Here is a 115,343-nt window from a genome sequence, read left to right as displayed (position 1 = left end):
TGCAAGACCATCTCGATTTTCACAGGTGTCTTGTCTGTTTGGTTTTATTAGCACAGTGGCATTCAGCCGCTCTTTTTTCAAGGTAAGCAGACCCACAAATGACAGTGCAAGTGCCAGTGCACAACCCCCTCCAGCTCCCCCTTGAAGTTAAGGGGGAGAGCTAGGGCAAGACCATCTAGATTTTCACAGGTGTCTCGTGTGGTTGGCTCATATATTCCGCGGCATCTGGGCGCTCTTTTTTCAAGGTAAGCAGACCCACAAATGACAGGTCAAGTTCTAGGTCAAGTTCAAGTGGTTGTTTCTAGGCGGTTTAGTGCATGCCTAGAAACAATGGAATGAGGATGGGGACGAGTAGGCTCATGATGAAGCCGCTGGCGATGCAGACGGGGACGATGGCTGGGCCATGAAATTTGCTGAGCATGGGGAGGGTGAAGTCCATGGCGGTGGCGCCTGAGTACCCAACGGACATATGGCTGCTGCGTTTGGCTAAGAAAGGAATCAACATTAAGGCGACGATTTCTCGGCCTAAGTCTAATAAAAAGGCGGTGGTGCCAAGTACGGGGTCGCCAAGGCCTGTAATCAATATGCCAGAAAGGCTGTACCAGCCAAATCCTGAAACGACGGCTAAGCCTTGGTGCCAGCTTAAGCCTAAGATGAAAGAGCTCAACCAGCCTGCGAGTAGTGTGCTAGCGATGGTGGTGCTGGCGATGATGACGGCTTGTTTATTTAGCAGTAATTTCTTGAGGCGATGATTGCCTTGTCTCAATTGGCAGCCGACTAGCAGTAAGAGTACATATAAGAGCCCAGTAACGGCTTGGTTCACGCCCATGGCCCAGTCTTTACCGATAAACCCCACAATGACCCCACCAATAACCCAAGCCAGTGTTTGCGCGGCGTCTTTTAGTGCCTGCATTTTGCTTGCTTGAGGCACATTACCTTGGTTTTCTGAGTGCGCGCCGCCAAATCGAAGGCCGCTGCAGTAAAGTGCGACCAAGCTAATGATAGTAACCAATGAAAATAATACGAAGGCCTGAAACCCTGCGACGATGAGCTTTTGAGCGAGGTTGTCCAAGGCGCCGATACTAAAGCCAATTAAGCCCAGTATTAAATAAACCAGTTTTTCTAGACCGACGGCGACTCGTTGTGGTGATAAGAATTTGATGTTCACCCAGTATCCGAATAGTAGGGCAATAAGCAGTGGGCCTAAGGTGGTAATAACGGTCATGTTGTTTCTAATCTTAAGGTTGAAAATGAGTAAGCGTGGGCATTTTGTCGGCATTTTAATGCTTGTGCAAGGTAGGGGAGAAACAAAAGACTTAATTTGAAATAAAAGCGTCTCTTTTGTGCACTGAAATGGGTCCGTCTCAGTGCAATGTAAAGGCCTAAATGCTAAATTACGTCGCTTAATATTGGACTTGTTTTTGTTCTTTTATTTTTCGTTTTTATTTTTTAGTCGTTCTTTATATTTTACATCGTTCTTGGATTGACATAATTAAGTGGTGGCAGTGTGGCAAAAGCGTTTTCTTCTCCGTCTGTGTTAAAAGAGGTTTTACACCTGCTTTTACCTATGGTGCTGACCATGACGTTGGAATTGTCGATTAGCCTAGTCGATACCGTCATGCTTGGGCATTACAGTGCGACGCATTTGGCTGCCGTCGGTTTGGCCTCTAGTTTATGGCTGCCGGTAGGCTGCTTCTTGATCGGGGTGACGTTTGGTATTACGCCTTTGGTTACGCGGCATTTGCATGGTCGCCAGTCAAAATTGGTGAATATTTATATGTCTCAAGCGGTTGGTGTCTCTATTATTTTAGGGCTAGCGGCTAGCATTATTACTGTGACTATCTTGCCGCATTTTGCGCAGATGATGGCTTCTCAAGAAGAAACACGACGTGTTGCAGTGGATTACCTTTATATTTTTGCGCCCGCTCTACCTATGTTGGCCTTAATGACCGCGTATAAAAATTTATTTGAAGCGGCGGGGCGCCCTGGTTTTCCGCTGTTTGTTGCGACCACTGGGTTGCTGTTGAATGTCTGTTTTAACTATGTGCTGATATTCGGTAAATTGGGCTTTCCTGATTTGGGGGCACGCGGGGCGGCTATTGCATCTACCTTGTCTCTGTATTTGTCGGTGACCTTCTTTTTTGTTTACGATCGATTTTTTAATAAGCGACCTTTGTTCTCGAAATTAATCTGGCGTTATGTGCAAAAATTCTCTTTGCTACTGCACATTGGTGCCCCTGCAGGGTTAGCTTTCACCTTTGAAGTGGCGTTGTTTTCGTCGATGACCTGGTTAATCTCGTCTTTTGGCGATCTTGCTTTAGGCGCTGGGCAGGTTGTGATGTCGTACACGTCTGTGTTGTTTACTCCTATGATGGCGATGAGTGCCGTGACCGCGATTGTGGTGGCTAAGGCGATGTCAAAAGAAGGCGTTGCAGGGGTAAGAAAGCGAATGCGGGTTATTGTTTGGTTGGGGCTGGGCTACGTTGGTATTTGCTTTACGATCACGCAGCTGTTCCACAACGTGATTCCTTTTATCTACAGCAGCGACACAAAAATAGTCGCCCTAGCCGCGAGTATTCTGTTGGTGTCGTCCTGTTATCAGTTGCCTGATATGTTACAAACTGTCTTTACCGGCGCGCTACGAGGCTTTAGAGACACTAGATCCTCGATGCTTGCGTTTGCGGTTTCTTTGTTTGGTTTAAGTATCCCATTTGGGTACTGGTTATCACATTATAGCCCTTGGGCAGATGCACTCGGCTTACGAGGATTTTATATTGGGTTAGGCGCTGGATTGAGCCTATTAGCCGTGATCCTGATCTTGCGTTTCCGATTTGTGGTTAAACGCTATGAAGGTAAACGGATATTCTCCGAGAGAGAAGTGGCTTAGGTAATAAATATTGCCATGCAAAAAGCGCTTTTACTCGTTGAAATTTAGGTATAATTCTTTCAAGTGAAGCCGCTGACCTAATCACTATAACAAGTGCTTCTCAAATATTAGGCTGGTTTTAAGGGAACTGAAATTCATGAAAATTGCCATTGTTGTAAATAGTTTAAAAATGGGTGGCATGGAACGCGTTGCTTGCAACTTATCTGATGCCTTTGCGAAACAAGGTCATAATACGCACCTGATTTATTTAAAGAGCCGAAAAGTAGAAGTTTCTCCAGATGATGCTAGGGTTCAGGTGCACTTGTTTTCATTGCAAAAAATGGTGATATCAAGTGGTGTTGGATTAATCTGGTTGATTCTTTGTAAATTACTGAATGTCTTTTTTCGTAAGTCTTTTCTCCTGTTTTTTGCCTATGCAGAAGCGGTCGCCTTTTCTTATAAACTCAAGCAATTAGAAAAAAAATCAGGGCGATTCGATCTTATTATTTTCAGAGGGCAAGGTACTTTCTCTCATATTTGGCCACTGAAAGACCCTCGCTTTGTTTTTGTTTGTGAGAGCATGCAGAACAAAGCGCATTTTGGTAACAGATCTAAAAAAATGTTTTCTTGGCTATTTTCTAATAGGAAAATGGTTTGCGTATCTGAAGAAGTGAAAAAGTCCCTAATCGACCTCGTTGAATGCCATGCCATCTCTTGTGAAAGTATTGAGGTTATCAGTAACCCGAATAATTATGACAAAATACTAGAAAATGCTTCGGTTCAAGATGATAAGGCGGATTACCATACTAAGCCTTATATTTTAGGTTTAGGGCGTTTAGTATCAGGAAAAAACTTCCCTCTCCTGATCGATGCCTATCAGTACGCTCGAGAACATTTTGACATAAAACAAGACTTGGCCATTGTGGGAGAGGGCCGAGAAAGAGCCAGTCTTGAAAAGAAAATCAAACAAATGGGATTAGAACACTGCGTCTTCCTAAAGGGCCAACAAAACAACCCTTTCCCTTGGTATAAAAAAGCCGACCTTTTTGTTTTAAGCTCAAAAAGCGAAGGACTCGGTATGGTTATCATCGAATCACTTGCTTGCGGTACGCCTGTAGTTGCGACCAATTGCCCAGGTGGCGTCCGCGATATCATGCAGGGTAAGTTGAGCCGTTATTTAGCAGAGCAAAACCCTAAATCCCTCGCGGAAAAGATTGCATTGGCCCTAGAAGAAAAAGATTCTATTATTTCTCTGCAAGATGTTGCTAGCTCACTCAAAAAATTTGATGAAACATACATAATCGAACAATACTATGACAAATACTTGCCTCATTCGTAAACACTAATCAGTTGCATATACTTGTTAGCTCGAGATAGATAAGACGGAATATATGAAACAAAATGACTACCAGTATGCCTTAAAGCCAGATTGGCAAAGTAAGGCTCAACTTAACAGGTTGAATACTCCAGGCTCAAACGATATCTATACATTAACGCTGGCAGATGCGTCAGAGTTTGCCATATTAAAGCATAGTGAATACACCTGGTTACTGTCGTTTTCTTATCACTCTACCAACAAAACGAAACAAGGCTGTGTTTCTGTTTTCATAGATGAGAAAGAGCAGGGTGCAATTGGCAACAGCCAGTTCTTTGAGGCGAAACAAGAAGGTATCCGTTACCTTAATTTAAGCTCATTGCTTTCTAATGATCTTTTGGATGAGCAGATTAAGCTACACTTCAAATATTGCTCAACAAAACCTGAAGTAACTCTCTTAGGGTTTAAAAAGCCAGCTATTAGCAGTGGCGGCGCTATACTCATCATTGCGCCACACGCAGACGATGCAGAATTAGCGGCCTACGGCCTATACAGTGAATATTCCGATCGTACTTGGATCACGACCATTAATGCAGGGCAAACTCTTCAATCGCTGGATCGTCAGTATATTGCTGGATTGGATAATAATCTGGCGGATGCAGTTCACCGAAAAGCGCAGATTAGAGCCTGGAACAGCATGACAACACCGCTCCTAGCAGGGGTGAAACTTGAGCGTTTAACCTCTCTTGGTTACTTTAATTTAACTATAGATTCACTCTATAAAGTGCCTCAAGAGCAGCAAATCGATAAAGTATTGCCAGGACTCACCCCGAACATAAGTCGAGGGCTAAATCACATAACATTACCGAATGATGAGCGAGATACTTGTACTGGAGAATCCCTAGTTGAGGATCTAGCAAGCTTATTGGAACAAATAAAACCCACCAGTGTTTTTATCACCGACCCTGAGATAGACCCTCACTCAGAGCATATTATGTCAGCTCATGCGCTTGCTTTGGCTATTCGAAAAAGCGCTCATAAGCCTGACAACGTCTTTATGTATGTTAATCACTTACGAAAAATAAAGAAATTCCCTTATGGCCCTGAGCATACATTAACCGCGTTACCGCCATGGTTCGATGCCAGCTCTATTTTCAAAGAACTTTCTTGTTACAGTCATCAGCTCAGCTTAACAACACAAAAAGAAAAGGTCGTCTCATTCGACACTATGCACGATCTACGCAGTAAACCTAGGCTCAAGAAAAGCTTAAAAAAATGGTGGCATCAAAATATTTTAAAAAGTGACTATCAATTTTACGGTTATCATACCTATTTTCAAACTCACATTAGAGCCAATGAAGTATTTACATTCGTTGATGGTCAAGTCTTTAGTGATGCTCTAATCCAAAGCCAAACGCAGAAATAACCACATAGATAACTACCTAGATAATAGTAAGAGTCACTGGAATGAGCGAATGGACGTCGCGCAATGTTTATGGAAATGAGTGAAGGTTAATATATAGATATCTGGTGGAACCGCGAAACAAGTTTAGACATGGACTTTTGACGTTTAAATTGCTGTGGTGCATCTTTCTTATAGAGTGCCTGACTTCATAGTAAGGCACTCTACACTGTTTAATTTGAGTCTTCTGATTATGATAAGAGCACGTACCAGTTGTTAACTCTCTTTTTCCGTCTTGTTATTGATTTCTGCATTCCAGATAAAAGCAAGTAATCCGCCAAATATTACCTGTATACAGAAGACCCCTGTCCAAAAGAATAAATACGATTCAAATAAATTAACAACACTCCAAAAAGTGAAAGCTGTGATTGCGAAATGGCCGATATCTCTATCTAGCTGTTTTCTAGAAACGGCTTTAAGTATTTTTATCATGACCCAACCGAACCAGATAAAGTAAAAAGCTAAGCCAATAAAACCGTAATTATTCAGAATGGATAGATAGATATTATGTAGGTGGCCAAAGTTCTGTTTAATATTTTCTGGCATCCAGTCATTTTGATCGATAGATATCCGTTGTCCTTTATTTCCCCACCCTAAAAGAGGTCTTTCCTTTATTTTGTCTAATCCTGCTTCCCATAAATGAATGCGGATGCCAACACTAGTGTAAGGGATGTCTTTTAAGTTGCCTGACATGACTTTTTCAATGACAGATGATTCGCTTGTTGACCTATGTTCTAGCGTATTCCCCATTGTTTTATATATTGTGAAGGTTACAGCAAGTGTAATAATGATAAATATGGAAAGATTTTTAATGTTTATTTTTTGTCTAAACTTCTTATTAAATAAAATAACGAAACAGGAAATAACAGCGCTAGCGATGAGAGCTAACCATGCCGCTCTTGTCTGCGCGGCAACCATGGTAAAAATACAAAATAGAGTGATGGGTAACCAAAATATTAACGCGATTCTTTTCCAACGGTACAGTCTAGGAAGAAAGCATAAAAGGCCAATTAATATCAAGCCAAAAAATAGGCTAGTATGTCCTGCATTTCGAAGGGCATAGTCAATTCGCCCACCATGCCACCCTCTAATAATCTCTTGCCATCCTCCACCGCCAATCCATGGCGCGAGGATAATAGTAAGTGCAGCAGCCGCCCAAAATAGAAATACTTTTTTAGGACTATCTTTTAGCCACCAAGCGATGGGAATAAAGACAAAAATTCGTGAAAGCTTATCTAAGCGAGGGGATTTATTTACCCAATCAGGATAAGCAAGATGAGCAAAATACCAGCTTACTAGCGGGATCAGAATAGAGGCTAGCAGCAGCAGCACTGGTGTTTTAACTTGAATATCTTTGCCGTACCTGTAAATAGAGTAAAAGCCCAGCAATACCATGGGTAAGCCAATAATGTTAGAAAGTATTTCTGGCGCTTGGATTTTTGTTAGGGCATACAAACATGTTAAAACAAAGCCAATCAGTATGAAGTAGCTGTTTTGTTTTGTGTGGTCAAGACGAATCATAAAAAAAGACTATCCATGTAAGCTAAGTGTAAGTTTTAGAAGAGAAAGCATAGCTTTTTTTCACCTTTTAATACTAGTCTTTTTTATTCTTCCTTCAACAGAAGGTCTTCTGTTAATTGAAAATGCCATGTCACAGGTGTCGAGAGAGTTGTGTCGGTTTTGGTTGGTTGGTCTTTAGGCCAAATGCTACGGAATTTGGACATTAGAAGGACGAGACACCGGTGATTAACATGACTCTTTTTTACCACCATTTTGACTTTAACCCATATTGGAGACGTCACATTTCCAGTTACTGGCCTAAAGGCCAGCCTACAAATGAACAGACCAACCACCAAACCATCACCTTTCGTTTCGACTTTAACCGATGGTTGGGTTAAAACAATCTCCAGTTATTAGCCTAAAGGCTAACCCACAAATGAACAGACCAACCACCAAACCATCACCTTTCATTTCGACTTTAACCGATGGTTGGGTTCAAATAATCTCCAGTTATTAGCCTAAAGGCTAACCTACAAGACCCGATGTCTAGAATTGACGTGACTCAACCTGCTTGCCCTGGATCTTGACCTATCATTTGTGGGCTGGGCTTTAGCCCAGATGCCACTGTGCTAATAAAGACAAACAGACGAGACACCAGTGAGAATCTCGACGACCTGTCATTTGTAGGTCTGCCTTTAGGCTGATGACCACTGTGCTAATAAAGACAAACAGACGAGACACCAGTGAGAATCTCGACGACCTGTCATTTGTAGGTCTGCCTTTAGGCTGATGACCACTGTGCTAATAAAGACAATCAGACGAGACACCAGTGAGAATCTCGACGACCTGTCATTTGTAGGTCTGCCTTTAGGCTGATGACCACTGTGCTAATAAAGACAATCAGACGAGACACCTGTGATTAACATGACTCTTTTTTCACCTGCCATTTTGACTTTAACTCATATTTGAGACATCAAATCTCCAGTTACTGGCCTAAAGGCCAGCCCACAAATGAACAGCCCAACCACCAAACCATCACCTGCCATTTTGACTTTAACCGATGGTTGAATTCAAACAATCTCCAGTTATTAGCCTAAAGGCTAACCTACAAGACCCAAGACCCAAGATCCAAGATCCAAGATCCAAGATCCAAGATCCAAGATCTAAGACCCAAGATCCAAGATCTAAGACCCAAGATCCAAGGCATTACCCATGAGGCTAACCTATAAATGAATTGGTTGGTTCACGTGGCGGGGGTTAATAGTTTCGGCATTGTTGTATGAGTTTGTCGATGTTTATGTGTTGTTCTGTGCTGTTGGCGAGGCGGTTTATTTCTTGGTCTTTGAGTTGGTTGTAATCGAAGGTTTTCGCTGCTTTTACGCCGGCCCATGTGAGTAGTGTGGTTAGGGCGTCTGGGTGGTCGAATAGGCCGTGTAGGTAGGTGCCTATGATGGCGTTATCTGGTGAGATGAAGCCTTCTTGTTGGCCGTTTTCTAGTGTGGCTAAGGGTTGAACCTTGGCGTGAAAACGTGAAACACCGCTGTGAATTTCGTAGCCGGTTAATTGGGCTTGGGAGTTAGCTAATAGCAGCGAGCCGTGGCGTTGTTTCAGTTGTTTGTCTTTTTCTAACACGGTTTCCATTGGGATAAAGCCGAAGCCTTGAGATTCGGTGTTTTTGTCTTTGTTTTCTAATCCATGGGGATCTAATAAACGTTCGCCGAGCATTTGGTAACCACCACAAATCCCGATGACTTTGCCACCGTATCTTAGGTGTTTCTGTAAATACTCTTGCCAGCCTTCTTGGCGTAAAAAGGCTAAATCCGCTTGCACGCTTTTACTGCCCGGTAAGATAACCAAATCTGCGGGTGGAATGGGTTCGTTTGCGCCCACTAAGGTAACTTGCACATCAGGGTGTAAGCGTAGCGCATCCCAGTCGGTGTGGTTGCTGGTGCGTGGCATCACAGGAATCACGACTTGCAGTGTAGTCTGAGTGTTTTCTTTTTGTGGACTGTTGGCGACGGCGTCTTCGGATTCTAAATGAAAGCCTTTTAGATAAGGTAATACGCCCAAAACCGGTTTGCCGGTGCGTTCTTCTAGCCAATCTAACCCTGATTGCAACAAGCTGATGTCGCCACGAAAACGATTAATTACGAAGCCAATAACGCGATCTTGTTCACTCTTGCTGAGTAGGTCTAAGGTGCCTACTAAGTGAGCAAATACGCCGCCTTTGTCGATGTCGGCAATGATAATTACTGGGCAATCGACGGCTTCTGCAAAGCCCATGTTAGCGATGTCGCGGGCGCGTAAATTGATTTCAGCTGGGCTGCCGGCGCCTTCAATGATAACGGCGTCGTATTGGTTGGCGAGTCGATGATAAGACTCTAGTGCCGCTATTTTAGCGATGCTTTTGTATTCGTGATAACCCACGGCATTCATGTTGCCAATGGCTTTGCCTTGGATGATAACTTGCGCTCCTGTGTCCGTGTTTGGCTTGAGGAGGATCGGGTTCATGTCCACATGCGGTTCTAACCCAGCCGCATAGGCTTGCACGGCTTGCGCGCGGCCTATCTCGTTGCCATCGGCGGTGACTGCGCTGTTGAGTGCCATGTTTTGTGGCTTAAAAGGCGCAACGCGAATGCCGCGGCGTTGGAGTAATCGGCATAGGGCGGTGACTAGGGTGCTTTTTCCTGCATCCGACGTCGTTCCTTGAATCATTAAGTTAAAAGCTGGCATGCAAGTCATCACGTAGTTAGTCAATTTGGTGGTAGAATTCTCCCCGACAATTCTACTCGACATTGATGCCTTTTTACGTAAAAAAAGACGCTTAACCATGATTACCTCTATTTTTAATGACTCTCTTGGATTTTTCTCCTCAACAGCCACAATATTGGTGGCGGCATTGCTGTTGGATCGTCTTATCGGCGAGCCGAAAAGTTGGCACCCATTAATTTGGTTCGGCCGCTGGGTGGATTACTGCCAGCATGTTTTCCAGCAACCTTTGAGCGCGGATTCGTTTAATCAGCGAGTGTCGGGCGTGTTGGCTTGGTGTGCTGCGGTATTGCCGTGTTTGCTGGTTTTATTGTTTTTGTATTGGCTACTACCAGATGGGGTAGATGTGTTGTTGTCGGTAATTGTTTTATATTTTTCAATCGGTTGGCAAAGTTTGCGAGAGCATGCCTTGGCGATTGCGACGCCATTAAGTCTAGGGCGACTTGAAGATGCTCGCTTCGCGGTGAGTCGCATTGTCAGTCGTGACACCGATAATTTGACTGAGTCTGATGTTGCCAAAGCGGGCATCGAGTCTGTCTTAGAAAACGGCAGTGATGCTATTTTTGCCCCGATTTTTTGGTTTATTATCTTGGGTGCGCCTGGTGCTTTGGTGTATCGCTTAGCGAACACCCTGGATGCCATGTGGGGTTATAAAACTCGTAAGTTATTGTATTTTGGCTGGTTTGCCGCACGCTTTGATGACGTGTTGAATTATTTGCCTGCGCGTTTGGTGGTTTACACTTATGCCTTATGTGGGGATTGGTCGCGGGCGTTGCGTTCAGCCCGAAAAGAAGAGGTTCGTTGGAAAAGCCCAAATGCCGGGCCTGTTATGGCCGCGGGAGCGGGCGCGCTTGGGGTTAAGCTGGGCGGAGAAGCGCCGTATTTTGGTAAAATCGAAACGCGACCGGATTTAGGTGAAGGTGATGCGCCAACGCCACAACATTTAGAAAAAGCCATTTGGCTAGTGGATAAAAGCGTGTATTTGTGGGGATTGTTAATATGCATTTTGATTTAGTGCCACCGAAACACGGTGGTGATTTGGCGTATTGGCAACGCAAAGTGGGTGCACAGGCCCTAAACTGGTTAGACCTATCTTCTGCGTGTAATCGCGAGCCTTGGCCGGTTCCTGCTATGGATCCCGCCCTATGGAATGAGCTGCCAGATCAAGCGATGTTAATGGCGCAAGCGGAACGTTATTACGGAGTTCGTCCGAGTGCCATTGGCGCTGGGTCTCAGCATATTATTGAGTCTTTGCCGGCGTTGTTAGCAGAAAAACTCCCACACAAAAAAGTCATGGTGCCGCATATTGGTTATCAAGAACATGCTTTTGCGTGGCAGAAGTGGGGTTATGAGATTGGTTATTACCACACAATAGACGAATTGTTGGAACAAACGTGGCAAGTAGCGGTGGTTATTCAGCCTAATAACCCTACTGGGCATTTGTATCGCTTGGATGACTTGCAGGCGGTATTGGCTAAAGCGGAGTCTATGAATGCTTATCTGGTGGTAGATGAAGCCTTTATCGATCCGATTTCTGAACAAAGCTTTCTGCAGGGTAACGATTTTTCCGTTTGGCCAGATTCACTGTTTGTGATGCGTTCTGTGGGTAAGTTTTTTGGTTTAGCGGGCGCGCGCGTGGGTTTTGCATTTTGTTCAGTGCATTGGCAAGTGGCGCTTAAGAATCTCATGGGCCCTTGGCCTGTGGCGACGCCCAGTTTGTATTTAGTGGGCGCTGCATTCGACGATGTGGCGTGGCAGGCGCAAGCTCGACAGCATCTGGCTCAGCGCCGAGAGGTTTTTGTGAACCGCGTGATGCCGAAATTCAATACTATTTTTGACTCCCAAGACAGCCTTGTTAGTCCTTTGTTTATTACTTGGCAATTAGAAAGCAGCGCTTATGCACAGCATGTTTTCGAGATGTTACACACAGTAGGCATACATACTCGTCTAGGCGATGGTTGGATTCGGGTCGCGTTGCCCGCGATGGCTGAAATGGCAATATTAGATCGTGCCTTAGTCGAATTATTAAAATCAGCGGGAGGCCGAGAATTAGCATGAAACACTTAGTATTGGGTGGCGTGCGCAGTGGAAAAAGTGCGTTTGCAGAAGAGCGTATCTTAGCAACTGATAGTCCTGTGTATTACGTGGCGACGTCGCAGGTTTGGGACGATGAGATGGCGGATCGTGTCCGTAAACATCAGCGTAGGCGTCCTGCGTCCTGGTCTCTTATTGAAGAGCCAATTAAGCTAGCGCAAACCTTGCAGCAGCTTAATAACACGGGCAATGCGGTGATTGTTGAATGTTTATCTTTATGGATCAGCAACTTGTTGTGTGCAGAAGATGAAGACCTATTCGAGCAAGAAACGGAGGCATTTCTTGCGGTAGTGAAGCGCTTTGAAGGCGAGTTAATTATCGTATCCAGCGAAGTCGGGCTGGGTATTATGCCAATGAATGCCATGGCGAGACGCTTTGGAGACGAGATTGGCATGATGAACCAAAAGTTAGCAAGATTGACCGAACGGGTAACTTTTGTTGCAGCAGGACTACCAATGCCGCTAAAATCGCCTACTTAAATAAATTTTTGTGTTTTCCTCGTTTTTTTACCTAAAATCCGAGGATATCTTGGCACAACCCCTTTCTTAGAGACTTATTCGAAGCCAATATCGGCGCTTATAAAGGCGGCGACTTCGTGTATCTAAGATAAACATTGCGACTGAACTATTAAGCATAGGAGCTTATGATGACCCCTTATTCGAAAAACTTTCCGGTATCGTGGGAAGAGTTACACCGAGATGCACGCGCGTTGTCTTGGCGTTTATTAGAACAGGGACCATGGAAAGGCATTATCGCCATTACTCGCGGTGGACTCGTGCCAGCAGCCATTTTATGTCGCGAAATGGACATTCGACTAATCGACACTATTTGTATTGTTAGTTACAAATCAAACGACGGTGAAGCTGCCATGCAACAAGGTGAGCTGAGTGTTCTAAAAGGTGTGGAAGGCGACGGTGAAGGTTTTATCTTGATTGATGACCTTGTGGACACGGGTCGTACGGCACAAAAAGTTCGAGATATGTTGCCAAAAGCGCACTTCGCGACCATTTACGCCAAACCTGCCGGAAAGCCATTAGTCGATACTTTTGTCACAGAAGTTAGCCAAGATACATGGATTCGTTTTCCTTGGGATATGGAATATACCTTCTCTACGCCTCTTGCTGACCGCCACGGAAAGTAAATTTTTTAAAATTCTTTGTTCCTATCTATTAGCTTTAGTAAACTGACGCTTCTCTAGAGGCGAGACGGCTTGTAAATTATTACAAAAGTCTCGCTTCCTTTCTCTTATAAATTTGCTACGTTTAAGATATCAATCTTATTTTGCATGGTGATCTTCTATGCCGATGCACTTTTCTTACCCTGTATAGGATCTCATTATGCGTCACACTTTGTTTCGACTCATTTTAGCGGGCTTGATGTCATTTGCCATCGTATTGCCAGCCTGGGCGGAAGGGACCGTTGCCCGCGCCGTTTTCGCGAGTGATGTCATTGATCGTGAACCGATTGACGATATTGGCAAGATAATCCATGTTGAGTACGGTGAAATTCAGCGTGTTTATTTTTTCACTGATTTGCGTGACATGTCAGGCAGCCAAGTGAGCCATCGTTGGTTGTTAGATGGCGATGTTATGGCTGAAATCCCCTTTGATATTGGTGGCGATCGTTGGAGGGTGTGGTCAAGTAAGCGTTTAATGCCTGGTTTCGATGGCACTTGGACGGCTCAAGTGGTTCAAGATGGCAAAGTCATTGCCTCTCGTTCATTTAAGTATGTTGATGACGATACGGATTCAAGTACTGATAACTCCCCCATGCAGACAGAAAAAACAGAGTAGGTTTATTGCCATGCCACATTTACGAGTACGAGGTCTTCCCTTTGAAGATCTCGAATCTATCGCGGACAAGCTGATAGAAACCCTAGCCAAAATCACCGACACACCGAATTCCCATTTTACTTTAGAGTATCAAGCGACCACCTATTTAGTCGTTGGCGGTGCGTCTCCATCATATCCATTCTTCGATATTCTCTGGTTCGACCGTGGTGACGAAGTGAAAGCGCAAGTAGCCGGTACGATTGAAGAATTAGTACGACCATTAGTCGCAAGCGGCCAAGATATTACCGTATTGTTTCATGACTTACAGGGCAAGGATTACTACGAAAACGGCGAGCATTTTTAAATAAATGCTTACCGTTTTTTGTAGTTTTAAAGGCCTTCTAGACCGAAGGTCTTTTTCATAAATATCGTTTTTTTATAAACCGTGTAGTCACGGCATCAGGCTTACTCCAAATCCCTCTTCATTGAATCTGCTAGTTTTAATACTCCTTTTTCCCTCTCTTTCTAGACTATCTCCCGAACTCAAGTGTAACTTCTCGATGCCATTTAGCACCATTCATGGCAGAGGAAGGAAAGATTAAGGTAGTACGCAACCTGTGTTAATTTTTTGTGAAGTTTATGTGAAAATTATGTGAAATATATATTTGTTTTCATCTGGTGACTTATGAACTTAGAATTGACCCCTAATTTGTTTATTGCAACAGGCAATAATAGAGACGTTTACTTATATCCTTCTGATGACCAACGCTGTATCAAAATTCAGAAAATACAGGGCGATAAGCATAATCGTTTGGAAGCTAAGTTTTTGGAAACACATAAAAGCAGTATATTTCCAAAATATTATGGCCTCGTTCCTACGAATTTAGGTGATGGCCTTGTTGTTAATTTGGTAAAAGATTTTGATGGCGAGACCTCTAAATCATTAGTGTCTTATATCGAAAGTAAAACACTCAGCAAGGAAGAAGCTCTAGAGTATATTCATTGCGTAGGAAATGAATGCCTTAAAAATAACTTTATTATGAGTGATGATGGCCTACAGAATATCTTGCTAAAAAAAGCATCAGATGGAACTTTTGAACCCGTTTTTATTGATGGTTTTGGGCCTAGAAATGATTCCTTACGGTACCAGTTACGCTCTTTAATTCCACCATTGACTCGTTATAAAACACGTAAACAGATTCGTGGCATGTTGCGAAAATTGAATATCTTGATGGAAAGAGTCAACGCAGAATCATCGAGCAACGATCAAGCATAGTTTCGAAAACCTATGATTGGATTCAATCAACTTACACTTGTAGATGCTCTGCTTACCTTGAAAAAGAGCGACTGATGACCGCGGAATACACGAAACAAACAGACGAGATACCTGTGATTAGAGTGATTTTTTAACAAGTTAGCATCATCTGTTGTTTTGACTTTAGCCCACATTTGAGACGCCACATCTCCAGTTATTAGCCTAAAGGCTAACCTACAAAAACCAAGACAAAGACCAAAACATCGCCTGCACTGGTATTTGACCTGTCATTTGCAGGTCTGCTTACCTTGAAAAGAAAGAGGGGCCAATGACCACTGTGCTAATACAGCCAAACAGACGAGACACCTGTGAGAATCTCGACGCCCTTGACCTAGCTCTCCCCCTTAACTTCAAGGGGGAGTTGGAGGGGGTTATGCACTGGATCTAGAACTTGACCTTGAACTTGACCTGTCATTTGCAGGTCTGCTTACCTTGAAAAAAAGAGGGGCCAATGACCACTGTGCATACAGCCAAATAGACGAGACACCTGTGATCAAAGTGAACCTTCAACAACCAAATGATCTTGTTCTTGTGGGCTGGGCTTTAGGCCAATGACCACTGTGCTAATAAAGCCAAACAGACGAGACACCTGTGATTAAAGTGATTTTTTCAACTGCAAAACATCGCCAATGATTTCGACTTTAACCCATGTTTGAGGCGCCAAATCTCCAGTTATTAGCCTAAAGGCTAACCTACAAGACCCGATGTCTAGAATTGACGTGACTCAACCTGCTTGCCCTGGATCTTGACCTGTCATTTGTGGGCTGGGCTTTAGCCCAGATGCCACTGTGCTAATAAAGACAACCAGACGAGACACCAGTGAGAATCTCGACGACCTGTCATTTGTAGGTTGGTCTTTAGGCCAATGACCACTGTGCTAATAAAGCCAAACAGACGAGACACCTGTGATTAAAGTGATTTTTTCAACCGCATAACATCACCAATGATTTCGACTTTAACCCACATTTGAAACGCCAAATCTCCAGTTATTAGCCTAAAGGCTAACCTACAAGAGCCAAGACCAAGACCAAGACCACCATTTCGACTTTAACCGATGATTGAATTCAAACAATCTCCAGTTACTGGCCTAAAGGCCAGCCCACAAATGAACAGACCAACCAACAAACCATCATTTCGACTTTAACCGATGATTGAATTCAAATAATCTCCAGTTATTAGCCTAAAGGCTAACCTACAAGAGCCAAGAGCCAAGACCAAGACCAAGACCAAAACCACCATTTTGACTTTAACCGGTGGTTGCTTTCATCAATTCATGAGTTACTGGCCTAAAGGCTAACCTACAAAAACCAAAACAAAGACCAAAACATCACCAATGATTTTGACTTTAACCCATATTTGCGACGTCACATCTCCAGTTATTAGCCTAAAGGCTAACCTACAAGACCCGATGTCTAGAATTGACGTGACTCAACCTGCTTGCCCTGGATCTTGACCTGTCATTTGTGGGCTGGGCTTTAGCCCAGATGCCACTGTGCTAATAAAGACAACCAGACGAGACACCAGTGAGAATCTCGACGATCTGTCATTTGTAGGTCTGCCTTTAGGCTGATGACCACTGTGCTAATAAAGACAATCAGACGAGACACCTGTGATTAACATGACTTCTTTTTCACCTGCCATTTTGACTTTAACCCATATTTGAGACATCAAATCTCCAGTTACTGGTCTAAAGGCCAGCCCACAAATGAACAGACCAACTACCAAACCATCACCACCATTTCGACTTTAACCGATGATTGAATTCAAACAATCTCCAGTTACTGGTCTAAAGGCCAGCCCACAAATGAACAGACCAACCAACAAACCATCATTTCGACTTTAACCGATGATTGAATTCAAATAATCTCCAGTTATTAGCCTAAAGGCTAACCTACAAGAGCCAAGAGCCAAGAGCCAAGACCAAGACCAAGACCAAGACCAAAACCACCATTTTGACTTTAACCGGTGGTTGCTTTCATCAATTCATGAGTTACTGGCCTAAAGGCTAACCTACAAAAACCAAAACAAAGACCAAAACATCACCAATGATTTTGACTTTAACCCATATTTGCGACGTCACATCTCCAGTTATTAGCCTAAAGGCTAACCTACAAGACCCGATGTCTAGAATTGACGTGACTCAACCTGCTTGCCCTGGATCTTGACCTGTCATTTGTGGGCTGGGCTTTAGCCCAGATGCCACTGTGCTAATAAAGACAACCAGACGAGACACTAGTGAGAATCTCGACGACCTGTCATTTGTAGGTCTGCCTTTAGGCTGATGACCACTGTGCTAATAAAGACAATCAGACGAGACACTAGTGAGAATCTCGACGACCTGTCATTTGTAGGTCTGCCTTTAGGCTGATGACCACTGTGCTAATAAAGACAATCAGACGAGACACCTGTGATTAACATGACTTCTTTTTCACCTGCCATTTTGACTTTAACCCATATTTGAGACATCAAATCTCCAGTTACTGGCCTAAAGGCCAGCCCACAAATGAACAGACCAACCACCAAACCATCACCAATGATTTTGACTTTAACCCACATTTGAGACACCAAATCTCCAGTTACTGGCCTAAAGGCCAGCCCACAAGTTCAAGTTCACCCCCCCCCCCTATCCTAGCCCCATGAGGGGTAGGTTGAGGTTAGTAAATTTGGTTCGGTTTTATTTACTTTTGGAATTCGTAGACGGAGCCAAGGTTGAGGATGTTGGTGAGTTCGTCGAGTGCGGTGCGGCTTTCGATGAGCAGTTGTGGGTCGGCGAGGTCGGTTTCGCTGAGGGTGTCGCGGTAGTGTGCGTCTACCCAGGTGTTCAACCGGCCGAACAGTGTGTCGTTCATCAAGGTGGCTGGGTTGAGTGCGGCTTTTTCAGCTTGTGTCAGCGCGACGCGAAGACGCAAGCAAGCGGGTCCACCACCGTTGCTCATGCTTTGTTTCAGGTCGAATACTTTGACTTCTGTGATCGGCGAATTACCTGCCACTAGACTATTCAAATACGCCCACACGGCTGGGTTGTTCTCACATTCCCCTGGTACGACCAGTACCATGTCGTTGTCGCCACGGCTTAATAGTTGGCTGTTAAATAAGTAGGATTGAATACAATCTTGCACAGAGACAGCGTCAGTTGGCACTTCAATCAGGTGAAACTGTGACGCACGATCGCCCCACGCAGCCAACAAGTCTTGTTTCATTTTGGCGGTGTCGAGAAAGGCTTCTTGGTGATAGAAATGCGCATTGTGGTTCCCCACGGCGATGACGTCGTTGTGGAAGACGCCAGCGTCTATCACGTCAGGGTTTTGTTGCGCATAAACCACTTGTGATGGGGTTAAACCATGGCTGCGCGCCACCGCTTGAGACGCTTCTAAGGTATGACGCGCTGGAAATTTCGCAGGGCGTGGCGATGACATATCAAACGCCGACATGCCATAGACAAAAAATTCGATGCCTTGTTCGTTGTATTGGTCACAGAAGCGAGTGTGATTGGCGGCGCCTTCGTCACCAAAGTGATCGACACTTGGCAACGCTGAATGATGGGCAAAGTGTTTTTCGTCTTTGAAAGTCGCTTTTAAAATCGCGCCTGTGGTTTCGTGTTCGATCGAGCGATGAAACTTATTCACCAAATTAGCGGGGGTAAAATGCACACGGCCATCTTGGGTGTCGCCACTTGGGGATACAGTGGCGGCGTTGGCCGTCCACATGCAAGACGCCGAGCTAACGGCGGCAAGTATCTTGGGTGCTTGTTTGGCGGCTTGTGCCAAAATGTCAGCATCTGAGCCAGAAAATCCAAGGCGACGTAAACTTGGGATATGTGGTCGCTCATGGGGCGCTAGTACCCCTTGAACGAAGCCCAGATCCGCCAAGGCTTTCATTTTTACCAAGCCTTGTTTGGCCGCGGCTTTCGGATTGGAAGGGCGCGCTGAGTTGTTTAAAGACGCGACATTACCAAAAGAAAGGCCGCTGTAGTTATGGGTCGGTCCCACTAAGCCATCAAAATTGGCTTCAGTCGCATTGTTCATTATTACCTCTATGTTCTGAATTCTGTATGGTTATCTTGTTGCTAAGCGCTACTGTCGCGCTCTTTGTTAATAGAGCGCGACTTAAAAGGCCGCTGGTTTATTGATCGTTTATAGGGTTAAGCCTGGGCCTAACTTTTCTGGCATACATAGACTGTCCGCTTCGATGCTTGCTACTGGATAAGCACAGTAGTCTGCGGCGTAGTAAGCGCTCGCTCTGTGGTTGCCGCTGGCGCCAGTACCACCAAAAGGAGCGGCACTAGAGGCGCCGGTTGTTTGGCGATTCCAGTTAATGATGCCGGCACGACTGTGTTGTAAGAACCACTCATACTCGCTTTTCTCATCAGACAAGATGCCAGCCGATAAACCGAAGCTGGTATTGTTGGCCACTTGCATCGCTTGATCTAGGGAATCGTAACGAACGACGGTAAGTAATGGACCAAAGTATTCTTGATCCGGCAGCGAGTCCAACATATCGGTTGCATCAATAATGCCCGGTGTCACGAAGCCAGTGTTAGCGTCACCACGAGTCATTTCTAGCAGCGGTTTGGCGCCGAGTCCAACAAGTTTGTTGTAAGCTTGCAGCAAGCCATCGGCCGCTTGAGCAGAGACAATTGGACCCATAAATGGAGCCTCTTCTGCGTCAAAACGATCAATGCGTAGGGCTTTGGTCGCAACGATAAGCTTTTCTAGAATCGCATCGCCGACGGGGCCTTTTGGCAATAGCAAACGGCGTGCACAAGTACAGCGTTGTCCTGCGGAAATGAAAGCAGATTGGATGATTTCATGTACCGCCGCGCGCTGATCTGCGATTTTATCGGAGACCAATAATGGGTTGTTTCCGCCCATTTCTAACGCAAGGATTTTACCCGGATGGCCGGCAAAGTCTTTGTGTAAAATATGCCCTACTTGTGGGCTACCAGTGAAGAATAGACCATCGATACCTTGATGATTGGCCAGTGCCACGCCCGTGGTGCGTTCACCTTGAACCATATTGATCACACCAGCGGGAAGGCCTGCTTGTTCCCATAATTGAATGATCAAATCAGACGTAGCAGGGGCTTGTTCGCTCGGCTTAAAGACCACGGTATTGCCTGCAATAAGCGCGGGTACGATATGACCGTTTGGCAAATGGCCTGGGAAGTTATAAGGCCCAAATACCGCGACAACACCATGTGGACGATGGCGTAAGCGTGCCGTAGCGCCAGGCATTGGTGAGCTTTTTTCGCCGGTACGTTCGTCGTAGGCTTTTTGAGAAATCGCCACTTTGCCGACCATAGCGGCGGCTTCAGTGCGGGTTTCCCAAATAGGTTTTCCTGTTTCGCGGCTGATCACGGTGGCAATGGCTTCGCTGTTTTCTTTTACCAGCGCCGCAAAGGTTTCAATAATAGTAATGCGTTCTGCTAACGGGCGATTGGCCCAGCTAGGAAAGGCATTGCGTGCCGCTTTGATGGCTTGATCTACTTGGCTTTCGCTGGCGCTATTGGCTTCCCAAACGAGACTGGCATCAGCAGGGTCGATAGAACGAGACAGTTTGCCTTCGCCTTGAATCCATTGGCCGTTGATGTAATGAGCTTGTTTCATGGTGGCTCCTAGTAAGTAAATGATGAGTTGTCGTTACGTACTTAAATTAACTAAAGAGTGCGCGCTAAAGACGAATGAGCCTTTAGTAAGGCCAGTTTATCGGCTTGAATGGGGCGATAGCTCAACCACGCAGACGGGCTCTTTATTTGTGATGGCTAGGTGCGTCGCTTCTTCTTGGGTTAGTGTCATTGTGCTGCCCGGTGGCGTTGAGCGTTGAATCAAGATGCAGCGATAGTCTTTTACCTTGGTGTTAGAAACAAGGTAATGCACGCCTTCACCAGCGCCTTTAGGCTCACCTATGGTGGCTAAACATAAGCGGCTATTGCGCACGGCACGAATGTCTTGCACGCGCGCTTCTATGGTTGGGCCGCCATCAAAAATATCGACGTAATTTTCGTACCGAAAGCCTTCTTGTTCGAGTAATCGGCGCGCAGGTACGGTATTTTTATGCACGTGCCCCAGTACCTCTCTGGCTTCTTTGGGCAGCAAATTCACATAAACCGGGTTGTTCGGCATCAGCTCTGCGATAAATTGTTTACTGCCTAGGCTGGTCAGTTCATCCGCTCGATCAAAGTCGATAGAGAAAAAGTGACGACCTAGACCTTCCCATAATGGAGAGATGCCATTTTCGTCACTAACTCCTCGCATTTCGGCAAAAATTTTGTCGGTAAAACGTTCTGGAAATTGCGCCAAGAACATAAAGCGTGATTTTGAGAGGAGTTGACCGTTTTTAGAATGGCGGTACCCTTCTTCTAAAAATAGAGAACACACTTCACTGCAACCTGTGTAGTCATTGTTTAACACCAAGGTCGGCATCATGTTATGTACACCAAGCTCTCGAGAAGAGTGGGTGATAGTACCAAGGTGGTAGCTGTAGAATGGCTCTTCTAGACCCACGGCCGCAAGCAGCCCCGTGGTGCCAACGATGTCGCCGGTTTCTGTGTCTTCTAGCACCATAAGATAGTCTTCATCTCCTGGCTTTTCGACGCTTTCTTTTGCGAAAGAGCGTGTTGCCGCGTCTATTTTACGTTGCAAAATTGTTTCGTCGGCGACCAAAGAGGTAAAGCCCACCCCAGTTTTTTCCGCAAGTCGATACAGAGAGGCAAGATCCTCTTGGCGAATAGGGCGAATGACCATCATGATAAAAATCCTCTTTTAAATATATTCATACCATTTAAGGCACTGCTAAAGTAAAACCCATTGAATGCGGCTGCCAGATGAAATCTGAAGACGTTCTTGAGTGTTTGTTTCTATTGCTAATCCCGCTACTTGCGGTTCAGCTTTGGCGGCGGTCACTCTAAAGTCTTCTAAGTGGCCGGCCGAGATAAGGTGCATTTTGCCCTGTAACGCGTCTGGTTGAATCAGTGCTTTACCAATGCGTTGTTGGCTAATGGTGGTTAAATTTTCGGCGCGTGCTTCCAGTGTTGGACCAGCATCAAAAATATCCACATAACCACGGAATTCAAAGCCTTCATCGAGCAATATGTCTGTGCTCTTTTCTGAATCTTCATGCAAAACGCCAATGACGTCTTGTGCGGCTTCAGGCAAGGTTGGAACATAAATCGGATAGCGAGGCATCAAGTCAGCAATAAAGTGCTTGTTACTAACACCTGAAAGATAGTCTGCTTTTTTGAAATCCATGGTGAAAAAGTGTTTGCCTAATGCATCCCAAAAAGGTGAGTAGCCATGGCGATCGCTTTCGCCACGAAGCTCGACGAACAAGCGTTTGGTAAAGCGTTCTGGGTGTCGGGCAATAAACAGCAAGCGCGCTCGTGACAGTAAGGCCAACGCGGTCGGATTCTGGTGTGCTTTATCCACCACAAGAGACATCAGGCGACTGGTGCCGCTGTAATCGTGACACAAAAACAGGGCCGAAATACGATTGTGGATTTGCAGTTGAGGCGATGCGTGAACCACCTCATCAATGCGATAGCTGTAAAAAGGAGTATCTGTTCCTACCATGGCTTCTAAACCACAGGTTCCAACAATATGGTTAGTGCTGGCATCTATCAGTACAAATAAGTAGGATTCATCGCCTGGCTGCACAACATCAGTTTGCAATGAACGGCGTGATGACGCTATTTTGTCATTGAGTCGTTCACGGTTGGCGGGAAAATTTGTCATGCCAATGCCGGCTTCTTGAGCTAATCGCTCTAAAGCTGGAAGGTCACCAAAATCCACTGGTCGCACGAGATACATAAAAGAACCTTGCCCTATCGATACGTAAAGTACGATCGTTCACTTAGATTACAGAATAGAGGGTATTATTCCTCAAGTCTGCACGCTTAAGTAGATGCAAACTTTTCAAATAGCGACCTAATGTTCTGATTAATGGATAAAATAGGTCGATTTTTAATAAAAGGATAAAGAATGAAGTCTGGAATCTATCGACATTATAAAGGCGCAGAGTATTGGGTTGAGCGTGTGGTTAAGCACAGTGAAACAGAAGAGAAGCTAGTTGTTTATCAGGCGTTATACGGTGAATTTGGCTGGTGGGCGCGACCATTAGAGATGTTCAAAGAAAGCGTTGTTATTGGTGGCGAAAGCATTCCGCGTTTCGAATGGGTAAGAGCAGAGAAATAATCGCTCACCAATATTGCTCAAGGTGTGCATGGCTTTATTCAGGCGTATGCATCCAAGGAGATTCTCGCATAAAGTGAATGATTCTTTCTCGTAACCAGCGATGAGCAAGGTCGTTATTAGAGCGTTCATGCCAAAAAATATGAATGGGATGACGACCCTTGTATTCATCAGCCTCAATCACTTCTTTAGGGATGGGCAGCACTTTTATCGGGTAGAAGTTTTTCTTCTCGCACATTACATCGGTGAATAACTCGCCTATTGATCGTGAGGCAACCAGTGCCATGCCGCGCTTTATCGCTTGCATTGTCACCATGAGGCTGTCTGTTTCTAATGAAGGTTCTATGTCGTAGCCTTGTTGTTTTAATTTGTTGGCGGTGTTTTGGAAGGTCGAGTCTTGATGGTTGCGTAAGTGATGCGTGACGGTTTTGTGAGCCAGTAATTCTTCAAGAGAAATTTCATCTTGATGAAACAATGGGTGCGCTTCGCTTAAGACAATACAGGCTTCCATATAACCAATTAATTTACTGCGAATATTTCCCGGTGTTCCCTTAATGCGCATAATGCCGATATCGGCGTGACCTGACATTAAATCGTCGAACTGAGAACCTTCTCCCCAGCCACTGGTCGATAAACGTATTCCCGGTGCATCATAGTGTAACGCGGCTAACAACGGCTCAATAAAGTTTTCTAAATCACCTTCGTCAACGCGTAACCGAAAGCGGCGCGTTAGACTTTTTAGATCCAACACACTTGGTGTCATCAGTTCAGATAAAGAACTTAAAATAGGCAGTATCAGGTCATTTAACTCTGTGGCCTTGGCGGTAGGGCTTAAACCGTAGGCTTGGCGAGTAAAAAGAGCGTCTTTAAACAAGTCTCGAAGCTTTTGTAAACTTTTGCTCAGTGCTGGTTGTGTGACGCCAAGGCGATCAGCGGCACGCGAAACACTGCCTTCTTCCATGATAGTGACAAAGGCGACCAGAATTTTAATGTCGAGTTTTAAAACGTCATTTAACTGCATAATGCTCTCAATCTGAGGTAAAACGAAGTGTGGATAAGGTGAATTACCATTATCCACACTTTAAAACTACGCTCTATTGTTCGGCGTTTGAGACGTCATTGCTTGAAGATTCAAACTCTGAGCGTGGACGATATTTTACACGGAATAAAATAGCGTAGAACACAGGAACCGCGATTAAAGTGAGGATTGTCGCGAAGCCCAAGCCAAATGAAATCACGACAGCCATGCCTTCAAAGAAAGCATCATAAAGTAGCGGGATCATCCCTAATATGGTGGTAATCGCCGCCATACAAACGGGCCTTACACGGCTCACAGAAGAGATGAAAATAGCTTCGTACATCTCTGTGCCCTGGTCTCTTTCGAAGTTGATTTGGTCGGCCAACACAATGCCATTTTTGACCACCATACCAGACAAACTTAAGAACCCAAGGAGTGCCATAAAGCCAAAAGCTGCGTTCATCGCTAATAAGCCTGTCGACACCCCGATGAGTGCAAGTGGGACACAGAACCAAATGGTTAACGGTACACGAATCGAGTTAAACAGCAGCACAGTGATGATAAACATAAACAAGTAGCCCATTGGCAATGCCTTGAATATATTCGCCTGTGCATCGGTACTACTTTCGTATTCACCGCCCCAATCTAGCGCATAGCCAGGAGGCAGTTTGATCGCCTCAATTGGACCACGCACGCGGCTAAATACGGCCATGGCCGTTTCATTGCCAAGAATATTCGGATCTGCCATAACAGTAATAGTACGCTTACGATCGCGACGTTTGATAATGGGATTTTCCCATACGGTTTCAAAGCCAGAGACCAAGGTCGAGAGCGTCACATAGGAGCCAGATGCTGGGCTGTAGATTTGTAAGTCACGGATTTGATCAATCGATACCCGTTCGCTTGGTGGCGCTCGCTGTATGATAGGTAACAAGTCTGTGCCTTCGCGGTACAAGCCGATTTTAGAACCACTAAAGTTGGTTAATAATACATCGTCTAGATCTGTTTTACTGATGCCTAAGCGTCGAGCTTGAGCGTCGTTAAACAGCGGACGAAGTACTTTAACTGGTTGGCGCCAATCGTCTTTGATGCTTTCTAGGCCACCGTCTTTGCGGTAAATTTCTTGGATTTGAACACTGTATTGACGTAACAGCTTCGGATCTGGACCACTGATACGTGCCTCAATTTTAGCCCCTGTTGCTGGCCCTAATTGTAAGCGTTCCAGCTTTACTTCCAGCCCCGGATGCTCTTTCTTCATCTTGTAGTAGAGATCTTTTAGCAGCACAGGTATGTCTTCTTTGTTCTTAGTACGAACAATGAACTGTGCGTAACTTGAGTTGGTCTGTTCTCCGTTATAGGTCAGCATGAAACGCAATACGCCTTGACCTGTTGTCGAGGTGACGTACTCAATACGCTTGTCTTTTAACAGTTCTGACTCGATATTTCGGACGGTTTTATAGGTGTCTTCAATATGTGTACCTTCTGGCATCTGTACACTCATGTAAAACATGGGCGTTGATGATGGCGGGAAGAACGATTGTTTTACAAATTGGAATGCCCAGCCAGCGGTAAATAAGCACACTATTAACAAGGCGACAGTAACCCAGCGGAAGCGAATCGCTTTATCTAGTAGCCATTTATAGCCAGAGAATAAAAAGCCTTTGTATGGGTCTTCTCCAGCGCTATCTGTACCAGCGGCAATGCTTTCTTTAAAGAATAAATCACAAAAGAACGGCGTTAGGGTGATCGCGGTGATCCAGCTCAGTAGCAAGGAAATCATCAATACATAGAACAGCGAACCAACAAATTCACCCACAGAATCTGGTGATAAACCTATCGGTGCAAAGGCGGTTACCGCAATAACGGTGGCGCCAAGTAATGGCCATTTTGTTTGCTTTACTACCGCGCTGGCGGCGTCGATTTTGGTCATGCCTCGCTTGAGGCCAATCAAAATCCCTTCGGTGACTACGATGGCGTTATCCACCAGCATGCCGAGGGCGATGATTAATCCCCCCAGTGAGATACGCTGCAAGTTAATACTGAAGTAATCCATGACAATAAAGGTGCCAAGAATCGTCAGTAGTAAGATAAGGCCTATGAGAATCCCTGAACGAATGCCCATGAAAACCAGCAGTACCAGAATAACAATGCCGACGGCTTCAACGAGGTTTAGCAAAAAGTTCGAGACCGAACGTTCAACTTCTCTCGATTGAAAATAAATCGGGTCCATGCTGATGCCAACAGGTTGTTGGTATTTCAATTCATCAATGCGTTTTTCTAGCGTTCCACCTACTTTTACTACGTTAACATTGGCAGAAAAGGAAATGCCAAGCAGTAGAGATTTAGCGCCATTAAAATCGACGATGTGTTTTTGAGGGTCAACATATTGGCGTTTAATGGTCGCAATATCTTTTAAGCGAATAAGCTTGCCATTGATAGGTGTGCCGACAATCAAGTTCTCTAGTTCGGAGATGTCTTTAAATTCGCCGGTTGGATTAATGCGAATATACTCGCTACCTACTTTCACTTTGCCCGCGTTTGAAACCCCGTTTTGGTTTGCTAACAAGGCTTTAAGTTGGCTTGGCGCTATGCCCATATTGGCCATTTTTGAGCGTGAGATTTCGATGGTGACTTGTTCGTCTTGCTCGGCTGCCACAGTGACTTTGGCAATACCATCGACTAAGACAAGTTCTCGTTTCACGTAATCAATGTAGTTTTTTAGGTCTTTGTATGGGTAACCTTGACCATGAACGGCTAGCATCACACCATAAACATCACCGTAATCATCAAGTACCGCAGGCGCGCCAACCCCAGTTGGAAAGGTGCCAGACATGTCGCGCACTTTCTTACGAACTTCATCCCAAATCTGTTTCAGTTCTTTTGCACGATACTGATCTTTAATGGTTAGGGTGATCTGTGAATAACCTGCTTTAGAGGTGGACTTTATTTTGTCCACATAAGAAAGGTTCTGTAATTCCTGCTCGATAGGGTAGGTAACTTCTTCCTCAACCTGTTCTGGTGAAGCACCAGGGTATTGAGTGATGATCAAAGCATCTTTGATGGTAAATTCAGGGTCTTCTAATTGCCCGAGGTTGGTAAACGCGATGGCGCCACCAATCAAAAGAATAAAAGTGATCATCCAGCTGGTCACTTTTTTCTGAATAAAATACGCTGCAATATTCACTTATAAGCCTCGCTCACGCGTCCAAGGACGAACTTTCATTGAGCTGGTTAAGCTGTCTACACCCGCAGCAACCACTTGGTCTCCTGCGTTTAAGCCAGAGGTTATTTCGATCATGGTGCCTTGCAATGAACCAAGCGTGACTTTTCTTGATGCCACGGTTCCTGTTTCTTTATTGAAAACCCAAACCGTGCTGTCTGCTTCACCAGTTTGTGTGTTTTCTTTTTGAACAACGGCTTCAACAGGGACAACTATGTGTTTAGTAATACCTAATAATTTGCTGAGATCCATGTCGACGTTAGCCGTCATTCCAGGCAGCAAGGTGCGTTGTTTTTGATTGTCACGAATTAAGTGAAGTGTGACATCGTAGGCCATGGTGGAATCATCTGGCATGGTGTTGTGTTCTTTATAAGTGCCATGGAACACTTCATTAGGCGCAACATCGACAATAATATTCGGCTTATAATCAATTTGCGTCGATTTGATGCTGACTACTAAGCTTTCAGGTACTTGGAACTCTACATCTAAATTATCGATGTCTTGGATGTGCATCAGGGGCTGAGTGGCACTCACATACTGATAATTTTCTGTCTTAGTGGACGCAATAACGCCACTAAATGGTGCGTATACTTTCGTGTATTTAAGCTGATTTTTAGCACTTTCAAGAGCGTTATTGGCTTGTGCTAACGTAGCTTGAGACTCGTCAAATTGAGATTTACTGGTCGCGTTGCGTTTGAGCATGGTTTGAATTCGATCAAACTGCGCTTGAGCCAAATCTTGTTTCGCTTGAGCTAGTTCAACCTGAAGTTGGTAATCTGTAGGGTCTAGAGCCGCGAGTAGTTCGCCTTTTTTGACCCGTTGTCCTGCAACAACATTAAGTTTCATAAGCTGCCCGCCGACGCGAAAAGCAAGATCTGCTTCTTTGCTGGCTTTTAACTCAGCAGGAAAGCGACGAATATTAATCGCATCCGTAGAGCCGATGGTCAGCAGTTTCACAGGTCGGATAATTTCCTTCACTTCGCTTGTCTCATCTTTATCAGAAGAACAGGCGGTGAGAAAAAGAGCCATAGTCAAGGTGACGGCAAGGCCACATTTTTGACGTTTAAAGCGGTTCATTCATTGCTCCGTAAATATAAAGTAAAAACATCAGATAACTTTATTTTATATCTCTACGGGACAACTATACATTTTCAATTACATATTAAAGATATATCTAAGGGTGATATCTAGGGTTTTATTTGTTACGAATAGTTATGATAAAAATTAAATTCTTTTTTTATCAGTAGGTTAATAAAAATACAATAGGGCGTTCGTGCAGAATTTTGACGTATTTTAAGTGCTAAAACCTCTTAATAACCTTGGTTTATGTTTTTATTTTGTTTTATCAAGTTGCTCTAAAAACGTCTCAAGTACGAGGTTTGCCCGTGCACCTTTGCGTGTAATGGCGGAAAATTGCGTAATGTAATGGCATTCGTTTGGCAAGATGGCTCGCATACGACCTTCTTTAACCCAAAGATTGGCAACATGGTCGGGTAAAAAACCAATATAGCGCCCCGTTAAAATTAGGAAGGAAATACCTTCGCGATCGGTGGCTGTCGCCGTAGGGGTTAACGGGCTGTGCTGGGCTTTTGTATCAGGTGTTTGGGCATAAGCGGGTAAAACAGCGTCAAAATCTTTTAGTTTGGCTCTAGTGATATTTTTTTCCGGCTCATTAAAGAGCGGGTGAGTGTCGCTGCAATAAAGTAATGAGTGTTCTTCATATAGAGTGCGATAGTCTAAGCCACTGAGGATCTTAAGATCTGGGACTATGCCAACATGCAAGCGTCCATCAAGTACGCCGCGCTCCACATCGTTGGGCGGAATCATACGAATATTGATCGTTACTTGTGGTCCTTTGTCTTTTAGTGCCGCTAGGGCTTGGGTAATGCGAGTGTGCGGGAGCGTGACGAGATTATCAGTAATGCCAATGTTTAATTCCCCTTTTAAGTGTTGATGAAGGGCGTTGATATGAGTGCGAAAGTCTTCAAGAGAGGACAGTAATTGGAGTGTATGCTCATACACTTGGCTGCCCTCGTTAGTCAGAGAAAAACCAGACCGACCGCGCTGGCAAAGGCGAAACCCTAAGCGAACTTCTAGATCTGACATGGCAATACTGATGGCTGCTCGGCTAATATTTAGGTCAACTTCAGCGGCAGAGAATCCTCCACATTCGACGACTGTTTTAAAAATCCTCAGTATTCGTAAGTCGGCATCGCTTACTTGGCCTTGTATTTTTCTCATAGCTGTTTTCTCTCTATAGAGCTTTTTTTAGTTAATAAAGTGAATTAGTAAGTTAACTAAATAATTAACTAAAAGTTAATAAAATTATCTTTTATTAATCTATTCTCCTTGGCATAGTGATGTCAATCAAGTGTGTCGCAAAGAGAGTAGAGGCACTTAAATACGACTTTAAATTAATTTCATGGAGCGCATATGAAAACGATCGGACATTTAATTGGTGGTCAGTCATCTATCGAAGCGTCACGTACTCAAGACGTATTTAACCCTGCGACAGGCGAGGTCTCAAAAAAAGTGGCTATTGCGTCTAAGTCTACGGTTGAAGAAGCAATTGCTGCAGCACAAGCTGCGTATCCAGTGTGGCGTGATACTCCGCCATTGAAACGCGCGCGGGTTATGTTTAAGTACAAAGAATTATTAGAAAAAAATGCGGATAAAATTGCCGCTATGATCGGTGATGAGCATGGCAAGATCTGCCATGATGCCGCTGGTGAGTTGCAGCGTGGTATCGAAAATGTGGAATACGCTTGTGGCGCACCAGAATTGTTAAAAGGTGAGTTTTCAAAGAATGCAGGCCCGAATATTGATTCATGGAGTGAATTTCAGCCATTAGGTGTGGTAGCGGGCATTACGCCGTTTAACTTTCCAGCCATGGTACCTTTGTGGATGTTCCCAATGGCGATTGTCTGTGGTAATACCTTCGTTCTTAAACCATCAGAGCGTGATCCAAGTACGGCTCTTTATCTGGCTGAATTATTGGAAGAAGCGGGCCTTCCTACTGGTGTCATGAACGTTGTTAATGGCGACAAAGTGGCGGTTGATACATTGCTAGCGTCCAAAGACGTTAAAGCTGTTAGCTTTGTTGGCTCCACTCCAATTGCAGAATATATTTATGCGACAGCCAGCGCGAATGGCAAGCGTTGTCAGGCATTAGGTGGGGCAAAAAATCACGCCATAGTGATGCCTGATGCTGATATGGATAATACGGTTAATCAATTGTTAGGCGCCGCTTTTGGTTCTTCTGGCGAACGTTGTATGGCGCTTTCTGTTGCGGTTGCAGTGGGACAAGATGCAGGCGATACGCTTATTGCCAAGATGAAAGAAGCCATGGTGTCACTTAAAGTGGGCGAATGTTCCGATAAGAGCAATGATTTTGGCCCGGTGATTACCAAAGAGCATAAAGAAAAGGTGGTTGGTTTTATTGACAGTGCTGAAGTTCAAGGCGCCACAGTGGTAGTCGATGGTCGCAATCCTGTTATTAAAGGCTATGAAAACGGTTTCTTTGTTGGCGCTACCTTAATCGACAATGTGAGCAAAGAAATGGACTCTTACCAACAAGAAATTTTTGGACCTGTGCTGCAAGTGGTACGAGTTGATAGCATGGAAGAAGCGATGCAGTTGATCAATGATCATGAGTACGGAAATGGTACCTGTATCTTTACTCGTGATGGTGAAGCGGCGCGTTATTTTTCAGACAAAATTGAAGTCGGTATGGTGGGTATTAATGTGCCGCTGCCAGTTCCCGTTGCTTATCACAGTTTTGGAGGTTGGAAACGCTCATTGTTTGGCGATCTACATGCTTATGGCCCTGATGCGGTACGTTTTTACACGAAACGTAAAACCATCACTCAGCGTTGGCCGTCAGCGGGTGTACGTGAAGGTAAGAGCTTTGCTTTTCCTTCGTAAGTTAACCAATTAGGATTGAATTATTCACTCTTGAATTTAGGTTCTTGGATTTAAGTAATAAGTCCCAGCCCCTGCTTTTTTTAATCGCTAGAAACATTTTTTGAATGGTCGCTTACCACTTGGTAGCGGCCATTATTTTTAGCTTGGTAAAGCAGGCGATCTGCTCTCTTAAAGGCGTCTTCGAGTGCTTCTTCGCGTTTAGCCTGAATAAGACCAAAGCTGCAACTGATAGGAAGCTTCCAGTTAGGAATGTGTATTTGTTTAGGCATTTCCGCACACATTGTCTCAAGACGTTTTTCTATCATCTCAATGTCTACATTTGGCATAATAAAAAGGAACTCTTCTCCCCCCCAGCGACTGCAAATATCGGTATCTCGTAAGGTGCTTGATAGGTAGTTAGATATTTTAATTAAGACTTCGTCACCCACACTGTGGCCTAGTGTGTCGTTTATTTGTTTAAAATTATCCACGTCGACCAGGGCGATACAAAATGTCTTATCGTGATTGGCTAGTCGATTAAAATAATATTGCAGCATGCGTAGGCCAAAACGACGATTAAATAACTGGGTGAGGTCATCTCTTTCTGCGAGCTTTGCCATTTTTAAATATTGATTTTCATACATATAGCGTGACACGACGGCCACGCTAATAAAAGGAATGCTGGCCATTGCTAAATTGGTGATATAAAGAAAAAGATAGTGAGACTCTAATTGCGGCAGCTTTGCTTCAAAGCATATAGAGAGCCAGCCAAATACAATAATATTGATTGAGGCAATGGTAGCAGATAGTGTGATGGGTAGGGTTGGCACAGCGACCACTAACAAGGTCATAGGCCAAAGATAATACTGGAAGCCGGAAGCGGCACTTAAGGTTGTGGTGGCTAAAATGGTATGAGTGAGAATTGCAATAAATATTATTACTGAAGAGGCGTTATAGCGTGAGTGTTTGTTGAACCAAAGCGTAATAATCCATGTGGCCACACTGAAGACATTAAACCAAGCTAAAGTGGGTTGTTCTAAGTGGAGAAATAAGAAGATAAAAGCAAAATGGGTAAACGCACCAATTATTGAGATGGTATTGAAAATACGCAAATTTTGTTTTTTATAATTGAAAGCGCTTTGTGCGATGGAAATAAATTCCATCTCATCATTTTTGACCACGATTTTACCTTGTTTTATTATTCATAATATCAACTGCTAAGTTTACGTTAGCTTTGTGCAAAATGCCTAATAAACAGTACGACTAAAATACGGTGGGCTGTCACTAACATAGTTTATTTAGTAAACCATTTAGGAGACAGAGGCCTAAAATAAACATATTTTCCTCTTACTATTTGGTACTAAGTATCATTGGGTTTGTTCCTTCGCATATTTTGGACGCTTTATGAATCACAATAAAGACAGTGTTGTATGGCTTTTAAAAGTGTTATCTATTTTGTTTTCGTTTTCTTTAGTCGCTTGTTCAGGGCAGGCTATAAAGCCAACAACCGTTCCAGTTAATAGTGATCATCGTCTGAGTATTTATGTAGAAAATAACAAGGCTTATTTGTCTGGCGTGTTAGAGCCGGATTTACCCGATAAGTTAAAAGACATGATTCGTCAGCACCCAAATGTCACGGATATTATACTAGTGGATGTACCAGGAACCGATGATCAACAAGCAACGATGGAAGGCGCTAGGCTGATTCGGCGCTTTGGCTTAAACACCCACATTGCTGCGACTGGTTACGTACTTTCTGGTGGTGTTGATCTATTCTTAGGAGGGGTGAAAAGAACCATAGGAGCGGGAGCTGGGGTTGGCGTGCATGCTTGGTCAAATGCGATTGGTACAGTCGCAAGTAAGCTGAATAGATCGAATCCGATTCACGCTGCTTATGTTAATTTTTATCTTGAAATGGGCATTCCTGAACGTTTTTATTGGTTTTCTATTCAGGCCGCGCCAGCCAATCGCGTGTATTTTTTATCACCAGAAGAAATGTACGATTATAGATTAGTGACCGAATAGGCTTTATTTAACGAAACCGGACGAGGAGGCACTATGGAACAAATAGAGTTATTTGCCATTGAAAGTCCCTGTCGTGGCGTTTGTGAAAGTACGGCCAAAGGTTTTTGCAAAGGGTGTTTACGCAGCCGTGATGAGCGATTTAAGTGGTTTTCTTTGTCTAATGAAGATCGCCATCAGGTGTTGGATTTGTGTAGGCAACGTCGACAACGCTTATTAAAAGCCCGGCAAAAACGCCTTGAATTAGCGTCTTCTAAATCCTTGCCTTATGGCATGGAAGAAGAGGGTGTTGAATCTGAGCAAGAGGCAGCACAAGACGTATTTGTGTTAACAAGAGAGCCCTTTTATTAAGGGCTCTCCTTCTTACTTGCGACAAGGGCGCACTTGCTTACATAAGATAAGGGCAAATGCCGTGCTAACGATCAAAGATAGCGTCTAATGCTTCAGACAGACGCTCCACACCAATCACTTGCATGTCTGGTATCGGCTTTTTCGGACAATTGGCTTTGGGCACCACGGCTTTAGTAAAGCCGTGTTTAGCCGCTTCACTGATACGGTCTTGCCCAGAAGGAACAGGACGAATTTCTCCGGATAACCCTACTTCGCCCATGACCACCAAATCGTGAGGCAATGCTTGATCTCGAAAACTTGAAACAACCGCTGCAATAGCGGCTAAATCAGCGCTGGTTTCCAGTACTTTTACGCCACCAACGACGTTCAAATACACATCTTGGTCAGAGGTTAATAAGCCGCCATGCTTGTGTAATACTGCGAGTAACATGGCCAGACGATTGTGGTCAAAACCAACGGTGACGCGCCTAGGGTTGCCAAGGGCAGAATCATCAACAAGGGCCTGTAATTCCACTAATAATGGCCGAGTTCCTTCCCAGACAACCACAACCAAACTGCCTGCCGCCGGATGACTGCTGCGATTTAAGAAAATAGAGCTAGGATTTTTAACTTCTTTTAAACCATTTTCTAACATGGCAAAAACGCCGAGCTCATTAATTGCCCCGAAGCGGTTTTTCATGCCTCGTAGCGTACGAAAACGAGAGTCTTCTGAGCCTTCGAGTAAGACGGAGCAATCCACCATGTGTTCGAGGACTTTTGGTCCAGCAAGCGATCCATCTTTGGTGACGTGGCCAACAAGCAGTACGGCCGTTTGCGTCTGTTTAGCAAAACGCGTGAGCACGGCAGCGCTTTCTCTCACTTGTGAAACACTGCCGGGCGCAGATTCGACGCCATCTAAGTGCATCACTTGAATGGAGTCAATCACCATGACGCGAGGCTTTACTTGTTGAGCAATGGTTAAAATGCTTTCTACATTGGTTTCACTAAGCATTTTCAAGTTCTTCGTCGGCAAGCCAAGACGTTGCGCACGCATCGCGACTTGCTGTAAAGACTCTTCCCCCGTGACATAGAGTGCGTCTTGCTGTTGAGCAAGCCAGCACATGGTTTGCAGCAACAAGGTACTTTTACCAGCCCCTGGGTGGCCGCCAATTAATACCACACCGCCAGGTACTAACCCGCCGCCTAACACACGGTCAAACTCGCTGGCTCCTGAACTAAAGCGTGGAACATCGCCAAGATCGACCTCTGATAAATCCTGAACTCCCGTAATAGCGCCTGCATACCCTTGATAACGAGGGTCTTGATTAGCTGATACGCGCGCCGAAGTCTTGCTTGAGGTTAAACGGATTTCTGACAGTGAGTTCCAAGCGCTACAGGCTTGGCATTGGCCTTGCCATTTGGCGTAATCGGCACCACATTCATTGCATACAAACGCTGTTTTTGCTTTAGCCATAGGAGAGTCTTATTCATTGTCAAAGCCCGCATAGTTTCGCGGGCTTTTTTTAGTCGTTTAAGTGATGGCACTAAATATCATAAAAATTATTTAGTGATGATGTCACTCGTCCAATTGATAGAGTATAGATCGGTGCGGCGATCTTTTAAGTTATTTACTGAGCCTTCACTGCGTGTGCGTTTTAATTTGTCCAAATCCAAATCAGAAAACATGATCATCTCTGTGTTTGGTGTGGTTTCGGCCATGATTGCATCGTGCGGATAAGAGAAATCCGAAGGTGAAAATACCGCGCTTTGTGAGTATTGAATATCTAGGTTTTCTACCTGAGGTAAGTTGCCACAGCTGCCACAAATAACGGAGTAGCATTCATTTTCGATGGCACGCGCTTGGGCGCAATTACGCACACGTAGATAGCCGTTTTTGGTGTCTGTCCAGAATGGCACAAACAAAATGTCCATGTCTTGCGTTGCCAACAGGCGCCCCAATTCTGGAAATTCCACATCGTAACAAATCAAAATACCAACGCGACCAGCATCAGTATCAAAGACTCGCAGATCATTACCACCTTGAATAACCCAGTCACGGCGTTCGTGCGGTGTGATATGGATTTTTTTCTGTTCTTCAACGGTGCCATCACGACGACATAAATAACTTATGTTGTAAGTGGTTCCATCTTCCATTAATGGCATGGATCCGGTAATAATGTTGATGTTGTAGCTGACGGCCATTTGTGACATTTCTGTCTTAAAGCGTTCTGTGAAACTAGCAAGAAAGCGAATCGCTTCCGTTTGGTTTCTTTGATCTGGGCTTAAGCCAATTAATGGCGCGTTGAAAAACTCAGGAAAAACCGCAAAGTCACTCTTATAATCAGAGACGGCATCCACAAAGTATTCGACTTGTTTTAACATCTCATCGACACTTTCTACTTCCCGCATTTGCCACTGTATTGCGCCGATACGAACTTGTGTCTTACGGGATTCAATGACTGTTGTTTCCGGTTCGTAAAAAATGTTCTTCCATTCAAGTAGCGTGGCATAGCCTTCAGATTTTTCGTCTTCAGGCAGGTAGCTTTTTAAGAGTCGCGTCACTTGGAAGTCATTGGACAGCTGGAAGGACAAAATAGGGTCATAAATTTTACGTTCACGAACCGCTTCTAAGTAGAGCGCTGGCGACATTTCGTCTGAATGTTTGTGGTAACTAGGTATGCGGCCGCCGGCTAAAATAGCGCGTAGGTTATGTTGACGACAAAGCTCTTTGCGAGCCTCATATAAGCGTCGACCAAGACGAAATCCGCGATATTCTGGATGAATTAACACATCTAAGCCGTACATTGCATCGCCCGCACGGTCATTCAAAATGGTTTCTTTGCGACCAATTAAATCGTCATACGTGTGCGGGTTGCTGAAACGTTGATAACTCACTTGCACAGACAGCGCAATACCGACAATTTTTTCGTGATCTTCAAGACAAATTTGTCCTTCTGGGAAGTCGCCAATGAGCTTGTTTATAGTGTGCTCTGGCCAAGCGCCACCGATGTCGTCGTAAATTCCGTCCATGAGTACTTTGACTTGATCATAATCGTCGTTAGTCAGATTACGAATCTTTAAATGCATATCTTCAGACATGGTGACCTCTTATCTTGTGTGCCGCAGCATAGCGTATTGAGTTGCGTCGGTTGGGTTTCATAGTTAATGCGGGCGATTGACTGTATATAAAGTAGCTTACCAGAAAAAAAGAAAACCCCGCCGAAGCGAGGTTTTTTATTTAAACTATTTTCTAGCGTGATTCTAGAAGAGCAAGGTTACTTAACTTTTATTGAATTCAGGGTACGCTTCCATACCGCATTCAGAAAGGTCAACACCTTCGTATTCTTCTTCTTCAGTAACTCGTATGCCCATTACCGCTTTGATGATTAACCAAACGATCAAGCTTGTTACGAATACCCAAACAAAGATAGTTAATGCGCCGGCGATTTGACCAAAGAAAGTCGTACCGCTGTTAGTTAGAGGAACCGCTAATAGACCCCAAAGACCAACCACACCATGAACAGAGATAGCCCCCACTGGATCATCAATTTTTAGTTTATCTAGAGTAAGGATCGCAATAACAACAATCAGTCCACCGACAACACCAATTAAAGTGGCGCTTAATGCAGATGGTGTAGAAGGTTCTGCAGTGATAGCCACAAGGCCAGCCAATGCACCGTTTAATAGCATAGTCAGATCGGCTTTACCGAACAAGATACGGCCTAGTAGAAGGGCGGCAACAGCGCCACCAGCAGCCGCAGCGTTAGTGTTCAAGAACACCATAGCAACTGAGTTTGCACTGGCAATATCGCCAAGCTTAAGAACAGAACCACCGTTGAAACCGAACCAACCCATCCAAAGGATGAAAGTACCCAGTGTCGCTAATGGTAGGTTAGCACCAGGGATAGCGCGGACTTCGCCGTTAGGGCCATATTTTCCTTTACGAGCACCCAGTACCAATACACCAGCAAGTGCTGCAGAAGCGCCTGCTAAATGAACAATACCGGAACCTGCGAAATCAGAGAAACCAATGTCGCCAAGGCTGAACATACCGAATACAGATTTACCACCCCATGTCCAAGATCCTTCCATTGGGTAAATAAAGCCTGTCATAACAACCGCAAACACTAGGAATGACCAAAGCTTCATACGTTCCGCTACAGCACCAGAGACGATCGACATAGCCGTCGCAACGAATACTACTTGGAAGAAGAAGTCAGAAGCCGTAGCGTAAATAGATCCGCCTTCGAAACCGCCTTCACGACCGGCAAAATCAGCCAGTGTTTTATTAACGTCTACATCTTGGATGCCCGTTAGGAACCAAGTGCCGCCGTACATTACTGCGTAGCCGCAAATAAAGTACATGATGCAAGCGATTGCATACAGTGCCACGTTTTTGGTAAGAATTTCTGTGGTGTTTTTAGAGCGCACAAGGCCCGCTTCTAACATGGCAAACCCAGCTGCCATCCACATTACTAAGGCACCCATTACTAGGAAGTAAAAGGTATCCATCGCGTATTGTAATTGAAAAATTTGATCTTGCATGTTTCGCCCCCCTAAAGGCTAATTAGATACGAGCGAGCGTTAAACTGCGTCTTCGCCAGTTTCGCCGGTACGAATACGAACCGCTTGTTCAAGGTTAACGATAAAGATTTTACCGTCGCCGATTTTTCCAGTATTAGCTGCACCAGAAATGGCTTCTACCACTTGGTCAGTCATGTCGTCAGCAATCGCAAGTTCGATTTTTACTTTTGGTAGAAAATCCACAACGTATTCCGCACCGCGGTATAGTTCTGTATGACCTTTCTGACGTCCGAATCCTTTCACTTCTGTCACGGTAATACCTTGTACACCGATTTCAGAAAGTGCTTCTCGAACATCATCGAGTTTAAATGGTTTGATGATGGCAGTTATAAGCTTCATACCCACAGTCTCCTTTAAAAGTCTGTTTTGTTGTCGTATCGCAGGTAATAGTCTTTATTCAATATGCGTGCCACATTACCAAAACCCTTATGGCAAAAGGGCTGTGCTGTTAAGTCGTTGTAAATGAGGAAGCAAAAAGGTCGTGTCGCGGTCTTTTTTGGTGCGAGTGGTAGGGCTGCTTTTAGGTGGTTTTGCATCTATGTGGTGCGTGTTTTCTTGTTTACTGATCTATTAAGCATTTTTGTTATCTATTTGCTCTTAAACCGAAATGTCTGTGTGCATTCATTAATGGCGGTGCTTTTTATCTCTACATACATGCGGGTAAAGTGTGTCTGTTTTATTTTACTGCACAAAAATCACGCGTATAGACGTTATTACGAAGAGTCATTCCGCGATTTAATAGCGTTATTTAACTAATTATCCAAGACAGAGATAGTGTGGGCTTCTATACTATGAGGTAAATAGCATGAAGTAAGAGGGGCATATGATCGATCAGTTTATTAAGCAATTAGGTTCAGGACTAGAGCACACAGTCGACATTTTGGGAAAGTTACCAAAGGAAGAAATTCAGACACAATTACATCAGGTCGCAAAAAACACGCTGACTAAGATGGATTTGGTGACTCGTGAAGAGTTTGAATTGCAAGCGGCTATGCTGGGTAAATATCGTGAACGTTTGGTTATGTTGGAAGCGAGGATCGCAGAATTAGAAAAAACGGCAGACGCCTCAGAACCTAAAAAAGCCCCAGCGAAAAGAGCATCTGCTAAACAAACCGTGGCGAAAGCAGATACTGACGAAAAATAGTATTTTTATAGGCTGGCTAGCCTTGTTGTTATGACTGCCAGCCTTGTAACCAATGCTCAGAAGATTTCAGGTCATGCCAAGGAAGGGTGTATTGTTTTCGTGTTAGTACGGCTTCGAGAATGCACTCAATCACGTTTTCTTGTTCATCTTTGATGAGCTTGGTGACAATGAAATGCTTCTCTTTTTGTTCGGGTGACGTCGATGTCCATTTCGACAGCGGTAATTTGTTTGGATTAATTTGGTTCATCGTGTGCTCCAGCAATAGAATAGGTTTGTGTAAAAACAAACGTTGGTTAATGGGTTATACGTGTAAATCTTCGAGCTGGATGGCTCGATTTAATAAAAGATCAAGGAGTGATCGTGAGCTTAGCAACTATCTATGGCCGTGCCCGAGTTGGCGTGGCGTCCCCACTGGTTACGGTAGAAACTCATATATCCAATGGCCTACCTTCGCTAAATATTGTTGGCTTGCCGGAAGCGGCGGTTCGAGAGTCGAAAGACCGCGTACGCAGTGCAATCATTAACAGTTGTTTTGAGTTCCCAACCCGCCGCGTCACCATCAATTTAGCACCCGCAGATTTGCCCAAAGAGGGCGGTCGATATGATTTAGCCATTGCTATTAGTGTGCTTGCAGCCTCTGGTCAATTGGGCGACGTGAATCTACGTGTTTTTGAATTTATTGGCGAGCTTGCCTTGTCTGGTGAAATACGTGGCGTGCCTGGTCTGTTGCCGTCGGCGATTGCGTGTCATGAATCTGGTCGGCAGCTTATTTTACCCGCGGACAATCAGTATGAAGCGGCGTTAGTTGAAGGGGATTCTGTGTTTGCATCCCAATTAACGCAAGTTACTGCGCACTTACTAAAGTTATCCCAATTACCCACTTGTGTTAATGACCCCATAAAGAAAACAATCGTTAATCATAAAGATATGAAGGATGTAAAAGGCCAGTATCAAGCCAGAAGAGCGTTAGAGGTTGCGGCGGCTGGAGGTCATAACCTCTTATTTATTGGCCCTGCAGGAACAGGGAAAACCATGCTGGCATCGCGTTTGCCTAGCATTATGCCAGCGATGACCGAGAGCGAAGCCTTGGAAGTCGCCTCTGTGCAATCTGTTGCAGGACGTAAAATGGGAGTGGATTGGCACTGGTCAGAGCGCCCATTTCGTTCGCCTCATCATTCTAGCTCGGCCGCAGCATTGGTAGGAGGCGGTTCCATACCTAAACCGGGGGAAGCCTCGTTAGCCCATTGCGGTGTTTTGTTTTTGGATGAGCTGCCAGAATTTGATCGCAAGGTATTAGAAGTACTGCGCGAACCATTAGAAAGTGGAGAAGTGCATATTTCCAGAGCGCGTGGGCAAGTGACGTTTCCAGCGCGTTTTCAGCTGGTGGCCGCGATGAACGCCAGTAATGAAGCTTATACCGGTGGGCAAGATTATTACCAATCTAGTGCGAGTCAGAAATACCTTAAAAAGCTTTCAGCGCCTTTCTTAGATCGAATTGATTTACATGTGGAAGTCCCTCCTTTGCCTTCGAGTGTGTTGGTTAATGCTCAAGAAGAAGGTGAAAGTAGTGTTGCGATTCGACAAAGGGTTGAGCAGGCCGTGGCGCGTCAGCGGGCCCGCCAAGGTGTTCAGAATGCGCAATTGTCAGGTCGTCAACTGGAGTCGATTTGTGCGCTTAATGAAGAAGATAAAGCGTTTATGCAACAGGCGTTGGAAACCTTAAAGTTATCTGCCCGTGCCTACCATCGTGTATTAAAAGTGGCGTTAACCTTGGCAGATCTAAATGGCACAGAAGTAATGAGGGCGCATTTAATGGAATCGCTAAGCTATCGAAAGATGGAAAAAACCTTAGTAGGTGCTGTGACAAACTAGAGTTAGCATTAAAACCTGTATTAAATCATCGAGGACTACTATAAGCAGGATTAATTGCTTTTTTCAGTCGTGATCTTTTTGTTTACATATTGATACCATTTACCTATCCGGTACAATCCCTTCTCACTGGAGGGAGATAGGCCTATTTTCGGGCATTTTCTATTCGGTTTCTTATAATAATGACATATATGGTGCTATTGGCATTGCATGTTTTTAATGTGTGATACCAGTAATACATCTATCGGAGTAGTGGGTTATGGTTATCCAGTTGTTTCCTTTGTGGGCGGTATTGTTATCCGCGTTGGCGTATTTTCAGCCTTCTTTATTTGTTGATCTTAAGTCGCAAATTATCCCTTTATTAATGATTATTATGTTGGCCATGGGATTAACACTTAGTCCTAAGGACTTCAAAGAAGTGCTTAAAAATCGCAAAGCAGTCATGGTGGGGGTTTTATTACAATTCCTAATTATGCCTATTGCGGCTTTTGGTGTGGCTTTCTGCTTTGGGTTTAATACTCAATTAACGGTAGGTATGTTGCTTGTGGGCAGCGTAGCTGGCGGAACGTCTTCTAACGTCATGTGTTATTTGGCAAAAGGTGACACCGCCTTGTCAATTTCCATGACGGCCATTTCAACTTTACTTGGCGTGGTATTAACACCTTTCCTTGTGTCTTTGATGATTGGAACGAGTGTCGATGTACCCGCTATGTCGATGTTGTTAAGCCTGGTTAAAATAGTCTTGGTGCCGGTGGCAGCAGGTGTATTGATCAATGTTTTCTTTTCTGACTTTGTCCGCAAAGCAGAAGTGGTTTTACCTTATATTTCGATGTTTGCCATTGTATTGATTATTGCCATTGTGGTGGCTTTAAGCTCTTCGCGCCTAGCAGAAGTCGGCCTGATTGTTGCGGCGGCGGTTATTATTCATAACGCAATTGGTTTAACGTTGGGTTATTGGGTGACGTACTTATTGGGCTTCGACAAACGTGTTTGTCGAACGATTGCTTTTGAAGTTGGCCTACAAAATTCAGGGTTAGCGGCTGCATTAGCGATTAAGTTCTTTAGCCCTGTTGCTGCATTACCAGGTACTTTGTTCAGTGTTTGGCACAATATTTCAGGTTCTTTGTTGGCAAGTTACTGGAGCCGACGTCCTGTTGAAGAAACTAAGTCAGAGACGAACGATTAATATCGATTTCTACGGTAATAACTTAGCATAATAAAAAGGGAGTGATGAAAATCGCTCCCTTTTTTGTAGGCGTTTATTTGTCTCAAGAAAGCACTAAGCTTGTGCGAGGAAAGACAGAGTCAGGTACACTAGGTGCTGATTTTTATAGTGGTAAAACCAGAGTGTGTCATGAGTGAATCCTTACCTTCCATATCCCAGCGTTTACGAAATCTCAATGAGCGACAACTTGATGCGGTGAAAAAAATTGATGGACCATTATTGGTGCTCGCTGGGGCTGGGTCGGGTAAAACCAGTGTAATCACCACTAAAATCGCCTATTTAATACAAACTTGCGGCTTTAAAGCCAATAGTATTATTGCGGTAACCTTTACGAACAAAGCAGCTCGCGAAATGAAAGAGCGGGTTGTTAGTATGCTCTCCAAGCAAGAAAGTCGTGGCCTTAGTATTTCGACGTTTCACCGCCTAGGCTTAAACATCTTAAGAAAAGAGTTTCGTAAAGCGGGCCTTAAAGAGGGTTTTACTTTATTTGATTCACAAGATTCCCTGTCGCTGATTAAAGAAATTCTAAACAAAGAATTTAACGAGCAAACCGACGCCGCGGCTTTTTGCCAGACCACTATCTCTAATTGGAAAAACGATTTAACCACGCCACAAGAAGCCACTATGAACGCCGATACGGAAGAGTTTCTGTTGGCGTCGCAAGTGTATGTGCAATATCAGCGTTATTTACGCGCTTACAATGCGGTGGATTTTGATGACTTGATATTATTGCCAGTGAGCCTCTTGATGGCCGACGAGCCATTGCGTGATAAATGGCAGAAAAAAGTGCGATATTTGCTGGTGGATGAGTGTCAGGATACGAATGCCAGTCAATATGAGCTGATTCGCTTGCTGGCAGGTTACCGTCGTTGTTTCACCTTAGTAGGAGACGACGACCAATCTATTTATGCTTGGCGTGGCGCTCGTCCGGAAAATCTTGAACGCTTATCGGTTGATTACCCTAATTTAAAATTGGTGAAGTTGGAGCAAAATTACCGTTCTACTAAGACCATTCTTAAAGCGGCCAATACCTTAATTGCCAATAATCCCCACGTTTACGATAAAGCGTTGTGGAGTGACTTGGGCGAGGGCGATCCAATTCGAGTAATGGTAACGCGCAACGAAGACGCCGAAGCAGAGCGAGTAGCCGCGGAGATACAATCTCGCCATTTACGTCATGACATTCCTTATCGGGATTTTGCGATCTTGTATCGTGGTAATCACCAAGCACGGCTACTGGAAATTAAGCTCCAAGCTTACCGTATTCCTTATAAAATGAACGGTGGTACTTCGTTCTTCTCGCGAGCTGAAATCAAAGATTTAATGGGGTATTTACGTTTGCTGGTAAACCCTGCTGACGATAATGCCTTTTTGCGTATTGTTAATTTACCTCGCCGCGAAATTGGTCCTGCTACATTGGAAAAAGTGGGTAATTTGGCGACTCAACGAAACGTGAGCCTATTTGAAGCATCGGGTTATAAAGAGCTCGAAGAGTCGGTATCGGGTCGACCGTTGAAGAGTTTGCATGAGTTTGAGCATTGGATGTCAACTTTACGCAAGCGTCTGGAAGGGGCTTCTCCTGTGCCAATTATCGAACAAATGATTTTTGACATGGATTATTATAGTTGGATTCAAGAGCAGTCTAGTTCGCCTAAAATGGCAGAGCGTCGCATCGAAAACGTGCGATTCTTACTTGAATCGATTCAACGCATGATGGAAACCGCGTGGGAAGAAGATGAAAGCGCAGGCTTAGATCAAGCCATTAGTAAGCTATTGTTGATTGATATGCTAGAGCGCCAAGAAGAGGAAGAAGACGAAGATAAAGTTCAGCTTCTGACGTTACACGCATCTAAAGGCTTAGAGTATCCGCATGTATTCTTGATTGGTTGTGAAGAAGAATTGCTACCACATCGCAATAGCATCGAAAATGATGACATTGAAGAAGAGCGTCGTCTGGCGTATGTGGGCATTACACGAGCAAAACGAACTTTATGTATTACGCTTGCCGCAAAACGTCGACAGTATGGCGAAGAAATTGATTGTTTACCCAGCCGTTTCCTAGATGAATTGCCAGAAGAGGATCTTGTCTGGGAAGGGCGTAGCGATGAGTCTGAAAGCGTTAAAAAAGAGCGCGGTCAAGCCTCGCTATCTGCTCTTAAAGCCATGTTGAATTCTTAATAGAAAATAGTAAAAAAGAGACCTAAAAGTCTCTTATTTACTAACCTACAGAAATCGCCTACTGGCTTTTATCTATCATGTATTGAATCGTGTGTTTTAGCTCTTCATCGGTACAGTTTGAACAAATACCTCTTGGTGGCATAGCGCCAACACCTTTAATGGCGTCCTTCAGTAGAGTGTCCATGCCTTTAGCGATATGAGGCTGCCATTCTTTAATATTGCCGACACGAGGTGCGCCTGCTGCGCCAGTAGAGTGACAAGCGATGCAATACGTGTTGTAGATTTTCTCGCCGGCTCGGCCTGTGTACTCCTTCGCAGGTGCCACGTTAGCGACTGGCGTTGCTACGGCATCTTGTTGGCACGATTGCCTTTTAATACAGACTTTTCCGACTGGCGCGATGCGAGCTTCAATGGCGTTGGTGCTTTGCTCATTGGCGTGAGCCATATTGGCCAAGAACAGTGCGCTGCCAATCAACAGCAGACGATGAAGAGATAGTGAAGGAAATAGCGTCACAAGAAATCCTTATGTCATAAAAAGTCGAAATATAACGCTAAGTATACCGTTAAAGCGCCAGCAGACCGTAAAAAAATTACGCTAGTTTGACCCGCATCTGACCACTAGATTGATTAAATTAGAAACGGTTCATCGAAGCACAGGCAGGCACAAAACGAAGACTTAAAAAATAAATGGAGAATATTCCAGCTTTCTGGCGTTTAACACTAGAATCCTCAGTGTTTTCCTTTAGAATACGCCTATTAAATCCACTCACCGTGGATTGATTAAATGTAATGCATCCGTAGCTCAGCTGGATAGAGCGTCGCCCTCCGGAGGCGAAGGCCGGAGGTTCGAACCCTCTCGGGTGTACCATTTATTATAATGTTTACCATCGATATACCCCCTGTATTTACTGGATTTCATAGAAAATCCTTTCCCCCCTTCTTTGAGTCTATACAACACATTTTTTCTTCATGGGACAAAACTTGGGCCATATTGTGACCAAAATGATGTTTTGGCTATTTTGGGAGTTAATTATCTCTTCGCTTAGTTCTCTTCTTTCTGAATCACGTTTTTGTCATCCAACTCTTTTGTTTGTGCGTAAAGTCTATGGTGTTCTTTTTTAGTATTACGCATTTTAAACAAAGGGGGTTGTATGATCAGGGTTCATCACTTGGAGCAGTCTCGATCACAGCGAGTTATATGGTTGTTAGAAGAGTTAAAGCTGGACTACGATGTTGTCTTATATAAGCGGGACCCTGTCACTATGGCAGCGCCAGAATCGTTAACTAAGGTTCACCCACTTGGGAAGTCCCCTGTGATCACTGATGGGGCGTTAACGGTGGCTGAGTCGGGCGCTATCATTGAGTATTTAATTGATCGATATGACAAGGATGGATGTTTGAAGCCTCTCGATGGTCAGGCATTGTTGAATTATCGCTATTGGCTGCATTTTGCTGAAGGGTCTTTAATGCCTTTATTGGTGATGAAGCTGGTGCTTACCAAAATGGCGACCAGCCCCATGCCTTTTTTTGTTAAACCGATAGCCAAATCTATTAGCCAAAAAATCCAATCTGCTTTTATTGAGCCTAGGTTGACCCCGCAGTTGCAGTTTATTGAACAAACATTAACGAAACATACATGGTTTACGGGTGAGTCATTAACAGGCGCCGATATTCAAATGAGTTTTCCTTTGATGGCGGTGAGTACCCGCTTGGATATATCCCAGTACCCTAATATTTTCCGCTTTTTAAAACAGGTTGAAGCGACAACGGGATATAAAAACACGATGAAAAAGCAGGATATGTTGCTGGGTTATAAAGGGGCAGAGATAACGCTCTAGTCATACTATTAAGGTTTTGTTTGATGGCGGACAAATAAAGCGCCTTGAGAAACCGATGACCAACAGCGACAATGTTGCTCTATTCATAAACGTTTACATTTTATGCTGTCACCTTTAGAAGCCTATCAAGAAAAATCGCATCATCAGCATATTCATTTTGATGAGCATCAGCAAGTCGCATTATTGGCCTTGAATCGTGTTTATCTTGGCCTTATTTCTCCTGTGATACAAAGCGATAAAAACGCCACTGTAGAAGCCATTAAAGGCGTTTATATGTGGGGAGATGTAGGTCGCGGTAAGACCTTTTTAATGGATCTCTTCTATGAATGTTTACCGGAAGGGGTGGGCTTACGGTTGCATTTTCATCACTTTATGGCGCGCTTGCATCAAGAGCTTAATATGGCATTCGGTCAGAAAAATCCACTGCAAGGCATTGCCAAGCGTCTAGCTGCTGAGTGTAAAGTACTTTGTTTTGACGAGTTTTTTATCTCAGACATTGGCGATGCTATGTTATTGGGAGGCCTGGTTGAGTCGCTTTTTGATGAGGGTGTGGTGTTGGTGGCAACGTCTAATATTCCCGTGGAAGGTTTGTTTCAGAGCCAATTACAAAAGCAGCGTTTTGAGCCATCGATTGCATTGTTACAGAATCATTTGGAAAGTATTCATTTACATGGCGAAGAAGACCATAGGATGCGGCATAAAGGGACCGATCCAGTGTACTTTGTCCAAGATGACAATGCTTTGGAATTGGCTTTTTTAACCTTATCTAAAGGAGAGGTATCATCTTCACCGTTGGTCGTGTGTCGCCGTTATATTAAGGTGAAAAAGTCATCAACGAATATCGCGTGGTTTGATTTTTATGATCTCTGTGATGGGCCTAGATCGTCTTTAGATTACATTGAATTGGCGCAGCGTTTTTCTTGTATTCTAGTCTCAGGCATTCCACCGTTAAGCAGTGAGCCCTATGAGCATATTAAAGCGCGTGGGACGGAAGATGGTTCGATTGGATCGGGTCAAACCGGTGAGCGAGAAGTAAGCTTGGGTATTAATGACGATGCAGTAAGGCGTTTTATTAGCCTAGTGGATGAGTGTTATGACCATCAAGTGGTGCTGTATTTAAATGCCGCTGTGCCGCTTACATCCTTGTATCTGAATGGCGCGCTGTTATTTGAATTTCGACGAACTTACAGTCGTATAACGGAAATGCAATCCCTTTATTATCAATCAATGCGTGCTCATTGAGCGACTCGCGTTTGGTTATCGCTTTTCTTAAGTTTTTATGACTTGATAAAAGTGCTATCCATGACCAATATAGCTATTAAGACAATCACATAATGAGAAGGAGAGCGATCATGTTGTATGAAGATCGCGTTGATGCGCTGGTCGCACCAAAAGGTGCGTTAGAGGTGTTATCGCAAGGCGAAATATCTCGCATGTCTGATGATACGGGTTCATTGCATATATTATTTCGTCGCTGTGCGTTAGCTATTTTAAACTGTGGCAGTGACACTGATGATGCGAATGCTGTAACCGAAGAGTTTAAAGATTTTGATGTCTGTATTGTTCAACAAGAACGAGGCGTCAAGCTGGAATTGAAAAATGCCCCAGGCAGTGCATTTGTTGATGGCAAAATGATTAGCAGTGTTCGTGAAATGTTATTTAGCGTTTTACGTGACATTATTTTTACTTACCATGAATACAATTTAGCAAGCGGGTTAGACAACGCAAGTTCTGAGAAAATCACCAATGTTGTGTTTGAGCTGCTCCGCAATGCCAATGTGTTCCGTCGTATTCAAAGCCCAGATATGGTGGTGTGTTGGGGTGGACATTCGATCGCTCGATACGAGTACGATTACACCAAGCGAGTAGGGCATCAGCTGGGTTTACGTGAATTAAATATCTGTACCGGTTGCGGACCGGGGGCAATGAAAGGTCCTATGAAAGGGGCTGCAATTGCGCACGCTAAGCAGCGAGTTCATACCGGGGTTTATCTTGGTTTAACGGAGCCAGGAATTATTGCCGCAGAATCGCCAAATCCCATTGTTAATAAATTGGTCATTATGCCGGACATTGAAAAGCGCTTAGAAGCCTTTGTTCGGACTGGTCACGGTATTATTGTGTTTCCTGGTGGCGCCGGCACTGCAGAAGAAATTTTGTATATCCTAGGCATTTTATTGCACCCTAAAAATGCCGATATGCCGTTTCCGCTAATCTTCACTGGACCAAAAGAAAGCGCAGATTATTTCGAGCAAATTCATGCCTTTATCGGGGATGTATTAGGTAAGGAAGCACAGGATAGATATCAAATCATCATTGAGGATGAAGTGGCTGTTGCGCGCGCGATGAAGCAGGGTTTAGAAGAAGTTCGTCATTATCGTAAAGCGCATCAAGATGCTTTTTACTATAACTGGAAGCTTTATATTCCTGAGGAATTTCAGCGCCCATTTGAGCCTACTCATGAAAACGTGCGTGGCTTGAATTTGCACTTTGGTCAGGAAACACATTTGTTGGCGGCGGATTTACGTCGTGCTTTTTCGTCAATTGTGGCTGGTAATGTTAAAGCGCAAGGCGTGGCTTATATTAAAGAATTTGGGCCGTTTGAAATTCATGGCGACAAAGTCATGTTGGAAAAATTAGATGCCTTGTTACAGGCTTTTGTTGCCCAGCAGCGTATGAAATTACCCGGCAGTGAGTACATTCCTTGCTATAAAGTGGTCACGGACTAATAAGATAGAAAGCAAAAATAAAGGGCCATTTGATTTGGCCCTTTATTTTGTTCAGCTATTTTTGGTTGGCTAACCTAACTGCTAACCTAACTGCTAACCTAACCACAGGAAAAGACTTATTTATCAAGTTGCTGCTTTATCCATTGCGCATGCTGCGTAATGAGCTGGCCTGAAATAGTCACCTGATTAGGGATATTGGGTAAGTTGTCTATGTCCCACCATGCGGCTTCTTCTATTTCCCCCGGAGCGGGTGTCAGCTCTCCGCCATCGTAGTCAGCAAAGAAACCGACCATTAATTGATGTGGAAAAGACCAAGGTTGGCTGCTTGCATAGCGAATGTTTTTTACTTCGATGCCGACTTCTTCTCGCACTTCGCGAGCGACCGCTTGTTCTAGTGTTTCACCTGCTTCAACAAAACCTGCAATGTTACTGTGCATGTCGGTTTGCATTTGTGAGCCTCTGGCAAGTAGTAGCTTATTGCCTTTTTTGACAGAAACAATGATGCAGGGAGAAATCCGAGGATAGTGGCGTAGATTGCACGTTGGGCAGATTTTCGTGTGTTCTGTCGTGTGTTTACTGCGCATTTCAGTGCCGCAACGACCACAGAATTGATGATCTCTGTCCCAGGTGGAAAGTTGGTGTGCGCGGCTAAGTAATAGGTAATTTGCTTCGTCTTGTAAAAAAAGCAATTCACGTAGGCCAATTTCGTCAAAACCTCTGGGTTTATTTTCAAAACGACAAACAAACACATCTTGACGAGCGCCATCCGCAGAGCACCATTGTCCACAATATACCGCGCGCATGTTTGCATCGGGCTGAAAGGAAGTAAATGGAATGAGAAAGTGTTCTTCTGATTCGATTAAAACTTGGTTTTTATACAGTAAAATATAGAGCGCATCTTGATGAGGTGCGGGATGTGCGTTAATGCCAATTTCTAACATGAGAATGCTCTGTTGCGTGCTAAATGATTACGCTAACGCGAACCTGCTTTAGACGCAACAAAGTCACTCTGATTAACCCCAATTAAGGATGACTTTCCCTGATTGGCCAGATGCCATGGCATCAAATCCTTCTTGAAACTGCGAAACAGGGAAGTGGTGCGTAATAATTGGGCTAATATCGAGACCAGACTGCAGCATGGCAACCATTTTGTACCAGGTCTCGTACATTTCACGACCATAGATTCCCTTGATGATTAACCCTTTGAAAATAACTTGGTTCCAATCAATGGTGGTTTCTTTACCTGGGATGCCAAGCATGGCGATTTTACCACCATGGTTCATGCATTCGAGCATAGAAGAAAACGCAGCACCGTTACCTGACATTTCGAGGCCTACATCGAAACCTTCTGTCATCCCCAACTCTTTCATTACGTCTTTGAGTTGTTCTTTGCTGACATTAACGGTACGAGTTGCGCCCATTTTTTTCGCTAGGTCGAGTCTAAAATCATTGACGTCGGTAATAACCACGTTGCGCGCACCAACATGCTTGGCAATGGCGGCAGCCATAGCGCCAATGGGACCAGCGCCAGTGATTAAGACATCTTCACCGGTTAAATCAAATGACAATGCGGTATGAGTTGCATTACCAAAAGGGTCGAAAATAGCGGCCATGTCATCACTAATATCATCAGGGATTTTAAAGGCGTTACCCGCAGGGATGACTAGATACTCTCCGAAAGCGCCAGTACGGCTAACACCGACGCCTTGTGTTTCTCGACACAAGTGACGCCTTCCTGCACGGCAGTTACGACAATGTCCGCAAGTAATATGCCCTTCGCCTGACACACGATCGCCGATGTTAAAACCATTCACCTCAGCGCCTATTTCCGCAATTTCGCCAACAAACTCATGACCCACTGTCATAGGAACAGGGATTGTGTTTTGCGCCCAATCGTCCCAGTGGTAGATGTGCATATCGGTGCCACAAATAGCCGTTTTGTGGACCTTAATAACGACATCGTTATGGCCGCATTCTGGGTGTGGAGCGTCTGTCATCCAGATGCCTTTTTCAGCATGAAGTTTGGCAAGGGTTTTCATTATAAGACTCCTTAAATAGGGTTCAGGGCACGTTAAATAATATTCAGAGCGCGACCTGTTTTGGCAAAAGCTTCAATGGCATGGTCGAGTTGGTCTTTGGTCAGTGATGCTGACATTTGAGTGCGAATTCTCGCTTTACCCATTGGAACCACGGGATAGGAGAACCCAGTGACATATATGCCTTCTTTATAGAGAGCATTGGCCATGTCTTTCGCCAGTGTGGCATCACCGAGAATAACAGGAATAATGGGGTGATCACCTGGGACTAAGTTAAATCCTAAATTGCTCATTTTTTCTCTGAAATAAGCACTGTTCTCTTTGAGCTTTTGTCGAGACTCTCCGCCTTTTTGAATGAGCTTTAGAATTTCTAATGTGGTGGCCGTGATGACGGGAGCCAGTGAATTAGAAAATAAGTAAGGGCGAGAGCGTTGACGCAACCACTCAACTATAGGTTTTGAGGCGCTAGTGTAACCTCCAGAGGCGCCACCTAGTGCTTTTCCTAGAGTGCCGGTAATGATATCTACGCGGCCTATAACATCGCAGTATTCATGGCTGCCTAGGCCATTCTCTCCTAAGAAACCGACCGCATGGGAATCGTCGACCATAACCAGTGCGTCGTATTGATCTGCTAGGTCACAAATGGATTTCAAATCGGCAATGATGCCGTCCATGGAGAATACACCGTCAGTGACGATCAACTTTGTTTTAGCGCCTTCGGAGTCCGCTTGTTTTAGGCGCTCTTCTAGTTCCTGCATATTGTTATTGGCATAGCGGTAGCGTTTGGCTTTGCATAAGCGAATGCCGTCAATGATGCTGGCGTGATTTAGAGCGTCGCTGATGATGGCATCGTCACTGTTTAGCAGGGTTTCAAATAAGCCACCGTTAGCATCGAAGCATGATGAATAAAGAATGGTGTCTTCCATTTGCAAAAACTGACTGAGCTGCGCTTCTAGTGTGGTGTGAATGTTTTGTGTGCCACAGATGAAACGTACAGAGGCCATGCCGTAGCCGAAAGTATCTAGGGCTTCGTGAGCGGCTTTTGTCACTGCTTGATGATTAGCAAGGCCAAGGTAGTTGTTCGCGCAGAGATTAATTAATGGTGTGTTGTCTGCGGTTGTTACCTGGCTTGCTTGTGGAGAGATCAATGGTCTTTCTTCTTTATAAAGCCCTTGCTCTTTTAATTCCTGAAGCTGGTGTTCCAAGTTTTGAAGAAATGTAGATCGACTCATAATGACTTCCTCTTATTCTGTGTTATGTATCAAATAAGTGTAGAAGGCTTGCTGTGTATCTTATAGATGCAGTGGCCTATTAAAATGACCATAACAGTTTGTTAGTTGGTTTTATTTGACGGTTAGCAGTTCGGCTGGCTTTTTGACAAAGCAGTCACGTAGAATAAGCGCAAATTTTAAGCAGAGAGAAGATTGAATGTTATCTAAAATACGTAGCAGTGTGTTGATCAGTACCATGGTGGCCAGCGTTGGGGTAAATGCTCAGGATTATTTGCCCATTCTTCAATACCATCATGTGAGTACAACAACCCCGGCTTCTACCTCGCTTACACCGGCTCAGTTTACCGAGCAAATGGATTATCTTAAGGACGCCGGTTTTCAGGTGGTGGACTTGAAAGACGCATTAGAAAAGTTGAAAAAGCATGAGAGCTTGCCGAATAAAGCGGTAGCAATCACCTTTGATGATGCTTACCGAGATATTTATCTGGGTGGCTTCCCTATCCTTAAGGAAAGAAACTTCCCGTTCACTGTATTTATCAACACACAGCCTATTGGGCGGAACCACCATTTTCTGACATGGAAAGACATTAAAGAGATGGAGTTGTCTGGTGGCGTGTTTGCCAATCATACGATCAGCCACCCTTATATGCTGCGCAAAGCGGAAGATGAAACCTATGATCAATGGTTGGCTCGGATGTCACATGAAGTCGACACCGTAGAAACTGTGCTGAATAAGCAGCTAGGTCATTCTCCAAAAATGCTGGCTTATCCCTATGGCGAGTCAGACGGTACGATACGCGCGATGATGAAAGAGAAAGGCATTATGGCGTTTGGTCAACAGTCTGGAGTCGTCAGTGCGGATTCTGATTTTGAAGACCTGCCGCGTTTTCCTGCTTCTGGGCGTTTTGCTAAGTTATCTACGTTAAAGGTGAAGTTGGCGTCGAAGCCTATGCCTCTGCTTAATGAAGACAGTGGTGGGGATTTTGCGACTGATAAGCCCGTGTCTATTCGTTTAACCTTTAAACCGGGTAAGTATCGCCTGAAAGATTTAGCTTGTTATGTATCAGGGCAAGGTAAGGCATCATTGAACTGGATTAAAAAGAACGAAGTGGTTGTCACTGCACCCAAGGCATTTGGCGTAGGACGAGGGCGAATTAACTGCACTATGCCGGATTACAGCGCTAAGCATTATTACTGGTATTCCAATGTTTGGATCCGTCCAGGGGCAGATCAGGGCTATGTAATAGAAAAAGTGGGAAAAAGTTAACTTTTTTTCAAAAAGATGTTGCACTGAAATCTCAAATCAGTATTATACACCTCGCTCGCAACGGAGGGGTGGCAGAGCGGTTTAATGCACCAGTCTTGAAAACTGGCGTAGGTTAATAGCCTACCGAGAGTTCGAATCTCTCCTCCTCCGCCATCTTCCTTTTAGGAAGGTTGTTGTGTTGTAAGCAAAGATAAAATTAGTTCCTCGATAGCTCAGTTGGTAGAGCAAATGACTGTTAATCATTGGGTCACTGGTTCGAGTCCAGTTCGAGGAGCCAGATCGGAGTATAGCGCAGTCTGGTAGCGCGCCTGCTTTGGGAGCAGGATGTCGGGAGTTCGAATCTCTCTACTCCGACCATTAATTTTATCGTCACCTAGTAATGGTGGGCGTAGCTCAGTTGGTAGAGCTCCGGATTGTGATTCCGGCGGTCGTGGGTTCAAGCCCCATCGTCCACCCCATTACTCTGATAGTCGGGCCGTTAGCTCAGTTGGTAGAGCAGTTGACTTTTAATCAATTGGTCACTGGTTCGAATCCAGTACGGCCCACCAACTATCATACAGATTCTAACTCTGTAGAACCTGATTCATTCCTCGATAGCTCAGTTGGTAGAGCAAATGACTGTTAATCATTGGGTCACTGGTTCGAGTCCAGTTCGAGGAGCCAATCGGAGTATAGCGCAGTCTGGTAGCGCGCCTGCTTTGGGAGCAGGATGTCGGGAGTTCGAATCTCTCTACTCCGACCATTAGGTTTATGTGTTAAAGAAAGAAATTATGAGCGGGCCGTTAGCTCAGTTGGTAGAGCAGTTGACTTTTAATCAATTGGTCACTGGTTCGAATCCAGTACGGCCCACCATTCTTCTCATAATTCATTATCAATTTTATTCTTCCTTTTCTTATTTAATTCCTTGATCTTTCTCTAGATAACTTCAAACTCTATCGTCTATCGTCTATCGTCTATCGTCTATCGTCTATCGTCTATCGTCTATCGTCTATCGTCTATCGTCTATCGTCTATCGTCTATCGTCTATCGTCTATCGTCTATCGTCTATCGTCTTGTTCAAACAAGCTGTCTGTTTTTTTGTGGGCTGGGGTGTTTGTAAAAAAAAGGGCGGCCGGTAACTGGAGAGTATTTAACTTCAATCATCGGTTAAAGTCGAAATGACGGGTGGTGCTTTGCTATGAAGGTACTGCCTTGAGCATAATGATCTCGTTCAAGACAGGCTGTTTGTTTTTGTGTGTGTGGGTTGGAGTGCTTATAAAAAAGAGCAGCACAATTGTCATTGTGCTGATAAAGCTCATCATGCGAGACAAGTGTGATTAGAGTGATTTCTTTCGGCTACATAGCATCACTTGTTGTTTTGGTTTTAATTCGCATTTGAGGCGCCAAGTCTCAAGTTGATGCTCGCTCTTCTTTGGGTATTCCAGCCCGCAAGGTCAAGTGTTGCTGGTTTATGGCTGTATGGTGTTTATTTTGCTTTCTGTGGCGCTGTGAGGGCTTTTGGGTTGACGTTGCTTTGGTGTGGGTAACTTGTGGATTTGTTTGTTTTGAAGTGTTAATTGGCTTTAAATGGGTTTTTTGTGGATAAGCTTGTGCTTAACCGGGTAGGTTATTCAGTTTTTGCTTATTGAGTTTGGTTGTGTTTTTCTGTGGATAACGTTTTGAGGTGTTTTTCTAGAATGAAAATACTTGATAAATCTTGAAAAAGATTTTTTAATTATAGATAAAGAATTGATCTATAAGGAAAAGCGCTAATGGTGGAGGGAGGTGGATTCGAACCACCGAAACTTTCGTGGCAGATTTACAATCTGCTCCCTTTGGCCACTCGGGAACCCCTCCACAGCAGCGCGACGTATCTTATACGTCACGCTTTACCGTGTAAACACTTTTTTCTTATTTCTTAAGAAGTTTTTCTAGTTTCGCTTTCATGCGTTCTTCAGGAGACAGATTGTCATAGGCATCATCCTGGCGCTTTTGAACGGTCTGAGTGTTTTGGGATTTATTGTTTGGTTTGTTCTTTGGCTTTTGGCTTGCTCTATTGTTCGCTTGAGGTTTTGCTTTCGGGCGTTGTGGTTTTTCGCTTTTAGGGCGATTAAACGTAGCCTTTTCCTTTTTTGGGATCATAGAGTCAGGCAATGCGGGCTCGTTGCTAACAGGAGTCCCTTCAAGATCGATACGAGGTTGGCCTGTTAATAAGCATTTCTTATAGCGATCAGAGCGTGTGTAAGCGGCTAAGGCGCGTTTTTGCTTGCTGACGTTAAAGTCATCATCAAGAACCATGTCTTTGTCTATACCGACCTTCAGGGGTTTAGGCTGGTTCCAATCAAACGCTTTTGGATAACGGTCTTCTAGCATCTTGATCAGGCGACGGTTGTTTTTTTGGTTTTTCTGACGTTTTTTTTGCTCTGGCGTCAGTGTCGCTGCTTCTTGCGTGCTTTCACTTGCTGGTTGTACATCGGTGGTTACTGTTGCTGCCACTTGAGTTTCATCTAGTACGTCTGGCAAGCCGTTAAGCTCTAGTTGTTGTATTGTCATGTAATCAGTCTGTTCTGTTGTCGTGGTTGTGATGCTGGTTTCAGCAAGAGAGTGCAGCAAGTCAAAGCTTAGTTGGTCTTCTACGTCACTTTTTGATGCTGCATTTTTAATGGTTTCGGCCGGAATAAGAAGATCTAAAGAGTCTTCAATATATAACTGCAATTGATCTTCCGTTGAACGCGATTCCATGTTTTTTAAAAGGTCCATTGAGGCGCTACTGTCGAGAGTGTTTATACCCTCTTTTTTTAGCTTCGTTATTTCCTCGTTGGCAGCTTTTAGCTTTTCGATAAGCTGATCGACTTCAGCTTCGAGTTTGGCAATTATTTGTTCCATACACAAGGCTCAATTCTATAACGGCGTTAATGGAATAAGAGGTGTGTTTTTTACACCAATCATTTCTTGCCGTTGAGTATCATTCGGCTGAACTATCGAAATAGCTGGGTTACTTTTGTGCCAAACATAAGCAAGTGCAGGCAAGAAGCAAAGAGCTAAAGTCATTATTGATTTCATTCAGCTTAGAAAGTAAGGCCTGCACCAACCATTACATGTTGATCATACTTAGGGCTGCTGCTGTTTAAAAGTTTAACAAATACGTCTAATCGGCTGGTGTTAGAGGTCGCTATGCGAAAACCTGCTTCAGGATAGTAAACAGTTTTGTCGAAAAAATAGACGCCGGCACCCAGATACGACCACATTGGCACACCTGGAATCAATTGAAAAGCAGGTGTAGCACTGTAGTAGCGTGAGCCAAGAGCAATTGAGCTCTCTGGGTTATCTCCTAATGCGAAGGAAAAACCACCGTAAATAGAAAAATTAGAAGGCGTTGTGAACTCCATCATAGTGCTCACTACGGAGGTTGTGCTTCCGGTTTCGTTATCTGTTGATGGTCGTGTTGCGGTTGCTTCAAAGTTTAGCAAGCTCGCAATTTGTCCTTCGTCGGCAAATGTACTCCCGCAGAAAAAAACTAAAGTGGCAAAAATGATGGGTTTCATTATTTATTATCCAGCTGGTTAAGACGATTTAACATCTGGGATAAGGAAGACTCCCAATTCGATTGTTGTTCATTTTTTTGGTTAAGTGTGTTTTCTAACTCACTTTTCTCTTCGCTGATTTCATAGTTTTGCATTTCTAGCTCAGAGATTTTTTGACGTAAAGATGAAATTTCTTCTACGGCTTCGTTAATGCGTTGTTCTAGGTGGTGAAGTAGTTCGTTATTCATTTTTTTATCCTAAAAGTATATAAAACCGCTTTATAAATAGCGTTATAGTAAAAATTACCAAGCAATTACAACATCTTGTTGCTGAACATTTAATATCTGCGCATCTACCGCCAATTCGCCGATGGAGAAGTTTGGCTGAACTTGCTTAATAGTAACATTGATATTGGCATTGTTCAGTTGTGTTTGAGCTGTTTGGTTTTGATTGAAAATTTCGTAGCGACGGTAAACGCTAAATTTATCCCCTTGCTTTATGCCTGATAAAGAGCCAGCGGCAATGTGTATGCGGTTCCCTTCGGTGCGAAATATATTAGCAATAAATGGTTGGCAACGTAGTTTTTCACTGGTATCAATCGCGCTTTCTCGTAATATTTCACGTACGACTTTACCATAATGTATGGTCCAGAACTTAGCACTACCAAAACCTATTCTAGCATTATCTGAAATGTCCCAGTTGCCAATTTCACTATAGCGTTTTTGGAAAAGAAGTGCGCCACTGAAACTATCATAAATATAGAGATCCAATACAAAATTTCTTTCCTTTTGTATTGCTTTGTCTTTCTCTAACGGTGTTGCCTCTAAATTATCAGGTGTTCTTAGATAAAGTGGGCTAATGTCACGAATGACGCCACCAATTATATACTGTACCCCTAACTGTTGTCCGATACGGGTAACGTTTGTTAGGTTACCTTCGGAAGTCATTGAAGAAGGGGCATTTATTAAATCAGGGTAAAGGGCAACGTTGGTAGCAGTTAGGGCGCGAAGAAAACCTTGTTTGTTAATGGCATTGGCGAGATCTTTTGGTAGCTCTCTAGATATATTATTTAATCTTCCAAGGCTGGCTTGTTCCGGGTCTTGAAGTTGAAAGCCTATGATGCCAACTGACTTTTCATAATAATTAGTCGCACCATTACTACATTGAGAGTCGGGAGTGACATTGACGCGAGCGATAACGGTAAGAAAATCACCTTTACGCTCTTCGTGGATGATCTTAGCTTGCTGAACACGTCCTGAGCTGCGTATTTGAATGTCTGAATCCAGATCGCCATTTTTCAGGCGATCATTGACGCTTACTCTTGAACTTGATTGAAGGACTGCCTGTTTGATCGCTTCTTGTGTTGCTCGATAGCGGGCATCGTCAATGTCATCGTTGTAGATAATGGCTTTTCCAGTCGCCTTTACAGATTGAGCAAAAGTAGGCGCAATGGAGAGCAAAGACAGTGTGGCGAATAGAATAAATTTAAGCATTAAAGGCATTATTCAATCGTATAGAAATTGGCGGTGGGTGTTGGGCTAGAGGCATCAACTGTTCGATAGTCTTGGTGAGCTTTACATCTTGGGTCATTAGAGATGTTATTGGGTGAGCTTACGCACTGGCGAAAGTTTTCTTGAAGCGCCATTTCAACAACCGTTTCAAATGTGCCATCTTCATGTTCACGCTGTGAAACGACTTTAGCGCCAACGAGATAGGCGTCGATATAAGAACGTAACTCATCGTGTTGTAAAACCATGTTGCTTAACGAGCTTGATCCATCAAGTTTCAAGCCGTATACCCGTTCGGAAAGGTTTCGATAAGCATCTAATGTGGAGCTGCGTAATGCCATCAGCCGTGCTTGAGATTTGGAGAATCGTTTGCTTGTACTGACGGCAGCATAGCCAGTGGCATTGATAATAATAGGTTCGCGTCTTATTGCTCGCGTAACTTGATTTTGGTTTTGGTAATTAAGCGCATTGCCGTTACCCATGTCCACGGTGTTGCCATTACAAGGGCCAACAGTCGTGCAGTCTTCTCCGGTTTTTTGAAACAAATTTTGACAGCCCGCAAGAGCAATGCCCATTATGGCGATGGAAAAAAATTTAAAAACTAGTGTCATAATGGCGTCCCCAATGGAAGTCCTTATCTTGTTTTGCATAAAATATCGTTTAATTCTGCTTGGCGAAATTTCTACTTAAGCTGATGAAGAAGCAAAAAGTAGGCCACTGCCTATAATAGCGAATAATCCTGACACAAAATGTAAACTATTTTGCTTGTTAACGTCCATGTTTGCCGGTGTAAATAGGGATATTTCTGCTTTTTTCTTGGGAAATCTATACTTTATCTATATTTCCTCCTTTTGCTTTCTCGGTCAGCACTGTTTGCGGCGTGTTATTGGTGTTTGCTGTTTTAATAATTTGAACGTTATACTGTGTTTCTGTACAGTATTTTTAAGTGCTCTTATGTCTAGACAGAGAAAAATTATCCATATTGATGCGGATTGCTTTTATGCAGCTATTGAAATGCGTGATGATCCCAGTTTGCGAGAAGTGCCACTGGCTATTGGTGGCTCATCAAAGACGAGGGGGGTGTTGAGTACGGCGAATTACATTGCTCGCTCTTTTGGCGTTCATTCTGCAATGCCAACTGCAGTAGCGAAGCGCTTATGCCCTTCATTGATTGTTGTTAGTGGGGATATGGAAAAATACCGACTTGCTTCGCGGCAAATGCATGCCATATTTCGTCAATACACAGACATTATTGAGCCGCTTTCATTAGATGAAGCCTATCTTGATGTGACTGATTCAGGCGCTTATCAAGGAAGTGCCACTAGAATTGCCGAGCAGATTCGACGTCAGGTTGTTGAACAAATAGGCATCACGGTTTCGGCTGGTGTCGCAACAAACAAATTTATTGCCAAAGTCGCAAGTGATTGGCAAAAACCGAATGGCCTAACAACCATTACTCCCGCTCAGCAGTTTGAATTTGTTTCGCAGTTACCTGTTAAGTGTATTTCGGGAATTGGTAAGGTTTCTCAGGAAAAGTTAGGGGTTTTGGGGGTCTTTCTTTGTTCAGACCTGCAGAATATTGATTTTTCAATTTTACAAAAGAACTTTGGCAGTATGGCTTTTCGCTTATCTCAATATGCAATGGGGATAGACAGTCGTCCTGTGCAAGTTTCGAGAGAGAGAAAGAGCGTTTCAGTTGAACATACCTTTTCTGAAGATCTTTTATCTTTAGAGGCCTGCTTATCGCAATTGCCTGAGTTATTAGACAGTCTAGACAAACGAATGGCTGGTCGAGGTTTCGAGTCTCAAATTAATAAGTATTATCTCAAGCTAAAATTCAACGATTTTAAGCAAACAACCATAGAGCAATCTATCCAAAGCTCTTTCTCAAAAGAGGTGTTTTCCTCTCTTTTAAAACAAGCTTACCAACGTCAATCAAGGCCTGTACGCCTTATTGGGGTAGGTTATCGTTTGGCTTCTCTAGCACCCCGCCAACTCGACATGTCATTTGATTGAAGGTTAAAAATAAGCCTCTTTTTGATTATTATTATAGTGGAAGCGATTTGTGCAATATTACGAATGTCTTACTCGACACCTAATATTGACCATGCCAGAACGATCAGATGTAGCGTTTCGTCTTAATCATCAGCAAGAAGTAACTCAGGTTCGTTTTCCTGTAGAGCATTAAGGGTTATCTACAACAAATGATTGTCGATATAATAGGTTATTGCGTAACGCTATAGCCTATTTTTTCGGACCTATTTTTTGGAGTAAATAATGACAGATTTGTTGCCATATGTGCTAGTTGAAACGTCAGAAGTGCCGGATGCCGCCATTATTTGGTTACATGGTTTAGGATCAGATGGGCATGACTTTGAGTCTATTGTGCCGGCGATGTCTATTCCTTCTGATCAAAATTGGCGCTTTATCTTCCCTCATGCCCCTCGTCGTCCAGTGACTGTAAATGGGGGGATGGAGATGCGAGCTTGGTATGATATCTATGAAATGACGCTAGAGCGTAAAGTAGATATGGCAAACATTGAAGAATCCTGTTCACAAATATCTGCGCTTATAGAAGATCAAATCGCGAAAGGAATTGATGCGTCTCGGATTATTCTTGCCGGCTTTTCGCAAGGTGGCGTTATTGCTTATCAACTCGCTTTAACGTCTCAGCGAAAATTGGCAGGCGTTATGGCGTTATCTACTTACCTTGCAAATAAGGCTAGTGTGCCCTTAGCTTCAGATTGTAAAAATGGCAATACGCCTTTCTTAATTCACCATGGTTCGCAAGATCCTGTTGTTGCTCCTAGCTTAGCGTTAGATGCGAAAAAAGTTCTCACAGATCAAGGTTTTCAAGTTGAGTATCAAGTTTACAATATGCCGCATTCGGTTTGCCCTGAGCAAATTCAGGACATTTCAGCGTGGTTAATGGCTCGCCTGTCTTAAGTCTTATGAGTTGGAGGAGGGTTACATTATGGTAAATACAGATAGCCTACTTGAGTTTGCTAAGCATATTGCCAACCAAGCTGGTGTCATGATGAGTGATGCGAGAGACTCAAATCGTTTTTCAGAAGATTACAAAGCGGATCATGAGCTAGTGACTTCCACGGATTTAGCGATAGATCATTATCTCTGTCAACAAATTGCAATAGCTTACCCTGATCATCAAATATTATCGGAGGAGTCATCGCCTGATTTATCTTTATCTGATGCTCCTGTGTGGGTGATCGATCCTATTGATGGGACGGTGAATTTTGCACATGGGCATAAACATGTGGCTATCTCTATTGGTTTATATGTAGAGGGACAGAGGTTGCTGGGTGTGGTCAATGCGCCGTTTTTACAAGAGTGCTACTGGGCAGTTAAAGGTCAGGGAGCTTATCTCAATGGTAAGCGTCTTCATGTTGCTGATAAGGTCACTTTGCGTAATGCTTTAGTGGCTACTGGGTTTCCTTATCAGAAAAACGCACTAGATAAATTGATTAAAAGAGTGTCGAATGTGTTGTCCCAGTGTCAGGACATTAGGCGAAACGGATCGGCTGCGCTGGATTTATGTTGGGTCGCATCTGGTCGGCTTCAGGCTTATTATGAATCAGTAAAACCTTGGGATATGGCGGCTGGTGCTTTGATCGCTGCTGAAGCGGGTGCGCAAGTGGGCCGATATGATGTTGTAAGCTCTACTTGGCCATTAGCAATTAATGGTGATTCTTTACTGGTTTGCACACCCTCTTTATATGATCAGCTGGTTCAGGTTTTGTGTGTGGATTAGCTTTTTTTCAACCTTTTTAATGATGCTGAAAATGGGTAAGCGAATCAAATGTTTATCTCATTACTTTTTTTGGATTTTATATGACTTTTAACGAATTTTTAATACTGATTTTACTGTGCGTAGGTGTCATTGTTGTTTCTCTTTGGTATATCTATCGTCAGTTAAAATTGAATAGACAGCGCGAAGAAAGAATCCTTGAAGGTGAATCTTTTGTGGCTGAAGAGCGTCAAAAGAGAATTGATAGTATTCAAATATTATTAAAAGCGGTTGATGTAGATGAGAAGTTGGGTTGGATCGAAACGAGTATTCGCGTAAAAAACTTGTTAGATCAATTAAGTGTGAATTTATCGAGTCATGATGATATATCCGCTTTCTATATTTTGACTGAAAAAACAGAGCACATTCCGACCCACGAACAATGGAAGGATTTACCGAAAGAAGCTCGTACGAAATTCCGTAGTGAAATGGATAGATATGAAACCGAGCATTTAGAGCATTTGAAGCGTGCACGGATCGCTTTACTTGATCATTCTTTTGATTCATGATTTTTCAGCTCATTGTTTCATTTGTTCTGTGTTTTTGCTTATTGGCCGCGTTGATGGTGTTTTATATAAAGTATCAGTCAAAGGTGCCTTATTATCGCTTGAATCAAAATGACTGTGTTAACTTGTTAGAAAGAGCGGTAAATGGTGTGTTGCTTGAGCGAGATTGGAATGTCTTTATTGGCATGACTGTTCGAGATGATGAAGAATTTGAGCAGTTACGCGAAGTTTGTCTTATGATTGATGATGAGCATAAAAAAGGCACTCAAATAGTTGATGGCGGATTGTATGTTCGTTTTAGTAATGTGGGTTTAAAGCAATTGGCCTTATTGCTGGATGAATGGCAACATAAAGTGAATTATGCCGCTTAGCGGTTTATCTCTTATTAATATTAAGGATTGAAGCACATGGGTAATATGGATCAGTTCATGGAGAAAGGTATCGATATGTTACCTTGGATCTCAGATATGGCGATTAATTTACTGATTGGCATTGTGGTTTTAGTGGTTGGTCGGTTTGTTGCTCAAAAGGTAGCTCGTTGGTGTGAAAATAGAATGCTAAAAGCATCCGTGGATAAAGCCGTCGCTGGTTTTTGTTCTAGTATTCTTTATGCCTTGATGTTTGCAGGTGTGATATTAATGGCGCTCGGGCAAGTGGGCGTACAAACGACTTCTTTCATTGCAATATTGGGTGCGGCAGGTTTGGCTGTAGGTCTGGCTTTGCAGGGTTCACTTTCAAATTTTGCATCCGGCGTACTGATTATTATCTTGCGTCCGTTTAAGTCTGGCGATTTCATTGATGCGGCGGGCCAAATGGGCACAGTGGATCGTATTGAATTGTTCCATACTTACCTGAGAACACCAGATAACCGTATTATTATTGCGCCAAATTCCGCGGTAATGAATGGCTCTATTGTGAATTTTTCACGTGAAAAAACACGCCGTTTAGATCTTGTTATTGGTATTGGTTACGATGCCGATATTCGTCTTGCAAAAAGCATAATGGAAGAAATTGTTTCAGCAGATGAGCGCATCTTAAAGGATCCTGCTTGGGTTATAGCGGTTGCTGAGTTAGCAGATAGTTCAGTAAACTTTAACCTGCGCCCTTGGGTTGCTGCTGGCGATTATTGGGCGGTAAGAGCGGATCTTCTTGAGAAGATCAAATATACGTTTGATGAGCGCGGTGTCAGCATTCCGTTCCCACAAATGGATGTTCATTTACACAAACAAGAATCGTAATGCGTTAGATTCTAGTGTTTCAAAATGCCGTCAAGCAATGATTGTTGCTTGGCGGCATTTTTATTTTAATTATTGTAAAAATAGGTTGTTTTAATGAGTCGGTATCGTCCTCCATCTGCTCCAAAATCCGCGTATATTACCCAAGAGGGCGCTCAAGTACTGTTAGCAGAGCTTAAGTATTTATGGAAGGAAAAGCGTCCAGCGGTAACGGAAACGGTTCGCGAAGCCGCGGCCCAAGGGGATCGTTCAGAAAATGCTGAATACATTTATGGAAAAAAGCAGTTGCGTGAAATAGATAGTCGCGTACGTTATTTAGAAAAACGTCTTGATGTATGTACCGTGGTCGATCGTTTCCCTGCAGACCAATCAAGGGTGTTTTTTGGGGCTTGGGTGACGCTTGAGGATGACGCTGGGGTATTAAAAGAATATCGCATTGTTGGTGCGGATGAGCTGGATCATAACTCTGCTTATATCAGTATTGATTCACCTGTAGCGCGGGCGCTACTGAAAAAAGAAGAGGGGGACGAAGTGGCTATCCATCTGGCGGCAGGTGAGAAAACTTATTTGATTGATGCGATAGAGTACCGCGCACCGTCTCCATGAAAATTTATTATGGCATGGCACAATGGCAGCATCCGGCTTGGATTAATTGGTTGTATCCATCTTCCTTGCCGGCTGGCGAGCGAATTTCACGTTATTCACAAGTGTTTTCAACGGTTGAGGTTGGTAGTACTTTTTATACCAAGGTTGAGCAGGCGCAGTTGCAGCGTTGGTACGAAGCTGTCCCTGATGGTTTTCGTTTTGCATTCAAAGCGCCGCAGACTGTGACTCATCGGTTATTGGATCGATCTTGGAAAGAGGTCGTCGAAGACTGGCGTGTGTTTATGGCGTCATTAGCGCCTTTGTTACCTAAGCTTGGGCCAACCATGCTGCAGTTCCCAGCAACATGCGATGAGCGCTTATTGGAGCGTATTATGTTGCTGTGTGATTTGTGGGTGTTGCCATCGCCTTTGGCTGTAGAGACGCGGCATCTGGCGTATTTTGATAAGACGGGATATGAATCGTTATTTTTAAAAGGCCTGGCAGATAAAGGGGTGAACCGAGTGATAATGGATTCGCGGCCTGTCTTTTCCACAGAGGCTTATTGTGACAGCTTGGTGGATGCACAAATGAAAAAACCAAGAGTACCTTGTCACCCCGTAGCTACTGGAGCTCATCCTGTGGTGCGTTTTATTGGCCATCCCGATGTGTCTTTAAATGATAAATGGCTAGATCAATGGGCGGCTAAATTGAGCCAGTGGTTGTCATTAGGGTTAACTCCGAGTGTGTTTGTTCACTCTTCAGATAATATTGCCGCTCCAGCGTTGGCAGCACAGCTGGATCAGAAAGTTCAAATGTTGTGTCATGGATATCAGGCTGTATTGTCACTTCCTAGCGCTCAGGAGCAAGTGAGCCTTTGGTAGGTTACTTGGAATCATCACGATAAAATGAGGGGTTAATTTATGTATTCTTTGGTGTTTTATGTGCCTGAAACTCATTTGGAGTCGGTGAAACAGGCACTTTTTCTGGCTGGCGCAGGTTCGATTGGTGATTATAGTCAGTGTTGCTGGCAGATAAAGGGACAGGGGCAGTTCTGCCCTAATAATCAAGCGACGCCTTATATTGGAGAGCGAGGAATAGTAGAAAAAGTGGATGAGTATCGTGTTGAAATGGTATTGAAAGATGAACTTAAAGAAGGCGTTACTTCGGCGCTATTGGCAGCTCATCCTTATGAAGAAGCTGCCTATCACTTTATTCCTGTACAGAGTTGATAAGAATGGTGTCTTCGTGAAAGCCATATTGTCCAGTTTTGTGATCTTCGAGAAACAGCTCTAAAGTTTTACTCACACTGGTGAACGCAAGTTCGTCCCATGGAATATCCGATAATTCGAAGAGGGCGACTTCCGAGCTCTCTTCTGTTGCATGAAAATCATCTCTTTTTAAATCAGCCAAATAAAATAGATGTATCTGATTGATATGTGGGATGCTAATCATGCTGAAAGCTTGCCTGCAAATTGCCTCAGATCCACTTTCTTCTAGTGTTTCTCTCAATGCACCTTCGCTGGTAGTTTCTTGGTTTTCCATGAAGCCAGCGGGCAGTGTCCAATAGCCAAATCTTGGCTCTATGTTTCGTCTACAGAGTAATAATCTGCCTTGATACATAGGGATGGTGCCGGTGATAAGGCGAGGATTATCATAATCAATGTATTCACAATTAGGACAAACCGCACGTATTTTATCATCGCCGACTGGGATGGACATATTCACAGCGTGGCCGCATTGAGGACAATATCTCATGATGACTTCCTTAGTGTTTCAGCTGAAGTTTGGCGTATTTTACCACCTTGTCTTCGATCTCTTGGATCTCGATTAAGTAGTGGCCAACTGATAGGCCGATTTGATGCTCTGGAATGAATTCTAGTGTTTCGATAATCAAACCGTTCAGTGTTTTTGGGCCATCGGTTGGTAGGTGCCAATCAAGTGTTTTGTTTATATCTCGAATATGAGTGGAGCCTTCGATTCTAAATGTACCATCATCAAGTGGCTGGATTTCGTTCTCCTCTTCTTGTGTGGGAGGGGTGAACTCACCGACTATTTCTTCAAGTACATCTTCTAGTGCAGCAATACCCTGAACGTCGCCATACTCATCAACCACTATGCCCATTTGTTGATGGTCTTTTTGGAAGTTGAGTAGCACTGTATTCAACGACGTACTTTCAGGAATGAAGTAAGGTTCTAGTGTTGCTTTTAATAGTGCGGCTTTGGATGGTGATGGTTCACGTAAAAATACGGCGGCGTGGCGAGCGTGCAAAATGCCGATCACTTTATTAATTTCGCCATTATAAACGGGCATCCGTGTATGACGACTTTGGCATATTTGTTCGATGATTTCTTCAATGGAGTCTTCGATGTCGATACCGACGACTTCATTTCTAGGGATCATAATGTCTTCTACAGAGACTTTTTCCAGATCTAAAATAGAGATCAGCATTTCTTGGTGAGCGGCAGGAATAAGGCCGCTAGCTTCATTAACAACGGTTCTTAATTCTTCTGAATCAAGTGTGTCATGGCTTTTTTGAGAGGCGTGCACACCAATTAATCTTAATAATCCGTTTGAAAGGGTGTTAATAAGAAAGACAATTGGGTAAAAAATTCTTAACAGGATGGCGAGTATCCAAGAGGCGGGGAAGGCTATTTTCTCTGGATGAATCGCAGCTAATGTCTTTGGCGTAACTTCGGCAAAGATCAATACAATTACTGTAAGGGCGGCGGTTGCGATGGCAACACCAGCATCACCCCATATGCGCACAGCAATAATAGTGGCAATGGCCGACGCTAGAATATTGACAAAGTTATTGCCGATTAAAATAAGCCCCAAAAGCCGATCTGGGCGTTCGAGTAATTTACTGACACGAATGGCAGTTTTGTTTTTGTTTTTTACCAGATGCTTCAATCGGTATTTGTTGAGAGTCAACATGCCAGTTTCTGAGCTGGAAAAGAAAGCAGAAAGTATGATTAGGAAAGCCAGTACTCCGCCTAGAATACTTAAGGGAACATCGTTCAAAAAGGGTTTGCCTCAATAGTTTGGATAAACGGATTATTAGTGCTTACAAAGTCACTGTCAAACGACTTTCATGCATAATGAATTAATGTAACAAAATTTGTAAGGCTATCTGACTGCCAAAATAGGCTAGCATAAGTAAAAAGAAGCCACTAAGGGTGAGTTTAACCGCTAGTTGTCCGCGCCAGCCAGCAAAATGACGCCCCAGCAATAACCCCGCAAAAACAAGCCATGAAGCCATGGTGAAGAAGGTTTTGTGTACAAGGTGTTGAGCGAACATGTCTTCAATGAAGTAAAAACCGGTGGCAATCGTTATTGTAAGTAAAATAAAGGCGGCCCAAATAAATTCGAACATCAAGCGTTCTAACACTTGTAGCGGCGGGACTCTTAATAGTTGTTTCAGACGGTGGTTTTTGAGTTGGTATTCTTGGATCGCTAGAAGTATGCCAATGCCGCATGCTGCAGTAAAAAGACTGTAAGCAACAGACGCAATGAGTATGTGGGCGCTTGTTCCCCAAGAGTCACTGTGCAGCTGTTTTAGGTGCCATGGTTCAATGGCATTTAGCGCAATAATAATGGCAGTGAGTGGAAAGGCGATTGCAATAAGTAATGATAAATCTTTATTTCGGTTACTAAACCACAGAAGCGCATTACCAATAACAGCGATTAATAGTCCAATTGTTAAAAAATTGAACCCGTTTCGATGAAATAAAAACTCACTCAAAGATAGGGTGTGTAAAACGATTGCAGCAGCCCCTAATAGCTGTGTTGAGCGAGCTTGAGGGCGAAAGTAATAAGCCAAACTAGCGACTAAGCAGGCAATACAAGCAAGCCAAAGCAATAATTGAGTCATGAAACTAAAGGATCCATAGAGTAAAGGTATAGGGTGATAAACATTTATCCGTTATAATAGGTTTAATTTCAACTTGGTTAAACCGTGAAAGTCGGTTTTTTTCCATATAGAACAAAAAATTTGAGGGCAATATGTTCGACAATTTATCGAATCGCTTAACTTCCTCGCTTGATCGTATTCGAGGTCGCGCTAAATTAACAGAAGACAATATTAAAGATGTGCTTCGCGAAGTGCGAATGGCGCTGCTCGAAGCCGATGTTGCGCTGCCTGTTGTAAAAGACTTTATCGATGCTGTTAAAGATCGTGCGGTAGGAACTGAAGTAACAAAGAGCCTCAGCCCTGGCCAAGTCTTCTTAAAAATTGTTAAGCAAGAACTTGAAAAAGTAATGGGCGAAGCGAACGACGGTTTGAACCTTCGTGTTGCTCGTCCTGCAATTATCTTGTTGGCTGGTCTTCAAGGGGCGGGTAAAACAACCTCTGCCGCTAAGCTTGCAAAATACCTTACGGAGCGCGAGAAGAAATCTGTTTCGGTTGTTAGTGCGGATGTATATCGCCCTGCTGCGATCAAACAGTTAGAAACACTTGCTGCTGAAGTCGGTGTTGACTTTATTCCTAGTGATCTTTCGCAGAAGCCGATCGATATCGTTAATAATGCGGTCGATTACGCTAAGAAAGCCCATAAAGATGTCTTGATTGTTGATACTGCAGGTCGTTTGGCTATTGATGACGACATGATGGCTGAGATCAAGGCGCTTCATGCTGCGGTGAATCCAATCGAAACCTTGTTTGTTGTCGATGCGATGACAGGTCAGGATGCTGCTAATACCGCCAAGGCCTTTGGTGATGTATTGCCTTTGACTGGCGTGATATTGACCAAAACAGATGGTGATGCCCGTGGCGGTGCTGCACTTTCGGTTCGTCATATTACCGGTAAGCCGATCAAGTTTTTGGGTGTTGGTGAAAAAACCGACGCGTTAGAACCTTTCCACCCTGATCGTTTGGCTTCTCGTATTCTCGGTATGGGTGACATGCTTTCCTTAATAGAGGAAGCAGAGCAGAAAATTGATAAAGAAAAAGCCGAGAAGCTGGCTGGCAAACTAAAGAAAGGCAAAGGCTTTGATTTAGAAGATTTTAAAGAGCAGCTTCAGCAAATGAAAAACATGGGCGGTATGAGTTCCATGTTGGATAAGCTTCCCGGTATGGGGCAGCTAGGTAATATCCAAGATAAAGTGAACGATAAAATGTTTGTTCAGATGGAAGCCTTGATTAATTCGATGACGCCAGCGGAGCGTCGCAATCCTGATGTTATCAATGGTTCTCGTAAAAAACGTATTACTGTTGGCGCCGGCTTGCAGATTCAAGATTTAAATCGTCTTCTGAAGCAGCATAAGCAAATGCAGAAGATGATGAAGAAAATGTCCGCTAAAGGTGGAATGAAAAAGATGATGCGAGGTTTGGGTGGAATGATGCCTGGTGGTATGCCAGGCGGCGGTGGCTTCCCTAAACTTTAGTCATATCTTGTTTTTTTATTGACGGCAGTAAAAAAAACTGCCGTTTTTAATGTGTGGGCGAGTAATTCGCTCTTTTGTTTTTCTAGTTAATCGACTAGAATATGCCGCCCTCTTGTAGTATGAGTCAAAAATCGACTCGGCAAGAGGCGTTTCGTTAAGCAATAAGGAACCAATAAGATGGTAACTATTCGTCTTTCTCGTGGTGGCTCTAAAAAGCGCCCATTCTATCATTTGAACGTGGCTGATAGCCGTCGTGCACGTGATGGTCGTTATATCGAGCGTTTGGGTTTCTTTAACCCTGTTGCTCGTGGTCAAGAAGAACGTTTGCGCATCGATTTAGATCGTGTAAACCATTGGGTTAGCCTAGGCGCTCAACTATCTGACCGTGCTGCGCAGCTTGTTAAAGATGCTGGCAAAAACGCTTAATAACTGAGGTAGTGCTATGTCTGAATTAAAACAAGCGGCCGCTCCTGAGCAAGCCCTTGTGGTTGGACGCATTACATCAGTTTATGGTGTTAAAGGGTGGGTGAAGTTATATTCACACACCGACCCAATGCAAGGGATCTTTGATTACAAGCATTGGTGGTTGAAAACTCCTAGTGGGTGGAAGACCGTTGAATTAAGCCAAGGGCGTCTGCAAGGTCGTGGTTTGGTAGCGTCAGTTAAGGGTTATACCGACAGAGATCTTGTAAAAGAGATTTGTGGTATGGACGTTTATATTGATTCGGCAGAACTACCAGAATTGGAAGAAGGTGATTATTACTGGAGCCAACTGGAAGGACTGAGGGTTATTACCAAAGAGGGTGTCCTCTTGGGGAAGGTTTCTCAGCTTATGGAAACCGGTGCGAATGATGTTGTTGTTGTCCGTGCTTGTGAAGGCAGTTTTGATCGTGAAGAACGTTTGATTCCTTATGCGCCAGGATCTTATGTTTTAGATATTAATCTAGAACAGCAGGAAATGGTCGTTGATTGGGATCCGGAATTTTGATCGTAAAACTGGAGTCATAAAGTGAAGGTCGGTGTAATATCGCTTTTTCCGGAGATGTTTCAAGCCATTACCCAATACGGTGTAACGGGCAGAGCCATTAAGTCTGGTCTGGTTTCGATGGATTTTATAAATCCGCGTGACTTTACTTATGACAGACATAAGACTGTGGATGATCGACCTTATGGTGGTGGTCCAGGGATGCTCATGAAAGTGCAGCCTCTCAAAGATGCGATTGCAAGTGCCAAATTATTGGTGCCCAACGCAAAAGTTATTTATCTATCCCCTCAAGGGCGTACGCTGACGCAAGAAGGTGTGCAACAGCTTGCTAAACAAGCAGAATTTATTCTGGTAGCAGGTCGTTATGAAGGCGTTGATGAACGTTTGATTCAATCTGAGATTGATGAAGAATGGTCCATTGGTGACTTTGTTCTAAGTGGTGGTGAGTTGCCGGCGATGGTGCTCATGGATGCCGTACTTCGTATGGTTCCTGGTGTGCTAGGAAAGCAGGCTTCTGCAGATGAGGATTCATTTGCTGATGGCTTGTTGGACTGTCCGCATTTCACTCGACCGGAAGTTTTGGATGATAAGTCCGTTCCTTCTGTACTGCTTAGTGGCAACCATGAGGCGATTAGACGCTGGCGATTAAAGCAAAAGCTCGGAAGAACTTTTCTGCGCCGGCCAGACCTTCTGCAGAACCTTGAGTTGGACAGGGAACAGCAGTTGCTGTTAGAAGAGTTTATTCGCGAAACTGAAGATTCAACCTCGGCAGAGTAGGGATTGCGAGCTTGTCAGACAGAAGAACCTTCATGCTGACAAGAAACCATATCATTAGGAGTCACATCCATGAGTAATAAAACTAAACTGATTCAGCAGATTGAAGCTGAACAGATGACAAAAGAAATTCCAGTATTCGGTACTGGTGATACTGTTGTCGTTCAAGTTAAAGTTATAGAAGGTTCACGCGAGCGTCTACAGGCCTATGAAGGTGTTGTAATTGCTAAGCGTAACCGCGGTCTTAACTCAGCATTTACCGTTCGTAAAATTTCTAGCGGTATCGGTGTTGAGCGTGCATTTCAAACTTACAGCCCAATCGTTGAAAGTATTGAAGTGAAACGTCGCGGTGACGTGCGTCAGGCTAAAATCTATTACCTACGCGAACGTTCTGGTAAATCAGCACGTATTAAAGAGAAATTGGCTAAACGTTAATTTTTCTGTGTTAAAAAAAGGCGACGCAAGTCGCCTTTTTTTATGGAACTTCCCCATAAGGTTGTGGCCTAATATTGATTAATCTTATTTATTTGAGGTATTCAATGAAGTGTCTTTTTCAACCCCTTTCTCGATTCGTAATGATAAGCTCATTACTCGCTTTATTTTCCACAACCACTCTAGCTGACAAAGCAGAAGTAAGCGCTTCTATAAAGCAAGCTTTACCCCAATATCAAATAGAAAATGTTGAGCTTCATTCTGGTTCCGGCCTATACACGGTTACCTTGAAAGACGGTCCTACTTTGCATGTAACGGCTAATGGTAAGTATTTTGTCGCTGGCGATATGTATCGTGTAGAAGGTGCGGCGGTAGAGAATGAAAGCGAAAAAGCAAAACTCGCTAAAATTGAAACACTGCCAGCATCACAAATGATTGTTTTCAAAGCAGCAGACGAGAAAGCTCATATTACCGTTTTCACCGATGTAGATTGTGCTTATTGTCGGATGCTGCATAAAGAAGTACCTAAGTTAAATGAGATGGGTATCACTGTTCGCTATCTAGCGTATCCTCGTGCTGGTATTGGTTCTGGTGTCTATAAAAAGATGGTCAGTGTTTGGTGTTCTGATGACCCTAAAGCTTGGCTGACGAAAGCAATGGAAGGTAATGATGTTCCTGAAAATACGTGTGTTAATCCCATTGCTGATGATTACAATTTAGGCAATTCTATTGGTGTTCGTGGCACGCCAAGTATTGTTTTAGGAAACGGTAAACTTATTCCTGGTTATTTGCCTGCGGATTCATTAGCAAAAGAATTGGGTTTATAGGGAAAACGCGAAATATTCCACTAAACATGAGCCTTGTTCAGGGTATTCTTCGTTGGGTTTAATTCACTCTAACGCTATAATGTCAGGGCTTAGGTGTTGCTATTAAACATCGTATAAAAATTAAATTATCTCTGTGGGGTGTTGCTTTGAAACCGGTAAAAGTCGGAATTTGTGGGCTGGGAACAGTAGGTTCTGGCAGTTTTAATATTCTGCGTAATAATGCAGAAGAAATTACACGACGAGTTGGCCGCAGTATTGTAGTTGAGCAAGTTGGTATGCGTCGTGATAACGATGCATGTGATACCACCGGAGTGAACATTACCCGCGACATCTTTGATGTCGTAAATAACCCAGAGATTGATATTGTCCTTGAGCTTATTGGTGGCACATCCGTCGCTAAAGAGCTCGTGCTAACCGCCATCAAAAATGGCAAACATGTGGTAACTGCTAACAAAGCACTCATTGCAGAACACGGCAATGAAATATTCGCAAGAGCACAAGAAAAAGGCGTTATTGTTGCCTTTGAGGCTGCCGTTGCAGGCGGCATTCCTATTATCAAATCTCTTCGTGAAGGCTTATCTGCAAATCGTATTGAATGGTTGGCTGGCATCATTAATGGTACGGGCAACTTTATTCTGACTGAAATGAGTGAAAAAGGTCGGGATTTCGATGACGTGCTAAAAGAAGCTCAAGCGCTAGGTTATGCTGAAGCGGACCCTACTTTTGATGTAGAGGGCATTGATGCCGCTCATAAATTAACGATTTTGGCGTCTATTGCTTTTGGTATTCCTCTGCAATTTGAAAAAACTTATACAGAAGGCATCAGTCGAATTACCTCTGAAGATGTCGCTTTTGCACGTGATCTAGGTTATGCCATTAAGCATTTAGGCATTGCGAATCGCACTAAGCATGGCATTGAATTGCGTGTGCATCCGACTTTGATATCTAACAAGCAATTATTGGCCAATGTAAACGGTGTAATGAATGCGGTCATGGTAAAAGGTGACGCGGTCGGGCCGACGTTGACTTATGGTGCTGGTGCTGGCGCGATGCCAACCGGCTCATCAGTTGTGGCTGATGTAATTGATGTGGCGCGTACTTTGACGGCAGATCCTACCAATAGAGTACCGCATTTGGCGTTCCAAGCGGACGCTTTGTCCGATGTAAATATTCTGCCGATTGAAGAAATTGAATGTGGTTTCTTCCTCAACATGACGATCCAAGATCGTGCTGGTGTATTAGCAAATATTACTCAGATCTTATCGAAAAATGGCATCAGCATTGAATCTTTGATTCAGCGCGAGCGTGAAGGCAGTGACCTTGTACCACTTGTGGTGATGACTCATGACGTGAAAGAGCGTTCTATGAATGCGGCGATCGCTGAAATTGAGGCCTTGCCAGATGTCGCGGGTACTGTGCAACGTATTCGTGTTGAAACATTGGCTTAAGGAGAGACAACAATGAAATATATTTCTACTCGAGGTAAAGCGCCAGCGTTGTCTTTTGGTGACGTGCTATTGGCTGGTTTGGCGAATGATGGCGGTTTGTATGTGCCAGAAACCTTGCCTCATTACAGTAAAGAAGAGATCGCTTCTTGGGCAAATCTTAGTTATCAAGAACTTGCGTTTAAGATAATGTGGCCTTTTGTTGAAGGTGATATTCCGGCGGATGCGTTTAAAAACATGATTGATGATGCTTATGCAAGTTTTAATCATGTGTCTGTTGCACCTATGGTTCAAGTTGGTAATAACGAATGGATACTTGAGTTATTCCGTGGACCAACCCTAGCGTTTAAAGACTTTGCACTACAGCTGCTGGGTCGTTTAATGGACTATGTGCTATCCGAACGCAAAGAAAAGCTGGTTATTCTTGGTGCGACATCAGGCGATACTGGCTCGGCAGCCATTGAAGGTTGTCGCCACTCTGAGCATTTAGATATTTTCATCCTACATCCTTTTGAGCGTGTGTCCGAAGTGCAGCGTCGTCAAATGACGACAGTGATTGACGACAACGTTTTCAATATCGCGGTGAAAGGCAATTTTGATGATTGCCAAGGGATGGTGAAATCCAGCTTTGCAGATCAGTCTTTCTTGAAAGGCGCCAAGTTAGGCGCGGTAAACTCGATTAACTGGGCGCGTATCATGGCTCAAATCGTTTACTACTTCTCTTCTGCTTTAGCTGTTGGTGCGCCGCATCGTAAAGTATCTTTCTCTGTTCCTACGGGTAACTTTGGCGATATTTTCGCAGGCTATCTTGCTAAGAAAATGGGCTTGCCGATTGATCAGCTTGTCGTGGCGACTAACCAAAATGACATCTTGCATCGTGTGATTACAGAAAATGACATGAGTCGTCAATCTCTAAACGTTACCTTGTCTCCAAGTATGGACATCATGGTATCGAGTAATTTTGAGCGCTTGTTATTTGATGCTCATGGTCGTGATGGCGCTGCGATTGATGATTTGATGGCGCGTTTTAATAACGGCGATGTGTCGCTTAATGACCAAGCTTGGTCATTTGTGAAAGACAACTTTGATAGCTACAAAGTGGATGATAAGAAGACCTGTGAAGTGATTGCGGATGTATTTGCTTCGACTCAGTACCTTCTTGATCCTCATACGGCAATTGGTTTGGAAGCGGCGCGTCAGTGCTGGAAAGACAAATCCGTGCCTATGATCACCTTGGCAACAGCGCACCCGGTGAAATTCCCCGAAGCGGTTGAAAAGGCCGGTTGTCAGACTCCAAGTTTGCCTGAGCACATGAAAGATCTTTTCGAGCGTGAAGAGTCTTACACAGTGTTAGACAATAGCTTAGACGAGGTTCAATCCTTTGTGGCTGAACGCATCTAACAAAGCGATGACGAGTTAACGATACAGAAAGCCGGTCCTCTATGAGGGGCGGCTTTTTTCTTTTACCTTTCCTGCTAGTCTTTTTCTATGAATTTATTGTTACTTGATCCTCAAAATGAACAAGGTGGCGGACATTATTCGCTCTCTGAACGCCAACAGCTGCATGTAACAAAGGTCATCAAAGCCGTCACTGGCGATGTCTTGCGTGTTGGCTTGTTAAACGGTGGCATTGGAGAGGGTATTTATCAGGCACCAGAAGGTGAAAATCCAGGGCAGATTCATTCATTGATCTTGTCTTCTGCACCGCCGGCAGCGTTACCCATGGTGTTGGTCATGGCGTTACCTAGACCTAATATGCTCAAACGTACCTTGCAAAACATCAGTGCGATGGGGGTGAAGGAAATCTATTTGATTCACTCTGCTAAGGTGGAAAAAAGCTATTGGCAGAGTCCGGTTCTGCAGCATGATTCGATCCAGCAGTCTTTGCTGGAAGGGTTGGAGCAGGCGAAAGACACTATTATGCCTGTTTGTCACATGATTCCTCGTTTTCGTCCCTTTGTAGAAGATCAGCTGCCTGCAATTGTTGCAGGTAAGAGAGGTCTGCTTGCTCATCCTTACCATGCAGAGGCTTGTCCTGTGGCGATTAAAGAGTCCTGTGTTTTAGCGCTGGGACCAGAAGGTGGTTGGAACGAATTTGAAGTCGAAAAATGGCTTGAAGCGGGTATGGAGTCGGTTCATTTAGGTGATCGTATTTTGCGTGTTGAGACCGTGGTGCCAGTGTTGTTGTCTCGTCTTTATCCAGCTGGTTGTTAAATAGGCATAGCGGCTAAATTTTATAATAAACGGGTAGTCAATAATGATACTCTGTGTCGTTTCGTCTATCTTAATAGGTGAATGCATAAGTTCGAACAATGTTTAACAAGGCAGAGGAAGGGAAGTATGGGGGACTTTAATGGTGCTAACCAGCCTGATTCTCAACATAATGATAATAAAAGCTTAAAGGTTTTTATCCGTTACGTATTTTATTTTGGCGTGTCAGGGCAAAACTTTTCAGAGCAGGCGCGTCGGATACTGATTGTAAATTTATTTTCAATTGTAGGTATTATTTTTACTCTTCCGCTGGGTATCGTTGCCTTATCTAGAGGGAATATACAGCTTGCTGCTGTGTTACTTGTTTCTGCGACGCTGTTTTTTGCCAATCAGTTTTATTTAAGAGCGACTCATAATTACAAAGTGTCGGGCTCTATTATTATTTACCCACTTTATTTTCTTATGCTTTATCTGGTATTTAGCGGGGGTGTGAGTGGTACTGGCTATGTGTGGATTTTTTGTGTTCCTTCTGTTTCTTTATTTATTCAAGGAATGAAACGAGGGTTGTTTGAAGTAAGTGTCTTTACTCTTTTCCTCATTTTAATTCTCTATTTCTCTTCTGAAATCGCTACTTTTTCATTTCAGTATGAAGAGCATTTGAAGTTCAGAATAGTTGCCTCATTTGTTGTTGTTGTTTTTCTTTCTAGTATTTATGAGTACTCAATGTCTCGTTTTAATGACGAGTTACAAATGGCATCTAAAAAACTTAAAGAAGTGGCTGAAACAGATTTATTGACCGGATTGCTAAATCGGAGGGGGATGTTACAGCGTTTAGACGTGTTTAAATCGTATCGTTTGTATTTGATTTTGATTGATGTGGATTATTTTAAAAAGGTTAATGATCTTCATGGGCATGATTGTGGTGACTTTGTATTAAGTGAACTATCTAGGTTGATAAAGAAAATATTACCTAACAGTAGTTTGTCTTCGCGTTGGGGTGGAGAGGAGTTTTTACTTGCCATCAATGAAGACTCATCAGAGCGAGTTTTAGAGCTAGTAGAAAGTATCCGGAAGTCCATAGAGGGGCATGATTTTCTTTACGATAAGAAGAGTCTCCATATAACCGCTAGTTTCGGTGTCGCAGAATTAAGTGAAAAAAGCCCTCTAGATATTGCTTTAAAGGTAGCCGATAGACGGCTTTATGAAGCAAAGGAAGGCGGGAGAAACCAAGTATGTTTCTAGCTTTAATAGGCTATGGGAATAGCTGTTTTACCAAAATCGGCTGTATAAATTGTGCTATTCTAATTAGCTAATCTGTAAGCCCTTTAAGATTCTGAGTAACGATATGCACATAGAACGTCGGTCATTCCATACGGATAACGAACAAGTTTCAGCGCAATTTTCAGCAGAGATGCCGTTGAGTTTACAACGTATTTTTTTAGCGCGAGGTGTGAATTCTAAGCACGAATTGGATTATCGGCTTCCTTTGTTATTACGTCCCGACCCTCTTTTTGGGCTTCAAGCCGCCGCGAATATTCTGGCTGACGCTATTGTTGCAGAACAAAAAATCCTGATAGTTGGGGATTTTGATGCCGATGGAGCGACTAGTACGAGCTTGGGGATTCTTGCATTAGAAGCCATGGGAGCGGTTTCTCCTGATTACTTGGTGCCTAACCGTTTTGAATTTGGCTATGGCCTAACGCCCGAAATAGTCGAAGTGGCAAAGGAGAAATCCCCAGATGTGTTGGTCACGGTGGATAATGGTATTGCCAGCCTAGATGGCGTTCGAGCGGCGAAATCCTACGGCATGAAAGTCGTGGTGACAGACCATCACTTGCCTGGGGACGAGTTACCTGAGGCGGATGCGATTGTTAACCCTAACCATCCTGAGTGTGGTTTTAGTAGTAAGAACTTGGCCGGTGTTGGGGTGATTTTTTATGTTATGAGCGCATTGCGTGCTGAATTAAAGTGTCGTAATTGGTTCGAAGAGCAGCATATACCTGAGCCAAAAATGGCGGAGTATTTAGATTTAGTGGCGTTAGGGACCGTTGCTGATGTGGTGTCTTTAGACGCCAATAATCGAATTTTGGTGCAGCAGGGTATCAAGCGTATTCAAGCTGGCCAGGCTCGTCCTGGTATTCTAGCGTTGCTGGAAGTTGGGCGACGAGATTATACGCGGTTAAAAGCCTCAGATCTTGGTTTTGTCGTAGGGCCTAGGCTAAATGCAGCAGGTCGATTAGATGATATGTCAGTGGGTATTGAATGTTTGTTAGCGGTTCACCCGCATCAGGCACAACGCTATGCGCAGCAATTAGATCAATTTAATCGAGAGCGTAAAGCGATTGAGTCAGACATGAAAGATCAGGCCGAAGAGGTGCTATCGACTCTATTTGATGACGATCAAGAAATGCCTAATGGTATGTGTTTTTATGATCCCGATTGGCACCAAGGTGTGATTGGGATTCTAGCTTCTCGTATGAAAGAAAAATGCCATCGTCCAGTGATCGCTTTTGCTCGTGTTGGAGAAAATGAACTGAAAGGCTCCGCGCGCTCTATTGCTGGGGTCCATATTCGTGATGCATTAGATTTGTTAGCAAAGCGCTATCCACAACTATTAAGTAAGTTTGGTGGCCATGCTATGGCGGCTGGCATGAGTATTAAAGAGTCTCATTACGATGCGTTTCGTTTAGCGTTTGATGCCATTATTAGTGAGTGGGTAACGCCAGATCAGCTTAAGGCTACCATTTGGACAGATGGGCCTTTAGCCGCTGAAGATTTCAGTCTAAGCTTTGCTGAACAAGTTCGCTTATCTGGGCCTTGGGGGCAATCTTTTCCTGAACCTTGTTTTGATGGTGTGTTCGATGTATTGCAGCAACGCCTAGTGGGCGAGAAGCATCTGAAATTGATGGTGAGAGAACCGCAAAGCGGTTTATTGCTTGACGCGATTTGCTTTTTTGTCGATTTGGAAAAATGGCCAAATGAATCTTGCGCGAAGATTCGTCTAGTTTACAAGCTTGATATTAATGAATTTAGAGGTCAGAAAAACCTTCAGTTAATGGTCGATTATTTAGAGCCAGCTTAGCCTTAAAGACTGTTTTTCTTGAATTAAACACCATGAGGGCGCCTATCTATTATTAACTTAGGTTACAATAGCCCTCCCTCAATCCACGACATTATTTAATGCAGGAGTCCATCCATGACTGCACAGGTTCTTGACGGCAAGCTTTGCGCCAAAGACACTGAAACCCGCCTTCAAGCTCAAGTCGCTGAGTTAAAACAGCGCACTGGCGGAACCCCCATTCTAGCAACCATTCTTGTCGGTGCTGATCCAGCGTCAGCAACCTATGTCAAAATGAAAGGCAACGCCTGTCGTCGTGTTGGTATGGATTCTATGGCGATTGAATTGCCAGATACCACGACCACAGAAGAGTTGTTAAGCACCATTAATGACTTAAATAGCAATCCAGATGTTCATGGCATTTTGTTACAACATCCGGTGCCTGCTCAGATTGATGAGCGTCTTTGTTTTGATGCTATTGAAGCGCGTAAAGATGTAGATGGTGTGACCTGTCTTGGATTTGGCCGCATGGCTATGCAAGAACCTGCTTATGGTGCAGCGACACCTGCTGGCATTATGCGTCTATTAGACGCGTATGATGTGGCTTTAGAAGGCAAGCATGTTGTCGTCGTTGGTCGTAGCCCAATTTTGGGTAAACCGATGGCTATGATGATGCTTAATGCCAATGCGACCGTGACGATTTGTCATTCTCGTACGCAAAATCTTCCTGATCTGATTAAGCAAGCAGATGTGATTGTGGGTGCCGTTGGTAAGCCAGAATTTATTAAAGCTGAATGGATCAAGGATGGCGCTGTCGTTGTTGATGCGGGTTATCATCCTGGTGGCGTTGGTGATATAGAATTGGCTCCATTAGTTGATCGTGTTGCCGCTTACACGCCAGTTCCTGGTGGCGTTGGCCCAATGACCATCAACACCTTGATTTTGCAAACGCTTGAATCTGGCCTTAAGCAGCTTAGCTAAGTCTTAGCCTTGAAAGCGGTTTCACACTGCCCCATATAGTATGTATTAGGTAGACAGTGTTGCGATTGATAAGAAGCCGTGCCGTTAGGTGCGGCTTCTTGCTTTGCAGCATTAAGCCGCGTTTTTATGGCTTCCCATTATTTAGACAACACAATAGAAATAGGTAGACACTTCATGTCCACAGAAATGTTAAAAGATGCGCTTGATTTTGATTTAATTGCTGATGTATTTGTATCCGAATCTATTAGTGCATCGCCTGCTGAACTGCATGGTCAGCTTTGTGGCTATTTGGCTGCAGGTGTCGCGTTGCCGTTAGAAGATTGGCTAACCATGGTCGCTGAGTTTTGCGATATTACCAGTTGGAAAGAGGACGCAAGTCGTGCAGCTATTGTTGAGTTATACACAGCAACGTTAATCTTATTGCAAAATGGCGAATATGCGCTTGTACCTTGCATTTCAGATGAAGATGCCGAGCTTTGTGAGCGCGGAATGACATTATCCCAATGGGCTCATGGCTTTTTAGCAGGTTATGGGTTGTCTGGGCAGAAAAAAGATCTGACGGATGAGACTAAACAAGTACTACGAGATTTTGCCAATATTTCTGCCATGCAAGCTGATATGCGAGCATTGGAGGACAATAACGACAACGAAGTGGACCTCACGGAATTAGTTGAGTACGTTCGTTTGTCTGCAATGATGTTGTACTCAGAGCATTATGACGTTAAGCCTAATGTTGACCATACCAAGAAAGCCTCATTGCATTAATGATTATGTCCAACTCAGCTGTCATCGCTGTGTTGGTTGTCACCACCCACTATAAGAGAGAGCGTGCATGAAAATCGAAAGTCAAACTTACCAAGCTCGACGTGAGCGTTTGATTCAGTCTTTGCCTGAAAACACCGTTGCTATTATTCGTACAGGTGATCTTTGCACGCGTAACAATGATTGTGAGTATGAGTTTCGACCGAATAGTAGCTTCTTTTATTTAACGGGTTTTCCTGAGCCAAGTGCCTATGTCTTAATTAATGGCAACGGCGATACTATTTTGGTTACCTTACCGAAAGATCCAGAGAAAGAGCAGTGGGATGGTTTTCGTTATGGTGTTGAGGGGGCTGTGAATACATTTGGTGTTTGTGACGCTGCACCATTAGATGAACTTGATAATGCTGCGATATTTTTGCTAGACGGGGCACAAAATGTCGCTTTTCCTTTTGGCGATGAAAAACTTCGCCAACAAGTATTAGTGTGGCGAGATAATCTCACAGCACGAGCGCGTGCTGGCGCGGTAGCGCCAACGCAGTTGATGGATTTGTCTCCGGCTATTGCCGAGATGCGTTTGCGCAAAGACGAAGAAGAAATTGCGCTAATGGAAAAAGCAGCGCAAATCAGCGTCGAAGCACATAAGCAAGCAATGTTAGCAGTGCGTCCAGGCATGAAAGAATATGAACTGGAAGCTGAACTAAATTATGTGTTTATGAAATCGGGCTCGCGTCAGCCTGCGTATAACAACATTGTTGCCTCAGGCAGCAATGCCTGTGTTCTTCATTATATCAAAAATGATGAAACCATTAATGATGGTGACTTAGTGCTTATCGATGCCGGTGCAGAGTTTGGTTGTTATGCTGGTGATATAACGCGAACTTTTCCAGCCAATGGCAAATTCACTGAGTCACAAGCGGCTCTCTACCAAGTGGTATTAGACTCACATACGGCAGGTTTACAAGAATTAAAAGTGGGTGCGCCTTATGAGGCGTGCCATAACGTTGCTGTACGTATTTTGACTCAAGGTTTGGTGTCGCTAGGATTATTGACAGGAAATGTTGATACTCTGATCGAAAGCAAAGCGTATCGAGATTTTTATATGCACAATACCGGTCATTGGCTTGGCTTAGACGTTCATGATTGTGGGACATATCGAGTGAATGGAGAGTCTCGTCCGCTTGAATCAGGCATGGTGTTAACCATAGAACCTGGTTTATACGTGTCTCTAGATAATGAATCGGTCGATGAGAAGTGGCGTGGTATTGGTATTCGTATTGAGGATGATGTTTTAATTCGCAACGATGGCCCTTATATTTTAACCCATGGCCTGCCAAGAGAAATTGATGAAATTGAAGCTTTTATGGCTCAAAATCATTAAAAATTGTTTAACCTAAGGTTAGTGGTTGGGGATAAGTAAATGGCAAAGCAATATGATTTGATCATAGTGGGTGCCGGTATGGTGGGGTCTTTAGCGGCATTGTTGCTGGCAGATTCGTCATTACGGATTGCGCTTGTTGATAAGCACAGTGGCGACTATGTATTGTCGACACCCCCGAGTTATGATGCGCGTGTTAGTGCCATTTCCTGTCAATCTAAAGCGTTGTTAGAGTCTGCTGGCGCGTGGCAGAAAATCCCCAAAGAAAGACTTGCTGTCTATAACAATATGGTCGTTTGGGATGGATTAGGTGAAGGCTATATCGACTTCAATGCACGTAAAACCAACTTGCCGGAACTAGGGCACCTTGTCGAGAATGCCGTGCTTTGTGATAGCTTGATGGCAGAGATGAGACTGTCCTCTAATATTGATTTGTATCTTGCTGATGAGCTAGAAACTCATGAGTTGAGTGAATCTGGAGTGAAGGCTACTTTGCTCTCAGGTCAACAGCTAGAAGCGCAAGCAATTATTGCTGCAGATGGCGCATTATCAAAATTACGAACTCATAACGCTTTTGATACGATCGAATGGGACTATGGGCATCATGCTATTGTCTCAACTATTGAGGTGGATAAGGAGCATGAAAATACCGCATGGCAAAGCTTTGGTGAAGAAGGGGTTTTGGCTTTTTTACCATTGCCCAGCGTTGATGATCGTCATTTTGTGTCAATCGTGTGGTCGGTTCCGCCTAAAGACGCAGAGCAATTGATGATGCTAGATGATCAGGCTTTTTGTGAGCGACTTGGTTATGCCATTAGTCATCGCTTTACTGTGCTTGATATTGCTACAAAAAGGCAATCTATACCCCTTCGTCAGCGTCATGCTAAACAGTATGTCAAAGCAGGAATTGCTTTAATCGGCGATGCGGCTCATACCATTCACCCTTTGGCTGGCCAAGGTGCTAATTTGGGCTTTGGGGATGTCAAAGCCTTGGTTGATGTATTGGCGAAAGCGCATCGACGCGGAGAGACTCTTGGTGCGAGTAAGGTGTTGCGTCGCTATCAACGAGCTCGCATGTTAGACAATATTGCCATGGCCGCAGGGATGGAAGGCTTTAAGCGATTGTTTGGCTCACAGCAACCTCTGCTTGTACAACTTCGTAATAGTGGTATGGCACATTTTCATCAGAGCACTCAACTGAAAGAAAAACTGGTAGCCAGAGCGGCTGGTTTGTCTTCTTTTTCTTAATCTTACTCATTAATTATAGTCGTTAGTATTTAACTAGAAAATTATAATATTGCTTGGATTTCAGTAATAAGTGCGTAATGCTAGGCCTTAGTGTTGTGTATTTTATTATTACAGTCCTATTCTCAAGGCATCAATTTTTAATAGGGCTTAAGGCAGCGACTTATGCAAGTACAAGATTTATTAAAGCACACTGATAAGCTTCCTAATGTTCCTGATGTTGTCAGGGAGTTAATTGTCTTGCTTAATGACCCCAATGCAAATTATTTCGATATTTCTAAAAAAGTTGCTCATGATCAGACGATGTCATTAAAAGTATTGCGCGTTGTTAACTCTGCTTACTTTGGATTGTCTAGGAAAGTGTACTCTATTGATGAAGCCACAGTTATTTTAGGGTTGAATAAATTAAAAACATTAGTCATAGCTTCTGGTTTTGCTAATTCTGTAAAAAGTGTTGAAGGTATTGATTTAAAAGAGTTTTGGCGAGACTCTTTTCGAGTTGCTCTCCTCGCTCAATGGCTAGGGAAACGAACGGATGCAGTGGATGCAGAAGAGGCTTTTACGGCTGGGATTGTTCATAATCTAGGTCGTTTGTTACTGCACCTAACTGAGCCAAATATCGCGCAAGAAATACAAGTGTTGGTGAAAACTCAATACATCAGCCGCACCAAGGCAGAAATGGATAAACTTACTTTTACAACACAAGACGCTAGCAAAGCGTTAATGGATTTATGGAAATTTCCTCCTGAATTAGGAGAGGCTGTGAGGCTTCATAAACGACCATTTAGCGAAGAAAATCCGCAACCACTGGCGTGTATTTTGAATCTAGCCTGTTACTTAAATGCTTGTATTAGAGATGAGCGTGATGAAATGCTCGTTGTCGATGGTTTCCCTAAAGCTGTATCTAAGGCGGCAGGGTTGCCTGAAAAAATTATTTATGAGCTTGGTGAGGCGCTTTTATTAGAAGATGATCTGGACCAGTTGTTAGCATAAAGTATTTTCTTTCCTGTATGGTTGCCCTTCTATGAGTCTCAAAGGTTGAAGTTATGTCGCTTTAGTCTTTGAGCTTTCCTGCTAGTATTTTAATTTCCAACATTCTAATTCCAAAACTTATCACTTTTAAGTAAGTTGTCAGCAGCGCGGTCTAAATCAAGACAAATAATTCAACGAACACTTAATTAATAGCAATTGAGTGTATAGCATTTATAATAGGTTTTTTTAAAATCACTGGGTGAAGAAATTGAGCGTTATTCGACTAAAAGGGCAAGCTGATCGACGTCTACGAGCGGGTCATCAATGGATCTACAGCAATGAAGTAGATACTAATAAGACACCATTAAAACAGTTTACTCCAGGCGATCAGGTTGTTGTTGAAACGGCGCAAGGGAAGCCCATTGGTATTGCAATGATTAATCCTAACACTTTGATCTGCGGGCGTTTGGTAAGCCGCAGTGTTGATGGTGTTATGAATAAATCAACGTTGGTTCATCGTCTTAAAATTGCTTTGTCATTACGTGAAATTGCCTATAAAGGGCCGTATTACCGTTTAGTATTTGGTGATTCAGATGGATTGTCAGGTCTAGTTGTAGATCGTTTCGGCGATATATTAGTGGTGCAGATTTCTACTGCAGGAATGGAGCGTTTGAAAAGCGAAATCATTGAAGCTTTGCAAGATGTGATCAAACCAACCGCTATATTAATGAAAAATGATGGCAAAATGCGCCAAATCGAAGGGCTAGAAACATACGTTGAAGAAGCGTTTGGTACAGTGCCTGAATTGGTTTTCTTGCAAGAAAATGATGTGCTTTTTCAAGCGCCTGTCTGGGATGGTCAAAAAACGGGTTGGTTTTATGATCATCGTGAAAACCGCAAAACCATGCAAAATTACTGCGATGGCAAGCGCGTTCTTGATGTTTTCTCTTATATTGGTGGTTGGGGTGTTCAAGCCGCGGCCGCTGGTGCGACGGATGTTACCTTTATTGATGCATCTGAAAGCGCTTTAAGCCATGTGGACGCAAACCTTAAATTGAACCAGTACGAAGGTGGTTCTGAACTTATGCACGGCGATGCATTTGAAGCAATGCAGTCTTTGATTGAAGAAAAACAGCGTTTTGATGTGGTTGTTATGGATCCACCTGCTTTTATCGCACGTCGTAAAGACATTAAAGCAGGAGAAGGTGCGTATCATCGAGCGAATCAGCTGGCTATGCGTTTGGTCGCTAAAGGCGGCATTTTAGTCTCGGGTTCCTGCTCTATGCACTTAGAAACAAGTCGATTACATGACATAGTGCGCAGTAACAGCCGTCAGTTAGAGCGTTTTTCTCAATTGATCTATCGTGGTACGCAAGCGCCAGATCATCCGGTTCATCCAGCGATTGAAGAAACGGAATATTTGAAAGCATTGTTCTACCGAATCCATAACAATATGGGTCTGTAGCGCCGCGTTACTGGTATGTTTTGAATGAAAAAAGCCTCTTTACTTCAAAGTAAAGAGGCTTTTTATATGGAACATAGAGGGTTATCGACTAGTTTCGTAGTGAAATATGAGGCCAGTCGCGTTCCTTGGCAATTTCAGTCAGTGTTGGGTCAGCGTCAACAGCAACAGGGTGAGTAACGAGTTCTAAAAGTGGTAAGTCGTTACGAGAGTCACTGTAGAAGTAGCTGCCTTCCATCGAGTATCCCGTTTCGGCTAGCCAATCATTTAAGCGAGTGACCTTGCCTTCTTGGAAGCTTGGAACGCCGACGGTTTTTCCTGTGTAGCGATTATTAATAATCTCAGGAATGGGTGCGATGATGTGATCCATGCCCAGTGCATCTGCGATGGGCCCTGTGACAAATTGATTGGTCGCCGTGATCATGAGTAAGAAATGACCCTGGTCTTTATGATGCTTCAGCAATGCCTTTGCTTTATCTTGCATCATAGGCGCGACTTTTTCAGCCATGAAGGTGTTGTGTAGTTTTATTAGCTCTTCATTATTGAATAAAGTAAGCGGCGCTAAACTAAACGCCATGTATTCATAAATATCTAAGGTGCCAGATTGGTATTGTTCAAAGAAGCGATCATTGGCTTCTTTATAGGCTTGTGTGTCCACCAATCCTTTTTCTACTAAAAATTCACCCCAAGCGTAATCACTGTCACCGCTTAATAAGGTGCCATCTAAATCAAATATTGCGAGCGTCACAAGCAGTCCTTAGTTCATTTAATGTATACAAAGTATAACGATGAGAGCGACAAATAACACCTGTCTTAATTGTGCCAGAAGGCGAAATATGGAACAATGAAAATAATTTATTCTTATGTTAAAAGGTGATAGCTCGTGATTGATGCAGACGGATATAGGCCGAATGTGGGCATCATACTGATGAACGAGCGTGGCCAACTTCTTTGGGCAAGGCGTGTGGGACAAAATGCATGGCAATTTCCCCAAGGCGGTATTAAACCTGATGAAACTCCTGAAGATGCTTTGTATAGAGAATTGAAGGAAGAAGTGGGGTTGGAACCTCATCAGGTAGAAATCGTGGGGAAAACCCGAGGATGGTTACGTTACCGACTTCCCAAACGCATGTTAAGACATAACAGCAAGCCTTTGTGTATCGGGCAAAAACAGAAGTGGTTTTTGCTGTCCATTCGTTGTGCAGATGCTTGTGTGTGCGTGGATTCAACAGATTGCCCTGAGTTTGATGGTTGGAGATGGGTGAGTTATTGGTACCCGCTTGGCCAGGTTGTGGCGTTTAAGAAGGATGTTTATCGCCGCGCATTAAAAGAACTGATTCCAAATGCACACCGAAAATTAGAACACATAATAAAAGCGACTCTTTAAATTTATATTACTTAGGGTGTAAGGAGAACGATGCTAAGTTTGCTCAGACGTATTACTCAAGAAGTGACTGCAGCGCAGTCTTTGCCTGTCGCGTTGGACATTATTGTTCGTCGTGTGCGAAGAGCTATGCGAGCAGAAGTCTGTTCTATTTACTTAGTAGACCCTAATACAAGTGAATACGTTTTGATGGCGACGCGTGGCTTAAACGCAGGTGTTGCCGGAAGCGCTAGTCTAAAGTCTGATGAAGGGCTCGTTAGTTTAGTCGGTCGACGTGCTGAGCCTGTAAATTTGGAAGATGCCCATATTCATCCCTCGTTCCATTATCTTAATGGCACGGGAGAAGAGCGGTATCGTTCATTTTTGGGTGTTCCTATTATCCATCATCGCCAAGTGTTGGGTGTATTGGTTGTTCAGCATGAAGATAAGCGTCGTTTTGATGAAGGTGAAGAAGCTTTTCTCATTACACTTTCTGCGCAGCTAGCGGGTGTTATTGCTCATGCGGAAGCAACGGGTGCAATGACGAGTCTTAGTGTGAACTCTGTTCAAGTCGGCTCAGATTTTCGTTACAAAGGGGTGTCTGGCAGTTCAGGTGTTGCGCTTGGTCGTGGTGTCGTGGTCTATCCGCTGGCGGATTTAGATGTTATTCCAGATCGTGTCATTACTGATAGCGCTTCTGAAATTATAGATTTTCATCAAGCGCTTGAAGCCGTCCGAGACGATATTCGGCGAGCAAGTGACCGTCTTAGTCAGCATTTATCGACCGATGAAAAGGCTTTGTTTGATGTCTATCTAAAAATTCTGAATGATAACTCGCTGGTTGTTGAGGTCGAGAAGAAGATTAAGAAAGGTAATTGGGCGCAAGGTGCAATTAGAAAAGTTATTCAAGCCCATATCGCTCATTTTAATAAAATGGACGACCCTTACTTACGAGAGCGAGCCACTGATATTCGAGATTTAGGTCGCCGAATTCTTTCTCATCTTCAAGAAAAAGCCCCTAATTTAGCTGAACGCTTTAGCGAACCCGGTATTGTCATTGGTGAAGAGTTAACGGCTTCTATGCTAGGTGAAATTCCTATTGATAAAATCAAGGGCCTAGTCTCTGTAATGGGTTCGAGTAATTCCCATGTTGCCATTTTGGCACGTGCTATGGGGATTCCTACGGTAATGGGGGCGCTAGATTTACCTTATGCGCAATTAGACAAAGTCGATTTAATTGTTGATGGTTACTTAGGGCAAGTATTTACTTACCCTTCTGAAAGCTTAACGCAGAACTATAAACAGATTGTTGATGAAGAGCGTCAGTTAGAAGAAGAGTACGAAACGCTTAGGGATCTTCCCTGTGAAACAACAGATGGTTATCGTTTATCCTTGTTTGTAAATACTGGTTTAACTGCGGATATCGCTCGTTCATTGGATCGAGGTGCAGAAGGTATTGGTCTTTACCGTACAGAAGTGCCTTTTATGGTGCGGGACCGTTTTCCAACAGAAGCAGAGCAAGAGTATATATATCGCCAGCAACTTGAAGGTTTTGCACCAGCTCCTGTGACAGTGCGAACTCTAGATATTGGTGGTGATAAAGCGTTACCGTATTTTCCTATTGCTGAGGCCAATCCATTTCTTGGCTGGCGTGGTATCCGGGTTACGCTTGATCACTTAGAAATTTTCATGGCGCAGATTCGAGCGATGATCAAAGCCAGTGCCGGTCTTCATAATCTAAAAATTATGTTACCAATGATTTCAAATGTCGCAGAAGTAGAAGATGCCTTAGCGTTAATTCGCCGCGCCTATGCTGAGGTAAAAGAAGAAGGTTATGATGTAAAAATGCCTCAAGTGGGTGTGATGATAGAAATTCCAGCCGCGGTTTATCAAGTGAAAGAACTGGCTGCGCTGGTGGACTTTATGTCTGTTGGTAGTAATGACTTAACGCAATATCTGTTGGCTGTGGATCGTAATAATCCTCGTGTTGCTGATTTATACAATTGTTTCCATCCTTCCGTTTTACGTGCTTTGCATTCTATTGTAAAACAAGTGAAAAACGAGGGGATAAACCTCAGTGTCTGTGGTGAAATGGCAGGCGATCCAATGGGGGCTATTATTCTTATGGCGATGGGTTACGATGTTTTGTCTATGAGCTCTACCAGCTTACCCAAAGTGAAGGCTGTGATTCGAAATATCTCGATGGAACAGGCTCAAAATATGTTAGATCAAGTGATCCATTTAGCGCATGCCGATGCTGTAACACAAACAATGACTAGGTTAATGCGTGAAGCAAATATTGAACGTTTAGTTCGTCCTTCCAAAACGACAACAGTGAATTAAAATCCGCCTCAGAGGTTGTTCTTACCGTTATGATAGCTTATCCAGCGATTGATCCTATCGCGATTTCAATAGGGCCGCTTTCCGTACATTGGTACGGTATTATGTATTTAATTGGTTTTGCCGGTGCGTATTTTTTAGGTGCCTATCGAGCTAAAAAGTCTAATAGTTTATGGACTCAAGAAATGGTCAGCGACATGATTTTCTATGGTGCGCTGGGGGTCATATTAGGTGGCCGTATTGGTTATATTCTTTTTTACCAGTTTCCTGTTTTTATTGAGCACCCACTGGTCATGTTCAAAATCTGGGACGGTGGTATGTCGTTTCATGGTGGCTTGATCGGGGTTATTGTCGCGCTTGCAGTATTTGCGCGGCGCTACAATAAACATTTAATTGATGTGACTGATTTCGCCGCACCATTTGTTCCAATTGGTTTAGGTGCTGGGCGTATAGGTAATTTCATTAACGGTGAGTTATGGGGGAAGCCGACCGATGTGCCATGGGCAATGGTTTTTCCAAAAGACCCTCTGCAACTCGCTCGTCATCCATCGCAGCTTTATCAATTCGCCTTAGAAGGCGTCGCATTGTTTTGTATCCTATGGTTCTTTTCGAAAAAGAGTAAGCCTAGATACTGTGTGTCAGGATTGTTTTTACTATGCTACGGCGTGTTTCGAATTATGTCTGAATTTGTTCGTGAGCCGGATCCGCAAATTGGTTATTTAGCTTTTGGTTGGGTAACAGAAGGGCAAGTGCTTTCTCTGCCTATGGTGATTATTGGTATTATGCTGATTGTATTTGGCTTTAAAATGAAAAAGTACCCGAAGACATAAGCCCCTAAAAACATAAGCTCCCTCGTTAATAAAGGGCGACTAAATAAGAATCGCATCAAAAAAGCCAGTTATTTGAGAACTGGCTTTTTTGTGTTTAGTGTCGCTAGAAAGTGTCTTGTGTCAGTGATGTGAAACGTTTAGCTAGACGGAGAATGGGTAAGCAATCGGTTCGTGGAATTCGTATCCCTCAATAGAGAAATCATCCATTGTTACCCAGGTTTCAATGTCCTTTAAAGATTTGATGTTTGGGTTAATCTTTAGTGTTGGTAAAGCATATGGCTGGCGTTTTAATTGCACGTCACGCATCAGTTCAAGTTGGTCTTCATAAATGTGAGCATTGACTATTTTATGGAAGGCTTGGCCTGCTTTGTGTCCAGTAATTTGCGCCACAATTGCGAGTAGCACATAGACTTGAACCATGTTGAAATTTAATCCTAATGGCACGTCACAGCTGCGTTGTGTGCTATTTAAATAAAGTGTATCACCAAGCAAAGAGAAGTGATGGCTGTACAAGCAGGGACGAAGGCAGGCCATATGGAATGCCCCTGGATGATAAAAAGTAAGGATCTCTCCGCGGTTATCCACTCCCTTGGTTAAATCATCAATGATTTGTTTAAGTAGATCAATGTGACCACCGTCTGGCTTAGGGAATGCACGGCCAATGGCGCCATAGCATAACCCCATATCGTCTTTGCCTTTACGGTATGGGTTATTTAGCCAGACGGCGTTGTCATTGGCATTGGCATCCCATGTTTTGGTGCCCAGTGCTCGAAAATCAGCGGCATTATCATAGCCTCTTAAATAGCCAAGGATTTCCGCAATGGCCGACTTCCAATAACTTTTCCGAGTTGTAACAAGTGGGAATTCACCCTTGTTTACATCATAAGTTAGGTCCGCGTTAATTACTGTTAAGCAGCGCTTACCTGTACGTTCGTTTTCTACCCATACGCCTTCATCAACGATACGCTGGCAAAGGTCTAAATATTGTTTCATGAAGAGAGCCCTGTATTTATTGTCTGGCAGCGACTTAAGTCTTTTTTAAAAATGCATTATGGGCTGCCATGAGTATAATAGTTTTCATCGATTATATCAGAACCCCTACCTAAGGTGCCGTATTTACGGAATCTCTAGGGGGCTTACTCTAAGGTTTATTCTATGTTGTCTTTAATTGTTGCCATGTCAGCCAACCGAGTCATCGGGATCAATAACTCATTACCTTGGCATCTTCCTAATGATCTTAAATACTTCAAACAAGCAACGATGGGCAAGCCTATTGTTATGGGGCGTAAGACGTTTGAGTCTATTGGTAAGCCATTACCGGGGCGTCGAAATATAGTGATTACTAGAGACCGAGATTATCAAGCTGATGGTATTGATGTGGTGACTTCGCTAGACGCAGCGATTTCATTGGGTGAAGATATTTGTTTGGTTAATGGGCAAGAAGAGGTAATGGTAATAGGCGGTGCCCAAATATATCAATTAGCATTGGAGAAAGCTGATCGTTTATATGTGACTCATGTTGATGCGCAGATTAATGGCGATGCGTATTTTCCAGAAGTGGAATGGCCATCTTTTACGCTGCTCGCTGAAGAAGCATTTGCAGCAGAAGGTCCTAACCCTTATGATTATCGTTTTTCGGTATATCAAAGAACCAGTGCAAAATAATAGAAGAAATTTATTTCTCTTCTTGCGATAATTACCCGCCTTAAAAACGTTTTTTTATTGGACATACAAAATGTGTATTAGTGCAATAATATTTAGAAAATTATGCAGATCGATGTCTCATAAGAATGGCTAAAAGCACTTTCTGTTGTTTACGTTTTTACTGCCTTTTTCTTTTGTTGTTTTTAGTTTAATCGCCTCATTTTACTTTGTGCTTTTTCAGAGAGCTGGGAAAGCATAAAACTAAAAACTTGAGCTTAGCGTTTGCCTTAAACCTAAGCCTACGTATTTCAGATTCTAGGATGGTATTCGTTCAGGGTGCCATCCTTAACCGTTTCAGTTTTAAAATAATGTCTTATTAATTTGGAGAAAAAATGAACTCTTGGTATTTCCTCTGTTTATTATCAGTGGTAGCGATTTTTATCGCCTTCACTAACCAATACATCCTGAAGCTGCAAACGACTATTGCGATTACAACGGGGTCGGTCGTTATTTCTCTTTTGCTGATGATATTAGCCTCGGTCTCTGGTGGTGGTATTACGGCCTCTATCGCACAGGCGGTAGATGGGCTTAACTTTAATATGTTGCTCTTAAAGGGGATGTTAGGTTTTCTTCTTTTCGCTGGCGCATTAGAGATCGACCTTAAGCTGTTACGAAATCAACGTTGGGAAATTGCCATTATGGCATTAGGCTCGACGCTAATTTCCACCATCATTATTGGTTACTTCAGCTACTGGGCATTGGCGTTGTGTGGCTGGGATCTACCTCTTATTTATTGCATGCTTTTTGGTGCTTTAATTAGCCCGACTGACCCTATCGCAGTTCTGGCTATCATCAAAAAAATGAATGCGCCAGATAAAATATCAGTACAAGTAGAAGGCGAGTCGTTATTTAACGATGGTGTTGGTTTGGTTGTTTTCTCAACAATATTCGCTTTGATTTTTACCGGTCAAGAGCCTAGTTTTGGCGGTGTTGCTGAATTATTTCTAGTCGATGCTGTGGGTGGTATTATTTTTGGTGTGGTACTTGCTCTCGTAGCGCATTGGTTAATTTGCCGTAGTAATGACAGTAGTATCGAATTATTGATCACCTTGTGTATCCCGAGCGCAGGTTATGCGTTAGCTAACTTGTTGGATATTTCTGGGCCTTTGGCTATGGTAGTAAGTGGTATCTTTATAGGGAACGTGACACGTACTGTCGGCTTCTCTGAGCATAGTCAGGAGACGCTTTCGCACTTTTGGCATACCGTTGATGCGTTTCTAAATTCTTTGTTATTTATTCTAATTGGCCTGTTACTAGTCGTTCTTCCAGTAACTTGGACAGAAGCAGCGCTAGGGCTGATGATGGTTCCATTAGTTTTACTGGCACGTTTTATCAGTGTTTCTATACCTTACCTTGGCTTTCGTCGCTTCCGTAAATACGACGCGCATTCAATTAAAATTCTGACATGGGGTGGATTACGCGGTGGCTTGGCTTTGGCCATGGCAGCCTCCATTCCACATGGGAAATTGATCGTAAATGGCGTTGATTACCATACGCTAATGGTCATGATGACGTATGTTGTGGTGATTTTTTCTATTGTGGTTCAAGGGATGACTATTTCACCTATTATTGAGCGTAGTATCGAAGAAGGGGAAAGCGGCCAAGTTTAAGTTTTGGTGCGTTATTCTAATGCGTTGTAGCGCTACTATTGGCAGTGCATAAAAAGGCGTTTGATTCTCTCGTTTGAATCTCCTTTAATATTGGGAGCTTCATTGAGGAATCAAACGCCTTTTTTATCTAAACGAGATCAGTTTATAACGATGCGTAGACTTTTTTGTTTGCCGGCTTCTAGCGCTTCATTGGCACTTTGTGCTAATTCTTCAATAGTTTCACCATCTTCAGGGAAGGCGGCAATACCAACGCAAAAATCGAGCGGGTCAGACTTTCCATCGATCAGCGCCTTCATTTCATCTTCGGTTGGGTCAATCATATTTTGCAATAAAACTTGGGCATCTTTAACGCTGGTATTAGGTAAAAGAAGGAGTAGCTTGTCTGGCTCGACTCTAGCAAGTACATCGGCCTCTCTCATGTTTTTATAAACGTGGCGAGCAGATGTTTGGATAGCTAAGTTACGAATTTCCATTGGTAATTCGGGCAATCGCCCCGTCGCATCAAGATTTATTTTTGCCATTGTTAATGGCGTGTATTGGCGTTTGGCAAGTCCGAGTTGTTTTTTAAAATGAGTTAATGCCGCCCCACGGTTTAATAAACCGGTGAGTTCGTCAAAAGTGGCTTGATTGCGTAAATGTTCTTCAAGCGCTTTCTGTGAGCTAATGTCTTCGAAAAAACCAATGACTTTCTTGATGCTGCCATCGATGTTTTTGGTATAAGTTCTACCACGCTCTTTGACCCACATGTACTCATTATCAGATTTGCGAATGCGATACTCTGCTTCGTAGTAACTTTGACGATGTTCAACATGCTCAGTAACAACCCGATCCAGATTTTTTACATCATCAGGGTGAACGAGTGAGTGCCATTCCTGCGTCGAACGTGGTGTTTTATCTTGTGGCAGGCCAAGTAAGACTGCGATCGACTTTGAACAAGAAATTAGGTCAGAGTCGGTTTCCCAAATCCACAAGCCTGCCGAAGATTCGGTTAACGCAAATTTAAGTAATGTATTTTCTGCGTCGACCAAATCCATGTGATCTGTGTTGTAAACGCAGGCTAGAATGTATTCTCCCATTGGGTGAAATTCTAGTTGTGTATTGACCAGCTTTTTACCAATACGAAGCAGATTTTCACAACGGTCTATTTGCCCGTTTTGAATTTTTTCACATAATATCTGCCAATCTTTGAGACTATTGGCTTCTTCGCTGAGCGTCATCCAAGAGTCGCTAGGCTTTGCATTAAAGCTTTCAAAAAACAGAGCAAAACCTCTGTTAACAGAATGCAGCTTCCCTGTTTCGGTTTCTATAATGAACGCTGGAGTTGGCATGTGTTCGAAAGCCAACTCAAAAGGGTTTTTCGCGGTTTTCATTGCGTCGTTCCTTTTAAACAATTTATTCTGGGGTAATCCAGTTTACTTGATAGCTGGATTGGTCATCTTCCGCTAACAGCTCAGTCAAAACGGGAAGGAACTCATTGGCTTCTTTTTCTAAAGTCCACGGAGGGTTGACAATAATCATACCGCTGCCAGCCATGCCGCGTTCTTTTTCAGTGTCTCTGATGTTCATTTCTAGTAACAAAATATTGCGAATTTTTGTTGCTTGTACGGCTCTGAGTAGCTCATTAGCCTGCTGTCGGCCTAGTACAGGATACCAGATTGCGTAAGTGCCTTGAGGGAAGCGTTTGTACCCATCCTGTAATGCCTGAACAACATATTGATAATCTTTTTTCACTTCATAGGGCGGGTCCATAAGGACAAAACCGCGCTTTTGAGGTGGTGGTAGCATGGATTTTACCGTGTCAAAGCCATTGTCTTTGACCACGTTGGCTTTGCGCTTATTCGGAAATAAGGCGGCTAGAATAGGGTAGTCGTTTGGGTGCAATTCACAAAGGTGAAGTTTGTCTTTCTGGCGAACGTAATAGTCGACAATTTTTGGGCTGCCCGGATAAAAGGCCAACTTGTTATCTGGGTTCATCTCTCGAACGATGTCGAGTAGTGATTCGATTGCTTCAGGCAAGTCGTCTTCTTCGAGTAAGCGCGCAATGCCGCTTTGGAATTCTTTGTTCTTTTGTGCTTGAGCTGAATCCAGAGGATATTGACCAATGCCTGCGTGCGTATCTAGATAGAAAAAAGGCGCATCCTTTTTAATTAGATGTTTGCAGATCTCACTGACGGTAATGTGTTTCAAAATATCCGCGTGATTGCCAGCGTGATAAATATGGCGATAGCTAAGCATGTCGTTTCCTGTATCCAATGAAAAAAGGCCGCGGCGCCTAAATGACGCTATGCGGCCTTTTGGGTTCTTTTATTAATTATTTAAGCAGATCAAGATCACGCACCGCGCCTTTATCGGCACTGGTCGCAAAATGAGCATACACTTTTAATGATGTGGAGACTTTACGAGGACGTTCTTCAACAGGCTTCCAAGCATCAGCACCTTTAGCATTCATTGTATCACGACGTGTTTGCAGTTCTTCATCGCTAAGAAGAACGTTGATCGTGCGGTTTGGAATGTCGATACGAATAATGTCGCCGCTCTCTACCAAACCAATAGCGCCACCGGCAGCGGCTTCTGGTGAAACATGCCCGATAGACAAACCAGACGTACCGCCAGAGAAGCGACCATCGGTTAATAGTGCACAAGCTTTGCCTAAACCTTTTGATTTAATGTAAGACGTTGGGTAGAGCATTTCTTGCATACCCGGACCGCCTTTAGGTCCTTCGTAGCGTACGATAACCACTTCGCCTGATTTTACTTTGTCATCAAGGATATTTTTAACCGCTTCATCTTGAGATTCGGTGATGTGGGCAGGACCTTCAAATACAAGGCATGACTCGTCAACACCGGCACTTTTCACTACGCAACCATCTAGCGCGATGTTACCGTAAAGCACGGCCAAACCGCCTTCCAGCGAAAAAGCGTGCTCAAGAGAGCGGATACAGCCTTCAGCGCGATCGCCATCCAGTGATGGCCAACGAGTAGACTGACTAAAAGCTGTTTGTGTTGGTATGCCTGCAGGACCTGCTTTGTAAAACTCGATGACTTCAGGCGTTGGAGAGCGCATGATATCCCACGTTTTTAATGCTTCAAGTAGAGTGTCAGAATGAACCGTGTGACATTGGTTATGCAACAGCCCTGCGCGATCGAGCTCGCCTAACAAGGCAAAAATGCCGCCGGCACGATGCACGTCTTCTACGTGGTATTTAGGAGAGTTTGGTGCCACTTTACATAGCTGAGGAACACGACGCGACAAGCGGTCGATGTCTTCCATGGTAAAATCGACTTCCGCTTCACGGGCAAGCGCCAATAAGTGAAGAATCGTATTGGTCGATCCGCCCATGGCAATGTCGAGTGTCATGGCGTTTTCAAAGGCTTCAAAAGTCGCAATAGCACGAGGCGCCCATTGTGGCTCATCGTTGTCGTAGAAGCGTTTGGTGATATCAACAATGCGACGGCCTGCTTCTAGGAATAGGCGGTGACGGTCAGAGTGAGTAGCAAGGGTTGTGCCGTTACCTGGTAAGCTTAAGCCAAGGGCTTCGGTTAAACAGTTCATTGAGTTGGCGGTAAACATGCCAGAACAAGAACCACAGGTTGGGCAGGCAGAACGCTCGTATTCTTCGACTTTTTCGTCTGAAGCGGTAGGGTCTGCTGCAATTACCATGGCATCAACCAAATCCAGTTTGTTTTCTGATAATTTGGTTTTACCGGCTTCCATTGGACCACCGGAGACAAAAATTACTGGGATGTTTAGGCGCATTGCAGCCATTAGCATTCCAGGGGTGATTTTGTCACAGTTGGAGATACAAACTAACGCATCGGCACAGTGGGCATTAACCATGTATTCAACTGAGTCGGCAATTAAGTCGCGAGAAGGTAAGCTGTAAAGCATACCGTCGTGGCCCATTGCAATGCCATCATCGACGGCTATAGTATTGAATTCTTTGGCTACGCCGCCAGCTTCTTCGATTTCTCGACAAACGAGCTGGCCAAGGTCTTTAAGATGTACGTGACCTGGCACAAACTGAGTAAAAGAGTTTGCGACGGCAATAATTGGTTTATGAAAGTCATCGTCTTTCATACCAGTTGCGCGCCATAAAGCACGCGCGCCGGCCATATTACGACCTGAAGTAGTTGTTTTTGAGCGATATGCTGGCATTGTTGTCCCCACAGAATTTTTTGCATTATATAGACGCTCATGTTAACAAGTTTATCGTCTATGCCCAATGGCAATTTTCAGTGAACTGGGCACAGATTAAGAAAGTTATTTATTGAAAGGAGAGAAGTAAAAGACATGGACAGCCCTTTAGATCAGATTCACAGTACGGTGGTGTTGGCTAGGCAACCCATTGTTGATACGACCCTTGCGCCAATGGGATACGAGTTACTTTACCGTAAATCGAACGATGCATTAGATGCAGAGTTCCCTGATGCTGTAGGTGCAACGGCACAAGTGATTGCTGCTACTTTGTTTGAATTGGGACTGTCGAATTTAGTCGGAACTAAGAAAGCCTTCATTAATTTCTCTAGAGCTTATTTGCTCAACCCCAGTGGTGTGCCGCTTGATCCAAAAACGGTTGTGATTGAGGTATTAGAGGACTCAGGGTTTGACCCTATCCTGTTGGCGGCATTACGTCGCTGGAAAAAAGCGGGTTATACCCTTGCCTTGGACGACTTTATATTTGATATCAAGTTAGTCCCATTCATTGAGTTAGCGGATTACATAAAATTAGATATTTTGGCGTTAGGTCAAGATGGTTTTTATCAGCAAGTAGAAGCCTTGCGTGGTTTTGATATTAAGATTGTTGCTGAGAAAGTGGAAACATGGGAAGAATATCAGTTTTGTCGTCTATTAGGGATCGAATGCTTCCAAGGGTATTTTTTTGAAAAGCCTGAAATAGTCTCAAGCAAATCATCAAGAGTAAATAGTATGGTCTTGCTTCAGCTTATGGCAGCTTTACTACAAACCTCAAACCAAAGTGTGGATGAGCTAGAGCGACTTGTGAGTCAAGATGCTGGCTTGGTTCATAAATTACTGCGTTTTCTAAATTCCCCTATAACAGGGTTGGTTGCTTCTATTGATACTGTTCGTCTTGCCATTACTTTGATCGGAACAGAAAAGCTTAAAGCGCTGATTAATCTTTTATTAATGTCAGAAATGACTGGCGATCGTCATGTGCTTTTGCAAAGTATTATGATCCGCGCTAAGCATGCTGAGTTGCTGGCAAAGCATCGCGGTTATGACAACGCGGATAAATATTTCTTGGCGGGTATGTTGTCTATGATGGGGGTGTGTGTTGGTGCTCAATTGGATGAGGTATTAAGTGAATTACCACTCCCTAATGAGTTTATCAATGCTATTGTCCATCGCTCTGGTCGTGTAGGAAAAACCTTAGATTTTGTTGAGCATTATGGATCTGAGCAAAAGGTCATAGATAATGAGGATCAGAATGGTCTCTCTCAAACCTATCTTGATGCGATTAAATGGGCTGATGATTTTGTTACTTATATTTAATTTTTTTGTAAGCCAAATCTGACAATGCTGTAGGGATTTTCCTTTTGTTATGTAGTAAAAGACCCTAAAAAACACAAATAAAGCGCTATCTTTATGATATTTAAAGATAAAGCACATGGCTCTCTGTTCTTCCTCTTACTTGTTATTTCCTTATTTAATGGTAAATTGAATGCATCCAAAGGGAATTCAAGGAAGAATGACACAGGAAGTACACTTAGTAGGACGCTAAGTGAATAAATGGCAAGAGTTAGGATGTTCTTAACTATTAATGGGCTAAACGGATTTGATAATAGCCCAATGGAATGTGTTAAATTAACATGGAATAGTTGGTCGCTTCAGGATGAAGTGAGTATGGATGTTAACTCAATGGATGAGTCGTTTAACAGGATGTAAAGCGATAATGGGTGGCTTAGGCCGCCCTTTTTTTGTGCTTGAGTTTTTACCGTATTTCTCTGTGTTTTTGAAATAAAAAAAGCGACATAAATGCCGCTTTTATATGGTTAATAATAAAATGAATTATTAACGTTCTAAGTATTCAAGTTTGTCTTCAACGCCATCCCAGGTTGCTGCATCAGGCATTGCTTCTTTCTTTTCTGCAATGTTTGGCCAAATCAAAGCAAGATCCTGATTCAACTCAACAAAAACTTCTTGATCTTCAGGAAGCTCATCTTCAGAAAAAATGGCATTTGCTGGACATTCAGGTTCGCAGAGAGCGCAATCAATACACTCATCGGGATTGATGACCAAAAAATTAGGGCCTTCGTAAAAACAGTCTACAGGGCAGACTTCAACGCAGTCAGTGTATTTACAGCGAATGCAGTTATCGGTAACGATGAAAGCCATTCGACTTCTCCTTACAAGCTATTAAGTATAATTATGCGCTATTTTAGAGGCATAGGCGGTGTTGCATCAAGCAGCAATCGCTTATCCTCTACATTTATCTGATCTTAGCTTATTCAAACTTTTCTCAAAATTCAGATTTCAACCGATACAATTCGTTAATGGCTTGTTGCGGTGTCATGTTATCTAGGTCTAATTCACTTAGCGCTTCTTTCAATGCGTTTTGATCAGCTTGGGCAAATAGATCCGGTTGCAGTGGTGAATAAGCGGCCTTAGTTTCTTTTACTTTTACCTGTGGCGTTATCTCAGGAGTCGTCTCGGTATCTACGCCCGTGGTGACTTCTAGTTGAATGAGCCTTTGTTTTGCATGGCTGATGACGTTTCTCGGAACACCTGCGAGCTGCGCAACTTGTAAGCCATACGATTGACTTGCTGGCCCTGGATGAACTTTATGAAGAAAGACGATTTCATCTTCATACTCGGTTGCTGTTAAGTGAACGTTAGCGGCATTGTCGAGTTGTTCTGCTAGTGTCGTTAATTCGAAGTAATGTGTGGCAAATAGTACGTAGCACTTTAAGTGATTAGCAAGATAGTCAACGGCCGCCCATGCAAGCGATAAACCGTCGAAGGTACTGGTGCCGCGACCTACTTCATCCATTAATACCAAGCTCTGTTTGCTAGCATTGTTGAGGATGTTGGCAGTTTCTGTCATTTCTACCATAAAGGTAGAGCGGCCACCTGCCAAGTCATCTGAAGAGCCCATACGGGTGAAAATACGATCAACCACAGAGATCGAAGCGCTTTCAGCGGGAACAAAAGATCCTGTGTGTGCTAAAAGAGCAATCAAGGCAATTTGTCGCATATAGGTCGATTTACCGCCCATGTTAGGACCTGTGATCATCAACAGGGAGCGCTTTTCATGCATGTCCAAATCATTTGGAACAAAAGGATCTGAAATAACCGCTTCAACCACAGGATGACGACCACCTTGGATCTGAATGCCGCCACGGTTGTGCAGTTCTGGGCAAGCTAGGTTCAAGGTGTCTGCACGTTCACTAAAGGTGTTTAGGACATCTACTTGAGCCAATGCTTGGCTTGTCGTTTGTAATTCAGTAAGTGATCCATTTAGCTGGTCGAGCAGGTCTTCGTATAGTTCTTTTTCACGCGCAAGGGATTTTGATTTGGCACTTAATGCTTTGTCTTCGAAGGTTTTTAGTTCAGGCGTAATGAAGCGTTCTGCATTTTTTAGTGTTTGGCGACGAATGTATTCCACAGGTGCTTGGTCTGAATGTAAACGACTAATTTCAATGTAGTAGCCATGAACCCGATTGAAACCCACTTTGAGAGAGCTGATTCCGGTGCGTTCTTTTTCGCTGCGTTCCATTTCAGCTAGATAGTCGGTGGCGTTGGTAGAAAGAGACAGTAGTTCATCTAATTCTTCGTCATAACCTTTAGCAAAAACGCCACCATCACGTACCACTGAAGGTGGGTTTTCCACCAGAGCGCGGATGAGTGTGTTGGTCATGTCGGGTTGAGCAATAATACGAGCGTTTAACTGCGCTAGTCGCTCAGCTTGCGCTGGGGCAAGAAGCTGATTAATTTCTGGCACGGCTTCTAAAGCCAACCTCAACCTGAGTAAATCACGTGGACGGGCGGATCGAAGAGCTACGCGCGACAGAATACGTTCAAGGTCACCAATTTTTTTAAGAGGACTTTCTAATGTGCTGTATAAATGTTGGTTTTTCAATTCGCCAACAGCCTGCTGGCGAGCTTGAATCTCATCAAGGTCTCTTATTGGCGTGTGTAACCAGCGTTTTAGCAAACGACTGCCCATAGGAGTGGCGCATTCATCCAATACACTGATCAGTGTGTTGCTTGTGCCGCCACCAAGATTAACGTCGATTTCCAAATTGCGTCGAGTGGCGCCGTCAATCAGTACGGAATCGTCTTTGTGTTCGACCGTGATCGATTGAATGTGTGGTAACGCAGAGCGCTGTGTATCCTTCGCGTATTGCAATAGTGCACCAGCCGATGCCACTGCTGCCGTTAGTGCCTCACAGCCAAATCCCGATAGGTCTTTGGTATTGAATTGTTGGATCAGTTGGCGGTAGCTGGATTCATAGTCAAAATGCCAAGGGCCAAGCTCGGATACACCTTTTTCTAGATTGATGATTTTGCGCGCGGGAAAGTCTTCAGAAATGAGGATTTCTCTCGGTGTTAGGCGTTGTAGCTCGCTAGCGAGGGCATCATATCCATCCACTTCAAAGACGCAAAAGCGTCCACTGGCCATGTCGAGATAAGAGAAGCCAAAAACATCTAGGCCTTTTCTGTTTTGATGGGCGATGGACAGTAAAAGGTTTTCGCGTTTTTCTTCTAAATAGGCTTCGTCACTGATAGTGCCGGGGGTCACAATACGTGCCACTTGGCGCTCAACAGGACCTTTGCTCGTGGCAGGGTCGCCAATTTGTTCCACGACCACCACAGACTCACCAAGTCGAACCAAGCGAGCGATGTAGTTCTCAGCCGCATGGAATGGAATACCCGCCATTGGAATGGGTTGACCAGCAGAGGATCCGCGTGCGGTTAAAGTGATATCGAGCAATTGCGATGCGCGCTTTGCATCGTCATAGAATAGCTCATAAAAATCACCCATCCGATAAAATAGTAATTGCTTAGGGTGCTGAGACTTTAAACTAAAGTATTGGCGCATCATGGGCGTGTGATTGTCTGGTGACGTTTTACTCATGCGGTTTGCTCGATTGTGATCTAAAAATAAGAGCGCTATTCTACGGGAAATTGAATCAGGATTTAAGGTGTGAAATAACATGAGTCGAATACAAGAAATGACGCAGGCGGCACGGCACGCTAGTGATGCGTTACAGCGCTGTGATTGGCAGCTGGTAACAGCAGAATCCTGTACTGGTGGATTGATTGGTGCCGTATGTACGGAGCTAGCAGGCAGCTCGGCTTGGTTTTTTGGAGGCGTGATCAGCTACGCTAATGCAGCGAAAGAAAACGCGTTGTCTGTACAGCGCAGCACCTTAGAAAGCGAAGGCGCGGTATCGGCCATGACGGTAAAGGAAATGTGTACGGGCGCGTTGTTATTAGGGGGAGATGTCGCTGTTGCCGTCAGTGGTGTGGCTGGGCCGTCGGGAGGCTCTGAAGAAAAGCCTGTTGGCTGTGTGTATATTGGTTGGAAAATAAAAGATCAGGAAGCTGAAGCGGTGCGTTTTCAATTTTCTGGTGACCGCCAAAGTATTCGAGAGGCCACTGTGATTGCAGCCTTAGATGGAGTGGCAGAAAGGATTTTGCAGCGTAAAAAATAATACTGTTTTTATATACAGTATTTCTTGAGATTCTGAAAAAAAAACGCTAGAGTTACTCACAACGAAAATTAGCCACAAGGATTCCACTATGTCATCTATTGCAGACAATAAGAAAAAGGCGCTAGACGCAGCGCTGTCTCAAATCGAGCGTCAATTTGGTAAAGGCGCCATCATGAAGATGGGCGAAGGTGCTAAGCTCGATATTGATACGGTTTCTACTGGATCGTTAGGTCTGGATATTGCGCTAGGTGCTGGTGGACTTCCTTATGGTCGTATTTGTGAAATTTACGGACCAGAGTCCTCAGGTAAAACAACATTAACGCTAAGCGTGATTGCAGAAGCTCAGAAACAAGGCAAAACTTGTGCGTTTATCGATGCCGAGCATGCTCTTGATCCTTCTTATGCGGAAAAGTTAGGCGTGAACATCGCTGATCTTTTGATCTCTCAGCCTGATACGGGTGAGCAAGCGCTTGAAATCGTAGATATGTTGGTTCGTTCAAACAGTGTTGACGTAATCATTGTCGACTCTGTAGCCGCTTTGGTTCCTAAGTCAGAAATTGAAGGCGAAATGGGCAGCTCTTCTGTTGGTGTTCAAGCACGCTTATTGTCACAAGCGATGCGTAAGCTAACGGGCTCAATCAAAAATGCCAATTGCTTGGTGATCTTTATTAACCAAATTCGTATGAAAATTGGTGTGATGTTTGGTTCACCAGAAACAACGACTGGTGGTAACGCACTGAAATTCTACTCTTCTGTTCGCTTGGATATTCGTCGTATCGGATCGGTTAAGCAGGGTGAAGAAGTGATTGGTAACGAAACGCGAGTTAAAGTGGTTAAAAATAAGATCGCTCCTCCGTTCAAACAAGCAGAATTCCAAATTCACTATGGTGCGGGTATTTACCGTATGGGTGAGATTATTGATTTGGGTGTGAAGCAAGGTTTTGTTGATAAAGCCGGTGCTTGGTATGCCTACGCAGGCAATAAAATAGGCCAAGGTAAAGCGAATGCTGCTCAGTTTTTAGCGGATAATCCAGACATAGCTAAGGAAATTGAAGGTAAGGTTCGTGAGGACTTGCTGCCTAAAAAAGAATTACCTGGCGAGAAAAAAGAAGTAGATGCAGAAGACGCTGTAGAAGATTAATTAATTTTATTATTAATCTGGACGTGTTTTCGAAACAAGCAGGCTTTGATAAAGCCTGTTTTTTTGTTTATAGGGAAGCGTGAGGGAGAGGTTAAGTGCTCGTTTTACTGTTCGTTATCAGGTTCAAGTGCGTATTTGATTTGATCAAAATTGAAGCCTCGATATTGTAGATAGCGTATTTGTTTGCCCTTTTCTTTAAAGTCTTTGTATTTACTCTCGCCAAACTTTCTCTCTTTTAGTTCTTTTGCCAGTTCAAACCAGTCAGCCCCACTGTCTTGGATAGCTTGATTTGCCTGCTCATCCATAATGCCTTTTTGTTTTAATTCTTGTTTTATTCTTAGTGCGCCTAGCGGCTTATTTATTCGACTGCGCACAAATATTTCTGCAAAGCGTGGATCATTAAGATAGTTAATTTCGAGCAGAGATTGGATGGTTGTCGTGATGTCTTCTTCTGTATGTCCGCGTTGCTTTAGCTTGGTTTGCATTTCTTTAATTGAGTGTTCGCGCCCGCCTAGTAGAATCAATGCGTGGTCCATTGTTGAAGGTGTTTTATACATTGATTTTTTCTCTTGGTTTGATGTTTTCTTATTTTAGCATTTATTAGATGACTAACGACCTTCTTTTTCTTTATAAATCTCTAGATAATAACAATTAAGTAGTTATATAAACCTTATATCGTTAATAAATAAGATGAACAAACTACATATCTTATGAAAGAATGCCCATATCGACTTTGATTATTTTAGGTGTATTTGTATGCAAGCTTGTGTATTGGGTGCTGGTGTAGTTGGGCTGACTTCGGCCTATTTTTTAGCCAAAAAAGGTTATCAGGTAACAGTGATAGATCGTCAACCTGGAGTTGCATTGGAAACAAGTTTTGCAAATGCAGGACAAATCTCTCCTGGCTATTCTGCGCCATGGGCTGCGCCAGGTGTGCCATTAAAAGCCATTAAGTGGTTAATGCAAAAACATTCTCCTTTTCGAATTAGTCCTGAGCCAGAAATGAAGAAACTTATTTGGATGGGGCAAATGCTGTCTAACTGTACAGAAAAAGCCTATGACGTGAATAAGTCTCGTATGATGGCCTTGGCAGAATACAGTCGCGATCAATTCGTAGCGATGCGTAAAGACATTGGTATTAAGTACGATGATGGTCAAGGTGGTACTACTCAATTGTTCCGTAAGGATGCACAAGTAGAAGCGTCAGCAAAAGACATTAAAGTATTAGAGGCGCTTAATGTTGCTCATCAGGTACTAACTCCAGCACAAATTTTAGAAGTGGAGCCAGGATTGGCACCCGTAATTGATCAGTTTAAAGGCGGACTTCGCCTTATCGGTGATGAAACTGGCGATTGTTTTATGTTTTGTCAGGAGCTGAAAAAGCACTGTGATGAATTGGGTGTTGTTTTTAAATTCAATACTTCGATTGATAAATTAGTTGTGGAAGGTGGAAAAATTCGTGCCGTTAAAACAGATCAAGGTGATTTAGAGTTTGATCAGGTTTTAGTTTGTCTGGGCAGCTATTCAAAAGAATTATTAAAAGTAATTGATATCTCTATTCCAGTTTACCCTGTGAAAGGCTATTCCTTGACAGTACCTATCTCGGATAATCGTTTTGCTCCAACATCGACAGTAATGGATGAGACTTATAAAGTCGCCGTTACTCGTTTAGGCGGACGTATTCGTGCCGCTGGAACAGCAGAATTGAATGGTTTTAATTTAGATTTGCCAAAAACACGAACTGAAACGATTACTCATGTAGTGCGCGAGTTGTTTGGACAAGGTTGTGAATTGTCTGACGCTGAGTACTGGACAGGTTTACGACCAAATACGCCAGATGGTACGCCGGTTGTTGGTGCGAGTGGTGTGCAGGGGCTTTACCTAAATACCGGTCACGGCACATTAGGTTGGACCATGAGTTGCGGTTCAGCTGCAGTGATTGCCGATATTATGGCAGGCGATAAGACTGAAATTGACTCTCAAGATTTATCTGCAAAACGTTACAAATAATTAAGGATCATAAGATGGCTAGGCCACTTACGGCGACGATTGATTTAGATGCGATTCTGAACAATTATCGTTATGCAAAAAAACTTCAGCCTACATCAAAGGCATTTGCGGTTGTTAAAAGTAATGCTTATGGCCACGGGGCTGTTAAGGTTTCTTTATTTTTAGATGAAGAAGTGGATGCATTTGCGGTTGCGGCGATTGAAGAAGCGTTGGCGCTTCGAGAAGCCGGTGTTAAATCGCCCATTATGTTACTTGAAGGTGTGTTTGAGGCCGATGAATGGGCTTTGTGTGAGCAACATGGCTTCTGGGCAGCATTAGAAAATAAACAGCAGTTGTCTGAGTTGCTAAGCAGTGATGTAAAAATCGAAAAGATTTTTGTAAAACTTGACACAGGCATGCACCGTTTAGGTGTCGACATGGACGGTGCTAATGATTTTGTTGCTCAATTAAGAGCTTCAGGTCAAGTGGGTGAAGTATTGTTGATGACGCACTTTGCTTGTGCTGATGATTTATCCGATTCCGCAACAATGGATCAGCTAGCTTATTTCGAAAAAACACGCCAATTAATTGGTGGTATCGAAGCAAGTGTGGCGAATTCTGCTGCTGTTATGAAATGGAGTGTGCCTGAAGGTGGTTGGATTCGTCCTGGAATCATGCTTTACGGTATTTCGCCTTTCGCAGAAGTGGATGGACGCCAGCTTGGGTTGAAACCTGCCATGACACTGTCTTCCAAAGTCATGTCAGTTCGCTCTCTTAAAAAAGGCGATACAGTTGGTTATGGTTATGGTTATGAAGCATCAGAAGATCATGTGCTGGCAACTGTAGCCGCTGGTTATGGTGATGGTTATCCACGACATGCGAAAGAAGAAACGCCGTTGCAGATTGCTGGTCAGTCTGCATGTTTAGCGGGTCGTGTTTCTATGGATATGATTACTGTAAGAATGACAGACTTCAACTTGCGTCCTGAAATGGGTCAAGAAGTAGTGCTTTGGGGTGGTGAAGTGCCCGTTGAGCAGGTGGCTGATTATGCCGGAACTATCGGTTATGAATTGGTAACCCGAATGACTTCTCGTCCTAAATATCGTTATATAAATAGCGACATATCTAAGTAGTCCTACTGAGCAAAAGTGTCTTTTTATCAATGAAAGACGCTTTTGCTTAAGTTTTGTGCAAAATAAGCTTAAAATCTCCTCGGTTTCTTTTGAAAACACCTATCCTTTGCGTGTACTATTTTGTGCTTTTCATTGCACTGAATGAACTTTTCTTATAGACCATTCACGCATTTCAATTCGCCAGACAAATTAAGAGATAGAGACTCATCCAATTATGAAGAGTTCTGAGTTACGCCAATCATTTTTATCGTATTTTGAAAGTAAGCAGCACCAGATTGTAGAATCGAGCTCGTTGATCCCTGGAAATGATCCGACCTTGTTATTTACCAACGCTGGTATGGTCCAATTTAAAGACGTTTTCCTTGGTGATGATGTTCGCCCCTACACACGAGCGACGACTTCTCAGCGTTGTGTACGTGCCGGTGGCAAGCATAACGACCTTGAAAACGTAGGTTATACCGCGCGACACCATACCTTTTTCGAGATGCTGGGTAACTTTAGTTTCGGCGATTACTTTAAAAAAGAAGCGATTAGCTATGCTTGGGAATTCCTAACAGAGATTCTTAAACTGCCAAAAGAGAAACTGCTTGTTACTGTCTATGCAGACGACGATGAGGCCTTCGATTACTGGAATAAAGTCATTGGTTTGCCGGAAGAGAAGATCATTCGTATTGGTGACAATAAAGGTGGTCGTTACCAATCTGATAATTTCTGGGCGATGGGTGATACCGGCCCTTGCGGCCCTTGTTCTGAAGTCTTTTATGATCATGGTGAGCATATTTGGGGTGGGCCTCCAGGTTCTCCTGAAGAAGATGGCGATCGCTTTATTGAGATCTGGAACGTTGTATTCATGCAATTTAATCGTTCCGCAGATGGCACTATGGCGCCATTGCCGAAACCATCAGTTGATACTGGTATGGGGCTAGAGCGCATTGCGGCGATTTTACAAGGCGTTCACAGTAACTACGAAATTGATTTGTTCCAAAATTTGATCGCCGCCTCTGCGAAAGTGGTTGGCACAGATGATCTTTCTTCTAAATCTTTGCAAGTTATTGCTGACCATATCCGCTCATGTTCTTTTATGATCGTTGATGGTGTTATTCCTTCTAATGAAGGTCGTGGTTATGTGCTGCGTCGTATTATTCGTCGTGCTATTCGTCACGGTAATAAACTTGGCCAAAGTGGCGTGTTTTTCCACACCTTGGTAGACGCGCTTGATAAAGAGATGGGCGATGCCTATCCAGAGCTGCGCAAACTTAAAGAGCGTGTTGCTTCTATTTTGTTGAAAGAAGAAGAGCAGTTTGCAAAAACGCTAGACCAAGGTATGAAAATCTTGGAAGACGCGATTGCTAACCTTGGTGATGCGAAAGTGATTCCAGGTGAAACTGTTTTCAAATTGTACGATACCTTCGGCTTTCCAGCAGATTTGACTAATGATGTTGCGCGTGAAAATGGCTTAGAAATTGATGATGCTGGCTTTGATGCCGCGATGGAAGCTCAGCGTGCACGAGCTCGCTCGGCGAGCAACTTTACAATGGACATGTCTGGCAGTGTGCAGCTAGATGCGGTGACCGAATTTACGGGCTACGACCAACTTGCAGGTCAGTGTGAAGTCGACGTTATTTTGGTCGATGGAGAATCTGTTAATACGGTTGAAGCGGGTCAGTCTGCCGTGATCGTATTAAAAACAACGCCTTTCTATGCCGAATCGGGTGGTCAGGTTGGCGATCAAGGTTGGTTACGTGGTCCAGCCGCATTTAAGGTATCTAATACAACTAAATTGGCTAAAGCGCACCTTCACCATGGTGAAGTAAAAGAAGGTCGTTTATCTGTGGGTGATAAAATCACCGCAGAAGTGGATCGTTCCTTACGTAACGCGACGACGTTGAACCATTCGGCAACACACTTAATGCACGAAGCATTGCGACGAGTGTTGGGCGATCATGTTACTCAAAAAGGCTCCTTGGTAGACTCGGAGCGTTTGCGTTTTGACTTCTCTCATTTTGAGGGCGTCACCGCGGTTGAAATTGAACAAATCGAAGACATAGTAAATGAGCAGATTCGTTTAAATCGCCCGGTTGAAACAGATATCATGGATGTTGAGTCGGCAAAAGCGAAAGGTGCAATGGCTTTGTTTGGTGAGAAGTACGATGCAGAAGTGCGTGTTCTGACCATGGGTTCTGACTATTCTATTGAGTTGTGTGGCGGAACGCATGTTAAGCGTACCGGCGATATTGGCTTGTTTAAAATTCTTGTTGAGAATGGTATCGCTGCCGGCGTTCGTCGTATTGAAGCGGTAACAGGTAAGGCAGCTATTGACTCAACTCGTCATTTTGAATCAATACTTTTGAATGTTGCGACTCTTGTTAAAGGTAGCAAAGAAAATGCACTAGACAAGGTAGCTGCATTAAATGATCACGCCCGAGCATTGCAAAAAGAGCTTGATGTATTAAAGGGTAAAATGGCGGCTTTAGCTGGCGCAGATTTGGCTTCTCAGGCTGTCGATATTAATGGCGGTAAGCTATTGGTCGCTCAGGTAGACGTTAATGACCCTAAAGAGTTGCGTGATTTACTGGATGAGCTGAAAAGTAAGCTGGAATCGGCAGTGGTACTACTTGCTTCAATAAATGATGGCAAAGTAAGTTTGATTGCAGGTGTCACTAAAGAGTTAACGAAGAAAGTGAAAGCGGGTGACTTGATTAAGATGGTTGCGCCTTTGGTAGATGGTAAAGGTGGTGGCCGTCCTGATATGGCTCAAGCGGGTGGTAACAATCCTGACGCCTTAGCCGGTGCTCTTGCTTTAGTCCCTGACTGGGTTTCTGAAAGAGTGTAAGAAATATCTGCCCTGTTTGGGCTATTTATGTGGGTAAATAAAAGACTATGGCGTTGTTAGTTCAAAAATACGGAGGCACTTCAGTAGGCACAATAGAGCGTATTGAGGCGGTTGCAGATAGGGTGCATAAGCATAAGCAGCAAGGCGATGATATTGTGGTTGTTGTCTCTGCGATGAGTGGTGAAACGAATCGTCTGATCGAGCTTGCAAAAAGCATTCAATCGACGCCTAGTGCAAGAGAGATGGATGTATTGCTCTCGACTGGTGAACAAGTGACCATAGCGCTACTGTCTATGGCTTTGATGAAGCGAGGGCTAGATGCTCGCTCCTATACTGGGTCACAGGTTCGCATCACTACTGATAACGCTCATGGTAAGGCGCGTATTCAAGAGATTGATACAGAAGCTATGAGGTCTGATTTAGGCGCTGGACGCGTTATCGTTGTGGCTGGTTTTCAAGGTGCGGATCAATTTGGCAATATCACGACATTGGGGCGAGGTGGTTCTGATACGACAGGTGTTGCACTTGCTGCTGCGCTAAAAGCCGATGAGTGTCAAATTTATACCGATGTAGATGGCGTTTACACAACAGATCCTAGAGTGGTGGACAGCGCTCGACGATTGGATAAGATCACTTTTGAAGAAATGCTCGAAATGGCGAGTCTGGGGTCTAAGGTTTTGCAGATTCGCGCGGTCGAGTTTGCAGGTAAATACCAAGTGCCACTTAGGGTGTTGTCTAGTTTTATTGAGGGTGAAGGTACATTGATTACGACAGAAGAAAATAAAAATATGGAGCAACCAGCCGTTTCTGGTATCGCATTTAATCGTGATGAAGCCAAGCTAACATTAAAAGGGGTGCCAGACATTCCTGGGATCGCTGCCCGTATTTTGGGTCCGATCAGTGATGCAAACATTGAAGTGGATATGATTGTGCAGAATGTCTCTGCGGATGGCACAACTGATTTCACCTTTACGGCGCATCGCAATGATTATGATAAAGCATTGCTGATATTAGAAGGTATTGAGGGTGAGTTGGGTGCTCGCACAATCATTACGAATTCAAAAATAGCTAAAGTCTCTATTGTTGGTGTTGGTATGCGATCCCATGCCGGTGTAGCCAGTACTATGTTTCGAGCGTTAGCAAAGGAGTCTATTAATATTCAGCTTATCTCAACCTCTGAAATTAAAGTCTCTGTTATCATCGATGAGAAATACATGGAGTTAGCGGTACGAGCATTGCATTCTGCGTTTAAATTGAGTGATAGTGCGGCAGGTATTAGCGAAGTGTAACATTTTGTCACATCTTGGTGACAAATTGGTCTCAATATAACCGCAAAGTTGGGATGGCTTAATATAGATCTAAAAGTTACAATTCTTTTTGTAGGATTTGGCCTACAAGGTTCGTAGGCCAAATCTAGAAAATTATAAGGGAATAACAGGGAGAAAATATTATGCTTATTCTTACTCGCCGTGTTGGTGAAGCGTTGATGGTTGGTGATGAGGTATCTGTCACTGTTCTAGGTGTTAAGGGTAATCAAGTTCGTATTGGTATCAATGCCCCTAAAGATGTCTCTGTACATCGTGAAGAAATTTACCTTCGCATTAAGAAAGAACAAAGCGAACAAGATTTAGAAGAATAAATTTCGAAAAAAGGGTTTACAAAACAATTAAGGTGTTTATACTACGCCGCACTTGTTTGGAGAGTTGGCCGAGTGGCTGAAGGCGCGCCCCTGCTAAGGGTGTATGGGTTAACACTCATCTAGGGTTCGAATCCCTAACTCTCCGCCATTTCAAGTTGTCTTTTGAAAAGCTATCCTTTTTTAAAAGATAAGATAATTTATAGTGAGCACCCGTAGCTCAGCTGGATAGAGTACTCGGCTACGAACCGAGCGGTCAGAGGTTCGAATCCTCTCGGGTGCACCATTATAAAGAAAGTAATTTAAAGCTATCCTTTTAAATTTCTTTAGTTAAAAAGTTTTGAGCACCCGTAGCTCAGCTGGATAGAGTACTCGGCTACGAACCGAGCGGTCAGAGGTTCGAATCCTCTCGGGTGCACCATTACTAAAAAGTGCTTAAAGATTTCTTCTTTAAGTTCTTTGAAAAACGATTGAGCACCCGTAGCTCAGCTGGATAGAGTACTCGGCTACGAACCGAGCGGTCAGAGGTTCGAATCCTCTCGGGTGCACCATTCTTCAATTTCTTTTTTATTTCCTTATAAGTTTTTCATATATAAAATTTTCTTCTCTAAATAATTTACTTTTTCTTATTCTATTTCTGATTTCCAAAACATCCTTGTTTTTAAAAAATCTCATTCAGTCTTTCTATCAGTTCATTTGTGCTACTGCTTCTTCTTAGTGTCTGTAAGTGCTCTTTGATTGTTGGATATTCGAATCGAAGATGGCCACACCATTGTTTTAGTCTTCCTAAACTTGCTACTTCATCGTAGTGTTCTTTAAGTTGTTTGCAGTAACTGTTGAATAAATTAAGTAGGGCATCATTAGTGGTGGTTTGCTCTACGCCATTAAGTTGCGCTCTTATTTGTTTGAAAACAAAGGGATTATTTAGAGAGCCTCTGCCAATCATAAAGTGTTGGCATCCGGTAATGGCCTTGCAGCGCAATAAAGAGTCTGCATTGGTTATGTCTCCATTAGCAACGACCGTCATTTTAGTGCGATCTTGAATCAAGCCAATTTTTTCCCATCGTGCAGGTGGCTTGTAGCCGTCTTTCTTCGTTCGACCATGTATTGTCAATGTGCCAACACCTGCACTTTCAATAGCAGCGACATTGTCCAACAGTAATTCTTCATTTTCATAGCCTAAGCGTATTTTTGCGGACAAAGGGATATTTTCTGGCAATTGTTTTCGAATGTTGCTCATGATGTCATATAGCGCATCCGGTGTTTGCAATAATACTGAGCCGCCACCGTGGCCATTAACACGTTTTGCAGGGCAACCAAAATTCACGTCTATGTGTGTGGCTCCAGATTGCACTGCATTAAAGGCGCTTTCTCCCATCAGTTCGGCATTGCTACCTAGCAGCTGAGTATGTACTGGGTGATTGTGTTTGGTTTTTGCTTGATGGGCGTTTTCTGGTACAAGGCGCTTAAAGGTGTGAGCGGGTATGGCGTATTGGGTGACACGAATAAACTCTGAGACAAGATAGTCCATGCCGCCTACTTCAGATAGTAGATTGCGCATGGTGTGATCCATGACGCCTTCCATTGGTGCGACTGCGATTGTTGTTTTGTCTATTGGGTTTGAATTGGAAGAGGGGGTGGTAAAGAGTTGAGTCACTATTGATATGCCATGGATTGTTGGATAAAAGAGGTGAGTTTACCTCAGCTGTCTAATTAGATGTAAGAAGAAAGCGATTCAGTTCTGCTTTATTGGTTGATAAATAATCAAGAAGTCCATTTTTTGTTGGTTAATTGACCTATCTATCGTTTCTTTTAAATTAAACGTAATAAAACCACTTTTTTCTCGAAAAAGGGTTGCACTAAATCTGTAGATCCTTAATATACGCCCTCGCTGACACGGACAACGCTTCACAACAACGAAGACGATGTCTAGCTTACTAAGTAAGTCAACAGGTTAGTACGCTCTTTAAAATAGATAATCAGATAATTTGTGTGGGCGCTCATTGGAGTCTTCAGAAGATCATCGCCGTTCGGTTTACCGGAAGGTAGTTGATCAAAAAAATTGAAGTCTTACGAGAGTCTACACGGCAATCGCTTTATGTTGGTTTGTTGCTTAGGTGACGAATCGATTAAGTTATAGTTAGTGTAATACGATTTGAGT

Annotated in this window: 102 protein-coding genes and 14 tRNA genes; 75 read left to right on the top strand and 41 right to left on the bottom strand. The window is 43.6% G+C overall.

Annotated features, from left to right (window positions below; genetic code table 11):
• Positions 1 to 310: 310 nt before the first annotated feature.
• Positions 311 to 1,225, bottom strand: a complete 915-nt coding sequence (locus V6259_RS14935) for a lysine exporter LysO family protein (protein WP_341585176.1) — start codon at positions 1,223 to 1,225, stop codon at positions 311 to 313.
• 282 nt (positions 1,226 to 1,507) lie between these two features.
• Between V6259_RS14935 and V6259_RS14930 the strand changes: the two genes are divergently transcribed.
• The 3 genes from V6259_RS14930 to V6259_RS14920 all read left to right on the top strand — a co-directional run bounded on the left by V6259_RS14930 (position 1,508) and on the right by V6259_RS14920 (position 5,607).
• On the top strand, positions 1,508 to 2,887 hold the full coding sequence (locus V6259_RS14930; RefSeq protein ID WP_341585175.1) for an MATE family efflux transporter: 1,380 nt from the start codon (positions 1,508 to 1,510) through the stop codon (positions 2,885 to 2,887).
• 136 nt (positions 2,888 to 3,023) lie between these two features.
• Positions 3,024 to 4,205, top strand: coding sequence for a glycosyltransferase (locus V6259_RS14925; RefSeq protein WP_341585174.1), 1,182 nt, complete (start codon positions 3,024 to 3,026; stop codon positions 4,203 to 4,205).
• A gap of 52 nt (positions 4,206 to 4,257) precedes the next feature.
• Complete coding sequence (locus V6259_RS14920) at positions 4,258 to 5,607, top strand: PIG-L family deacetylase (protein WP_341585173.1); 1,350 nt, start codon at positions 4,258 to 4,260, stop codon at positions 5,605 to 5,607.
• Between the two features lie 252 nt (positions 5,608 to 5,859).
• Here V6259_RS14920 and V6259_RS14915 read toward each other — a convergent pair whose 3' ends face one another.
• Entirely contained in the window at positions 5,860 to 7,038 is a 1,179-nt protein-coding gene (locus V6259_RS14915) for an O-antigen ligase family protein (RefSeq protein WP_341585172.1), read from the bottom strand.
• A 1,362-nt stretch (positions 7,039 to 8,400) separates the two neighbouring features.
• Positions 8,401 to 9,876 carry a cobyric acid synthase gene (locus V6259_RS14910; protein ID WP_341585180.1) on the bottom strand — a complete coding sequence of 492 codons (1,476 nt, stop codon included), beginning with the start codon at positions 9,874 to 9,876 and terminating at the stop codon, positions 8,401 to 8,403.
• A 97-nt stretch (positions 9,877 to 9,973) separates the two neighbouring features.
• Between V6259_RS14910 and cbiB the strand changes: the two genes are divergently transcribed.
• The 7 genes from cbiB (at position 9,974) to V6259_RS14875 (ending at position 15,054) form a co-directional block, all read left to right on the top strand.
• Positions 9,974 to 10,927: an adenosylcobinamide-phosphate synthase CbiB gene (cbiB, locus tag V6259_RS14905; protein WP_341585170.1), complete on the top strand. Its 954-nt coding sequence runs from the start codon at positions 9,974 to 9,976 to the stop codon at positions 10,925 to 10,927.
• Entirely contained in the window at positions 10,912 to 11,970 is a 1,059-nt protein-coding gene (locus tag V6259_RS14900; RefSeq protein WP_341585168.1) for an aminotransferase class I/II-fold pyridoxal phosphate-dependent enzyme, read from the top strand. The genes cbiB and V6259_RS14900 overlap by 16 nt, the downstream gene beginning before the upstream one ends.
• Positions 11,967 to 12,485 (top strand): bifunctional adenosylcobinamide kinase/adenosylcobinamide-phosphate guanylyltransferase, encoded by a 519-nt coding sequence (cobU, locus tag V6259_RS14895; protein WP_341585167.1) that lies wholly within the window; start codon positions 11,967 to 11,969, stop codon positions 12,483 to 12,485. The genes V6259_RS14900 and cobU overlap by 4 nt, the downstream gene beginning before the upstream one ends.
• 167 nt (positions 12,486 to 12,652) lie before the next feature.
• Positions 12,653 to 13,147: a xanthine phosphoribosyltransferase gene (gpt, locus tag V6259_RS14890; protein WP_133013334.1), complete on the top strand. Its 495-nt coding sequence runs from the start codon at positions 12,653 to 12,655 to the stop codon at positions 13,145 to 13,147.
• 196 nt (positions 13,148 to 13,343) lie between these two features.
• On the top strand, positions 13,344 to 13,799 hold the full coding sequence (locus V6259_RS14885; protein WP_341585165.1) for a DUF2914 domain-containing protein: 456 nt from the start codon (positions 13,344 to 13,346) through the stop codon (positions 13,797 to 13,799).
• A gap of 10 nt (positions 13,800 to 13,809) precedes the next feature.
• On the top strand, positions 13,810 to 14,142 hold the full coding sequence (locus tag V6259_RS14880) for a DUF1904 family protein (RefSeq protein WP_133013331.1): 333 nt from the start codon (positions 13,810 to 13,812) through the stop codon (positions 14,140 to 14,142).
• 321 nt (positions 14,143 to 14,463) lie between these two features.
• A complete protein-coding gene (locus V6259_RS14875; protein ID WP_341585163.1) occupies positions 14,464 to 15,054 on the top strand; it encodes a YrbL family protein in 591 nt (196 codons plus the stop codon).
• Between the two features lie 2,418 nt (positions 15,055 to 17,472).
• Here the strand turns inward: V6259_RS14875 and V6259_RS14870 are convergent.
• The 5 genes from V6259_RS14870 to V6259_RS14850 form a co-directional block, all read right to left on the bottom strand.
• The gene (locus tag V6259_RS14870) at positions 17,473 to 17,649 is read right to left on the bottom strand and encodes a hypothetical protein (protein ID WP_341585162.1); all 177 of its coding nucleotides are present in this window, start codon (positions 17,647 to 17,649) and stop codon (positions 17,473 to 17,475) included.
• A 122-nt stretch (positions 17,650 to 17,771) separates the two neighbouring features.
• Positions 17,772 to 19,118, bottom strand: coding sequence for an N-succinylarginine dihydrolase (gene astB, locus V6259_RS14865; protein WP_341585161.1), 1,347 nt, complete (start codon positions 19,116 to 19,118; stop codon positions 17,772 to 17,774).
• Positions 19,119 to 19,226: 108 nt separating this feature from the next.
• Complete coding sequence (gene astD, locus V6259_RS14860; protein ID WP_341585160.1) at positions 19,227 to 20,699, bottom strand: succinylglutamate-semialdehyde dehydrogenase; 1,473 nt, start codon at positions 20,697 to 20,699, stop codon at positions 19,227 to 19,229.
• Between the two features lie 96 nt (positions 20,700 to 20,795).
• Complete coding sequence (gene astA / locus V6259_RS14855; protein WP_341585158.1) at positions 20,796 to 21,839, bottom strand: arginine N-succinyltransferase; 1,044 nt, start codon at positions 21,837 to 21,839, stop codon at positions 20,796 to 20,798.
• Between the two features lie 45 nt (positions 21,840 to 21,884).
• The gene (locus tag V6259_RS14850) at positions 21,885 to 22,898 is read right to left on the bottom strand and encodes an arginine N-succinyltransferase (protein ID WP_341585156.1); all 1,014 of its coding nucleotides are present in this window, start codon (positions 22,896 to 22,898) and stop codon (positions 21,885 to 21,887) included.
• A 171-nt stretch (positions 22,899 to 23,069) separates the two neighbouring features.
• On the opposite strand from V6259_RS14850, the gene V6259_RS14845 reads away from it, so the two are divergent.
• Complete coding sequence (locus tag V6259_RS14845) at positions 23,070 to 23,282, top strand: DUF1653 domain-containing protein (RefSeq protein ID WP_133013282.1); 213 nt, start codon at positions 23,070 to 23,072, stop codon at positions 23,280 to 23,282.
• A gap of 34 nt (positions 23,283 to 23,316) precedes the next feature.
• On the opposite strand, the gene V6259_RS14840 is transcribed toward V6259_RS14845, so the two are convergent.
• The 4 genes from V6259_RS14840 to V6259_RS14825 all read right to left on the bottom strand — a co-directional run bounded on the left by V6259_RS14840 (position 23,317) and on the right by V6259_RS14825 (position 29,758).
• Positions 23,317 to 24,300, bottom strand: a complete 984-nt coding sequence (locus tag V6259_RS14840) for a LysR family transcriptional regulator (RefSeq protein ID WP_341585154.1) — start codon at positions 24,298 to 24,300, stop codon at positions 23,317 to 23,319.
• A gap of 73 nt (positions 24,301 to 24,373) precedes the next feature.
• Positions 24,374 to 27,481 carry an efflux RND transporter permease subunit gene (locus V6259_RS14835; protein ID WP_341585153.1) on the bottom strand — a complete coding sequence of 1,036 codons (3,108 nt, stop codon included), beginning with the start codon at positions 27,479 to 27,481 and terminating at the stop codon, positions 24,374 to 24,376.
• Complete coding sequence (locus V6259_RS14830) at positions 27,482 to 28,594, bottom strand: efflux RND transporter periplasmic adaptor subunit (RefSeq protein WP_341585152.1); 1,113 nt, start codon at positions 28,592 to 28,594, stop codon at positions 27,482 to 27,484.
• Positions 28,595 to 28,849: 255 nt separating this feature from the next.
• Positions 28,850 to 29,758: a LysR family transcriptional regulator gene (locus V6259_RS14825; protein ID WP_341585150.1), complete on the bottom strand. Its 909-nt coding sequence runs from the start codon at positions 29,756 to 29,758 to the stop codon at positions 28,850 to 28,852.
• Between the two features lie 192 nt (positions 29,759 to 29,950).
• On the opposite strand from V6259_RS14825, the gene V6259_RS14820 reads away from it, so the two are divergent.
• Positions 29,951 to 31,441, top strand: a complete 1,491-nt coding sequence (locus V6259_RS14820; RefSeq protein WP_341585149.1) for a CoA-acylating methylmalonate-semialdehyde dehydrogenase — start codon at positions 29,951 to 29,953, stop codon at positions 31,439 to 31,441.
• Positions 31,442 to 31,521: 80 nt separating this feature from the next.
• On the opposite strand, the gene V6259_RS14815 is transcribed toward V6259_RS14820, so the two are convergent.
• Positions 31,522 to 32,601 carry a GGDEF domain-containing protein gene (locus V6259_RS14815; RefSeq protein ID WP_341585148.1) on the bottom strand — a complete coding sequence of 360 codons (1,080 nt, stop codon included), beginning with the start codon at positions 32,599 to 32,601 and terminating at the stop codon, positions 31,522 to 31,524.
• A gap of 223 nt (positions 32,602 to 32,824) precedes the next feature.
• Here V6259_RS14815 and V6259_RS14810 point away from each other — a divergent pair, with 223 nt between their 5' ends.
• Positions 32,825 to 33,445: a COG3904 family protein gene (locus V6259_RS14810; protein ID WP_341585147.1), complete on the top strand. Its 621-nt coding sequence runs from the start codon at positions 32,825 to 32,827 to the stop codon at positions 33,443 to 33,445.
• A gap of 33 nt (positions 33,446 to 33,478) precedes the next feature.
• Positions 33,479 to 33,793 carry a DUF1289 domain-containing protein gene (locus tag V6259_RS14805; RefSeq protein ID WP_341585146.1) on the top strand — a complete coding sequence of 105 codons (315 nt, stop codon included), beginning with the start codon at positions 33,479 to 33,481 and terminating at the stop codon, positions 33,791 to 33,793.
• Between the two features lie 64 nt (positions 33,794 to 33,857).
• On the opposite strand, the gene radA is transcribed toward V6259_RS14805, so the two are convergent.
• The 4 genes from radA to glnK form a co-directional block, all read right to left on the bottom strand.
• Positions 33,858 to 35,246, bottom strand: coding sequence for a DNA repair protein RadA (gene radA / locus V6259_RS14800; RefSeq protein WP_341585144.1), 1,389 nt, complete (start codon positions 35,244 to 35,246; stop codon positions 33,858 to 33,860).
• Positions 35,247 to 35,332: 86 nt separating this feature from the next.
• A complete protein-coding gene (locus tag V6259_RS14795) occupies positions 35,333 to 36,871 on the bottom strand; it encodes a carbon-nitrogen hydrolase family protein (protein WP_341585143.1) in 1,539 nt (512 codons plus the stop codon).
• A gap of 180 nt (positions 36,872 to 37,051) precedes the next feature.
• Positions 37,052 to 38,317, bottom strand: a complete 1,266-nt coding sequence (locus V6259_RS14790; RefSeq protein WP_341585142.1) for an ammonium transporter — start codon at positions 38,315 to 38,317, stop codon at positions 37,052 to 37,054.
• Between the two features lie 39 nt (positions 38,318 to 38,356).
• Entirely contained in the window at positions 38,357 to 38,695 is a 339-nt protein-coding gene (gene glnK, locus V6259_RS14785; protein ID WP_133002648.1) for a P-II family nitrogen regulator, read from the bottom strand.
• 484 nt (positions 38,696 to 39,179) lie between these two features.
• Here glnK and V6259_RS14780 point away from each other — a divergent pair, with 484 nt between their 5' ends.
• Positions 39,180 to 39,500, top strand: coding sequence for an accessory factor UbiK family protein (locus tag V6259_RS14780; RefSeq protein WP_341585140.1), 321 nt, complete (start codon positions 39,180 to 39,182; stop codon positions 39,498 to 39,500).
• 28 nt (positions 39,501 to 39,528) lie between these two features.
• On the opposite strand, the gene V6259_RS14775 is transcribed toward V6259_RS14780, so the two are convergent.
• The gene (locus tag V6259_RS14775) at positions 39,529 to 39,747 is read right to left on the bottom strand and encodes a TIGR02450 family Trp-rich protein (RefSeq protein ID WP_341585139.1); all 219 of its coding nucleotides are present in this window, start codon (positions 39,745 to 39,747) and stop codon (positions 39,529 to 39,531) included.
• A 113-nt stretch (positions 39,748 to 39,860) separates the two neighbouring features.
• On the opposite strand from V6259_RS14775, the gene V6259_RS14770 reads away from it, so the two are divergent.
• From V6259_RS14770 to rep, 3 genes are all read left to right on the top strand, one after another.
• Positions 39,861 to 41,372 carry a YifB family Mg chelatase-like AAA ATPase gene (locus V6259_RS14770; RefSeq protein WP_341585137.1) on the top strand — a complete coding sequence of 504 codons (1,512 nt, stop codon included), beginning with the start codon at positions 39,861 to 39,863 and terminating at the stop codon, positions 41,370 to 41,372.
• Positions 41,373 to 41,628: 256 nt separating this feature from the next.
• Positions 41,629 to 42,555 carry a bile acid:sodium symporter family protein gene (locus tag V6259_RS14765; protein ID WP_133013267.1) on the top strand — a complete coding sequence of 309 codons (927 nt, stop codon included), beginning with the start codon at positions 41,629 to 41,631 and terminating at the stop codon, positions 42,553 to 42,555.
• 168 nt (positions 42,556 to 42,723) lie between these two features.
• Entirely contained in the window at positions 42,724 to 44,772 is a 2,049-nt protein-coding gene (gene rep, locus V6259_RS14760; protein ID WP_341585136.1) for a DNA helicase Rep, read from the top strand.
• A gap of 58 nt (positions 44,773 to 44,830) precedes the next feature.
• Here rep and V6259_RS14755 read toward each other — a convergent pair whose 3' ends face one another.
• Positions 44,831 to 45,286, bottom strand: a complete 456-nt coding sequence (locus tag V6259_RS14755; protein WP_341585134.1) for a c-type cytochrome — start codon at positions 45,284 to 45,286, stop codon at positions 44,831 to 44,833.
• A gap of 277 nt (positions 45,287 to 45,563) precedes the next feature.
• On the opposite strand from V6259_RS14755, the gene V6259_RS14750 reads away from it, so the two are divergent.
• The 4 genes from V6259_RS14750 to ppnN all read left to right on the top strand — a co-directional run bounded on the left by V6259_RS14750 (position 45,564) and on the right by ppnN (position 49,336).
• Positions 45,564 to 45,640 (top strand) — tRNA-Arg (locus V6259_RS14750).
• A gap of 283 nt (positions 45,641 to 45,923) precedes the next feature.
• Complete coding sequence (locus V6259_RS14745) at positions 45,924 to 46,610, top strand: glutathione S-transferase (protein ID WP_341585133.1); 687 nt, start codon at positions 45,924 to 45,926, stop codon at positions 46,608 to 46,610.
• Positions 46,611 to 46,712: 102 nt separating this feature from the next.
• Entirely contained in the window at positions 46,713 to 47,852 is a 1,140-nt protein-coding gene (gene zapE, locus V6259_RS14740) for a cell division protein ZapE (protein WP_341585131.1), read from the top strand.
• A 110-nt stretch (positions 47,853 to 47,962) separates the two neighbouring features.
• Complete coding sequence (gene ppnN, locus V6259_RS14735) at positions 47,963 to 49,336, top strand: nucleotide 5'-monophosphate nucleosidase PpnN (RefSeq protein ID WP_207923287.1); 1,374 nt, start codon at positions 47,963 to 47,965, stop codon at positions 49,334 to 49,336.
• Between the two features lie 116 nt (positions 49,337 to 49,452).
• Here ppnN and nudC read toward each other — a convergent pair whose 3' ends face one another.
• From nudC to V6259_RS14720, 3 genes are all read right to left on the bottom strand, one after another.
• Complete coding sequence (gene nudC / locus V6259_RS14730; protein ID WP_341585129.1) at positions 49,453 to 50,277, bottom strand: NAD(+) diphosphatase; 825 nt, start codon at positions 50,275 to 50,277, stop codon at positions 49,453 to 49,455.
• A gap of 72 nt (positions 50,278 to 50,349) precedes the next feature.
• Positions 50,350 to 51,375 (bottom strand): L-threonine 3-dehydrogenase, encoded by a 1,026-nt coding sequence (gene tdh / locus V6259_RS14725; RefSeq protein ID WP_341585127.1) that lies wholly within the window; start codon positions 51,373 to 51,375, stop codon positions 50,350 to 50,352.
• A 32-nt stretch (positions 51,376 to 51,407) separates the two neighbouring features.
• Positions 51,408 to 52,604 carry a glycine C-acetyltransferase gene (locus tag V6259_RS14720; protein WP_341585126.1) on the bottom strand — a complete coding sequence of 399 codons (1,197 nt, stop codon included), beginning with the start codon at positions 52,602 to 52,604 and terminating at the stop codon, positions 51,408 to 51,410.
• A 196-nt stretch (positions 52,605 to 52,800) separates the two neighbouring features.
• Between V6259_RS14720 and V6259_RS14715 the strand changes: the two genes are divergently transcribed.
• The 9 genes from V6259_RS14715 to V6259_RS14675 all read left to right on the top strand — a co-directional run bounded on the left by V6259_RS14715 (position 52,801) and on the right by V6259_RS14675 (position 54,723).
• Positions 52,801 to 53,871, top strand: a complete 1,071-nt coding sequence (locus V6259_RS14715; protein WP_341585124.1) for a polysaccharide deacetylase family protein — start codon at positions 52,801 to 52,803, stop codon at positions 53,869 to 53,871.
• 62 nt (positions 53,872 to 53,933) lie between these two features.
• Positions 53,934 to 54,024 (top strand) — tRNA-Ser (locus V6259_RS14710).
• A 48-nt stretch (positions 54,025 to 54,072) separates the two neighbouring features.
• Positions 54,073 to 54,148, top strand: a tRNA-Asn gene (locus V6259_RS14705).
• A 3-nt stretch (positions 54,149 to 54,151) separates the two neighbouring features.
• Positions 54,152 to 54,228, top strand: a tRNA-Pro gene (locus V6259_RS14700).
• A gap of 25 nt (positions 54,229 to 54,253) precedes the next feature.
• Positions 54,254 to 54,329: transfer RNA gene (locus V6259_RS14695), tRNA-His, on the top strand.
• 14 nt (positions 54,330 to 54,343) lie between these two features.
• Positions 54,344 to 54,419: transfer RNA gene (locus V6259_RS14690), tRNA-Lys, on the top strand.
• A gap of 39 nt (positions 54,420 to 54,458) precedes the next feature.
• Positions 54,459 to 54,534, top strand: a tRNA-Asn gene (locus tag V6259_RS14685).
• Positions 54,535 to 54,536: 2 nt separating this feature from the next.
• Positions 54,537 to 54,613, top strand: a tRNA-Pro gene (locus tag V6259_RS14680).
• A gap of 34 nt (positions 54,614 to 54,647) precedes the next feature.
• Positions 54,648 to 54,723: transfer RNA gene (locus tag V6259_RS14675), tRNA-Lys, on the top strand.
• Positions 54,724 to 55,623: 900 nt separating this feature from the next.
• Here V6259_RS14675 and V6259_RS14670 read toward each other — a convergent pair.
• From V6259_RS14670 to V6259_RS14640, 7 genes are all read right to left on the bottom strand, one after another.
• Positions 55,624 to 55,707 (bottom strand) — tRNA-Tyr (locus tag V6259_RS14670).
• A gap of 54 nt (positions 55,708 to 55,761) precedes the next feature.
• A complete protein-coding gene (locus V6259_RS14665; RefSeq protein ID WP_341585123.1) occupies positions 55,762 to 56,736 on the bottom strand; it encodes a ProQ/FINO family protein in 975 nt (324 codons plus the stop codon).
• Between the two features lie 15 nt (positions 56,737 to 56,751).
• Complete coding sequence (locus tag V6259_RS14660) at positions 56,752 to 56,901, bottom strand: hypothetical protein (RefSeq protein WP_165942919.1); 150 nt, start codon at positions 56,899 to 56,901, stop codon at positions 56,752 to 56,754.
• A gap of 17 nt (positions 56,902 to 56,918) precedes the next feature.
• Positions 56,919 to 57,395: a hypothetical protein gene (locus tag V6259_RS14655; RefSeq protein WP_341585121.1), complete on the bottom strand. Its 477-nt coding sequence runs from the start codon at positions 57,393 to 57,395 to the stop codon at positions 56,919 to 56,921.
• Positions 57,395 to 57,622 carry a cell division protein ZapB gene (locus V6259_RS14650; RefSeq protein WP_133013192.1) on the bottom strand — a complete coding sequence of 76 codons (228 nt, stop codon included), beginning with the start codon at positions 57,620 to 57,622 and terminating at the stop codon, positions 57,395 to 57,397. Before V6259_RS14650 ends, V6259_RS14655 begins: the two co-directional genes overlap by 1 nt.
• A gap of 54 nt (positions 57,623 to 57,676) precedes the next feature.
• Positions 57,677 to 58,876: a flagellar assembly protein T N-terminal domain-containing protein gene (locus tag V6259_RS14645; RefSeq protein WP_341585119.1), complete on the bottom strand. Its 1,200-nt coding sequence runs from the start codon at positions 58,874 to 58,876 to the stop codon at positions 57,677 to 57,679.
• A complete protein-coding gene (locus V6259_RS14640) occupies positions 58,876 to 59,493 on the bottom strand; it encodes an LPP20 family lipoprotein (protein WP_341585118.1) in 618 nt (205 codons plus the stop codon). Before V6259_RS14640 ends, V6259_RS14645 begins: the two co-directional genes overlap by 1 nt.
• Before the next feature lie 343 nt (positions 59,494 to 59,836).
• On the opposite strand from V6259_RS14640, the gene dinB reads away from it, so the two are divergent.
• The 10 genes from dinB (at position 59,837) to V6259_RS14590 (ending at position 66,242) form a co-directional block, all read left to right on the top strand.
• The gene (dinB, locus tag V6259_RS14635; RefSeq protein ID WP_341585117.1) at positions 59,837 to 60,898 is read left to right on the top strand and encodes a DNA polymerase IV; all 1,062 of its coding nucleotides are present in this window, start codon (positions 59,837 to 59,839) and stop codon (positions 60,896 to 60,898) included.
• A gap of 49 nt (positions 60,899 to 60,947) precedes the next feature.
• Positions 60,948 to 61,070, top strand: coding sequence for a hypothetical protein (locus tag V6259_RS14630; RefSeq protein ID WP_341585116.1), 123 nt, complete (start codon positions 60,948 to 60,950; stop codon positions 61,068 to 61,070).
• 89 nt (positions 61,071 to 61,159) lie between these two features.
• The gene (locus V6259_RS14625) at positions 61,160 to 61,828 is read left to right on the top strand and encodes an alpha/beta hydrolase (RefSeq protein ID WP_133013188.1); all 669 of its coding nucleotides are present in this window, start codon (positions 61,160 to 61,162) and stop codon (positions 61,826 to 61,828) included.
• A 28-nt stretch (positions 61,829 to 61,856) separates the two neighbouring features.
• Positions 61,857 to 62,651, top strand: a complete 795-nt coding sequence (locus V6259_RS14620; RefSeq protein WP_341585115.1) for an inositol monophosphatase family protein — start codon at positions 61,857 to 61,859, stop codon at positions 62,649 to 62,651.
• Positions 62,652 to 62,731: 80 nt separating this feature from the next.
• Positions 62,732 to 63,196 carry a DUF2489 domain-containing protein gene (locus V6259_RS14615; RefSeq protein ID WP_133013186.1) on the top strand — a complete coding sequence of 155 codons (465 nt, stop codon included), beginning with the start codon at positions 62,732 to 62,734 and terminating at the stop codon, positions 63,194 to 63,196.
• A 98-nt stretch (positions 63,197 to 63,294) separates the two neighbouring features.
• On the top strand, positions 63,295 to 63,564 hold the full coding sequence (locus V6259_RS14610) for a hypothetical protein (RefSeq protein WP_341585113.1): 270 nt from the start codon (positions 63,295 to 63,297) through the stop codon (positions 63,562 to 63,564).
• A 45-nt stretch (positions 63,565 to 63,609) separates the two neighbouring features.
• A complete protein-coding gene (locus V6259_RS14605) occupies positions 63,610 to 64,431 on the top strand; it encodes a mechanosensitive ion channel family protein (protein WP_445928513.1) in 822 nt (273 codons plus the stop codon).
• Positions 64,432 to 64,524: 93 nt separating this feature from the next.
• On the top strand, positions 64,525 to 65,034 hold the full coding sequence (gene greB / locus V6259_RS14600; protein ID WP_133013184.1) for a transcription elongation factor GreB: 510 nt from the start codon (positions 64,525 to 64,527) through the stop codon (positions 65,032 to 65,034).
• Positions 65,031 to 65,894, top strand: a complete 864-nt coding sequence (locus tag V6259_RS14595) for a DUF72 domain-containing protein (RefSeq protein ID WP_341585110.1) — start codon at positions 65,031 to 65,033, stop codon at positions 65,892 to 65,894. Before greB ends, V6259_RS14595 begins: the two co-directional genes overlap by 4 nt.
• A 39-nt stretch (positions 65,895 to 65,933) precedes the next feature.
• The gene (locus tag V6259_RS14590) at positions 65,934 to 66,242 is read left to right on the top strand and encodes an NGG1p interacting factor NIF3 (RefSeq protein ID WP_341585109.1); all 309 of its coding nucleotides are present in this window, start codon (positions 65,934 to 65,936) and stop codon (positions 66,240 to 66,242) included.
• On the opposite strand, the gene V6259_RS14585 is transcribed toward V6259_RS14590, so the two are convergent.
• The 3 genes from V6259_RS14585 to V6259_RS14575 form a co-directional block, all read right to left on the bottom strand.
• A complete protein-coding gene (locus V6259_RS14585) occupies positions 66,223 to 66,768 on the bottom strand; it encodes an NUDIX hydrolase (protein WP_133013181.1) in 546 nt (181 codons plus the stop codon). The two genes, V6259_RS14590 and V6259_RS14585, sit on opposite strands and share 20 nt — an antisense overlap.
• Positions 66,769 to 66,778: 10 nt before the next feature.
• Positions 66,779 to 68,035: an HlyC/CorC family transporter gene (locus V6259_RS14580; protein WP_133013180.1), complete on the bottom strand. Its 1,257-nt coding sequence runs from the start codon at positions 68,033 to 68,035 to the stop codon at positions 66,779 to 66,781.
• Positions 68,036 to 68,117: 82 nt separating this feature from the next.
• Positions 68,118 to 68,885, bottom strand: coding sequence for a cytochrome C assembly family protein (locus V6259_RS14575; protein WP_133013179.1), 768 nt, complete (start codon positions 68,883 to 68,885; stop codon positions 68,118 to 68,120).
• Positions 68,886 to 69,016: 131 nt separating this feature from the next.
• Between V6259_RS14575 and ffh the strand changes: the two genes are divergently transcribed.
• The 17 genes from ffh (at position 69,017) to V6259_RS14490 (ending at position 86,928) form a co-directional block, all read left to right on the top strand.
• Positions 69,017 to 70,396, top strand: a complete 1,380-nt coding sequence (ffh, locus tag V6259_RS14570) for a signal recognition particle protein (protein ID WP_341585106.1) — start codon at positions 69,017 to 69,019, stop codon at positions 70,394 to 70,396.
• 177 nt (positions 70,397 to 70,573) lie between these two features.
• Positions 70,574 to 70,822: a 30S ribosomal protein S16 gene (gene rpsP, locus V6259_RS14565; protein WP_133013177.1), complete on the top strand. Its 249-nt coding sequence runs from the start codon at positions 70,574 to 70,576 to the stop codon at positions 70,820 to 70,822.
• Positions 70,823 to 70,838: 16 nt separating this feature from the next.
• Positions 70,839 to 71,384 (top strand): ribosome maturation factor RimM, encoded by a 546-nt coding sequence (rimM, locus tag V6259_RS14560; protein WP_133013176.1) that lies wholly within the window; start codon positions 70,839 to 70,841, stop codon positions 71,382 to 71,384.
• 21 nt (positions 71,385 to 71,405) lie between these two features.
• Positions 71,406 to 72,158, top strand: a complete 753-nt coding sequence (gene trmD / locus V6259_RS14555; RefSeq protein ID WP_133013175.1) for a tRNA (guanosine(37)-N1)-methyltransferase TrmD — start codon at positions 71,406 to 71,408, stop codon at positions 72,156 to 72,158.
• A gap of 69 nt (positions 72,159 to 72,227) precedes the next feature.
• Positions 72,228 to 72,590, top strand: coding sequence for a 50S ribosomal protein L19 (gene rplS / locus V6259_RS14550; RefSeq protein WP_133013174.1), 363 nt, complete (start codon positions 72,228 to 72,230; stop codon positions 72,588 to 72,590).
• 104 nt (positions 72,591 to 72,694) lie between these two features.
• Positions 72,695 to 73,414, top strand: coding sequence for a thioredoxin fold domain-containing protein (locus tag V6259_RS14545; RefSeq protein ID WP_341585104.1), 720 nt, complete (start codon positions 72,695 to 72,697; stop codon positions 73,412 to 73,414).
• Between the two features lie 146 nt (positions 73,415 to 73,560).
• Complete coding sequence (locus V6259_RS14540; RefSeq protein ID WP_341585103.1) at positions 73,561 to 74,862, top strand: homoserine dehydrogenase; 1,302 nt, start codon at positions 73,561 to 73,563, stop codon at positions 74,860 to 74,862.
• A 12-nt stretch (positions 74,863 to 74,874) separates the two neighbouring features.
• Positions 74,875 to 76,260 carry a threonine synthase gene (thrC, locus tag V6259_RS14535; RefSeq protein WP_341585102.1) on the top strand — a complete coding sequence of 462 codons (1,386 nt, stop codon included), beginning with the start codon at positions 74,875 to 74,877 and terminating at the stop codon, positions 76,258 to 76,260.
• An 87-nt stretch (positions 76,261 to 76,347) separates the two neighbouring features.
• On the top strand, positions 76,348 to 77,073 hold the full coding sequence (locus V6259_RS14530) for a 16S rRNA (uracil(1498)-N(3))-methyltransferase (protein WP_341585101.1): 726 nt from the start codon (positions 76,348 to 76,350) through the stop codon (positions 77,071 to 77,073).
• Positions 77,074 to 77,199: 126 nt separating this feature from the next.
• Positions 77,200 to 78,312, top strand: coding sequence for a GGDEF domain-containing protein (locus tag V6259_RS14525; RefSeq protein WP_341585099.1), 1,113 nt, complete (start codon positions 77,200 to 77,202; stop codon positions 78,310 to 78,312).
• A gap of 103 nt (positions 78,313 to 78,415) precedes the next feature.
• The gene (gene recJ, locus V6259_RS14520) at positions 78,416 to 80,152 is read left to right on the top strand and encodes a single-stranded-DNA-specific exonuclease RecJ (protein ID WP_341585098.1); all 1,737 of its coding nucleotides are present in this window, start codon (positions 78,416 to 78,418) and stop codon (positions 80,150 to 80,152) included.
• Positions 80,153 to 80,266: 114 nt separating this feature from the next.
• The gene (gene folD / locus V6259_RS14515) at positions 80,267 to 81,109 is read left to right on the top strand and encodes a bifunctional methylenetetrahydrofolate dehydrogenase/methenyltetrahydrofolate cyclohydrolase FolD (protein WP_341585097.1); all 843 of its coding nucleotides are present in this window, start codon (positions 80,267 to 80,269) and stop codon (positions 81,107 to 81,109) included.
• A gap of 174 nt (positions 81,110 to 81,283) precedes the next feature.
• The gene (locus V6259_RS14510; RefSeq protein WP_341585095.1) at positions 81,284 to 81,874 is read left to right on the top strand and encodes a UPF0149 family protein; all 591 of its coding nucleotides are present in this window, start codon (positions 81,284 to 81,286) and stop codon (positions 81,872 to 81,874) included.
• A gap of 67 nt (positions 81,875 to 81,941) precedes the next feature.
• Positions 81,942 to 83,249: an aminopeptidase P N-terminal domain-containing protein gene (locus V6259_RS14505; protein ID WP_341585094.1), complete on the top strand. Its 1,308-nt coding sequence runs from the start codon at positions 81,942 to 81,944 to the stop codon at positions 83,247 to 83,249.
• 39 nt (positions 83,250 to 83,288) lie between these two features.
• Positions 83,289 to 84,494, top strand: coding sequence for a UbiH/UbiF/VisC/COQ6 family ubiquinone biosynthesis hydroxylase (locus tag V6259_RS14500; protein ID WP_341585092.1), 1,206 nt, complete (start codon positions 83,289 to 83,291; stop codon positions 84,492 to 84,494).
• A gap of 162 nt (positions 84,495 to 84,656) precedes the next feature.
• Positions 84,657 to 85,484: an HDOD domain-containing protein gene (locus V6259_RS14495; protein ID WP_341585091.1), complete on the top strand. Its 828-nt coding sequence runs from the start codon at positions 84,657 to 84,659 to the stop codon at positions 85,482 to 85,484.
• Positions 85,485 to 85,731: 247 nt separating this feature from the next.
• Positions 85,732 to 86,928: a class I SAM-dependent rRNA methyltransferase gene (locus tag V6259_RS14490; RefSeq protein WP_133013162.1), complete on the top strand. Its 1,197-nt coding sequence runs from the start codon at positions 85,732 to 85,734 to the stop codon at positions 86,926 to 86,928.
• A gap of 88 nt (positions 86,929 to 87,016) precedes the next feature.
• On the opposite strand, the gene V6259_RS14485 is transcribed toward V6259_RS14490, so the two are convergent.
• Positions 87,017 to 87,673 (bottom strand): histidinol-phosphatase, encoded by a 657-nt coding sequence (locus tag V6259_RS14485; protein ID WP_341585089.1) that lies wholly within the window; start codon positions 87,671 to 87,673, stop codon positions 87,017 to 87,019.
• 135 nt (positions 87,674 to 87,808) lie between these two features.
• Here V6259_RS14485 and V6259_RS14480 point away from each other — a divergent pair, with 135 nt between their 5' ends.
• The 3 genes from V6259_RS14480 to lgt are packed head-to-tail and all read left to right on the top strand — an operon-like array spanning position 87,809 to position 91,458.
• Positions 87,809 to 88,312: an RNA pyrophosphohydrolase gene (locus V6259_RS14480; protein ID WP_133013160.1), complete on the top strand. Its 504-nt coding sequence runs from the start codon at positions 87,809 to 87,811 to the stop codon at positions 88,310 to 88,312.
• 30 nt (positions 88,313 to 88,342) lie between these two features.
• On the top strand, positions 88,343 to 90,631 hold the full coding sequence (gene ptsP / locus V6259_RS14475; RefSeq protein ID WP_133013159.1) for a phosphoenolpyruvate--protein phosphotransferase: 2,289 nt from the start codon (positions 88,343 to 88,345) through the stop codon (positions 90,629 to 90,631).
• 29 nt (positions 90,632 to 90,660) lie between these two features.
• Entirely contained in the window at positions 90,661 to 91,458 is a 798-nt protein-coding gene (lgt, locus tag V6259_RS14470) for a prolipoprotein diacylglyceryl transferase (protein WP_133013158.1), read from the top strand.
• A gap of 141 nt (positions 91,459 to 91,599) precedes the next feature.
• On the opposite strand, the gene V6259_RS14465 is transcribed toward lgt, so the two are convergent.
• Positions 91,600 to 92,451, bottom strand: coding sequence for a thymidylate synthase (locus tag V6259_RS14465; RefSeq protein WP_133013157.1), 852 nt, complete (start codon positions 92,449 to 92,451; stop codon positions 91,600 to 91,602).
• A 162-nt stretch (positions 92,452 to 92,613) separates the two neighbouring features.
• Between V6259_RS14465 and folA the strand changes: the two genes are divergently transcribed.
• Together folA and V6259_RS14455 are read left to right on the top strand one after the other, a co-directional pair.
• On the top strand, positions 92,614 to 93,123 hold the full coding sequence (gene folA / locus V6259_RS14460; RefSeq protein ID WP_133013156.1) for a type 3 dihydrofolate reductase: 510 nt from the start codon (positions 92,614 to 92,616) through the stop codon (positions 93,121 to 93,123).
• Between the two features lie 371 nt (positions 93,124 to 93,494).
• On the top strand, positions 93,495 to 94,772 hold the full coding sequence (locus V6259_RS14455) for a cation:proton antiporter (RefSeq protein WP_133013155.1): 1,278 nt from the start codon (positions 93,495 to 93,497) through the stop codon (positions 94,770 to 94,772).
• A gap of 137 nt (positions 94,773 to 94,909) precedes the next feature.
• Here the strand turns inward: V6259_RS14455 and V6259_RS14450 are convergent, their stop codons facing one another.
• The 3 genes from V6259_RS14450 to ilvD all read right to left on the bottom strand — a co-directional run bounded on the left by V6259_RS14450 (position 94,910) and on the right by ilvD (position 98,928).
• A complete protein-coding gene (locus V6259_RS14450) occupies positions 94,910 to 96,142 on the bottom strand; it encodes a sensor domain-containing diguanylate cyclase (RefSeq protein ID WP_341585087.1) in 1,233 nt (410 codons plus the stop codon).
• A 22-nt stretch (positions 96,143 to 96,164) separates the two neighbouring features.
• Entirely contained in the window at positions 96,165 to 97,007 is an 843-nt protein-coding gene (locus V6259_RS14445) for a 23S rRNA (adenine(2030)-N(6))-methyltransferase RlmJ (RefSeq protein WP_133013153.1), read from the bottom strand.
• 76 nt (positions 97,008 to 97,083) lie between these two features.
• The gene (ilvD, locus tag V6259_RS14440; protein WP_341585086.1) at positions 97,084 to 98,928 is read right to left on the bottom strand and encodes a dihydroxy-acid dehydratase; all 1,845 of its coding nucleotides are present in this window, start codon (positions 98,926 to 98,928) and stop codon (positions 97,084 to 97,086) included.
• Positions 98,929 to 99,063: 135 nt separating this feature from the next.
• Between ilvD and V6259_RS14435 the strand changes: the two genes are divergently transcribed.
• Complete coding sequence (locus tag V6259_RS14435) at positions 99,064 to 100,284, top strand: EAL and HDOD domain-containing protein (RefSeq protein WP_341585085.1); 1,221 nt, start codon at positions 99,064 to 99,066, stop codon at positions 100,282 to 100,284.
• Positions 100,285 to 100,803: 519 nt separating this feature from the next.
• Here V6259_RS14435 and fdxA read toward each other — a convergent pair.
• Together fdxA and mutS are read right to left on the bottom strand one after the other, a co-directional pair.
• A complete protein-coding gene (gene fdxA / locus V6259_RS14430) occupies positions 100,804 to 101,127 on the bottom strand; it encodes a ferredoxin FdxA (RefSeq protein WP_133013150.1) in 324 nt (107 codons plus the stop codon).
• A gap of 124 nt (positions 101,128 to 101,251) precedes the next feature.
• Positions 101,252 to 103,870: a DNA mismatch repair protein MutS gene (gene mutS, locus V6259_RS14425; protein ID WP_341585084.1), complete on the bottom strand. Its 2,619-nt coding sequence runs from the start codon at positions 103,868 to 103,870 to the stop codon at positions 101,252 to 101,254.
• Between the two features lie 79 nt (positions 103,871 to 103,949).
• Here mutS and V6259_RS14420 point away from each other — a divergent pair, with 79 nt between their 5' ends.
• Entirely contained in the window at positions 103,950 to 104,450 is a 501-nt protein-coding gene (locus V6259_RS14420) for a CinA family protein (protein WP_133013148.1), read from the top strand.
• Between the two features lie 88 nt (positions 104,451 to 104,538).
• Positions 104,539 to 105,591: a recombinase RecA gene (gene recA / locus V6259_RS14415; protein WP_341585083.1), complete on the top strand. Its 1,053-nt coding sequence runs from the start codon at positions 104,539 to 104,541 to the stop codon at positions 105,589 to 105,591.
• 104 nt (positions 105,592 to 105,695) lie between these two features.
• Here recA and V6259_RS14410 read toward each other — a convergent pair whose 3' ends face one another.
• Positions 105,696 to 106,148 (bottom strand): regulatory protein RecX, encoded by a 453-nt coding sequence (locus V6259_RS14410; protein WP_133013147.1) that lies wholly within the window; start codon positions 106,146 to 106,148, stop codon positions 105,696 to 105,698.
• A 199-nt stretch (positions 106,149 to 106,347) separates the two neighbouring features.
• Between V6259_RS14410 and V6259_RS14405 the strand changes: the two genes are divergently transcribed.
• The 9 genes from V6259_RS14405 to V6259_RS14365 all read left to right on the top strand — a co-directional run bounded on the left by V6259_RS14405 (position 106,348) and on the right by V6259_RS14365 (position 113,733).
• Positions 106,348 to 107,601: a D-amino acid dehydrogenase gene (locus V6259_RS14405; protein ID WP_133013146.1), complete on the top strand. Its 1,254-nt coding sequence runs from the start codon at positions 106,348 to 106,350 to the stop codon at positions 107,599 to 107,601.
• A 14-nt stretch (positions 107,602 to 107,615) separates the two neighbouring features.
• Positions 107,616 to 108,713, top strand: a complete 1,098-nt coding sequence (gene alr / locus V6259_RS14400) for an alanine racemase (protein WP_133013145.1) — start codon at positions 107,616 to 107,618, stop codon at positions 108,711 to 108,713.
• A gap of 214 nt (positions 108,714 to 108,927) precedes the next feature.
• Positions 108,928 to 111,546, top strand: a complete 2,619-nt coding sequence (gene alaS, locus V6259_RS14395; protein ID WP_445928512.1) for an alanine--tRNA ligase — start codon at positions 108,928 to 108,930, stop codon at positions 111,544 to 111,546.
• 47 nt (positions 111,547 to 111,593) lie between these two features.
• Entirely contained in the window at positions 111,594 to 112,835 is a 1,242-nt protein-coding gene (locus V6259_RS14390) for an aspartate kinase (RefSeq protein WP_341585082.1), read from the top strand.
• Positions 112,836 to 112,996: 161 nt separating this feature from the next.
• Positions 112,997 to 113,185, top strand: coding sequence for a carbon storage regulator CsrA (gene csrA / locus V6259_RS14385; RefSeq protein ID WP_133013142.1), 189 nt, complete (start codon positions 112,997 to 112,999; stop codon positions 113,183 to 113,185).
• 58 nt (positions 113,186 to 113,243) lie between these two features.
• Positions 113,244 to 113,333: transfer RNA gene (locus V6259_RS14380), tRNA-Ser, on the top strand.
• A 58-nt stretch (positions 113,334 to 113,391) separates the two neighbouring features.
• Positions 113,392 to 113,468, top strand: a tRNA-Arg gene (locus tag V6259_RS14375).
• A gap of 58 nt (positions 113,469 to 113,526) precedes the next feature.
• Positions 113,527 to 113,603 (top strand) — tRNA-Arg (locus tag V6259_RS14370).
• A 53-nt stretch (positions 113,604 to 113,656) separates the two neighbouring features.
• A tRNA-Arg gene (locus V6259_RS14365) sits at positions 113,657 to 113,733 on the top strand.
• A gap of 110 nt (positions 113,734 to 113,843) precedes the next feature.
• On the opposite strand, the gene V6259_RS14360 is transcribed toward V6259_RS14365, so the two are convergent.
• Positions 113,844 to 114,839, bottom strand: a complete 996-nt coding sequence (locus V6259_RS14360; protein ID WP_341585081.1) for a tRNA dihydrouridine synthase — start codon at positions 114,837 to 114,839, stop codon at positions 113,844 to 113,846.
• Positions 114,840 to 115,343 lie beyond the last annotated feature (504 nt).

It is taken from the genome of Marinomonas sp. TI.3.20 (assembly GCF_038155025.1).
GTDB lineage: Bacteria > Pseudomonadota > Gammaproteobacteria > Pseudomonadales > Marinomonadaceae > Marinomonas > Marinomonas flavescens.
This window is presented reverse-complemented; position numbering and strand designations above follow the sequence as displayed.

Coding starts and splice junctions, on each gene's coding strand:
- radA (WP_341585144.1), bottom strand. CDS start 35,246: ATGGCTAAAGCAAAAACAGCGTTTGTATGCAATGAATGTGGTGCCGAT.
- recA (WP_341585083.1), top strand. CDS start 104,539: ATGTCATCTATTGCAGACAATAAGAAAAAGGCGCTAGACGCAGCGCTG.
- V6259_RS14615 (WP_133013186.1), top strand. CDS start 62,732: ATGACTTTTAACGAATTTTTAATACTGATTTTACTGTGCGTAGGTGTC.
- V6259_RS14620 (WP_341585115.1), top strand. CDS start 61,857: ATGGTAAATACAGATAGCCTACTTGAGTTTGCTAAGCATATTGCCAAC.
- lgt (WP_133013158.1), top strand. CDS start 90,661: ATGATAGCTTATCCAGCGATTGATCCTATCGCGATTTCAATAGGGCCG.
- V6259_RS14445 (WP_133013153.1), bottom strand. CDS start 97,007: ATGCTTAGCTATCGCCATATTTATCACGCTGGCAATCACGCGGATATT.
- V6259_RS14810 (WP_341585147.1), top strand. CDS start 32,825: ATGAATCACAATAAAGACAGTGTTGTATGGCTTTTAAAAGTGTTATCT.
- tdh (WP_341585127.1), bottom strand. CDS start 51,375: ATGAAAACCCTTGCCAAACTTCATGCTGAAAAAGGCATCTGGATGACA.
- nudC (WP_341585129.1), bottom strand. CDS start 50,277: ATGTTAGAAATTGGCATTAACGCACATCCCGCACCTCATCAAGATGCG.
- thrC (WP_341585102.1), top strand. CDS start 74,875: ATGAAATATATTTCTACTCGAGGTAAAGCGCCAGCGTTGTCTTTTGGT.
- folD (WP_341585097.1), top strand. CDS start 80,267: ATGACTGCACAGGTTCTTGACGGCAAGCTTTGCGCCAAAGACACTGAA.
- V6259_RS14585 (WP_133013181.1), bottom strand. CDS start 66,768: ATGAGATATTGTCCTCAATGCGGCCACGCTGTGAATATGTCCATCCCA.
- gpt (WP_133013334.1), top strand. CDS start 12,653: ATGACCCCTTATTCGAAAAACTTTCCGGTATCGTGGGAAGAGTTACAC.
- V6259_RS14465 (WP_133013157.1), bottom strand. CDS start 92,451: ATGAAACAATATTTAGACCTTTGCCAGCGTATCGTTGATGAAGGCGTA.
- V6259_RS14840 (WP_341585154.1), bottom strand. CDS start 24,300: ATGCAGTTAAATGACGTTTTAAAACTCGACATTAAAATTCTGGTCGCC.
- V6259_RS14830 (WP_341585152.1), bottom strand. CDS start 28,594: ATGAACCGCTTTAAACGTCAAAAATGTGGCCTTGCCGTCACCTTGACT.
- cobU (WP_341585167.1), top strand. CDS start 11,967: ATGAAACACTTAGTATTGGGTGGCGTGCGCAGTGGAAAAAGTGCGTTT.
- V6259_RS14870 (WP_341585162.1), bottom strand. CDS start 17,649: ATGTGGGTTAAAGTCAAAATCATTGGTGATGGTTTGGTGGTTGGTCTG.
- dinB (WP_341585117.1), top strand. CDS start 59,837: ATGTCTAGACAGAGAAAAATTATCCATATTGATGCGGATTGCTTTTAT.
- V6259_RS14640 (WP_341585118.1), bottom strand. CDS start 59,493: ATGACACTAGTTTTTAAATTTTTTTCCATCGCCATAATGGGCATTGCT.
- folA (WP_133013156.1), top strand. CDS start 92,614: ATGTTGTCTTTAATTGTTGCCATGTCAGCCAACCGAGTCATCGGGATC.
- ilvD (WP_341585086.1), bottom strand. CDS start 98,928: ATGCCAGCATATCGCTCAAAAACAACTACTTCAGGTCGTAATATGGCC.
- greB (WP_133013184.1), top strand. CDS start 64,525: ATGAGTCGGTATCGTCCTCCATCTGCTCCAAAATCCGCGTATATTACC.
- V6259_RS14575 (WP_133013179.1), bottom strand. CDS start 68,885: ATGACTCAATTATTGCTTTGGCTTGCTTGTATTGCCTGCTTAGTCGCT.
- V6259_RS14500 (WP_341585092.1), top strand. CDS start 83,289: ATGGCAAAGCAATATGATTTGATCATAGTGGGTGCCGGTATGGTGGGG.
- V6259_RS14405 (WP_133013146.1), top strand. CDS start 106,348: ATGCAAGCTTGTGTATTGGGTGCTGGTGTAGTTGGGCTGACTTCGGCC.
- V6259_RS14495 (WP_341585091.1), top strand. CDS start 84,657: ATGCAAGTACAAGATTTATTAAAGCACACTGATAAGCTTCCTAATGTT.
- zapE (WP_341585131.1), top strand. CDS start 46,713: ATGCTGTCACCTTTAGAAGCCTATCAAGAAAAATCGCATCATCAGCAT.
- V6259_RS14645 (WP_341585119.1), bottom strand. CDS start 58,876: ATGCCTTTAATGCTTAAATTTATTCTATTCGCCACACTGTCTTTGCTC.
- V6259_RS14850 (WP_341585156.1), bottom strand. CDS start 22,898: ATGTATCTCGTGCGACCAGTGGATTTTGGTGACCTTCCAGCTTTAGAG.
- V6259_RS14650 (WP_133013192.1), bottom strand. CDS start 57,622: ATGAATAACGAACTACTTCACCACCTAGAACAACGCATTAACGAAGCC.
- V6259_RS14660 (WP_165942919.1), bottom strand. CDS start 56,901: ATGACTTTAGCTCTTTGCTTCTTGCCTGCACTTGCTTATGTTTGGCAC.
- astB (WP_341585161.1), bottom strand. CDS start 19,118: ATGAACAATGCGACTGAAGCCAATTTTGATGGCTTAGTGGGACCGACC.
- V6259_RS14655 (WP_341585121.1), bottom strand. CDS start 57,395: ATGAAACCCATCATTTTTGCCACTTTAGTTTTTTTCTGCGGGAGTACA.
- V6259_RS14590 (WP_341585109.1), top strand. CDS start 65,934: ATGTATTCTTTGGTGTTTTATGTGCCTGAAACTCATTTGGAGTCGGTG.
- V6259_RS14780 (WP_341585140.1), top strand. CDS start 39,180: ATGATCGATCAGTTTATTAAGCAATTAGGTTCAGGACTAGAGCACACA.
- alr (WP_133013145.1), top strand. CDS start 107,616: ATGGCTAGGCCACTTACGGCGACGATTGATTTAGATGCGATTCTGAAC.
- V6259_RS14875 (WP_341585163.1), top strand. CDS start 14,464: ATGAACTTAGAATTGACCCCTAATTTGTTTATTGCAACAGGCAATAAT.
- ptsP (WP_133013159.1), top strand. CDS start 88,343: ATGCTAAGTTTGCTCAGACGTATTACTCAAGAAGTGACTGCAGCGCAG.
- V6259_RS14455 (WP_133013155.1), top strand. CDS start 93,495: ATGAACTCTTGGTATTTCCTCTGTTTATTATCAGTGGTAGCGATTTTT.
- V6259_RS14665 (WP_341585123.1), bottom strand. CDS start 56,736: ATGGAACAAATAATTGCCAAACTCGAAGCTGAAGTCGATCAGCTTATC.
- V6259_RS14410 (WP_133013147.1), bottom strand. CDS start 106,148: ATGTATAAAACACCTTCAACAATGGACCACGCATTGATTCTACTAGGC.
- V6259_RS14525 (WP_341585099.1), top strand. CDS start 77,200: ATGGGGGACTTTAATGGTGCTAACCAGCCTGATTCTCAACATAATGAT.
- mutS (WP_341585084.1), bottom strand. CDS start 103,870: ATGAGTAAAACGTCACCAGACAATCACACGCCCATGATGCGCCAATAC.
- V6259_RS14505 (WP_341585094.1), top strand. CDS start 81,942: ATGAAAATCGAAAGTCAAACTTACCAAGCTCGACGTGAGCGTTTGATT.
- V6259_RS14745 (WP_341585133.1), top strand. CDS start 45,924: ATGATCAGGGTTCATCACTTGGAGCAGTCTCGATCACAGCGAGTTATA.
- rplS (WP_133013174.1), top strand. CDS start 72,228: ATGAGTAATAAAACTAAACTGATTCAGCAGATTGAAGCTGAACAGATG.
- V6259_RS14450 (WP_341585087.1), bottom strand. CDS start 96,142: ATGAAAACCGCGAAAAACCCTTTTGAGTTGGCTTTCGAACACATGCCA.
- V6259_RS14420 (WP_133013148.1), top strand. CDS start 103,950: ATGAGTCGAATACAAGAAATGACGCAGGCGGCACGGCACGCTAGTGAT.
- V6259_RS14605 (WP_445928513.1), top strand. CDS start 63,610: ATGGATCAGTTCATGGAGAAAGGTATCGATATGTTACCTTGGATCTCA.
- V6259_RS14915 (WP_341585172.1), bottom strand. CDS start 7,038: ATGGTATTGCTGGGCTTTTACTCTATTTACAGGTACGGCAAAGATATT.
- V6259_RS14845 (WP_133013282.1), top strand. CDS start 23,070: ATGAAGTCTGGAATCTATCGACATTATAAAGGCGCAGAGTATTGGGTT.
- V6259_RS14595 (WP_341585110.1), top strand. CDS start 65,031: ATGAAAATTTATTATGGCATGGCACAATGGCAGCATCCGGCTTGGATT.
- rpsP (WP_133013177.1), top strand. CDS start 70,574: ATGGTAACTATTCGTCTTTCTCGTGGTGGCTCTAAAAAGCGCCCATTC.
- cbiB (WP_341585170.1), top strand. CDS start 9,974: ATGATTACCTCTATTTTTAATGACTCTCTTGGATTTTTCTCCTCAACA.
- V6259_RS14435 (WP_341585085.1), top strand. CDS start 99,064: ATGGACAGCCCTTTAGATCAGATTCACAGTACGGTGGTGTTGGCTAGG.
- ffh (WP_341585106.1), top strand. CDS start 69,017: ATGTTCGACAATTTATCGAATCGCTTAACTTCCTCGCTTGATCGTATT.
- rimM (WP_133013176.1), top strand. CDS start 70,839: ATGTCTGAATTAAAACAAGCGGCCGCTCCTGAGCAAGCCCTTGTGGTT.
- V6259_RS14765 (WP_133013267.1), top strand. CDS start 41,629: ATGGTTATCCAGTTGTTTCCTTTGTGGGCGGTATTGTTATCCGCGTTG.
- V6259_RS14625 (WP_133013188.1), top strand. CDS start 61,160: ATGACAGATTTGTTGCCATATGTGCTAGTTGAAACGTCAGAAGTGCCG.
- rep (WP_341585136.1), top strand. CDS start 42,724: ATGAGTGAATCCTTACCTTCCATATCCCAGCGTTTACGAAATCTCAAT.
- V6259_RS14825 (WP_341585150.1), bottom strand. CDS start 29,758: ATGAGAAAAATACAAGGCCAAGTAAGCGATGCCGACTTACGAATACTG.
- V6259_RS14900 (WP_341585168.1), top strand. CDS start 10,912: ATGCATTTTGATTTAGTGCCACCGAAACACGGTGGTGATTTGGCGTAT.
- V6259_RS14790 (WP_341585142.1), bottom strand. CDS start 38,317: ATGCAAGATCAAATTTTTCAATTACAATACGCGATGGATACCTTTTAC.
- ppnN (WP_207923287.1), top strand. CDS start 47,963: ATGTTGTATGAAGATCGCGTTGATGCGCTGGTCGCACCAAAAGGTGCG.
- V6259_RS14775 (WP_341585139.1), bottom strand. CDS start 39,747: ATGAACCAAATTAATCCAAACAAATTACCGCTGTCGAAATGGACATCG.
- V6259_RS14820 (WP_341585149.1), top strand. CDS start 29,951: ATGAAAACGATCGGACATTTAATTGGTGGTCAGTCATCTATCGAAGCG.
- V6259_RS14880 (WP_133013331.1), top strand. CDS start 13,810: ATGCCACATTTACGAGTACGAGGTCTTCCCTTTGAAGATCTCGAATCT.
- glnK (WP_133002648.1), bottom strand. CDS start 38,695: ATGAAGCTTATAACTGCCATCATCAAACCATTTAAACTCGATGATGTT.
- V6259_RS14715 (WP_341585124.1), top strand. CDS start 52,801: ATGTTATCTAAAATACGTAGCAGTGTGTTGATCAGTACCATGGTGGCC.
- astD (WP_341585160.1), bottom strand. CDS start 20,699: ATGAAACAAGCTCATTACATCAACGGCCAATGGATTCAAGGCGAAGGC.
- V6259_RS14795 (WP_341585143.1), bottom strand. CDS start 36,871: ATGTCTGAAGATATGCATTTAAAGATTCGTAATCTGACTAACGACGAT.
- astA (WP_341585158.1), bottom strand. CDS start 21,839: ATGATGGTCATTCGCCCTATTCGCCAAGAGGATCTTGCCTCTCTGTAT.
- alaS (WP_445928512.1), top strand. CDS start 108,928: ATGAAGAGTTCTGAGTTACGCCAATCATTTTTATCGTATTTTGAAAGT.
- csrA (WP_133013142.1), top strand. CDS start 112,997: ATGCTTATTCTTACTCGCCGTGTTGGTGAAGCGTTGATGGTTGGTGAT.
- V6259_RS14885 (WP_341585165.1), top strand. CDS start 13,344: ATGCGTCACACTTTGTTTCGACTCATTTTAGCGGGCTTGATGTCATTT.
- V6259_RS14390 (WP_341585082.1), top strand. CDS start 111,594: ATGGCGTTGTTAGTTCAAAAATACGGAGGCACTTCAGTAGGCACAATA.
- V6259_RS14925 (WP_341585174.1), top strand. CDS start 3,024: ATGAAAATTGCCATTGTTGTAAATAGTTTAAAAATGGGTGGCATGGAA.
- V6259_RS14545 (WP_341585104.1), top strand. CDS start 72,695: ATGAAGTGTCTTTTTCAACCCCTTTCTCGATTCGTAATGATAAGCTCA.
- V6259_RS14530 (WP_341585101.1), top strand. CDS start 76,348: ATGAATTTATTGTTACTTGATCCTCAAAATGAACAAGGTGGCGGACAT.
- V6259_RS14805 (WP_341585146.1), top strand. CDS start 33,479: ATGGAACAAATAGAGTTATTTGCCATTGAAAGTCCCTGTCGTGGCGTT.
- V6259_RS14910 (WP_341585180.1), bottom strand. CDS start 9,876: ATGCCAGCTTTTAACTTAATGATTCAAGGAACGACGTCGGATGCAGGA.
- V6259_RS14720 (WP_341585126.1), bottom strand. CDS start 52,604: ATGAGTCGATCTACATTTCTTCAAAACTTGGAACACCAGCTTCAGGAA.
- fdxA (WP_133013150.1), bottom strand. CDS start 101,127: ATGGCTTTCATCGTTACCGATAACTGCATTCGCTGTAAATACACTGAC.
- V6259_RS14935 (WP_341585176.1), bottom strand. CDS start 1,225: ATGACCGTTATTACCACCTTAGGCCCACTGCTTATTGCCCTACTATTC.
- V6259_RS14510 (WP_341585095.1), top strand. CDS start 81,284: ATGTCCACAGAAATGTTAAAAGATGCGCTTGATTTTGATTTAATTGCT.
- recJ (WP_341585098.1), top strand. CDS start 78,416: ATGCACATAGAACGTCGGTCATTCCATACGGATAACGAACAAGTTTCA.
- V6259_RS14920 (WP_341585173.1), top strand. CDS start 4,258: ATGAAACAAAATGACTACCAGTATGCCTTAAAGCCAGATTGGCAAAGT.